Genomic DNA, 90,021 nt, shown 5'->3' with positions numbered 1-90,021 from the left:
TATTACGATGGGAGAGTAGGTAGCCGCCACTTATCGAGAGACGCATAGGAGCAACCCTCCTGTGCGTCTCTTTTTTTTTGTCTTCTCTTTGGTAAATCATACCTACTTTGTCTAGGCTTTTATCGTTTGGGTTTGCCATTTTTTTTGCCCGATCATCGTCTAGCCTTGTTTGTTTTCAATCCTTCCTCTAAAGTACTTTGTGTAATGTGTAGAAAAGTGTTTGGTGGTGTGTTTGGAAATAGCTATCTTTGCATGCCAGATTATTATCAAAACTGATAACGATTTGGGCGGATCAAGATGGACCTGCGCAGTTGTGTTGTTGCTTTCACTCGAAGGTTGTCCGGCCAACGGAGTGCAAGCGATGCAGAGTTGTGTGGCTGTAGGATTAGCATACAGCGTATGTGGGTGTGAAGATTTAGCCCAAGTTACTTGTGTAACAAATAATACTGAAGAATTTAGATGGACACTCTAAGCTATAAGACGGTATCTGCCAATAAGGCTACTGTGACAAAGGAGTGGGTCGTTGTGGATGCAACGGGTCATTCTATGGGTCGTCTTTGCAGTGAAGTGGCAAAGATGCTACGTGGAAAAAACAAGGCAAACTTTACACCGCATGTAGATTGTGGTGATAACGTTATTATTATCAACGCTGACAAGGCTATTCTGACGGGAAGCAAGTGGGCTGACCGTAAGTATGTGAGATATTCGGGTTATCCCGGTGGACAGCGTTTGTCGACCCCTAAGGATCTTAAGGAAAAGGGGATTTATCATCTCTACAGAAAGATGGTGCGCGGTATGTTGCCCAAGAACAGACTTGGTGATAAGCTGATCAACAATCTGTACGTATATGAGGGAGCAGAGCACAAGCATGAGGCACAGACGCCGAGGCTGGTAGAAATAAGAACTAAGTAAGACTGAGACGACCTATGGAAGTAGTAAACGCACTTGGTAGAAGAAAGGCCGCTGTTGCTCGAGTATTTGTGAAGAATGGCAGTGGTAAGATTACCATCAATCATAAGGATCTTAAGGAGTTTTTTCCGAATCCTCTTTTGCAGTATGTAGTCAAGCAACCTTTGGCCAAACTAGAGGTTGAGGATAAGTACGATATTGTCATCAATGTAAACGGAGGTGGCTCTACAGGACAAAGCGAGGCTGCACGTCTCGGTATTGCCCGCGCACTTGTAAAAATCAATCCTGAAGATAAGGCAGCGTTGCGTGCCGAAGGCTTTATGACTCGTGATCCCCGTGTTGTTGAGCGCAAGAAGCCAGGTCAGCCCAAGGCAAGAAAGAAGTTCCAGTTCTCCAAGCGTTAATGCCTTGCGAGAGTTGCTTTTTCCTTATTTTGGGATTGAAATTAGCATGATCGTTTAGTATCTAAACCCTTTAGATGGGAGCTAAATGTGCATTTGCGCTCTCCCCTACTGAAAGGGTTGAGGACCGGACGAAATAAACTATTATATTCCCCTAACAAAGAACGTAAACGAAAGAACTATGTCAGCAGTAACATTTGACGAGCTATTGGAGGCCGGCTCACACTTTGGCCACCTCACACGTAAGTGGAACCCTGCCATGGCACCCTATATTTTCATGGAGCGCAATGGTATTCACATCATTGATCTGCACAAGACTGTCGCAAAGATTGACGAAGCTTGTGATGCACTGAGAAAGCTTGCACAGGACGGAAAAACCATCCTCTTTGTAGGTACAAAGAAGCAGGCTCAGGAGGCCATCTCTGACTTGGCCAAGGATGCCGATATGCCCTATGTTGTTGAGCGTTGGCCAGGTGGTATGCTTACCAACTTCCCGACCATTCGCAAAACGGTGAGCAAGATGGCAAACATTGACAAAATGATCAATGACGGCACTTTTGACAACCTGTCGAAGCGTGAGAAGTTGCAGATAACACGTCAGAGAGGTAAGCTGGAAACAAACTTTGGCTCTATTGCACAGATGCGCACTCTCCCACAAGCTATCTTTGTTGTAGATGTGATGAAGGAGCAGATTGCTGTCCGTGAGGCTCAAAGGCTTGGCATTCCTATTTTTGCGATTGTTGATACGAACTGTGATCCGAAAGGTGTTGACTATGTAATACCCGCCAATGACGATGCCTCTAAGTCCATCGAGGTTATTGTCCGTGCATGTACTGCGGCGATCAAGGAGGGTGTGCAAGAGCGTAAAATCCAAAATGTGGATGCTGGAGATGAGGAGGCTGAAGAAGCTCCTGTACGTCGTAGCCGCCGTCGCCAGGGCGTGACTGCCAATGTTCGCAATCTTGCTGATGAGGGTGACGATGTCACTGCTTCTGAGCAAGCTGCGATTGATGGGGAAGACGCTGAGTGAGTAGCGTTTCTCCTGTGAGAATATTTTATTTAAGATAAGGACAAATTTATATATTATGGCAATATCCATGAACGACATCAAGGCTCTTCGCACCCTCACCGGTGCGGGCATGATGGACGTAAAGAAAGCCCTCGAGGAAGCTAATGGTGATCATGAGAAGGCTGTTGAGCTGATCCGTAAGCGTGGTCAGGCTATTGCAGCGAAGCGCTCGGAGCGTTCGGCAGAGCAAGGATGCTGCTTGGCTGCAAATGATGCAGACTTTGCTTGCATCGTGGCTGTGCAGTGTGAAACAGACTTTGTCGCTAAGAATGAGGACTTTGTCAAAATGACTCAGGAAATACTTGCGGCAGCTTTGGAGCACAAGCCTGCTACCAAGGAGGCTCTGCTAGCTACGACGCTCAAAAGTGGTCGCACTGTGGAGCAGGCCATTACTGACCGTTCGGGCGTGACAGGCGAGAAGATGGAGCTTGGAGCGTACGAGTTTATCAAGGCTCCTGCTACAGTAGTGTACATGCACCCGGGCAACATGCTGTCTGCAATCGTTGGTTTCAATGAAGCTGTATCTGATGATATGGGCAAAGAGATCGCCATGCAGGTTGCATCTATGAACCCGATCGCTGTAGATGAGGCCAGTGTGCCCCAGGAGATCAAGGATCGTGAGTTGAATATTGCGATGGACAAGGCCCGTGATGCAGGTAAGCCTGAAAACCTTTTGGAAAGGATAGCTCAGGGTAGCCTTCAGAAGTTCTACCAAGAGTTTACTCTCTTGCAACAAGCATCTATTCTTGACGGCAAGAAGAGTGTGGCTGAGCTTCTCAAGGGTGAGTCCAAGACTCTTACGGTTACAGACTTTAGGCGAGTTAACCTCAATCAGGACTAATCTCTCCTATTACAAGATCTGAAATACGAGACGAGGTCGCTCTAGGGCGACTTCGTCTTTTTTTGTATCCCTAGACTTTGATGTTCAGCCCCGTGTACTTGGACTTTTGAGCGAATGTGTCCGCGTGGTTCGTTGTATGTTAAAATTGGCTATCTCTCATATAATTAGTATTTTTGTATTCTTAGCGGTAGTATGTATTCAACAGAATTTCTCTTACGATAAGATGATCCAAAGTAATAATCCTAATCAGCCGATGTGGCGTGATGTGTACACCTATTCCAAGCTTCCGGCTTCGCTATTCAAACTTGAGGAGCTCTCAAACAACCTTTGGTGGGTTTGGAATAAGAAGGCTCGTGACCTCTTTATCAACCTAAATCGCGATGTGTGGCACTCCTCCTTGGGTAATCCCATGCTTGTGCTTTCGTCTCTGACCCAAAAGCAGATAAGTGACATCGCCCAAGACCAGTCCTTTATGCAACGACTGGATGAGGTATATGCTGAGTTCCGTGCCTATCTGGATGCTCCGATGCGCCCAAATACTCCCAGTGTGGCCTATTTTTGTATGGAGTATGGTCTTACCAATATCCTCAAGATCTACTCTGGTGGTTTGGGAGTTTTGGCTGGGGACTATATCAAGGAGGCCAGTGACTCTCATGTCGATATGGTTGGCGTCGGTTTTCTTTACCGATTTGGCTACTTCGATCAAGTGATTACGGCTGATGGACAGCAGGTGGCCAACTATCAGGCTCAGCAGTTCAAAAATCTTCCGATCACTCAGGTAACCAATCCCGATGGCTCTCCTATGATACTAGAGGTGCCCTTTAGTGACCATATTGTGTACAGCAATATTTGGCGAGTGGATGTGGGGCGTGTACCACTGTATCTGATGGATACAGACATAGATAAGAATAGTGAGTATGATCGCTCAATCACTCACATGCTCTATGGTGGGGATTGGGAAAACCGCATGAAGCAGGAGTATATGCTCGGTGTGGGCGGTGTCCTTATGCTAGAAAAGCTAGGTATACACCAAGAAGTCTATCATGCAAATGAGGGTCATGCCGCCTTGATGAACCTTCAGCGCTTGGCTATGTTGGTTGAGACGAAAGGGCTTGACCTCGACACGGCCTTGGAGGTTGTGCGAGCCTCTTCGCTCTACACGGTGCACACGCCTGTCCCTGCAGGGCATGACTACTTCGATGAGGGACTTTTTGGGAAGTATAATCACCACTTTGCGGATCGTCTGGGTATCTCCTTTCAGTCCTTGGTGGATATGGGACGCGAAAATCCCGGAACGGATGAGAAGTTTTCCATGAGTGTTTTTGCACTCAACACCTGTGGTGCTGCCAATGGCGTTAGCAAGTTGCACGGCCTTGTGTCTCAGCGTATGTTTGCTCCTGTCTGGAAAGGGTATCTTCCCGAGGAGTTGCATGTTGGCTATGTCACCAACGGTGTGCATGCCCCCACATGGCGTGCCTACCAGTGGGATGACTTTATCAAAAAGTACATTTCGCCAAACATCGATCAGGACCAAGCAAAGGAGGAGGTATGGTCTAGGATTAATGAGGTCCCCGATGAGGAGATCTGGCGTATGCGCCACGTGATGAAAGAGCGGTTGGTTCGCTACTTGCGTGAAAACTACCTTTCCAGCCTTGAGCGTGAAAATACGGATCCCTCTTCGGTCATCAAAATCATCGATGACCTCAACCCCGATGCGTTGCTTATCGGATTTGGACGGCGTTTTGCGACCTACAAGCGTGCCCACCTACTCTTCACAGACCTAGATCGACTGTCCAAGATTGTCAATAACCCCGACTTCCCGGTACAATTCATTTTCACCGGCAAGGCGCATCCGGCTGACGGGGGCGGACAGGGGCTGATCAAGCACATCATTGAGATCTCCAAGCGTCCGGAGTTTTCTGGAAAGATCCTATTTATCGAAAACTACGATATCCAGGTCGCACAAAACCTTATAGCCGGTGTAGATGTATGGCTCAACACCCCCACCAGACCCCTCGAAGCATCCGGCACCTCCGGAATGAAGGCCCTAATGAATGGTGTCCTCAACTACTCAGTACTGGATGGCTGGTGGTATGAGGGTTATGTCGAGGGTGGGGGCTGGGCCCTGACGGACAAACGCTCGTATACTGATCAGACACTACAGGATCGACTTGATGCGGCTACAATCTATCGCACGTTGGAGGAGGAGATCATCCCTTGCTACTTCCGTCGAAACGATGGGGAGGACTATCCAAAGGATTGGGTGGCTGCAATCAAAGTGTCAATGTCTAAAATCCTGCCCCACTTTACCATGAAGCGCATGATGGATCAGTACGTTGATCGCTTTTATGCACCACTAAACGAGCGAGCGCAGCAGTTGGTAATGGACAACTATGCCCAAGCTCATGAGATAGTGGCTTGGAAGCGCGCTGTGGCCGAAAAGTGGGATCAGCTTGAGGTACTACATGTCGACCTAAGGTCCGATGATGCGCAGCTCAACCACTTCCGAATAGGAGAGGAGCTGACCATGAATATTGAGCTTGACCTGCATCAATTGGCCTGTGATCTAAAAGTGGAGATCATTGTGGCAGAAGAGAATCCCAGCACCAAGCAGCTTTCTTTTGTCTACTCGATACCCTTTGGGCTCACCTTTACTGATGGCACTCGACGGACTTATACCCTAAAGCATACTGTGGACTATCCCGGTGTGCAAAAGGTTGCAGTTCGGATCACGCCTACTCACCCGCTCCTGCCTCACGGAATGGACTTCGGGTACATGAAGTGGGTACCCATCTTCTGAGAGACTGGGTTCCCCTAAAACAAAGCGAAGGAGGATGTGTTGGAACACCAATACATCCTCCTTCTTTTTTACTTTGCCGAGCCCCAAAATCCACGGTCAAGGCCGTTGCACGGTGGCAATCAGCTCCTTATTTTCGGACTTCGGGCTTGGTTACATTTCTAATAGATCTTTAGAGCGAATGTTCAGCAAAAATGATAGTCGGTTTGCTAATCCCAAGCCCAACGTTCCCCGGGAACAACTGGCTGTCGTACTTGATGAACCGGTCGTACTCCTCCATATCGCACTGTCCGATCGAGGTGATCTTGAGGTGGTACATGTAGAGAGTGTTTCGGACGACTGAGAAGCGTCCGTCTGCATTCCTTTTGGTGAGTTGTTGGTCACTAAAGTGCCGTATCGGCAGGACCTTATAGCTCAGCCCTCTCTGGTAGTACTCAATCACCTCGGATCGATAGTTGTGCATCGGGAACTTGAGTGAGGCGGATTTGTTGATCTCCTCCGGTCTCGCTTTCGTTGCGGTTGCGGTCAGTTCCTTACCAGCTTGTATGATCAGTTTTTCGGTAGCAGATGGGGTCCTTTCGGCAATTGCGTTGGCGTACGCTGTCCTAAAGGTCCTATTGGTGTAGTAGCTTTTGCCGACTTTCATCCAGCCGTAATTGAGGTCGTTTTGTGCCTGAGCGTATTGGAGATCTTGGTCAAAGTCGCTTTGGATCTCCTTGGGTACGACGGGCACTTGGATGATCAGCCGTGTAGCGGTGTAGGTATTTACATCACTTCCGGCCAGTGTGTTTTCCGGTATTGGCATGATCCAGTTATCCTTGTCCTTGTCTCCCATACCGAATCTGTGCCTATTGTCCCATCCATTTAGTAGATTGTAGTAGACAAAGTTTTGGCTGAGTACCGTCTTCTCCTCACCCAGGCCACTGTACGGCAGAGATTGTGGGATCTTTACCTTGGTCTGGTCATCGAGTGTGATCTCCGAGTATTGTGGATTGGGAACGACGGAGTTTCGTTGCGCATCTGCATAGACGATGCACATGCTCCCCTCCGGTATGTAAAATTTGGGGTCCTTCAGGTCCTCATCTACTTTCATATAGACCATCGCTGTGAGAGCCTTCAGCGTAGGGCTTTCGATCCTGAAGAGCTGTGCACTTAGTGCGCTTTTTAGCTGTTTTTCTTGGATGACGAGTGGGGATTCTATATTGGAGTATATAGAGTAGATGATACTTTGGTCTGCTCTTTCCGAGAAGTCAAGCCGGATGGGCTTGCTGAGTTCGTCGTAGCTTTTCCCAACTGCTGTCGCCTCTTTCAGCGCAGCAGTTGGTGATAAGAAAAAGAGCACCGAGTAGTTCCCTACCTCTATTTTTTCAGTCTGTTTCACTTCGAGCCTTCCGGTCTCAAAGTCAAAGTTGAGTAGATCCTTTCCAGCTGCTTTTCCCTTTAGGATATTTATCTGACGGTCAAAGGTGTAGGCAACACTTTTGGGCTGCCCGGTATCGTCATTGGCATACAGGACGATCCTCAGATCCTTTACGGCTATTGTTTTCTTCATATCCAGCTCCTGAGGAGTGGTTGCCCTGAGGTACGTCGGTAGCTCCCCTATTGTGGTGGCAAAAGCGACGGTCACCAGCTCCTCCGTCTCTGGAGTAGGGATCGATCGCTTGAGCTCAACCCTTTGGGAGCATGCAGCTGCTATCATGAGGCACAGCATGCAGGGTAGTGTGAAAATGTATTTTTTCATATAGGTAAATATAACTGAGCGGTGCCCCACCGCAGGCTATTGCCGGCAATGGGACACCGCTTGTTGGTTTAGGGTATTCTCTTTACTTCGGTCATTTAGATCACTCCTTGGGCGATCATTGCATCTGCCACTTTCATGAATCCGGCGATGTTGGCCCCTTTCACGTAGTTGATGTATCCATCCTTCTCAGTTCCATACTTGACACACTGGTCGTGGATGTTTCTCATGATGGCATGTAGCTTGTCGTCCACCTCCTTGGCTTCCCAAGCCAAGTGTGCCGCATTTTGGGTCATCTCGAGTCCCGAGGTAGCCACACCACCGGCATTTACCGCTTTGCCGGGGGCAAAAAGCATCTTGTGGCTCAGATAGTAGTGGGTTGCCTCCGCGGTGCAGCCCATATTGGATACCTCGCATACCGCCAGCACACCATTTTGGTGGAGGGTCTTGGCATCGTTTTCGTCCATCTCATTCTGGGTGGCACATGGCAGAGCGATATCCACTTTTACCTCCCAAGGTTTCCGACCGGCTACAAACTTGGCACCTGCAAACTTCTCGGCATACGGTGCCACGACATCATTCCCGCTACTCCTTAGCTCAAGCATGTAGGCAATCTTTTCCGGAGTGTTGATCCCCGCCTCGTCATAGATGTAGCCATCCGGTCCCGATATGGCGACGACCTTGGCACCCAGCTCGGTTAGCTTGGTGACTGCTCCCCATGCCACGTTGCCAAATCCACTGACTGCGGCAGTCTTGCCTTGTAATGAGTGTCCATTTTCTTGCAACAGTTGGTTGAGGAAATAGACTGCGCCAAATCCTGTAGACTCCGGTCGCAGGATTGACCCACCGAAGCTCCTACCCTTGCCGGTAAAAGTGCCAGTATTCTCTCTCGCCAGCTTGCAGTACATGCCATACATGTAGCCCACCTCTCTGGCACCCACGCCTATATCACCGGCAGGGACATCGGTATCCGGTCCGATATTGCGCCACAGCTCAGTCACGTAGGCTTGGCAGAACCTCATGATCTCCGCCTCGGATCTTCCCTTTGGCGAAAAGTCTGAGCCTCCCTTGCCTCCGCCCATAGGTAGCGTGGTCAGTGCGTTTTTGAAGGTTTGCTCGAATCCCAAAAACTTTAGGATGCTCAGGTTTACAGACGGATGAAATCTGGTACCTCCCTTGTACGGGCCAATCGCATTGTTGTACTGAACCCTATACCCAGTATTGACATGTACCTCCCCCGCATCATCTTGCCAAGTCACCCTAAAAGTAAAGATACGATCGGGCTCCAAGAGACGCTCGGCGATCTTGTACTTCTCAAATTCCGGGTGCTCATTGTACACCTCTTCGATCGTGGATAGTACTTCTTCGACCGCTTGGTGAAACTCCTTCTCTCCTGGATGGCGTTCTTTTAGACTCTTCAGTAGTTCGTCTGTTTTCATGAGATGTTGCGTATTTGTTAAAGGTTTTTATAAAGTAATGACTAAAAAATGTCCGGTCAAAACAAACCCCCGCAACCTATGCACGACTTTTTGTGCAAATAGGCTCAGGGGAGCCTTGGAGCCAATACAAATCTAGGTAATTCCCCCCGAAATCACAACCATCTTCCCCTTTTTCTTTTACGACCTCCTACCTTCTCCGTTTTCTGCCCCTGCGGATGGACCTCAGCTATGGTATTCACTACCGGCGAAAATGGGTTTGCTATGCGGATCATAGTCTATACGAAATTTGGTGAATGGCACTTCATTTTGCAGTTTCTACGGACTGAAACTGCAGTTTCAGTCCGTAGAAACTGTAGTTTCAGTCCGTAGAAACTGGATTGAGGAGTAAAACGAAAAGAGCGTGACCACAAGGAGGGAGAGATTGTCCCTGTGGCCACGCTTTTAATATTTTATAGAGCAAAATCTGAACCCAACTAAAGTAAAAGAACAGACCATAATACAATCTATTCGATAGATACACTACCCTTTTCATTTTAATAACTACTGAGCTCTCTTCTGTGCAGGGGTGAAGTTATGAGTGTTGCCTCTCCCAAAAAGAGCAGAGTGCATGCCAAAGGTTTTACCCTTGGCATGCACTCTTTTACTTATCATCTGTATGCTTTGTGGGTGATTATTTCACTTCCTCAAAGTCTGCGTCCGTCACACCGTCACCGGAGGATGATCCTGCACCGGACTGTGTTTGGTCTGTGGTGGCGCCTGCATTGGGTTGCTGCTGATTGTACATCTGCTCGGACATTGCCTGTGCTACTTTGTTGAGATCCTCTAGTGCGGCATCGATGGCGGCCAGGTCTTGGGCCTTGTGTGCCTCCTTGAGCTTGGTGAGAGCCGCCTCGATCTCGGCTTTTTTGTCTGCCGGCATCTTGTCTCCGAGGTCCTTGAGTTGCTTCTCAGTCTGGAAGATCACGCTGTCGGCCTGGTTGATCTTATCGATGCGCTCGCGCTCCTTCTTGTCGCTCTCAGCATTGGCCTCTGCCTCCGCCTTCATGCGTTGGATCTCATCATCGCTCAGCCCGCTAGAGGCCTCGATACGGATCTTTTGCTCCTTGCCGGTACCCTTGTCCTTCGCCGATACGTTTACGATACCGTTGGCATCGATATCAAAAGTGACTTCGATTTGAGGAACACCTCTCTGGGCGGGTGGTATGCCGTCGAGGTTGAATTTTCCGAGCGTCTTGTTGTCTCTCGCCATGGATCGCTCACCCTGTAGTACGTGAATCTCCACTGAGGGCTGGTTGTCAGCGGCAGTGGTAAAGATCTGCGACTTCTTGGTCGGGATCGTGGTATTGGCATCGATGAGCTTGGTCATCACTCCACCCATGGTCTCGATACCCAGTGACAGTGGGGTTACATCCAGCAGTAGGACATCCTTGACGTGTCCGCTGAGGACACCACCTTGGATGGCTGCACCCAATGCCACTACCTCGTCGGGGTTCACGCCCTTGGAGGGTTGTTTGCCAAATAGCCCGGCTACCATCTCCTGTACGGCGGGGATACGTGTGGAACCTCCGACCAGGATGACATCATCTATCTCGTTGGCAGAGATGCCGGCGTCCTTCAGTGCTTGCTCTACCGGAGCCTTGCAGGCCTGTGTGTACTTGTCGGTCAGTTGCTCAAACTTTGCTCTCGTGAGGGTCTTGACCAAGTGCTTGGGGACACCGTCTACCGGCATGATGTACGGTAGGTTGATCTCCGTGCTGGTGGTGCTGGATAGCTCGATCTTGGCCTTCTCGGCGGCTTCTTTCAGCCTCTGGAGTGCCATGGGGTCTTTGCGTAGGTCGACGCCCTCGTCGTGCAAAAACTCTTCGGCCAGCCAGTCGATCACCGCATGGTCGTAGTCATCACCACCGAGGTGGGTGTCACCATTGGTGCTCTTTACCTCGAATACACCGTCACCGAGCTCAAGGATGGAGATATCAAACGTACCTCCACCGAGGTCAAAGACTGCGATCTTCATGTCCTTGTTGCTCTTGTCCAGCCCATAGGCCAGTGCCGCTGCGGTAGGCTCATTGACGATACGCTTGACGGTCAGTCCTGCGATCTCTCCGGCCTCCTTGGTGGCTTGGCGCTGTGCGTCGTTGAAGTACGCCGGCACAGTGATGACGGCTTCGGTCACCGGCTCTCCGAGGTAGTCTTCGGCGGTCTGCTTCATCTTTTGGAGTATCATGGCAGATATCTCCTGTGGTGAGTATTGGCGTCCGTCTATCTCTACGCGTGCGGTGTCGTTGTCACCCTTGACTACCTTGTAGGGGAGACGCTTGGTCTCGCCCTCGATCTCCGAGTAGCGCTCACCCATGAGCCTCTTGATAGAGTAGATGGTGTTGGTGGGGTTGGTGATTGCTTGGCGTTTTGCCGGATCGCCTACCTTCCGCTCCCCTCCGTCTATGAAGGCTACCACGCTCGGAGTGGTCCGCTTGCCCTCGCTATTGGCAATGACTACCGGTTCATTGCCCTCGAGTACAGCTACACAGGAGTTGGTGGTACCTAGATCTATTCCTATTATTTTTCCCATTGTTGTATATGTGTTTTGTTATTGTATGTTTTCTATAATTCTCAAGTGTAGTAGTGCAAAGGGTGTGCCATCGGACCCGGGACCATTTGTTTCGTGTCATCTGTCCGAGCAAGGTAGTGACAAATCTGTCAGTCGGGTCAGGTCGGGTGAAAGATTTGACGGATAGTGGCGAAAAGTTTCCAGTGGGAGATTTTTGTTGTCAGTAGTGCGACTTCGCTGACCACTGTCAGGGTCGGCAACCCCAGCGCCCCTATCCCCAAGACATCGTTTCGAGATTTGTCCTTTAGTATCATGTATTGGGGCTGGTGGAGCCGAAAAGGAGAAAGGGTGTGTCCAAAACGTGAGTTTGGACACACCCTCTCTTATCATTCCTAGTGTGTTTTGTGATCAGAAGTTGGCGTTGTTTGGGGTGCGGGGGAAGGGGATCACGTCTCTGATGTTTGCCATCCCTGTCACAAAGAGGATCAGTCGCTCAAAGCCGAGCCCAAATCCTGAGTGTGGCGCTGTCCCAAAGCGACGAGTGTCCATGTACCACTGCATCTTTTCGACAGGTACGCCCATGTTCTTTGCATGGGTCACCAACTTGTCGTAGTCCCACTCACGCTCCGATCCTCCGATGATCTCTCCGATTCTTGGGAAGAGTACATCCATACCTCTTACGGTCTTGCCGTCGTCGTTTTGCTTCATGTAGAAAGCCTTGATCTCCTTGGGGTAGTCGGTGAGGATGACGGGGGCTTGGAAGTGCTGCTCTACCAAATAGCGCTCATGCTCGGAGGAGAGGTCGGCTCCCCAGTATACCGGAAACTCAAACTTGTGTCCCGACGCTACTGCAGCCTCCAGGATCTTGATCCCCTCGGTGTAGGTCAGTCGGATAAAGTCTGTCTTTACCACAGCTTGGAGCCGCTCAATGAGGTTGTGATCGATCATGTCGTTGAGGAACTGCAGGTCATCCCGGCAGTGCTCCAGTGCCCAGGTGATGAGGTACTTGAGGAAGTCCTCTGCCAGGTCCATGTTTTCCTCGATCTCTATGAAGGCCACCTCGGGCTCGATCATCCAAAACTCTGCCAGGTGGCGTGGGGTGTTGGAGTTTTCGGCTCTAAAGGTGGGGCCAAACGTGTAGATCGCTCCCAGCGCCATTGCGGCAAGCTCTCCCTCGAGCTGTCCGGAGACGGTGAGGTTGGTCTCTGTGCCAAAAAAGTCTTGGCTGTAGTCTACCTCGCCTGACTCTGTCCGGGGGAGATTCTCCAAGTCCAGGGTCGTCACCTGAAACATCTGGCCTGCGCCCTCCGCGTCCGATGCGGTGATGATGGGGGTATGGATGTAGTAAAATCCATGGTCGTGAAAGTACTTGTGTATGGCATACGCCATATTGTGTCGTATGCGGAATACGGCACCAAAGGTATTGGTCCTGGGACGTAGGTGTGCGATCTCCCGCAAAAACTCCATGCTGTGTCCCTTTTTTTGTAGAGGGTAGGTGTCTGGGTCGGCTGTGCCGTAGAGCTTTATCTCTTTGGCCTGTACCTCCATGGTCTGGCCTTTACCCTGTGACTCGACGAGTATTCCGGTGACACTCAGGCTCGCTCCTGTGGTGATGTCCTTGAGGAGGTCCGGGTCAAAGTCCTCCACTCCTGCCACTACCTGGAGGTTGTGGATGCAAGAGCCGTCGTTGAGTGCGATGAACGCCACATACTTGCTTCCGCGCTTGGTGCGCACCCACCCTTTGATATTTACTTCCTGACCATAGGTGGGGTTTTGTATCAGGTCTGCTATTTTTGTCCTTTTCATGATTGTTATTCGAATGCTCCCATCTTCAGATTATTTACTTCCTCTTGTGTGAGGTAACGCCACTTGCCACGTCCGAGGTTTTTCTTCGTCAGTCCGGCGAAGTAAACCCTATCCAGCTTCTCTACGCGGTAGCCTAGGTGCTCAAAGAGTCGACGGACTATACGGTTGCGTCCGGAGTGGATCTCGATACCCACTTGGGTGTGGTCTTCGTCATCTACATAGCTGATGGCATCGGCGTGCATTTCTCCATCCTCGAGCTCTACACCGTCGGCGAGTCTTTGCATGTCCTCTACAGTCACCTCCTTGTCCAGCCAGACGTGGTAGATCTTCTTTTTCATGAATGATGGGTGTACCAGCTTGGCGGCTAGGTCTCCATCGTTGGTCAGGAGTAGGACTCCTGTGGTGTTGCGGTCGAGTCGTCCGACCGGGTATATGCGCTCCTTGGCTGCACTTCGAGTCAGCTGTATCACCGTGAGTCGCTCTTGTGGGTCATCGGAGGTGGTGACACAGTTGCGAGGCTTGTTGAGCAGGACATATACTTTTTGCTCCGGGGTGATTACTCGTCCATTGACCTCTATGCGATCCTGAAGGGTCACCTTTGCTCCTAGTTGTGTCTCGGGTACCCCATTGACGAGTACCGCTCCGCTCTTGATCAGTTCGTCCGCTTCACGACGTGAGCACACTCCGGAGTGTGCGAGGTATTTATTGAGTCGGAGTGGCTTCTCAGTCCCGAACTGTGTGTTTTCGTACACCGGGCGTTGGTGCTTGTTGTTTTTTTTGCCTCCGTTGTTGTAGGGCTTTTGGTCTCTGTTGTAGCCGTTGCCGGATCGGCGTTGGGTTCCACCGGCCTTGTAGTTGGTCCTACGAGATGGGTTGGCTCCGGACGGGTAGGTCGAGTGGGTGCGCCCTTCTTCTTCTCGGTCGGGTGCTCTGTGGGTGCCGTATTTGCTTCGGTTGTACTCCCGATGTTGCCGGTATTGCTCTTTGTAGGTCGATGACTTTTGCCTCTCCTCGTAGCTGTGTTGGCCACTGTCGTACGGGATGTCGTAGTCCACTCGGTCGTCATTCAGGTCATCGAGCTTGCGTTGCCGGCGTTTTTGGGCCGCCTCTTGGATCTGATTGACTGTGAGTCGCACTCTCCTCCGTTTTCGCATGGATGGTTGGGATTGTTCGCTGTCGCGATCAGGATAGTGGCTGATGCTTTCGTCGCTGGTTCTGCCGGTGTCCTGATAGTTGTCGTTGTTCATCGTCTGGGGTGTCCTATGATTGAAGTGTGGGACAAGGTAGCCTCACGGCTACGGTGGTAGTTGTTTATCAATTACTGCCCAAAGTTAGTCAAAAATCGTGATGGTCGCAACAAAAAAAGGAGAGAGGGTGTGCCAAAACGAGCTTTGGCACACCCTCCTCTTACCGATCCTGTGTGGTCGGCCGGTTGTCAGCAGCAGGAGTAGGTGGCAATGAGGTTGCGGTCTCCGAACCCGTTGTCGATGCGTGCCACGTTGACAAAAAACTTGTTTTCCTCAAGGTAGGGCAGTGCGAAGGCGGCCTTGCTGCGTGGGTAGGAGTGTGTCCACTCGTCAGCGGTTACTTCATACTGCGGATGTGGTGCGTTTTTCAGCACGTTGTCTGTCGCATCTGCCTCTCCGGTGATGACCTCCTCTATCTCCTGGCGTATCTTGGTCAGCACGTCTACGAATCTATCCAGCTCCATGAGGCTTTCGCTCTCGGTCGGCTCGATCATGAGGGTGCCATGTACGGGGAATGAGAGTGTGGGCGCGTGGTAGTTGAAGTCCATAAGTCGCTTGGCGATGTCGTTTTCGTCGATGCCGCTTTTTTGCTTGAGCGGACGGCACTCGAGGATCAGCTCGTGCCCGACATAGCCAGTGGCACCGGTGTAGGTGATGCCGTACAGCTCCTTGAGCCGTGCGGCGAGGTAGTTGGCATTGAGCAGTGCGACAGCTGTGCTACGCTTGAGCCCTTTGGCACCGAGTAGCCGGATGTAGGCGTAGGTGATGCCACAGATCCCGGCGCTGCCGTAGGGTGCCGCAGACACCGGTATATTGTCGTGGCCGTAGTGTAGTGGATGGCTGGGTAGGTGCTTGACTAGGTGTCGGGCCACACAGATGGGGCCTTCTCCGGGTCCGCCTCCGCCGTGAGGGATGGCAAAAGTCTTGTGGAGGTTGAGGTGGCATACGTCTGCTCCGATAAAGCCCGGGCTGGTGTAGCCCACTTGTCCATTCATATTGGCTCCATCCATGTAGACTTGTCCTCCTCGGTCGTGTACGATCTGGAGCAATCTGCGGATCTCTACCTCAAATATACCGTGGGTGGATGGGTAGGTGATCATGGTGGCGGCGAGCCGATCTTTGTACTGCTCGGCCTTGCGCTCAAAGTCTTGGACATCGATGTTGCCCTTTTCGTCACTGTCTACGATCACCGGTACGAATCCCGCTTGCACGGCTGAGGCGGGGTTGGTGCCGTGTGCGGATGCGGGGAGCAGGACGATGTCGCGGTCTTGTCCACCGTTGGCATCGAGGTAGTCGCGGATGGTGCGTAGCCCGGCGTACTCTCCGGATGCTCCGGAGTTGGGCATGAAGCAGGTCTTTTGCATGCCGGTGATCTCGGCCAGGTATCTGTCCAGGTCGTCCAGCATCTCGAGATAGCCTTGGGTCTGCTCAGCGGGTGCGTAGGGGTGAATGTTGGCAAAGTTGGGGTTGCTGAGGATGAAAAGCTCCGCGGCGGCATTGAGCTTCATGGTGCAGGAGCCCAGCGAGATCATGGACTGTGCCAGAGAGATGTCGCGACGCTCCAGCCACTTGATGTAGCGCATCAGTTCGGTCTCGGTATGGTACTTATTGAAGACCTCTTGGGTGAGAAACTCCGAGGTGCGTCTCACCCCATCCGGGAGCTCTGTATACTGTGTGGGTAGCTCCGGTGTGGGGATCTCCTCGATGCCTTTGGCTTCGCAGAAGATGTAGTAGAGGGTGCCCAGGTCGGATATCTGTGTGGTCTCGTCCACGGATATGCCTATGGAGTAGTCGTCGAAGTATCGGAAGTTGACCTTGCAGTCCAGTGCTATCTCGGCTATGTTTTCTTGCTCCTCCTTGGACAGCCCGACGATCTTGAGTGTGTCGAAGTAGGTGGTGTTTTGTTGTTGGTAGCCCAGCTCTCGGAGCTGTCTGTCCAGCGTGGTGGCATAGGTGTGGATACGCCCTGCTATGTCTTTCAGCCCCTCGGGTCCGTGATATACAGCGTAGAATCCCGCCATGGTTGCCAGTAGGGCTTGTGCTGTGCAAATGTTGGAGGTTGCTTTTTCGCGCTTGATGTGTTGCTCTCTGGTCTGAAGCGCCAGCCTAAAGCCCTGATGGCCCTCGCGATCCTTGCTGATCCCCACGATGCGTCCGGGGATGATGCGCTTGTAGGTGTCTGTGGCCGATAGGTAGGCGGCGGATGGCCCGCCAAAATACATGGGTATCCCGAAACGCTGGGTGCTACCAAAGACGATATCGGCCCCAAACTCCCCGGGTGGCGTGAGTAGGACGAGGGAGAGGAGGTCAGCCGCAACGGCTACCGGTATCTCGGCGGCCTTTGCCTTTTGGATGAAGCCGGGGGCATCCACCACTTGGCCGTCGTCGTTGGTGTATTGTATGATTGCCCCGAAGTAGTCTTCTCCAAAGTCAAAGTCAGCCATCTTCCCCGTGACAATCTCAATATCCCACTGCGAGCCTCGGGTCTTGATCACCCCTTGTGTGGAGCGAAATAGGTCATTGGCTACGAATAGCTTGCGTGCGTTTTGTCGCTTGCGTGGGCGGGCATTGAGGAGCATGGCCGCCGCTTCGGCGCCGGCTGTGGCTTCGTCGAGGAGTGAGCAGTTGGTCAGCATCAGGCCGGTTAGCTCGGTGATGACGGTCTGGAAGTTGAAGAGCGCCTCCAGTCGTCCTTGGGCAATCTCGGCTTGGTATGGGGTATAGGAGGTGTAGTAGTTGGGGCTTTCGAGTACGTTTCGTTGGATCACTCCCGGCGTACAGGTGTCGTACCATCCTTGGCCGATGTAGGAGGTGAAGACCTGGTTTTTGTCTCCCAGCTCGTGGATGTGCTCGATCAGCTCTCGCTCGGTCATGGGGTCGGGGAGGTCGAGCTCATGGTCCAAAAAGATATCTCCGGGGATGATCTTGTGGACCAGTTCGTCAATGGAGGAGACGCCGATAGTCCGGAGCATTTTTTGCTCATCCTCCGATTTGCTTACGCCGACGTGCCGTATCGTAAAGTCGTTGGTATTCATGGTTTTTTGTATTTGTGTGGTGTAAAGTGGTTGTCCAAAACTTGTAGGTCAAATATACCTCATTTTTCTGAAGAGACACAGGCCGGATGAGCGAGACTGCACACATACACTCTTCATCGTGTGGTCCTCTCGGGATAGGGCCTGTCTCGGTGGTCAAAATGATTTTTGTCTCGCTTGGGGCATTGAGTCTTTGTAGTAGTCTGTTTTTCAGTCGATTAGGCCGAAAATAGGCGGGCGATGTTTTGGGTAAAATTTTGGACTTTGTAAGTGTAAGAGAGTCAGGTGGTTGTGAGGAGCTTTGAGTTTCACGGATAGAAGCAATCTTTTTCACGGATAGAAGCGAAAGTTTTCACGGATAGAAGCAATCTTTTTCACAGGGAGGAGCAAAAAAGAGGGGTTGGCGGAGAGTGGGGAGGGGTTGGCTTGGCAAAGTGGGGATCAAGGGGTGACGGCTAAGGGCTATTTTTGGTATCTTTGCGAAGTCTGTATTGCATGTTTTGAAAGACAACTATGGCTCAAGAAGTACTACTATCACTCCGAGATGTGACGCTCAAGCGAGATGAAAACACCATCCTCAGCGAAGCATCGTTGGATATCTACCCAGGCGAACTGGTCTACCTTATCGGCAAGGTGGGTTCGGGCAAGTCTACGCTGATCAAGTCTATCTATGCCGACATCCCCATCTACAGCGGTGAGGCTTCTTTTGGTCAGTATGATCTGCGACGGATCAAGCGTAAGCAGATCCCTTACTTGAGACGTGAGCTGGGGATTATCTTTCAGGACTTTCAGCTGCTGATGGATCGGACGGTTGAGAAAAATCTGGAGTTTGTCCTGCGAGCCACGGGCTGGACGGACAAGGTGGAGATCAGTCGGCGGATCGAGGAGGTGCTTTCGCTGGTGGGCTTGGAAACCAAGAAGTACAAGCTCCCCCATGAGCTATCCGGTGGCGAGCAACAGCGTACCGTGATTGCTCGGGCACTGCTCAATAAGCCTAAGATGATGCTTGCCGACGAACCCACCGGCAATCTCGACCCCGAGACCGGGGAGCAGATCGTCCGCCTCTTGCACGAAATAACCCACAGTGGTACCGCAGTACTGATGAGTACACACAACTATGCCATGGTGAAGAAGTATCCATCGCGAGTGATGAAGATCGACAAGGGCAAGGTGGTAGAGGTGCGTCTGCGTGCTTCACAGCCCTCGTCGGATAGCGTGGAGGAGTGACGAAGTGACGAAGATGGAGAAAAGAAGCTACTCGGAGTACTATGTGATGAAGTTTGGGGGGAGCTCCGTGTCTACCCCTGAGCGGATCACGCAGGTAGGCAAGCTGATCAGTGGCAAGGAGCCCAAGGTGGTTGTCCTCAGTGCCATGGGGGGTGTGACAAATACGCTGGTGGAGATCAGCCACTACTATAGGACGGGAAATGTCCAGGGCGCACTGATGCTGATCGACCAACTGGCCCAGAGGTATGCGGAGGTGATCTGTGGTCTGTATCGGTCCGAAAAATGTAGGTCGGAGGCGACCACCTTTGTCTTGGGCAAGATGGACTTTTTGAGGGCGTTTCAGCGTGAGGCCTTTACGGACTTTGAGGAGAAGCAGGTACTGGCTGTCGGTGAAATGGTGTCGGTGTATATGATGTACTTGCACCTCCGTGAGGTCGGACGTGACAGCACCATGATCTCGGCTCTAGACTACATGTCGACCGACAAGTACGGCGAGCCGGATCTAGGTAAGATCAGTGCCAAGCTACATGATCTGATCTCTCGGTATCCGGAGCAGACTCTCTTTTTGACCGAGGGCTATATCTGCCGAAATGCCTATGCGGAGGTGGACAACCTCAAGCGGGGAGGAAGTGACTATACGGCCTCAATCGTGGGAGCTGTACTGGATGCCAAGGAGATACAGATATGGACGGATATCGACGGACTGCACAACAATGACCCTCGAGTGGTCCGACACACCGAGCCGGTGCACAAGCTGCACTTTAGTGAGGCGGCCGAGCTGGCGTACTTCGGTGCCAAGATCCTGCATCCGAGCTGTATTTTGCCTGCCCAGATGGCCAATATCCCGGTACGTATCCTCAATACGATGGATCCCTCGGCTGAGGGTACTCTGATCTCCAATCGGATCGATGAGGGGGAGATAAAGGCCATCGCCGTAAAGGATGGTATCACGGCATTGCGGATCATCAGCACACGTCGCCTGGTGCCACACGGGTTTCTCCGCAAGGTTTTTGAGACCTTTGAGCGACATCAGACCTCGATCGACCTCGTGGCGACCAGTGAAGTGGCTGTCTCTCTCGGGATTGATTCGACCCGAAGGCTGGAGGAGCTCCTCGCCGAGCTCCGGAAGTTTAGCACGGTGTCTGTGGATGAGGAGATGAGCATTATCTGCATCGCCGGTGACCTCAACTGGAAAAACACCGGCAAGGAGGGCGATATAGTCAAGGCTCTGGAGGATATACCGATCCGGATGATCACCTACGGGGGGTCCAACCACAATGTCTCTGTCCTGATCCGGACTCAAGACAAGCAGCGTGCACTTGAATTGCTGAGCGAGCACCTATTTGCCTTGGGGTAAGGTCGACAACTCCCGGAATCGTTTTGTCCACACAAGAATCTCTAAAAACTTGGCTCTATGCCACACGGCCACACACGCTTGGAGCCTCCTTGGCCCCCATGCTCATTGTCGGGGCATCGCTGCTGCGTGAGGGCGGAATGTCCTGGGGCCTCTACCTCTTGGCTCTGCTGGTCGCCGTGTCGGCACAGATTGCGAGTAATCTGGCCAACGATTACTTTGACTATCGAGGCGGAAAGGATACGGAGCGACGTGTCGGCTTTGAGCGACTGTTGACCCAAGGGCGGGTCAGTGAGCGTCAGATGCTTTTTGCGCTACTGATCGCAATGGGGATCTGTGCACTCTCCGGACTCCTCCTATGCGCCTTGTGCGACCCTAGACTGATGGCGGTCGGTGCCGTGGTGATGATAGGGGTGTTGGCTTACTCGGCCGGTCCCTATCCCCTCTCTTCGCATGGACTTGGTGATCTGGCTGTCGTGTTGTTTTATGGGCTTGTCCCCACTCTGGTCACCTACTATGCAGTCTCCGGAAGGCCCCCTGCTTACCTCTACTGGCTGGCATTGGGTATAGGGGTGTGGTCGGCCAATATCCTGGTCGTCAACAACTACCGAGACTATGAGGAGGATGCACGAAGTGGCAAGCGGACCCTCATTGTCCGGATGGGCAAAGACCTTGGTCCTCGTCTCTACTGTCTCAACTCTATTGTCGCCTGCTCTGCCATTGCTTGTGGAATGTACCTTGCCACCGGTAGGATCTTGGCGCTTTTGCTCCCTCCCCTGCTTACGGGGCCGGCTTACTATTGGCTCTGCACCTTGATCTTCCGGCTAAAAGGAAGACAACTCAACTACTTGCTCAAGGCCACCACGCTGCTCTGCCTCTTTACAGCCCTCCTTATTTTTCTGCTCCTCCTCAACCTCTGATGTGCTTCCGCTGCTCGGAAGGTTATATTTTCGGGGCAAATAGGACAATTTTGACTACCTTTGCTCCAAACAGAAACGAAGTAAGTGAGCAGAAGGGCTTGTCGCTGTTTGGTGCCCCGTGTACCAGAGAGAGGAAAGTCCGGGCCACGCAGGGCACCACGCTTCCTAACGGGAAGGCATCGTGAGGTGTATCCGTCGTAACAGAAAATAACCGCTCTCTCCCATTGCGGAGCGAGTAAGGGTGAAAAGGTGAGGTAAGAGCTCACCGAGCCTGTGGTGACACAGTGTTGCAGTACGCGGAGTGGGTGGAAAGATCACGTATACCGACGCTACCAGGGTTGCCCGCCCGATGTCGAGGGGTAGATCGATAGAGGCACAAGGTGACTTGTGTCCTAGATAAATGACAAGCACCCGGTTCGGAGATTGTCCTAGACACCTCTGCCACCGGGGACAGAACCCGGCTTATACACGCTGCTCCTCACTTTGTTTTTTTTGATAAAACAGACTGCTCAATGGTGGAAGAAAAAGACCTAGAAAAGCTCAAAAAGATCCAAGCAGACCGTGCTAAAAGACGCAAGCCGTCCTTTTTTTCGTTGGTGACCATGAAGGGGCAAAATGCTCATGAGTTTGTGACCTACGATATGTGGCGACTCTATGACTTTGAGGTGACCGGTATCAAGGGACGTCTTGTGCGGATGCTACAGGTCATCTATATTGCGGCAGGTGAGTATGCAGGTCGGGCTGTATCCCAAAAGGCCAATTCGCTCACGTACAGCACCCTCTTGTCTTTGGTTCCGCTCCTCGTGGTCCTCCTGAGTGTCGCGGCCGGCTTTGGGCTTCAGGAGTCCTTGCAACGTCAGCTCTATGAGTATTTCCCGGCTCAGCAACACGAGCTGACTCAGGCTTTCAAGTTTGCAGAGTCTTATCTCAACCAGATGCAGAGTAGTGTCTTTATCGGTGTCGGTGTCGTCCTACTGCTTGTCGCAGTCATATCGTTGCTGATGAGTGTTGAGGGGGTTTTCAACGATATATGGCACATCAAGAAGTCCCGACCTATATCCAAGCAGGTATTGGCATACTTTGCCACGTTCCTCATCGCTCCGTTGGTGTTGGCGATTACATCCGGGTTCAACGTTTTCTCGAGTTTTCTCAACGACCTACAGCTTGCCGGGGGCTTTGCCATCACTCCGATATTGGAGACTGCCACGACTATTGTCCCCTACATAGTGTGGATAACTCTCTTCACGATCTTGTACAAACTCTTGCCCAATACTAGGGTGCACTTTTTCCCCGCATTCGTCAGTGGAGTACTTGCCGGGGTCTCGTTTCAGCTCTTTCAGCTCTTGTACATTTCCGGCCAGATATGGGTCACCAAATACAACTCCATATATGGTAGTTTTGCGGCAATCCCCCTTTTGATGCTTTTCACCAATTGGTCGTGGGTGATTTGTCTCTTTGGGGCCCAGCTGTCCTACTCGATACAGAATGTCCGCAACTATACGTTCAAGACTGAGAGTGAGCGGGTGAGTCGTCGCTTCAGAGACTTTGTGGCGATCATCTTGATGAAAAAGATCTGCAAAGCTTTTGTCCACGACAACGAAGTCTATACCGCTGAGTCGCTGGCCGACCAGTGTGACCTGCCACTCCTCGTGGTCAGCGATACCCTAGACAAGCTACACCTCTGCAACCTCCTTTCCCATCGAACGAATAAAAAGGATCCCGGCAGTCCCTACTATACCCCGGCTCTGGACTTGTCCGTAATCACCGTCCGTCGCATCATTACCCTCTTGGATCGACTGGGAGCCGAAAACTTTAGGATCGACATCTACGACCAGTATGCCAAGGAGTGGGCTATGGTACGTGATTGTCGCCCGGGCAACCATATTGATATGGAGGTCCTTGTGGTTGATTTGTAGCCACCTCCATCACTTCTCTCCGCTCTGTACAGTATGCCGACACGTCCCAAACGAAAAAAAATAAAACAGGAGCCTAAAACCTGCCCACTCACGATCATGATGAGCGAAGGTGAGATGGCACTCCTCAATAGTTATCTCGGCCGAAAAGGCATCCACAACCGATCTGCCTTTGTCCGAAGAGTGGTGATGAATAAGGTTCTGAGCGAAATTTCCGGTAATCCGGTATCCCTTTTTGAGGCTAGCCAGTTTCCCCATGAGTGAGCTCAAAACCTTCACGCAGGATGACCTCTTTTTTATGCATGTGGCACTAGAGGAGGCGGGTAGGGCCTACGAAATAGGCGAAGTCCCTATCGGTGCCGTGGTGGTGGTAGATGGTCGGATCATAGGACGTGGATACAACCAGACCGAGAGCCTGAGAGACGTGACGGCCCATGCTGAAATGCTGGCTCTGACCTCTGCTCAGAATACCCTAGGTGCCAAGGTTTTGCCGGAGTGTACGCTCTATGTGACTGTCGAGCCATGTGTCATGTGCGCAGGTGCGATTAGGTGGAATAGGATAGCTCGTCTGGTATGGGGATGTGATGAGCCCAAAAGTGGCTTCACGACGATTAGTCGTGAGATCCTTCATCCAAAAACCTTTTGGACCGGCGGGGTTTTGGCCGATGAGGCGGCAGAGCTGATGCGCCGATTCTTTGAGCATAGGAGGTGAGAACGCCCCTATAGTCCCCTCATAAAATAGATCTCTCTAAAAAAGGAAAGCACTGAAGTGCCAAGTCACATGGCTCTCCAGTGCAATCACAACACTAACTGCACCCGATGGATCGCCACAGAAGTATATACTCCGAGCGATCAGGGGGGTGCTTTATTTAGCCCCTATTCTTGAGCGTTGGCGTGTGTTTCGCTCAGAATTTCTTGGGCTTTGTTCCATATGGTGAGGTCGTCCAGAACCACTATGCCTCCGTCAGGGCCTGGCTCAAGGTGAAAGCCTACAGGCTTGCCGTCCTTGTAGTTTTCGCCCCCAAAGTAGTTGCGTACGGTATCCACTCGTAGGTTCAACTCATCGGCGATACGTGCCATAGAGCCGTCGGGCAAACTGTCTTTTAGCTTCCGAAGTTCGTTGAATGTAATTGTCTTGGTCATAGCTAGAATTGTAGTTTTGGGGTTGTTGTTTTATAGGTCACCCTACTATATCAATTGAGACTGAAAGAGGGTTTTTTCATGGTTGCTATCTTGTTGTGCCACTAAGGTAACGGTTTTATTTGATATTGCCAAGGAAATTCTCTTCCTTTCGAAATAGGCTGCTGAGAGGTTTCTCTATGATAACAGGAGGCTGAGGAGCTTGGGTAGAAAAATGATCAGCCCTATGATTACGGAAAGTGTCGCAAGCAGGAGAACGGCTGCGGCTGCTAGGTCTTTGGCGTCTCGAATGTACTCGGAGTACTCCGGACAGACTTGGTCGCAGAGATGCTCAAGTGCTGTGTTGAGAGCTTCACCGGCCAAAACTAGGCCTATACATACCAGGAGGATCAGCCACTCGCATGGATTAACCTCCAGCCACCACGCCAGTAGTGGTACAGCTACTGCAAAAAGCAGGTGAATACGTGCGTTGGGCTCAGATGCAAATAGCCTCCCCACACCTCGGAGGGCGTGGCGGAGGCTATGGTAAAATCGCGTGGGCGAAAAGGTAGACCTTTTCATCGCAAAGGGCTACTGTCTAGAGCCAACGCTCCATGAAGGAGTCCATCTCTTGTGCCTTTTCCTCTAGCTTGCGCAAAAATTCAAACTGTGCTTTGGCTCGGATCAGGTTGTGCTTGGGCTTGGCTGTCTTGTAGTAGATGTCACCATTGAGGTAATCGGTGAGGAAGCGTACGGTCTGCATATAGGTGAGAAGTCTCCCGCCATAAGGTAGGAGGCTAATCTCCGTGGGGGTAAGAAAGTCCCGGGCTCCCTCCATGTAGCCCTCGGTATAGGCGTGGAAGATCTCCATATTCACGCCGACCTTGGAGAGGTCTTCCTCGTCCTCTGCCGCTGTGTTGACTGCAGTACGGATGAAGTCACCTATGTCCGAAAGGACGTATCCCGGCATGACTGTATCTAGGTCAATGACGCATAGTACTTTGTCGCTGTGGGCGTCAAAAAGGATGTTGTTGACTTTGGTGTCAAGGTGGTTGATTCGCTTGGGGAGCTTGCCCTCTGCATGGAGTTTGTCCTGGAGGAGCATATCACTTGACCGCTTCTCTATCTCAGCGATCAGATCCCGGACTTCGGCGACACGACCTGCGCGATCAGCTTGGATGGCTTGATGGAGTTCGTCAAGACGAAAGGCCATGTCGTGAAAGCGGGGGATGGTCTCTCCTAGATTGTGACTTGGCAGGTCGGCTAGGTGACTCTGAAAGGCACCAAATGCCTTGCCGGCTTCGCGTGCGAGTGCCGGTGTCACGGTCTCATAGGTTTTGGACCCTTTGATATAGAGACTGAGTCGCCAGTAGGTGTCATCGCTGTGGCGGTGGTAGGGTGCTCCGCTTTTGGTGGGGAAGAAGGTGAGGACATGCCGATCTATATCTCGGTCACCCTCTGTCTGGAGTTTTTTGCGGATGTGCTTTGTGACGCTGAAGATATTGGATTGCAGGGTGTCTACATCCTCAAATACATGGTTGTTGATCCGCTGGAGGATATACTTTTCCTCGGTCGCCCCACCGGGGGTCCGAACTGTGACTGCTAGAGTATCGTTGATCATCCCGTTGCCTATCGGAGCGGCGTCGACTAGCTCTTCCGGAATGTCGAAGTGGTCAAGAATGACTTTAAACTTTTGATCCATAGATGTGGTTTGGTACGTGGTTAGGGTTGCTGTGAACGACTCATAGATACACCTGTATCAGTAGTGGGGACAATGCCCATATTGCAATATAGAAAAAAATAACGGTATATCGTAGCCTTTTAGTCATGATCGCTTGTGGAAAAAGATAGGGGTCGCCGGCTTCGGACTCGGGTATGCCCAAGAATGCGATCCTTGCCCTAGTGTATAGGAAGTAGACCAAGTGGCCCACAAAGAGTCCGAGCAGCAGCGCCGGCAATACGTCCGTGACAAAGTGTACACCCAAGTAGATGCGTGAGTAGCAAACGGTCAGGGCCACTGTAAAGATGGCGAGTGAGAAACGTCTGTCGCGTAAGAAAAGGGACAAGTAGGTGGCCAAGGCGATGAAGTTGGCCGTGTGGCCGGATATGAAGCCATAGGAGCCTCCACGGTAGCCGAGTACGGTCTTGACCACCTCGCTCGTAAGGGGATGGTGCGTCGGCCTGAGTCGCTGAAAGTAGGGCTTGATAATACCCGAGGATACCTGATCGGCCAAGAAGATCAACAGGAGGATGAAAAAGAAAAAACAAACCCACTCTCTGGGCTTTTGCTTGTAGGTCATCATGAAGATGAACGTCAAGCCAAAGATAATCCAGACAAGTGGGGCGGAGATAATGTACATGACACTATCCAGGTATGGGGTATGTGGACTGTTGAGCCAGAGAAAAAGGTCTCGCTCAGTCTGTACGAGTTCTTCTATCACTGCGGTAAAATGAATTCAAGGTCCGACTGGGGAATCCAACCGACAACTCCGTCCGGAAGAAGGATCTCATAAAAGTTGGCTACTGCCTTTTGGACACGCACTTGCACTCCGGCATGGAGCACAACGATATCGGTGGCTGATTGGTCGGGCGAACTTTTGATGGTGACGATCGGTGACATGACCACAGCACCGCTTGTGTCTTGTACAAAGTTATTGAGACGAAAGGTCATGAAGTTGGTAAACACAAAGAGTACCGTCGTAGCCATGGAGCCGTAGAACCCCACAAGTCTCCGTGCTCTCGTCCGAGAGATGAAAAAGAGGAGGAGCAAGCCACAGGTGAGGAAGAGTAGGACAAGGTCCAGAGTCAGCCAAGTGTATAGATCAAACCAATGCGACAGACTATCCACCCACGCAGCGAACAAGGTCGTGGGTGCGGGAGTAATCTTGTCTTCTGTTTTGGACGAAGCAAACTCTAGGTTGTGGCGGATGTCTCTATCGGCCGGAGCCAGCCTGTAGGCTCGGTTGTAGGCAAGGATTGCCTCGGCGAGATCATTGCTCTTGTAGTATGCGTTGCCGAGGTTGTAGTACATGGCGGCGGTTGGCTTGTCGGAGCTCTCTATCGCACTTTGAAATGCTGTAATGGCATCCGAGTAGTGGGCTTCGCTGTATGCTGATATACCCTTCTCAAAAGCACTTTGCCCAATGGCGGGTAGGGTGAGTAGTAGGGCAAATAGGGCAGTCAGATGAAACTTCATTTTTTGGAGTATTTATATTTGGTGGCTTGGATAGCGTCTATCACGTTGGCGGCTTGTGCATAGAGGTCTTCCTTTTGGCTCGTGCCTTCCGATGGCGTATATCTGGCCATCTCAAGGGTCGAGAGGGTCCCCAATGTCTGCTCTATCAGTTCGGGCGACAGTCCGGCATTGAGCATCGTCGACTGGATGTACTCTTTGGAGAGATTGGCTCGGTCGATGTGAAACTTTGCCGAGATATAGTTGTTGACACCGGTAAGTAGTGCCTCATAGTAAGCGGGATCGTCTCCGGAAGAGCGTTTTTTCTCTGCGATCTTGAGGTACTTTTTGGCCATGGCTCCGGCACGACGAGAGCGAAGCTCTGCTGTCTCGGCACTTTGGGATAGCAGGAGGCGGTATACCAAATATATGATGAGAGCCAGCAGGATCACTCCGGAGTAGCATGCGAGGATCTTGGCCGTGCTGATACGTTGGTGTGTGGCACTTCCCGGTTCGGACTTGAGGTACCGAATATCTTGTCCCAAGTACTTTACTTCGTCTCTGTCGGTCAGAGTACCTTGTGTGACAGCCGTGTCATCGCCTTTGTCGACATGTACTCGTGTGGTGGGAATGCTGGTTGTCCGGTATTGACCGGCGACAGGATCAAAGTAGGCAAATGGAATAGCCTGAATCTCGTAGTCTCCTGCATATCGTGGTACGGCGACAAGGGTCTTAGTCTTGGTGCCTGAGACACCGGAGCCGAGGACTGTGATATCTTCGTTTTCTTGTGGATCGTATTGTTCGAATCCTTCGGGAAATTCAATAGAGGGTAGGGAGGTGAGCTTGATATTTCCTTTCCCTTTCAGAGTTAGTTCGATCTGAAAGCTTTCGTTAGTCTTGAGGACAGTGGTTGGAACATTGGCGGCAAGCTCAAACTGCCCAACAGCCCCCGAAAATCCCTCCGGACTAGGGGTGGGCAAAGCCTTCACATCTATACTAAATGGCTGTGAGCGCACCTCTTTTTTTACTCGGGTGTACTGATCGAGAAAGCTGCCAAAAAAGTCCGATACCGGGTCGTTGACTTTAACCTGAACCATGAGGTCAAAGGTTCCTGATGGAATACTTATCTTCCCGGTCTTTTGAGGAAAGAGGATGACCTTGTACAGGTCAACCACATAGTAGACTCGCCCATTGAGTTCTGCAGTATCCCATCTTTTTTGGGCGGGGGTGTCTACCTCTTGCTTGACGAAGTCCTGAAAGTCAGGGAAATTGGCGGAGGTGAGTGAAATGTCCGGGTGGGTGGAGTAGAGCTTGTAGGTCACGAGTAGCCCTTCTTGCTCATAAACCTTGGTCTTGGATGGGATGGCCTTGATGACAAAGTCGTTGTCGGATATGCGTTCCGAGGCTCTTACTTGCGCTTTGGATTGTGCTCGGGCATCGTCTTTGGTGTCTGCACCGTACACAGCTTCGGCAGTGAATACTTTGATCTGCTTGGGCGAGGTGCGGTAGGTGGCTGACCCAGATTTTACAGTGGCTTCTGGGATGGTGTAGGTCCCCTCTTTCGGGGCAATCAGGGTGTAGCTAAATGTGGTGGTGACCGATCGAGTTATGTTGCCATTGATTATGGAGACGCTGGACGAATTGCTGATCGCCGGTCCATAGCTGATTTGCAAGCCCTGTGGGGTGGGCATGTGTAGGTCCTTCCCTTTGGCGTTGAGGACAAACTGGATGTTGAACGGCTCTCCCGCCACGATGATATCAGGGGTGATGAGCTCAAATGTGACTTTTTTGTCGCCTGCGTACTTGTCACTCTCAACAGCACTTGCCGTAGAGAGCGAAAGCAAAAGCAATAGGATCCCTAGATTGAAATTGTATAGCTTGTGTATCATTTACCAATTTTTTTCTTTCGATCGTCCTCCGGATTGTTGTTCTTTGAGCTTCTCTAGCTTTTGTTGCGTCTTCTTTTCGTCTTGTAAAAAAGACTTCAGGATCTGCTCAGCGTTTTGGCGTGACAGTTTATCCTCTTGTTGCTCCTGAGGTTGTTGCTGAGGCTGATCTTGCTTGGGCTTGTCTTGCTGATCTTTTGGCGACTGATCCGGTGATTGTTGCTGGTCTTGTTGCTTTTGATCCTGCTTCTGCTCTTGGTCGTTGTTTTGTCCTCCACCGTTATTTTTCTGTTGTTGGAGTAGCTTTTGGGCAAGCGCTAGGTTGTAGCGCGTTTCTTCATCCGTCGGACGATGGCGTAGCGACGCTTTGTAGCACTCCACAGCACTCTTGTAGTCTTTCGCTTTCATGGCACAGTTACCTGCGTTGTGGGCCAAGTCTGCCACACGCTCGGCGGGAAGTGACTTGGCTTCTTGGAGGAGTTCACTCAGTAGCTTTTGTGCCTCTTCGTTCCGATCTGTGCGGTAGAGGGTATTGGCTAGGTTGTACCTCGCAACGGGGTCCTTGCTGTTGAGATCAAGTGCCTTGCGGTAGTTGATTTCCGCCGCGCTGTAGTTCTCTTTCCGGAAAGCTCGGTTCCCGCTACGTATCTCGCTCCTAACTTGCTTTTGGGCAAAAAGCGAAGGAGCAAAAGCAAGAGCCAATGTAAGGGTTAGGATAATATGTTTGATCATACTTTTTAGTCAAAAATCTATCCTTAATGGTCAAAAAATGAGCGGACATAGCAAATGATTTGTGAGTCAGTCAGTTCTGATTATTTGACCATTCGGGGGAAAAACCGCCAAAAGACGGACTTTTGCCAACTTTGGACAGAGCAGCGTTACTAAAACATTACCCTATATCCAAGTAGAAAGGAATGGCAAAAACGGTAACGAACGGGCTAATCCCCAACTGAAATCTTCCGCAAAGATAGCCCAATAAAGGGAGAATGGGAAGAAAAAAGGCAAAAAAATGAATGCTTGGAATCTTTCCCATCAAAGTACAATGAATTGCGTATCAGCGGATAACCTGACAATAAATAGTTTTGTAACTTATAAAAGGTCAGAGTTATGCGAAGTACGTTTAAGGTTCTGTTCTACCTCAAAAAGAACGCCCCGAAGAAAGACGGTTCCGTTCCCGTGATGTGCCGTATCACTATCGACGGAACCATTGCACAGTTCAGTTGCAAATGCGACATTCTCCCCAATCTATGGGATGTCAAGAGCAACCGGGCTTCGGGAAAAAGTTCCGTCGCATTGGAAACCAACCGCTTCTTGGACAAGATTCGGGTGGGTATCAATGCCAAATACAAGGAGATTGCCGAAAGGGACAACTATGTCACGGCGGAGAAAGTAAAGAACGCTTTCTTGGGTTTGGAGATGCGGTACGAGACACTGCTGACGGTCTATGCCCAGCACAATGAGGATTTTGCCAAGCAGGTATCTGCCGGTCTGCGTCGCGATTCCACATACCATAAGTATTGTACCGTTTACAAGCACTTGGAAGAATTTATCAAGACACGCTATCGTCTGAGCGACATTGCCCTGCGAGAGCTTACACCTGCATTCATCACGGACTTTGAGATTTTCCTCCGCACGGAAAAGCAGTGCTGCAATAATACCGTATGGATCTACATGATGCCTTTGCGCCGAATGATTACCATTGCCCAGAATCACGGCTGGATTGTTCGAGACCCTTTCGTGGATTACAGCATCTCCGCCGAGAGTACGGAAAGGGATTATTTGACCAAGGACGAGATACGTCAAATGATGGATTTGAAGTTTCGCCGCAAGTCCATGGAGTTGGTGCGTGACCTGTATGTTTTCTGCTGCTTTACCGGCTTGTCGTTTACCGATATGAAGAACCTGACCAAAGACAATGTGCAAACTTCATTCGACGGCAAATTGTGGATTATGACCAAGCGACAGAAGACGGGCGTGGAATCCAACATCATGCTGATGGACATTCCATTGAGGATTATCGAAAAGTATGATGGCATGGCAAAGGAAAATTATCTCCTGCCCGTTCCTCAGTACATTACCGCCTGCAAGAACCTTAAAACAATCATCGGACTTTGCGGTATAGAAAAGAACATAACGTGGCATACCAGTCGCCATACCATGGCAACGGAAATTTGTCTGACCAACGGAGTTCCCATCGAAACGCTCTCCAAGATGCTCGGACACACGAATATCCGCACGACACAAATCTACGCCAAAATTACCCACGAGAAGGAAAGCCGGGATATGAATTCCCTTTCCGACAAGTTAAGCCGGATAGAACAGTTTAGCGGTATTACCATATAATAATAAGGAAGAATGTCTATGAAAAGAGAAATCATAACCATTGGCGGTAACGGAGAAATACATATCCCAGCTACTCGCGTTTGGATGTCTGCTTGTGAGATTGCCGACCTGCTCGGGGCATTCTCCGGCAAGGTGAGCGCACAAATCAAAGCGATATTCAAAGAAGTTCTCCTGATGGAGACGGAAGCGATGAGAACAATCCACTCCGAACAAGGATTTATTGATTTATACAGTATCGAAATGATAACGATGCTGTCGTTTCGTATTGCCACACCACAGGCAAAGACTTTGCGAAGGTGGATAATCGGCAGGCTTTCGGAGAAGAAAGTTTCCTCTCCACCCATGATTGTCTGTTACACCGTTGGCAGACAACATAATTAAAGAAAAGCAGGCAGTAAGAAGATAATTCCTACTGTCTGCTTTTTGCTTACTGCACATTCCGTTGTAACTTGATTTGGGCGTATGATGAGCCAATGAAGAGAAGTGGTCGAAGAAGCCATCAAATCTTACGTAAGAATCTCGGAAAACTTACGTAAGTTTTCTGAAATCTTACGTCACTTTTTTGAGAGCTTGTTTTATCGTGGTCAAAACAAATCGACAATACGACAAAAATCAAGGCAACAGCGACAAACATTTCATCATTCCTCAAATCGTGGGTGGTAGTTCTCTTGCAGCAACTTTTCTACCTCCTCCTCTTTATAGAGGACTTTCCCTCCTAATTTGACAAATGGAATACGCCCCATATCACGATAGTCTTGCAGGGTGCGTCGATTGACATGCAGCCGTCGGGAAAGTTCCTCGTCCGTCAAGTACCGCTGCCCTTGAAGCGTTGGTCTGTTTCTTTTCCTCAGGGCATCTATCCCTTTTATCATACGGTCGGAGGCATTGAGGAAGTGCATGATTTCTTCGTCATTCTTGGTCTTTACATTATTACTCATAGTTCTACTTTGGATTTAGTGGTGATTAAGATACTGTGTTATGGAGAGACCGACTTGTCTACCAGTTTCTGAACATCCTCCGGTTTATAGTACATCTTGTAGCCTATCTTCGTATAGGGTAAAGTCCGGTTACTCCGATAGGTTTGCAGTGTACGCAAGCTGACGTTCAGGATTTGGCAGACATCTTGGTTGTCCAGCCATTTGCCCATTCTTTTCTCGTCCGATTCCCGACAGAGGGCATCGACCTTGGCGGTCAGGATGCGGAAACGCTCCATCATGGCTTCATACGTTTTCTTTTCGATTGCTATTACTTCCATATATCAATTTTTAGTTTGGATATTACGATATGCAAATGTAATGACAGCGTATGCGAGAAAGAGATACTTTCATCAAATTGCGTGCTTGTGGCTTTGATATGACAGCCTGTGTCTTCGGGCTTGAATACTTGACAATAAAAATCTCTATTCAGTACATATTTAGCATACAATCCAAACGATTTCAAAGCCCGAACTTTGCACCATAATCAAATTAAAAGAGCGATGGATGTCATTACAATTGAGAGCAAAGCCTACCACGATTTGGTGGGCAAGATAGAGAAAATTCTCCGATATGTGGAGAAAGAGGAACAGGCGAAGGAAGAATACGAAAACCGCCTGATAACCAACAAGGATTTAGCCGAAATACTCGGCATCAGCCAACGCACCCTCCAACGGTTGCGAAGTTCGGAACGTATCGGTTACAAGATTATCCTTGGACGATGCTATTACGACTTAAACGACATAGAGGAGGCGATACGCAAGAAGAGCCTGTACTGCAATCCTCAAAACATCAAAGAGCTGAGACAGAATTTCCTGCTTAAAGCCAAGAGAACGAAATAGCATATGGAACTATTGGACAGAGACACTTTTCTTGAATGGATGGAGCGGATTATGACCCGTTTCGACCATCTGAAGCAGACCATTCCCGATATTCCCCAACGTCCGATGCTCAACGGCGAGCCGCTCTTGGACAATCAAGAGGTCTGTATGATGCTGCAAGTCAGCAAGCGAACCTTGCAACGTTACCGAGATTCGGGGACGCTGCCGTTCCACATCATCTATCACAAAACGTGGTATCTGGAATCAGAGATAACTGCCTTTATGGAACATCATTTCACCGAGAATAAGAAACGGAGAAGAAAGAGGAAAAAAGAAGAATGAGTTCTTTGCTTTTTTATTTTAGTTGTGCAAATCCCGTCCCGTCGTGATGACGAGGCGGGATTTATACTTGGAGTCCGTTTCATAAATCATATTTTCGGTCTGACGACAAAGACCTTGTTTGCCAATGACGGCACACCGTCCGTAAGGGGCTGTGTATCCCTAATACTCTGCCTCGCGTCTTCGGGCAGTCTGTCGGTTTGAGCCGAAAGCGTGCAGACGGAGGATGCGTTAGCGGTAGGCTCAATCGGACGGGACTGCCCTGAGATGTTCCCTTCCATTTCCTTCTGCTCTTCTATGTTCTCTTCTTCCTGCTGTGCGTCTCCCTGCTCAATGGGCTTCAAGGAAAGCTGTATCTGACGGTCGAGTGCGGCAAGTTCCGTCTTGAGGTCTTTCAGTTGCTCTTCCTTTTTCCACGAGCCATTGACCACCTCCTGCAATACGGGAATATCTTTGGCTATCTTCACCGTATCCGCCTCATATTTCTGTATCAGGCTCGGGATCTTTTCCAACGCATTGAGAAAGTTCATGGAGGCAAGTACCGGATCTGTGGCAATGTTACCGTTGTTGTAGCTGTACTTCATGCCACTCTCTCCCATGATGAAAAACCTGTTCTGCGATAAGTCGAAAAGACTCTGTGAGGAGGATTCGGTCTTGACCACTATCTTGAAACCGTAAAGAGTGCCGATGTCGAAATACTCCCCTTTGGTACGGGCATGCTCCTTGACTTCCGCAAGTTTGGCTGCGATCCGTTTCGGGTCGCTGCCTTCCACGCCTTTCAGCTGTATCGGGTTGAGTTTGTTACCGTCCTTGTCCTTTTGCACCCTGCTCTCAAACAGATCCCGGTCGCTTTTGAAGCGTGCTATCAGTTCCTTGTTCCCATCCACGACACGCAACACCTCGTCCAATCGACTTCGGGAAGTCTGCCTGCTGCGCATAAAGGAACGTCGCTCACTCTCCAAGCCAGCAATCTTCTTCTCTAACTTCGCCTTTTCCAACAAGTCCGTATTTCCCGAAAGAATGGCTACATACTCGGAAAAATTCATCCCCGACTTCTCGTCCATGCTTCCCTCGTCGATGGTACGGCTGCCAAGACGATTGTTCTTCAGCTGCTCTATAAATAATTGCTTATTATATAATAGGTTGAACTTATAACTGTCAAGTGATTTTTCCACTGCATAAATGATTACATCCACCTTGTTGTCCGCATGAAACTTGGCTACTTCGTTTCCTTTACGCACCGCCCGTCCGTCCCGCTGTTCAAGGTCGGAAGGACGCCAGGGACAGTCAAGATGATGGATAGCCACGGCACGTTTCTGGGCGTTCACGCCCGTACCGAGCATAGAGGTGGAACCGAACAGTACCCGAATGGTTCCCTCGTTCATGCCCGCAATGAGCGTCTTTCGAGCCTTGTCGCTCTTCGCCTCCTGTATGAAGCGTATCTCCTGAGCGGGTATGCCGTGGTCCTCCACCAACTTCCGTTTGATTTCGCTGTAAGGATTCCACTCTCCGGGCTTGTAGGTTCCGAGGTCGGAGAATACGAACTGCGTACCTTTCTGTGCGTCATACTTCCGATAATACTCTGCAATCTTGGCGGCACAGTGGGAAGCCTTGTTGTCCACATGATCCGAGTACTTCTCGGGATCTATGAGCCTCAAATCTAAGCTCATCTTCCTCGCCATGTCAGTTGCTATCAGCATCTTGGCTTTTTCTTCCCGTTCCGTAAGCGGAGCTCTTCCCAACAGCTCGGCATTGCCCGTCTTGGCAAACTCCACCAATTTGGCGATGAACTCCTCCTGTTCGGGCGTTGGCGGGATATTGTGCATGATTTCGTTTTTCTCGGGTCGGTCTATGCCGATGTCCTTTGCCGTCCGGTAGTCCGTTATCTGGGCGTAGAACGCTGCCAGCTCTGGTACTTTGATGAAATAGCGGAAACGCTCCTTCTGCACAATCTCGTTGGTGACGGAGAACTCGTAGTCGATACTCTTCTTGGCGAAGATAGCCGCCCAAGCATCGAAGGTCTTGATATTCTGCTGTTCCAATGCCTGCGGGCGGAGGTACTTAAAGAGCAGATACAGCTCCGTGAGGCTGTTGGAGATGGTCGTTCCCGAAAGGAAGGTCGCTCCCAAGTCCCTACCCGTCCGCTCCTGAATGGTGCGGATGGCAAAGAGCATGTTGAGTGCACGCTGACTGCCCTCGCTGTTGCCCAATCCTGCCACACGGTCGTGGCGGGTGTTGAACATCAGATTCTTGAAAGTGTGCGACTCATCCACAAAAAGATGGTCTATGCCCATTGTCTTGAAATCCACCGCGTCGTCCTTTCGATTGTCAATGCGGAATTTGATGTCGGAAAGTTTTGCCTCCAAATTCATTTGACGCTTGACCAATCCCTTTTCCATGGAACGGGAAATCGTATGCCCCTGCTGACGCAACACTTCCAAGTTCTCCTCTACACTGTCCAACTCATCCTGCAAGATGCTTTGCTGTATCTCGTCCGACTGGGGTATCATACCGAACTGATCGTGCGTAAGGACAATGCAATCCCAGTTGTTGTTCTTGATGTCATGGAAGATACGCTGCCTTTTATCGGGTGTAAAATCGTTCTTGCCCGGGTAAAGCAGTTTTGCGTTCGGATATGCCGTGTGGAATGTTTGCGCAATCTCCTGCACGTTGGCTTTCAGGGCAAGAATCATCGGCTTGTTTGCTAAGCCCAATCGCTTCATCTCGTAGGCTGCCACGCACATGATGAGCGTTTTTCCTGCTCCCACCTGATGGTCGCAGATACCCCCTCCGTTGAGTTTGAGCATCCATACGGCATCCTTCTGACTGCCATACAGGCTTTCAATACCCAATCCTTTCAGATTGAGGTCGGGAAACGTCTGATGCGAGCCGTCATATTGCGGTCGCACAAAGCAGTTGAACTTGTCGTTATACAGTTTTTCCAGCTGCTTCTTGAAATCGTCCGGCTGCTCGGCAAGCCAGTCTGTAAAGCCGTTTCGTATCTCATCAATCTTTGAATTTGCCATCTGTATGGCTTCCGTATCCCTTACCTTGACCTCCTTGTCTCCGACCATAATCTTCTTGGTGATGTCGGGAGAAGTATTCAATAGGGCGTGTTTCATTAGCGTAACACCATCATAGCGGCGGTGCTGTCCCCGAACACAGAACTTGTCCCAGATGTTGGCATTGTGCAGGCGTGCATCGACAGAGTACTCGTCCGCACTTGAATTGTAGTGTATCGCCACCTCCGTGTCGAAGAGGAAGGAGGCATAGTCCGAGTATATCTGTACGGGAATCCATCTTTCCCCGAAGTTAAAGTCAAGGTCGGCGAAAGGAATGGGGACAGGCACGGCATCCCTAAGCGCCTGCATGGAGGCAGCGGCTCTTGTATCTTCGGGATGCTCCAACAGATAATGTCCGATGTCGTCCGCCTTGGCGACCACATTCCCTGATATGAACTTCTCGCTTGTCTCATATCCACCCTCCAACGGATTGTAATAGACTTTGCCGTTTAATTCGTTCAGGATGTCCTCTTCCGTTCCGTCGGACAACAGGGAAGCCATGTATTCGAGATCCACGCTTCCGAACTTATTCAGGGATGCGGAAAGGGCTTCGGTGGCAGTCTCCACCTGAGTTACATCGTGCAGACTGAAAGAGACGGGCTGAGTGAAGATGTCCGCCTTGACCGTCTTGCCATCCACCTTGCGTTCCAAGAAAAGTATCTCACGTCCTCCAGCGTCCATCAGAATCATTTCGTGGTTCTTGCGATCGTTGAGATGCCCGTAAAGACGTACAAAACGGTCATACAGGTCATTGAGATGCTGCCGAAGAGAAACATTCTCCGCCTTGTGCTCCGCTTCATAATCATAGAGAGCGTGATAGGCGTCTCTCAGGTCTATGTAGCCCAGCATCTTCTGCCGTTCTTGGGAAGAGAAGTCTATGGGCTGAAACAGGCGGTTGTCCTCCATATCACAGACAAGCGTACCTACCTGAAAGTCCGAGGCGAGCAAAGAACCCTCTTTGAGGTGTTCGTGCCATAAGCCCTCATAGGGACGTGCCAGCATCCCTTTCTCCTTATCCTGCTGCCACCACAGCTCGCCCGTATCTTTTAATCCATTTGCCGTCTCGCTGCTTTGTGAAGTCTCGGGAAACAGAGAGGGGGAAGAAACCGGCTTCGGTTTTGCGGCTGCTTTACGCTTGGGCTTCTTTTCTTGAATGACATTTCCGAAGAGGTCGAACAGTTCCGTCTGTGGCGATACATTCGTTTGAATGGGTTCCGTAGTCGCGGGCTTTTCTTCTGTGTGTGCACCATCAGAAGACAGAGGCTTTTGCACGGTCTGTTTTTCCTCAGAATGAGCAGGGAGAATAACTTCGCTCTGTTGCTGTGTGGGGATATGTTGTTGGTATAATGACAGGTCTAACCGCTTTTCCAGATCTGCCCGCAGGATTTTACCCATATCATTGGCAATGCCTTCCGCCCCTCCGCTGTGGTGGAACAGGATGGCGGGTTTCCCGTATGGATCGGTGTCCTGCTTCCACTCGGTATGCACGATTTGTGACATGCTCCGCAGGTAGGTGTTGAACATCACACCGCTGGGACGCTTCTCGCTTTTGATGAAACGCTGCTCCTCCTCGGTAAGGCATGCCTTGTTACTATTCTTTTGCAGGACAATCAGGTCGCTGCCCACTTCCGTTCCGGCATTCTCCGAAAAGAGATTGTTCGGCAGACGGACTGCCGACACAAGGCGGGTATGGCTCATCAGCCATTCCCGAACAGGTTCGTTCGAGGGAGCGTTCATAACGCCTTGGGAGGTGATGAATGCCAGCACGCCGCCTTCACGAAGCATATCCACACCCTTGACGAAAAAGTAATTGTGCAGGGACATGCGTGCCACCTTGCGTGCCGGCTCGTCCGTCTTGCTGAAGACCGGGTCGAAGACGGCGATGTCCCCAAAAGGAATGTTGCTGCTCACCACGTCAAAATACCCGTTGAACTTGGATTCGATTTCCTCAAATCCACGGATGCGTATCTTGTCGTCGGGATGCAGGGCGGAAAGCAGTTGTCCCGTCAGGATGTCTTTCTCAAAGCCGAATGTGGTGTGTCCTTCGGCTGTGATAGTATTGAACGAGCGGATAAACTCGCCCATTCCTGCCGACGGGTCGAGTATCTTGCCGGGGGTAATGCCTGCCTCTTGCAAGGACGCGGCAATCTCCTGTACTATGGGTTCAGGTGTATAGAAAGCGGTCATCACCGAGTTTTTCAGACTCTGCATATAGCTTTTGTACTGAGTCTCCGAAGCGGTGTTGTCCCGAATAACCCGATGCAGTTCCATAACCAAGGGGAAGAGTTCCACTTCCGACTTGTTCCAGCGTGCGATGTCCTCCATCGAGTTTGCCGGTGAAAGAATACACTTTAAGGCACCGAAACCCGTATAAGCCCGCAACACCTTCATTTCCTCCTCCGTAGCCGTGCGATGCTCCCGATGGAGGGTAAAAACCGTTTGGATGGCATCTATATTCGCCCGAAGATGCTCTTTCTTGTTATAGCTTGCCATCTTCTTCGAGTTTTAATTGGATAAAGCCCGTCAGTTCCGTGTATAGGGCATTGTATTCGGGGGTATAGGCGAAGTCGTCCGAAATAGGATATTTGGAGAAGATCTCCTCCGCAAACGGACGTAATCGTATTGCTGTCTCCCGTACCGCTTCGAGCGGCACATCTGCTGAGAACTCGTTCCACAGAACGGACGTGAGCGTGTCGTGTCGGGAGAAATGCAGTCCCGCATAAAGGGTTTTGTTGGCGATGCCGATACATTCGGCTACGGAAAAGCCGTTGTCAAAGGCTTCGGTATAGGCTTGCGAGGCGGCTTCGGCACGCTCCTTCACGAAAGGAATGTCGTCCGCCAGCTCGGGGTGGCTCTCCCTGAGAAATGAGAGCAGGGAAAGTTCGTAGTATGAAAAATGAATGACTGTCATATGAATGATTTTAGTGAATGTTATGGATTGCCCGAAAAGCTAATTAGTAATCAAGAGAAAGCTAATGAGCTTTCAGCCGGTTGCTCGGTATCTTTTCTGTTATTACTCGGTATCTTTTCGGAGATTACTCGACATCTTTTGAACGACCGTTTATCGGCTCTGAAAAAAAACTTCTCTAAAGAATACTTTTTTGAGGCATAACCCTATAATGCAAAGGCACTCGACGTCCCCGCCGAGTGCCACCACTAAAATCCGCAGTAAAACAATAAGATTGTTATGACCGCATCATTCAGTGGCAAAATTAGCAATTTACGGGGATTTATCTTCGGGATTTGCCCGTTTTCTTGCGTTCGGGGAAGACAAAAACCGTTTTGAAGTCCCCGTCTAACGAGAGCGAAGCCTCGAACCGCTTGCCTGCCTTGGAGGTAAAGCCCTTGATGATGCCGGTTTCCCCATTTACAGCTAACTGGGTCAGCTGTTCGTCCGTAAGGCTTTTGCCCGCAACGGTGCGGAAAAGCGTCCATCCGCAATCGGCATCCGAACATTTGGCACATTTGGAATGAAATACCATCGTACCCTTACCGCACTTGGGGCAATGGATGTCGCTTCGCCTTTGAGGGAAGAGGATTTTGGACGAGAGCAGTTCGTCGGTAATCTGCGTGGCATAAGACTCGATGTCCTTGCGGAAATCTTTTTCCTTCATCTCTCCACGTTCTATCTTCGCCAAGTCTGCCTCCCACTGCCCGGTCATCTCGGCATTGCCGATTTTCATTTCCTTGACGATGGAATAGAGGACAAGTCCTTTTTCGGTAGGCACGAGCGACTTCTCCTTACGTACCATATACTCGCGGGTAAAGAGCGTTTCGATGATGGCGGCACGGGTGGCAGGAGTGCCGATGCCGCAATCTTTCAGACAGACACGCAGTTCCTCGTCTTCCAACTCCTTGCCTGCCGTCTCCATTGCAGAAAGTAAGGAACTTTCCGTGTGTAGCGGTTTGGGCTTGGTTGTCCCTTGTGCCAACGAACAGGCGGAAATGGCAAGTTGCATGCCTTCGTTCCATTCCGGAATGAGGACTCCTTCGCCATTCTCACGGCTTTCTCGCTCTTCGGCTTCGAGCTGTTCCTTGTCTTTGCCTTTCTCGTTTTTAAGGATGCTACGCCAGCCTTCCTGCCTGATGATTTCTCCTTTGAGCGTGAACTTTACACCTTCGCACAAGGCGGTTACGGTGGTAACGTCTTTTTCACACCGAGGGGAGAAGGCTTCCAGCATACGCCCCGCAATCATATTGTAGATGACCGCTTCCTCTCCGAATACATCTATCGGCTTTTTGCCCGTGATGAGCAGGGCGTGGTGGTCGGTCACTTTCTTCCCGTTTACCGACCGGGCATTGAGGACGAAAAGGTTACGGGTATGGATACCCCATACGGGATGGTCGTGCAGGAAGGCAATCAATGCGGGGATTTCCTCGAAGACATCCTCCGAGATATAACGACTTCCGGTGCGCGGATAGGTAATGTATCCTCTTTCATAAAGTTTCTGTGCCAGCGTGAGGGTCTGTTCTGCCGAATAACGGTGTCGGCTGTTGGCTTCCTTCTGCAAGGTGGTCAGGTCGTACAAAAGAGGCGGTTCCTGCTTCGCCTCCTTGCGGACTATCGTTTCTATTGTGATGTGAGAGGCGGCTTTGATCTTCTCATACAAGGCGGTGGCTTCTTCCTTGTTGAAGCAACGTTCGGGATTAGAGAAACGGAAGTTTTCATCGCCGTCCTTTACGGAAAGGCTTAGCTGCCAAAACGGTTGTGGCGTAAACTTTTTATTTTCCCAGAAGCGGGAGCAGACCATGCAGAGCGTCGGAGTCTGTACCCTGCCTAACGAGTAGGTGCCATAACCTGCCGCTATGGAAACGGCTTGGGTGGCATTGATGCCCACGAGCCAGTCGGCTTCGCTGCGTGCTCGGGCGGCATAGTAAAGATTGTCGTACTCGGCTCCGCTTTTGAGATGGGCAAGTCCTTCCCGAATGGCTTTGTCCGTGAGCGAACTGATCCAGAGTCGCTCAAAAGGCTTGGCGATGCCAAGATACTCGTAGATGAATCTGAATATTAACTCACCCTCACGTCCTGCGTCGGTGGCTACGATGATGCTCTCTGCCGCTTTGAAGAGTTTTTCAATGACTTTGAGCTGGGCAACGACACTCGGGTCTGCCTTGTAGCCTTTACCGCTCTTGACTTGGCGGGGAATAAGGGTAAAGACGGGAGGAAGAATCGGAAGGTTCTCCTTGTGAAAACCTTTGAAGCCGTAGGCTTCGGGCATGGCCGCCGTTATCAGGTGTCCCAATGCCCATGTGACGGTGTAGTTACTGCCTTCTATATAGCCCTCTTTTCTGTTTGTTGCCCGAACGACGCGGGCTATCTCACGGGCTACGCTCGGTTTTTCTGCTATGATGACTTTCATACGATTTTACTTTTGGATGTTAGTGGTGGCGGATTACATTTTCATTCCCTTGGAACGCTTCTGTTCCTGCTTCTCTTCTTTCTGCTCGGCGGTGGGCTGTGTCTGTCCTTCTTTCAGAGGCTCTTTCACATGCTTCGTCGCTTCGTTGGTCTTGCCTTCGGAATTGACGGCTACCTGTGTCTTGGAGGCGTTGTCGGGAACAACTTCTTTGGCTTGGGGCTTGTCGGGATTCCATTTGAAGAAATCGAACTTGTCCTTCTCAAAGTTGGCACGGACGTATGCGTTGAACGGCTGTCCCTGCTTGTCTTTCAAGCCTTCCATATAGACCGTTCCGCCTTCCTTGAGCTTGGCTTGCTCTTCCGGCGAGACCTCCCTTCCCAACAACTTCTTGGGTATGCGGACTCCTTGCCGCTTCTCCTGATTTTCTGCTTTACGGCTGTCTTGCTGCTGTCCTTGGCTTTGCTTGGGTGAGCCGAAACGAAATTCAATTGCCCGCTTGTCGGCGTTGAACTGGAGGTTGGCGTTGAAACTCTTTCCCGTCTTGGCTGTCATTCCCTCCACATAGATGCTCTTGCCTTCCGACAAATCCTTCTTCTGCTCTTCGCTCAGTTTTACGCCCTTGATTTCATCAGGGATACGAACTTTATCGGCACTCAAAGCGATGATGTCGTTGGTCAGTCGGTCGATACTCACGAAACTGCGGGTGGGTTTATCGCTATTGGGAAAGGTCAGTTCCACGGTACGTCCGAGGTTGCCCGTTTCTCTCAGGGCATTCTTGTCCTCGTCGGTGAAGGTGTGCCCGAAGAACTCCCGCTCCAACTGAGGCTCCTTGCGGATGGCGTGGACAACGGGGATAAATCTGCCGTCCTCTGTCTCACGTAATGAAAGGCGTGCGTCCGTATGGAGAGCTACGTCTCCGATTTTTACGCTGATGGGGACAAGGTGGGGTGATTTTCGGTATTTTAGCATGGCTTCAAGCTCCTTGCCCTTTTCAAGGCTCTCACGGCTCACGCCCATCTTGGAGAACTGCTCCCAGTCAATCTTCTCGGGGTCTATCTCCTGAAAGGTCCGCTTCTGCTCTCCTGCATAGTCCGAAGGAATCACACGGGCAGAGTCCAGCATCTCCTTGTTGGAGGGGACATCCGGAGCTTTGAGCATCTCGGCGAGAACCCGTGCGCTGGCAACAACACCCTCGAAGGGGACTTTGAAGAAGTGAAATTGTGTGGGGTTCTTGAACTGCCGCATGAAGTTGGAGAGGAAATTCTCCAAGGCGTTGCTGTGCTTGTCGAACTTCAAGAAACTCTGCTCATGTTCGGCGGTAGGCGGTACAGTTTTCAGTCCGCCTTTCTCGTCCGTCCCTGAGACGGCTTTGAGATTCTCGTCCTTGGGGTCTTTCACCAAAAGGACTTCTTGGTCTTTGATTTTTTCGTCCATATTACAATGTATTTAATGACACCAACAGCGGTGTATGAACAAAGGTAAATCAAAGAAACTGTGCATATTAGCAGTTGGAAATAACTGCGTACTTGTGGCATTGATATGGATGAAAGTGGCAAAAAAAGAGGTATGACTCAACACCATACCTCCATATTTTTTATTGATTAAATTATTGCATCGACAATAGTTTGCAGTACATTCCGTCTTTTGCTGCAAGTTCTGAATGCGTCCCGTTCTCTACAATGCGTCCCTTGTCCATCACGATAATCTGATTAGCATTGCGAATGGTTTGCAGGTGATGGGCTATGACCAAAACTGTACGATTTCGGATAAGGGCGGACATCGCCTGTTGTATCTTATATTCATTGACAGGATCGACATTGCTCGTTATCTCGTCCAAAAGAATGATGGGAGCATCTTTTAGGAACGCACGGGCGATTGAAAGCCTTTGTTTCTGCCCTCCAGATAGTCCCAAACCGTTTTCTCCGATTTTTGTTTCATAACCTTCCGGCAGACTGACGATAAAATCGTGTATCATCGCCCGTCGTGCAGCTTCCTCGATTTCTTCCTGCGTAGCATTGCGGTTGCCCACTTTGATATTATTGGCAATGGTATCTGAAAAGAGAATAACATTCTGCATCACTACACTGATTTTACCGAGTAGATAATCATAGTCCATTTCTCGAATGTCTATACCACCGATACGAATACTGCCGGTCTGCGGTTCCCAGAAACGGAGTAACAGGTTGGTAATGGTTGTTTTACCAGAACCTGACGAGCCAACAAGTGCCGTTACCGTTCCTTCGGGAACATGGAACGTGAGATCTTTCATCTCAAAACCTTCCTTCTCATAATGGAAACCAACTTTGTCAAAGGAAAGATTGAAATGGGTTGCTGTTTTCGGCTGTTCAGGATTGGTGATAACAGGGGCATTCAACAAATGGGAAATGCGTCCGTAGCTGTCCTTTACCTTGATGTAATTCAGCCAATGACTTTCCATATTGACAAAAGGCTTGTAGAATTCTTTTGAGACGATGACGAACATCAGATAAGCGAAAAGAGAAAGTTCACCTTGCTGTGTCCACCAAAGACCGATTGTAGCCATCAGAGCGAAAGCCAATTCTATCAAAAAAGTGTATCTACCCACACTTACAGCAGCCAAACGGGAAATATTCTTACTGCTTTCTCCAAATTCACTGACAGAGTGGTCGAGTCTGTCACGGAACATTCCTTTTCCACCAAACACTTTCAGCACGGGTATGCCCTTGACATATTCCACGAAGAGACTGACCATATCCGCCAGATTATCCTGTGCCTCCTCCTGTGCTTTCATTCCCGAACGAATGCCCCGATACAGAGAAAATAGGGCAATGGGAAGAATGGCAACCATCGTCAATCCCATGCGCCAGTCCACACAGAACAGCCCGACGCCGAGTATCAGAGCTACAATGAAGTCGGCGGACATTCGCGTCCAAAGATGACCCACAACCATCTCCATATTATCGACGTCTTTGTGAATGACTGTACTTATCTCTCCCAGACGCTCATTGGTATAGAAACCGAGTGAAAACATTTTCAGTTTCAATATGATTTTCTCGCGGATACGTTCCACAAGATCAAATCCGGCAAAATGCTTACTCATATCGGCAATGGCATTGGATATGGTTTTCAAGACCAGCAGACTGCCGAGTACCCATGCTGCCAAAATGAAAGAGATGCTTTCTCCCTGTATATGACGGTTGATGAGAAACAAGACTGTGAGCATTATCGCCGTGCCGCAAAGGGCATAAACCACGAAAAACAGTGCGGAGATAATCAGATGCCGCACTCCGCGAGCGGTCAATTCATTCAGTATATTGCGTACCATTCTTATTCCTCCTCTTCTTTTAATTGCCATTTACTTACTTGTTCCTGTGTTTCCGTCATATTGCGGTACAGAGAACAGTCTTTCATCAGTTCTTGGTGTGTTCCTTTCGACACAACCTGCCCTTTGTCCATCACAACAATACGCTCCATATCCTGAATGGTATTGAGACGGTGAGCAATCGCAATGACGGTCTTGTTGCGCTGCAATTCATCAAGAGCTTCTTGAATTAGTTTCTCATTCTCTCCGTCCAATGCGGCAGTAGCTTCATCGAGAATAACTATTGGAGAGTCTTTGAGCAATATTCGGGCAATGGAAATACGCTGTTTTTCTCCGCCGGAGAATTTTACGCCGGCTTCGCCTGCCAGCGTATCATAACCATTCGGCAAGCCCATGATAAAATCATGAATACGAGCACGCTGTGCTGCCATTTCCACTTCCTTTTGTGTGGCGGTTGGTCTTCCTATACGGATATTATCCCGAATGGTTGTGTTAAAGAGAAAAACCTCCTGCTGTACCATCGAAAAATAATCAGCGATATTACGTTCGGAGAGTTCCGTAATATTCTCTCCTCCCAGTCGTATAGTACCTGTTTGGGGTTGCCAGAACCCCATCATCAAACTTGCCAGCGTGGTTTTTCCCGACCCGGATTCGCCCACGATTGCAGTATGGCTTCCTCTCGGAAATTGAAGACATACATCTTTCAGCGCATTGTCTTCCTTGTTTGGATAGGAGAACGTAACATGCTCGAAACAAACATCCGTCTGTGTCGTATCTGTTTTCTTGTCCGCAGTTTCCTTTGTCTGTACCTCTGTAATGGACTGTACTTTTGCCAACGACTGACCATAGACGATTCGGAAATGTTGGAATGTTGCCAACTTAGCAAAGGAGGACGAGAATAGTCCGCCCAATATCAGGGCAAGGATAAAACGTGCCACCGTCAGTTCGCCCGAAGTCATCAGCCATAGCCCGACAAGGGTCATTACCACGATACCACCTTCCAAGAACATCGTTATGAGCGCCATCGGAACAGTAACGCTGAACATGCTCCGCTTCACCCAATGAATATAATCGCGCATACCGCCAAGTACCCGTACCGTTCTGTTTTCCTCGTTACTGAAAGCCTTGATTACCGATATGGTAGCCACATATTCCAAAAGGTCTTCCGACATTTTTTGCGTACTTTCCATAAAGTGTTGAAAGTTCTTTCCCCAAAGTGTTTTGACAGCCATTTGCAGAAGAAATGCTACAGGCAAAAGAGAAATGAGCGACAGCCCCAAACGCCAGTCCAACACCATAATGATTATCCAGAGTAAGGCAGGAAAAAGCGTAGCCGAAAGGATTTCAGGTAATCCGTGCGCTAAATAAATTTCAATTTGTTCCACATCGTGGTTGATAATATTCACCAATTCGCCAACTTTCCGTTCTTGAAAGAAACCGAGTGGCAAGCGTTGCAGATGACTTATGATACGCAACCTCAATCGTGTAAGGGCATTGTAAGCCGACCGGTGTGCCCGCCAAATCGATGTTCCATAGAATACTCCCCGAAGCAGTGCGAATAGTACCATTATTCCTCCAATACCCGAAACTATTATGGGAGAGAGCGTGCCATTCATCAACTTATCCACTGCCCATACTACCAGCAGTATAGGGAGTGTACCAAAAATAAGGTGCAATATGACCACTGCATTGGAGAGCAGACTGCGGCTCTCCCGTTCCTCATCAAGAGGTCTGACTTTTTGTTTATCCATATATGTGTCGTTTTGATTTTTCTGCTGCAAAGGTACGGCAACGAACATGGGTAAAATAACCCCGATAAGCATTACACTACCCCCAAACAACAATTTGCACGCATATAAACACAACAGGGGCATAAGCGTGAACAGCGGGGGTATTTATTTACTCGGCAGGTAAGTACCTTTGCACAGAATTTCATAAACAAATAAGATATGTCAATCAGCTCAATAGTCCATTTATATAAAAGAATGCTCATTGTCGGATTTCTATTGTTGTGGTCTTATCCTATGTTTGCACAACTGCAACCAACTGAAATAAAAGTTATTGATGCAGAGACTGGAGACAACATAGAATTTGCCACCATACAATGGAAAGGTTTGAATGCTCCAACGTACACGAATGGTACGACTACAAATAGGAAAGGCATTGCAAAACTAAATGCATCAAGTAATCAAAAACTTATGCTTATGGTAAGTTATGTCGGCTATCAGTCTATTACCGATACGATTACTGCAAATGGGAAGCGTTATACCATAAAACTACTCCCGGAATCAACAGAGCTGGCAGATGTAGTCGTAGTTGGGAAAACAAGAACACAAGTTCTCAGAGAGTCGCCTGAAGCAGTTTCTGTAATAAATGCGAAAGAACTTCAAGGCAGATCTATTTCGTTAGAAACCGTTTTGAATAAAACCATAGGTTTGAAAGTCGGGCATACCGGTGGTTTGGGGAGCAGTTCGAGAATTATTGTTCATGGATTGGAAGGAAACCGCATTCAAATCTTATGGGACGGAATACCAATGAGTACTTCTGATGGGGCTTTTTCTCTTGATGAAATTCCGATAGACATTATAGAAAGAATAGAAGTCTATAAGAGTATCATTCCTGCCCGTTTCGGTTGCGATGGATTGGGAGGCGCTGTCAATATCGTTACGAAAGAGTTTAGTACGGATTATTTAGATGCCTCGTATGAATTAGGTTCTTATCAAACACACAAAGGAAGCGTCTTCTCTCGCAAGAATTTTCCAAAGAGTGGCATTCTGCTCGGTGCGGGAGGTTATTATACATCTGCAAAGAATGACTACTCTTTCAGAGTTCCCGAGAGAGAGAATCTGTTGGTAAGGCGTGACCATGACCGTTTTCGTTCGTATATGTTGAAAGGAAAAATTGCTTTCACGAAACTTTGGTTCAATGAGATTAGTACCGAGTTCGGGTACTATAATCGTTTCAATGAAATCCAAGGCATCTTAAAAAACATACAACACGCCGAAGACCAATCAGGAATGTTTATGTTGGAAAACAAACTGATAAAAAGCGGAATGCTGAACGACCGCCTTCACTTTGAGTCCCATTTCTCCCTCTCGCATACAACAAACAATTTTGTGGATACGGCACGAGTTAATCACGATTTCGAGGGAAACATATATCCGAGTCCGAACGGAATGGGAGAAACGGGGGACGTCCCTCATAACTCAAACGACAAAGGATTGGAAATCAACGAACGTATCAATCTTGATTACAGATTGTCTGCCAATCACAGTTTGAATCTGAACACACTCATTAACTATGCACGAAGACAACCGAGCGATAACATTGCAAGTCAGCATGCAGGTTTTGTCATCGGGGGATTTCCCAGTAAAAAGACCAGTGTCGTATCGGGGTTGACTTGGGAGGCAAAACTCTTTGACAAGAAACTGACGAATATGCTCTCCGCAAAGTATTTCCACCTCCATTCCGAGATAGAAGATTTGACTTCATACGAGATGATTGAGGCTCCGAAGAAAAAGAACAATACGACCTCACAAATCGGCTGGATAGAGGCAATAAAATACGAGCCTTTCAGAGGTTTTCATCTGAAAGCATCTTACCAGCGGGCAATACGCCTCCCCAATTCGCAAGAGTTGTTCGGCGATGGTATCATCACCTTTCCTGCTGCTGGATTGAAACCGGAGAAAAGCCACAACTTCAATCTGGGCTTCTTGATAGATAAAAACGACATACTCGGCTTATCGCGATTGCAGTTTGAAGTGAACGGCTTTTATATGCAGGTAAGTGATATGATAAAACTGATGAAACAGCACATGGCAGCCGGATATGTGAACGCAGAAAAGGTACATATTAAAGGTATAGAAACCGAATTAAAACTGGACATCTCACCAACGGTCTATGCCTACGGAAATCTGACTTATCAAGATGTGCGCGATGTCTTGAACTATTTACCCGGTACCCAAGCCCCCAATCCGACAAAAGGATTGCGACTGCCGAACATTCCCTATTTATTCGCCAACTTCGGGGCGGAGTATCACAGCGACCGGTTATTCAAGAATTGGTATGTCAAGGCTTTCTGGGACGGCAAATTTACTGAGGAGTTCTTCTATTTCTGGGAACTAACCGAATTGCAGAAACGACGTATTCCCCGCAGTTTCGTCAATGACATAGGTCTGCTACTGACCTACAAAAACAAATATTCCGTAGCCTTGGAATGCCATAATATAATGAACAAAGAGGTCTGGGACCAGTTCCGCCAACCATTGGCAGGACGGACATTCCACCTCAAATTCAGGTACGTCTTCTCGAAAGGAATTTTCTAATTTAACAAATATAAAAGATGAATACAACAATTTTCAATCGCATAGCCTTTTCCGCTATGCTGGTCGGCGTCATAGGGCTGACATCTTGTAACAAAAATGATGAACCTACGCCTACCCCTCAAGAGGTGCAGCAGCATTTTGTCTTTATCAATCAGATTGACCAAAAGACCGACTATTTGGGGACATTCTCGGATCTCTTGCAGAAAGAGGTCAACAATAAAAATACATACGAGTTCGGCTTCGGTACTTATCCCTTTGTCCATGGCAATATAGTATTGATTGCCGAAGGAGTGTGGGGCGATAAAATTCATCAATTCACTAGAGATACCAAAGGACATTTGGTGAAAGGTCAGACAATGACTTTTGGGCAGGACTCTCGTCCGGGAGAAATTGCTTTCTTCAATAATGAAACAGCCTATGTATCGCTCAGTAAACGAGGGAAGATTGGCATATTCAATCCTCAAACAATGCAGCAAAAAGATGAGATTGATCTTGCAAAATATGCAACGAATGACAATAATCCCGACCCGGGATGCAATGTAATCCGTGATGGAAAACTTTACGTCTCTCTTAATCAGAAAAATTCACCTCACACCTCATGGCCCGGAACGGGAGCAGAGGTTGCCATCATTGACTTGAAGACAAACACGGTAGAAAAGGTAATTAAAGACAATCGAACTGCATCTGTAGGACTTTTTCGTCATTCCTCGGCTATCAAGGACGAACATGGAGACATCTACTTCTACAGTATAGGCATGGATGGGATGAATCCTTTGAAAGACGGCTTCTTACGTATAAAAAAAGGAACTGATGAATGGGATAAGGATTATTACTTCCAATTATCCAAAACAAAAGTAACAGGTCTAGACACTGATGCTGCCTATATCCTTCCGTTCTATTATGCAGGAGGTGGAATAGCATATGCTTGTATTAACATCCCTGCTTACACTCAACACAATGACCTTATGCAATCATCAATTCTTGATTTCAACTATCAACCGGTTAAAATCAATCTTTGGAATAAAACCATCGAAAAACTCGATCTTCCATTGACCACAAGCATGGGAGCTTTTGCTTGTACACGATATAAGGATTTTATAGTCTTTGGTATGACGTGCAAAGAAGGCACAGGATACTATACTTACAATACCAAAACGGGGGAATGCTCGCAAAGACCAGTTGTTACCACCATAGGAGTACCTTCAAGTTTAATCGCATTTGAATAAGCTCCCATTAAAAACATTTCTCATGGAGCTATTGGTCCTTTTCTAAGAGTAATACGGATAAAAACTTGTGATAATTCGAGTTTTTATCCGTATTTGTTTGTAACTTTGCAAAAAGACATAAAATATGACTATAGAATTTTGTGCCATCAACAAACCCGAAGATTGGATGGAGATGGTTGCCGAGCAATTTGGTACATCAGTAATAAACGATGGATTTACTATTCCTTCTTCTATGGGTAGTGGATTTTTCAAACAGTATTATCCCCTGCCATGGCTCACATTGACTTACATCAATTTCATAGCATACGAGCCGATAACTATGGTACGTCGCTCGGTGGAAAAGTCGAAATGGATTCCTGTGATGTTCTATATCAATGAGCATAAGCACGAGCAGATAATTGGAACAAGTACTAAAACGGTCGGAGTGGACACGCTCGATGGCATCTTTATGCCTTCAAGCAGCATTCCGACTGAGTGGAGTTTTCCACCAAAGAAACGATACGAAAATATTACACTGACTTTCAATAAAGATTGGATTGAAAAGATTGATGCAGCATATGAAACCTATATCGGTCGGCTTCTCCAATCGGACAAGGCTTTTTATTTGTTTGAGACAATTACACCTGCAATGCAACAGGTCTTGGATAACATTAAATCAATAACTGAAATCGACAATCCTTTTTCAACGCTTCATTTGCATGGAAAAACTATGGAATTACTGACGATGTACTTTGAAAAGATCGAAAAACGTTCGGAAGTAAAATCTCTTGCCAACCTAAACTTGAATGATGTTGAATCAGTATTCCGTGTTCGTCGCCAGATTCTTCAAAGTCTCAGTGATGTACCGAGTATTCCCGAATTGGCGCGTGAAGCTAATATGAGCAGTTCCAAATTACAAAAGTGCTTCAAGCAGGTTATTGGAAAAGCTATCGCCGAATATGCCCTATCCGAAAAGATGGAATGGGCAAAACGACTGCTTTCCACTCGCCTCTACTCGGTGTCAGAAGTAGGCTATAAAATTGGATATGCCAATCTCAGTCATTTCACGGAGGCTTTCTGCAAATATCACAGGATAAAACCCAAGCAATATCTTGATTCGTTGTAATTCAACTTAACAGGGGTATCACTATACTTTTTACGGATATTTTGTCTCAATAAAACATATGAACTTTGCCCGTAAATTAAAAGGGCAACGAAGATAACACCTGATGAGAATCTTCTTTTCATATCTCTTGCTCTATCATCTGTTTTGACTATTCAATGTTATTCAGATGTATTTACTCTTTCAGAAGAATAGTAAAACCATTCATAGATTAGGAATATGAAAAGACTCGTAAAAAAGAACTCTTTTAAAATGCTACTCTCTGAAAATACAACGAAAGCTACTGCTTGCTTAATAAGAGAAATCTTAAAGCTCGTAGCCACAGAGAGAAAAGTATGTTCATTATTTAGAACCTTGCATTACACTCGATTTCAATTGCAGATTATCCACGCGAGAACTGGATTAACAGTCGAAATGGGGGAAAAATGTATCGGAGTTACTCTTTGTCATTGACACAGAACTGAAACTGCTAGATATGCGGTTGCATGGATTGTTCCCTGCTCCGCAGAAGTCTGTCAGCAATCTCCGTTGGACAGGCAAAGCGACAGATTTAGTGGAACTCCTTTATGCTCTCGACACCTGCGACTGTATCAACAACGGAGAAATAGGCGTGGAAGAATTGGCAGACGCCCTTTCCGAACTCTTCGGGATAGAGATAAAGAACTGCTACAACGTATATATGAATATGAAGCGTCGCAAAGATGACAGCCGCACTTATTTCCTTGACGAACTCCGTGAGAAACTCAATAAGCGTATGGTGGAGAGCGACCTGAAAGGCGGCAAGTTCAAGAAGCGGTAAATCAAAAGGGAGATATTCCAGATTCGGAATATCTCCCTTCATTCATTCTTTGATAAGCACTTCCAACTTTTGGGCTATAGCCTCTGAGGTTGGAAGCAGTTCCTTGTATGCCTCCGGCAATTCGGGTGATAGGCTGTATGTTGCCACCCCGATAGGCATTGTAGAAGTTTTGAGGGCATATTCTACAATCGTTCGGCTCTTGGATTTACAGATGATAATGCCGATGGCAGGATTTTCATGCGGGAGCCTCACGGTATCATTCAGTACATTGAGATAAAACTCCATCTTTCCTTTATATTCAGGCTTGAACTCTCCGATTTTCAGTTCCACTGCAATCATTGCCTGCAAGCGTCGGTTGTAAAGCAGCAGGTCGATGAAGTACTCCCTGCCATCCACTTCCAATCGGTATTGGTTTCCCATAAAAGAAAAGTCCGTTCCGAACTCCATCAGAAAAGAGCGGATATTCTTGATGATAGCCTGTTCCAACTCATATTCCGAATGTTCCTCTCCCAGTCCGATAAAATCCAGCATATACTCGTCTTTTACGGCAAGCACCGCTTGGTTGCGGATGTTTTCGGGCAGCGTGGTATCAAAGTTGCTTTGTCCGAGCAAAAAGTTCTCATATGTTTTCAGTTCTATCTTGTGTATCAGCACATCCTTAGTCCAACCGTATTTCTTAGTCGCCAGAATATAGAACTGTCTCTGCTGCGTCTCCTTGCACTTAGTCAGAATAACGATATGCTTCGACCAGCTAATTTCTCCAACTAATGGTTGGAGAATTTCGTTCGATTGATATTCTGCGTAAAATCGTGCCATGTCCCACATATTGGAAACTCCGAAGCCCTTGATTCCCGGGAACTCTTTTTGTATGTCCTGTGAGAGGTTTTCCACAACGGATTTTCCCCAACCGAGAGCCTTCTGCTGTTCGGTAATTCGTCTGCCTATCTCCCAATAGAGAGTTATCATTTCCTTATTGACGGCTTTCAATGCCTCATACTGTGCAGAGCGGATTCGCTTTGTTATCTCTTCCTTAAAACTCAGGTATTCCGCCGATGTGAGCGGTATATTGTGCGTACTCATATTCTTTCTTCTTTATAGTATGCTTGTACCTCTTACCGAAAAGCCTTTATGACCCTGAACACTGCCCACAAGCAGGTAAAAGGAGCGGTAAAGACTCCGATGACAACAAAGAGGAGGAGTTTGAGGATGTAGTAAACTATCCACTGCCCGTTTGTCCCTGCTACCATTTTATAAGGAATGTACTTTTCCACAAAGAGATAGCCCGACCATATCGCCATTAGCGTATATCCGGACATCCATCGCATATCCTCAAAACCTTTGGTCGCCAAAAAGTTCCACTTGAAACCTATGGCAAACAGAGCTGCCAAGAGTAACAAACTACATACGCTCCTCCACTTCTCGCCTTGTCTTCTCTTTTGAAAACAAGGCGTGCAAAGTATCGGCACATACCTTTCTGCACATTCAGGGCAAAGTCCCTTTCCGCAATCGGAACATCGGGCTATCGCCGGCTGTTCTATGTGATTAAAGCAATTCATCTGATTCAAATTCTTACGACTTCAAAAATACAAAAATCCACTTGTTGAGCCAAGAAAATTACCACTTATTTTTATGATTTCTTGGTAGTTAAGAGCTTGGATAGTTCGGGATCATTAGCTATCCGTAGCAACTCTCGCTCCACGATTTCCCGCACCTCCGTCTTGACACGGTCATAGTTCGCCTTTATCTCCTGTTCCATCATATCCTCTCCATCTTCATTTGTAAAGTCAGTAAGAACAGGTATCGGACGATAGGCTGCCGTTTCCCTTGCCACCCTCGCATTGTCCACCACAATCTCACAGTGGAAAATCTTCTGTTCGATGCGTTCGGAGAAATTATCGGCAACCGCTCCTACAAACATACCTTGCGTGAGTGTGGAAATTTTGCTCTGAGGTATCAGGCTGTCCATCTGTGTGGAGATGGAAGTGGTCTTGTCGCTACGGGTGATGCTCATACTCTGCCGTTTCTGAAGCACCTTGCCAAACCTCTCCGAGAGCGTCTTTGCCGTCTCACCGACCACCTGTCCCGAAAAAATGTTCCCGACCGTGTTCATTACCACGGCAGCTTCCTTGTCTCCATAATCCCGCTTCAACTGGGAGAAGTCCTGAAAACCTAAACAAACCGCCACTTTGTTGCTTCGTGCGGTGGCAATCAGGTTGTCCAATCCCTTGAAATAGATGGTAGGCAACTCGTCTATCAGCACCGAACTTTTCAGCATTCCTTTCTTATTGATGAGTTTGACAATGCGCGAATTGTACAATCCCAATGCCGCCCCATAGATGTTCTGCCTGTCGGGATTGTTTCCCACACATAGGATTTTGGGAGCTTGGGGATTGTTGATGTCCAATGTAAAATCATCTCCCGTCATAATCCAATAGAGTTGCGGACTGATCATCCTTGACAGCGGTATCTTGGCAGAGGCTATCTGTCCTTGCAACTGGTCTGCCGCCCCTCCGAGCCAAGCGTCCATGAAAGGAGAAAGATAGTTCTCCAATTCAGGATAAGAGGTGAGTATCGGGAAAATATCCTCGTACTTGCGGCAGAGAAACTCAATGGCGTGCGGAAAGGTGCAGTACTTGCCACCTTCAAAGATGCGGAGATACCAGATGATGGCGGCAAAGAGGACGATGGGCGACTCCACGAAGAAATCCCCCTGCTTCTGCACCCACGTTTTGTTCAGGTTGAGCATAATCGTATAAGCCGATTCATAGGCATCCGATATGTCGCTCATGAAATCGGGGTGTATCGGATTGCAGCGGTGCGACCGTCTCGGGTCATCGAAGTTGATCACATAAAACTTCGGCTTGACCTTATAGCCATTTGAATGATGCAGCAGATGATTATACACAATCGTGGAGAGGTCGGGATACTTGAAATCATAACAGTATAACGCAAAGCCTTTCTCAATCTGCTGCTTGATGAAATTGTTGATGATGGCATAGGACTTGCCGCTGCCCGGTGTTCCCAAGACGGATACCGCACGGAAAGGATTGACCACGTTTATCCAACCCTTGTTCCACTTCTTACGATAATAGAAACGGGTCGGCAGATTGACCGAGTACTCGTTTTCCAATAGCCTTGTCTCCTGCATAAAGGATTCGTTTTCCTGATTGAAGACATCCTCCATCAGGTTGTTCTTCAAGAGCCGGCTCATATAGAGTCCCGCCATCAGCAGACAAACATACCCTACGGTTATCGTAAAAGTATAGAGAGCCGCATTCGCCTCTATGGGTAGTGGCAAGGCGAGTATCCACCAATTAAGGAAGAAAAAGACAAAGCCGATGCCCATGAATGCTCCTATTTTCGCCCAAGTGATGTGCTCCTCTTTCACGCCTTTCGTGCCCAGACAGGAAAGACCCATCAGTACCAGCGCAAAGAGTTTGGTATAAAGCATGTTGCCGAACAGCCCCGCCGTGCGATGGAAATTCATCAGTATCCTGTCCACCACACCGATGTTCAGTCCCCATAGTTTGATGGTTTCGTAACAATACCAATAGAGGTGGGCAACTACCAAAATAATACTTACGGCACGCAGAAAATCCATAATTTTCGCCAGTGCCCTCAAATCATCTTCTTGTTGTGACATAGTCTGTTGTTTTTAGAGTTTACGATGTTTTCTTTTCTTACGCTGCATTCTTCTTCTGAACTGCTCTTCCTCCCAATCCGTACCGTGAGCCTCCAACGGCAGGTCAAGCAGACCTCCCAATACGGAGTCTTCATCCGAGTTCGAGGTTTGGGAAAGACTACTTTTTTCACTCTGCTGTATAGAATCGGACAGTTCGGGGTGCGGACGGTCGAACCATTCTGCTACGGCATTCGCCGAAAGTTCCTTGCCCAATCGTGAGCCATTGACCACACATCCGTTATTGTGGTCTATGAAGGTGATGCCATAGAGCCTACCTTCTTCGTTTTCACGGAAGAGTACATCAATACCCTTGCGATGGAGATTATCCCTAAAATCCTCTCTTGTGGCTGAACGATTCATAGCCTGTTCCACGCCCCACTTGGTTTTAGGTGCAAGCTGTTTCTCTTTCAACTTTTCTTTGGCAGTCTTGAATCGGTTTTGCAGGGCTTCATATCCGACAGATTTCCCAAAGACCGAGGACTTGAATGGATTTCCAAACTTTTTGCCATTTTCATCCGTGACAAAATAGACCAGCCCGTTGTAAGGCTTTCCGTGTACTTCTCCCTTAACTTCCTCCACACATATATTATAGGTGGAAAGCAAGGTTCGGTATTCTTTGAAACTCGGACAATGGTAGAATTTGGCTGCCGGTTTGATGACCGAAACCAGTTGCTTTTTAAGGCTTCCCTCTTCGGGACGGACTTTCCGCAAGCGAAACGCTTCCTTGAATTGTTTCCTGTCGGCAGGGTGTAATCCATACTTTTGCTCCATCTCCCGTGTGATACGCTTGCTGGCGTAGAAGTTATTCCCATCGTTAATCTTCCGTCCCGTCTCATCCACTGCCAAGGTCACGATGTGTAGATGATGCCGGTCTATGTCCTCATGCTTATAGACCACGAAAGGCTGATTGCCATAACCCATCTTCTCAATATACTCCAATGCAATGACGGAGAACTGTTCATCGGAGAGCTTGTCATCGGGATGCGGGTTCAGGGAGATATGAATAATGGGCTTTTTCGTGCGAATTTGGCTTGGCATATATGCCATAAAGTCTTGCATGCAAGCAGTAATATCATGCCCACCATCGGCAGGACAGAACACCTTATTCGTCTCCAAGATCTTTGCTACACCTTCGTTTACCTTCTCTCCATTGTACGCCAATGCCCCATATAGTGAGCTTCCGTAACTTATTTTTGCGACCATTTCTCTTGAAATTCTCGGGTTAATTGCACAATTTCCCCTCCGATGACCGCCAATTCGAGTGTCATTTTCTCCAACTTGGCGAGCATCGCAAAGGCTTTCTTCTCCGTAAAATTGCTTTTCAAAGCGACTACAGTTTGATTATAATTCACTCCGACACTGCGAAATTGTCCGTACAAAGTCGTCAGTTTCTGATAATAATCGAGCAACGAGCGATCCACTTTTATCACCCGAAAGGTCTCGTTGAAAACTCTTGCCTTGATGAATGCCGATAAACTCTGAACACCTGCCACTTCCTTCATAGATAGGAATTGTGCAAATTCGGTAGGCGTGAAATTAACGGAAACACGCTTCTCCGTCTTCTCTTTGGAGCTTATACTCCTCATTTCCTTTTGTCTCATTTGTTTACTATGGATTTTAGTGTTTCACGACATCACCGGCATTTGAGGCATCGCATTCTTCTTATCAAGAAAAAACGACTTCGGAGTTTTTTCAGCTCTCTGCAAGAGCAAGGGTTTTATGCTGCAAAAACGAAGTCGTGCAGCATAAGACATACCTTGCTATTTGCACGGACGCAAATAAATCCGTCCCGAAGGACGGTGCGTTACCTTCTCGAAAAGAATATCTCCTAATGCCTTCAATGCACCGGCTCATCGCTTGGGTGCAAAGTTACTACCTATTGTGTATAAGTTAGTTACAAGCAACGAAGCCATAAACAACCAAATCGAAGCCACAAGTACGCACTTAGTAAAAAGGGGGCGAAAACAGCTTGAAAGACATCTATATTTGCCCCGTCAGACAGGTGTTCACCGGTAGGAGGGCATACCAACTTCCACAAGTCTAAACACCTGTTTGTAGCTACTTGAACAGGCAACCAAGGGTATGGCAATAGGAATGAGAATGGGCATAGGGCAGCAGCTCCGTATATACTTGCACAAGTGTACAATGGGAGACGTGCGGGAGGATGTATGCAAGTGTATCCCCCGTCATGTTTTCCGATACTTAGGCAAGGAGGGAAATCCCCCTCCAAGTAAGGCTCTATTCCCTTATCAAAGCCTCCGGCGGTATGCCCACATGGAAATCCATTTCCTTATGGCGGCAATTCCCCATCTGCCTTTTCAGAGGAGTAAAACAAGGTGTGCATACACCTTCCCATCCATATATGTAAAACCATTAAACAGAAAATGAAATGAAAAAGAAACCTGTTTTTATCGCCTTCTCCACTCAGAAGGGTGGTGTCGGCAAAACGACCTTCACGGTCTTGGCAGCAAGTTACCTGCACTATGTTTGCGGGTATAATCTGATTGTCGTGGATTGCGATTATCCGCAATTCAGCATCAATGCCATGCGTCAGCGTGATGCACAAGGCTTGGAACGCAACCCATCGCTGCAGGAATTGGCTGTCGCCCAGTTCTCCGGTGGGTCTAAGTCCACATACACCATTCTATGTTCAACGGCAGATACAGCCGTGGAAACAGTCAGGGAATATCTGGAAACGAATGAAGCGGATACGGATTTCGTCTTCTTTGACCTGCCCGGCACCATCAACAACGATGGTGTGGTGAACACGCTCTCCGGAATGGATTACATCTTTACGCCGATCTCCGCAGACCGTATCTCGTTGGAGAGTACCCTGAGTTTTGCCTCCGTCATCAAGACAGGCATCACCGACAATCCACAGACGGAGAATAAAGGGATATACCTTTTCTGGAACATGGTGGACGGCAGGGAGAAGACACCGCTCTATGCGCTGTACGAAACAGTGATTGCCGAATTGGGACTTCCTCTTTTGCCGACTGCTGTCCCCAATACGACACGCTATAAGAAAGAGGCGACAGATAATGGGGCGACACTGTTTCGTTCCACCATCTTTCCTCCTTCCCGCACCCTTTTGCGAGGCAGCAAATTGAAAGAACTTGTAGAAGATATTCTTAACATCATTAGAACAGAAGATTATGGCAGAGAAGAATAAAGGAAAGGTCGATCCCGTAGCCATTCGGGAATTGATTTCACAGGGTATCCCGATGAAAAAGAAAGAGAGTGAGATGGCTGCATCAGCCACAGTCGAGGAAAAGAAAAACGATATGACTGAAGTACCCCAAGAAACGGCGGAAGAATTCCATTCTCCCATTCGTACCCGTCGCAGGAATGTCGCCAAGGGAGACTATGTATCACTCTTCATGCACCGCAATGATTTGTTTGACCGAAAGGCTATCTACATCTCCAAAGAATTGCAGGATAAGCTGGCGGAGATTGTCCTCTTCATCAGGAAGCGGGAAATGACGCTGGGAATGTATGTCGAAAATATCCTCCTCAAACATTTAGAGGACTACAAGGAAGAAATCAACCGGTTAAGCGAACAGAATTTCAAGAAATTATTGTGACATGAAACAGACATTTTTCATTCTGCTGCTGGTCGGCTTAGCCTATCTCGGCAGCGTGCAGGTCGTGCGTTTCCTGTACGACCTCTATCGAAAAGCCAAGCGACTCTATCAAGACTTAAGACTCTTCTTTAAGGAACGGGGAAAAGACAAAGTCGTTGTTACTATACGTATTCCCAAGCGGGAGTTCGTACAAGAGGAGAATGTCCTGTTGGCCGAACTTCCCATAACACCCGAAGAGGAGGACGAGGAGAATAGCAAGCCTGTTCTATCTTCGGAACTTCTGGATATGGAGAGTGAAGAGGAGTACGTTCAGGTGGAGTTTGAGGGAGAAAGCCATTCTCTCTCAGAAAGTATCACTGCGAAAGAACTGCACCACATGGGAAGTGTCCTGTCCCGTAAGGAGGTTCCCATAGAGGAAGAGGTCAAAGCGGCAGAAACCATCTGTAAGTTGCACGATTCACCGATGCTCCAAGAGATAGAGAAAGTTGCCGGCGGACGTATCCATGAACTGCTGGAACGTGTCATGAATCAAGCTCACAAGGCGGTTCAGTCCGGGAACTTCGATTACAGCAAATTTATCAAGATATAGTATTCACCCATCAAAAGAAAAATCATGAGCAATCCGATTCACATCGCCATTGCATCCCCTTTGGGAGGTGTCGGCAAAACCACGCTTACCGTACTTGCGGCAAGTACCCTTCATTATCATTTAGGATACAGCGTTGCGGTAATAGACTGCAATTATCCGCTCTATACGACGGCTTACCTAAGGGGAAAAGAAACTGAGGGACAAAATAAGCAAGGATTTTCCGATAAGTGCCTCAAAAATATGATGCGGCAACCATTATGGCTTCAACCCTATCCAATTGTTTGTGTCCCCATAGCAAAAACATGGAAGGAAGCAGAGCGACTCAATACGGGAATTCGCCCCAAGTGTATCTTTTTCGACCTGCCGCCATTGATGCGAACCGAAGGTACGGTGGAGTTATTGACCCGTATGGATGCGGTCATCTTTCCCGTTACGGGTAATCCGATGGATGCCGATGCCGTCCGCCGCTTCATTGAGATTGTAGGCGAACAGGTATTAACCATGGGCAAGGGAAGCATCAAGGAACTCTGCCTGCTTCGTAACATGGTCGGCTCTTGGGAAAAAGAAGAAGTCCAAGAACGCTGTCGAACGCTTGCCGATGAGACGGGAGCTGTACTTATGCAGACCTCCTTGCCATATTCCAAACATTTCCGTCCATGCTTCGCTGACGGCAAGGCGGGTATCTGCACGCTCCGTTCTCCAAGAGGCGGAACATCAGGTCGGCTTGCCGATAGTTTGGGAAAAGAACTACTCGAAATCATCTCCCGCCTATGTTCCGAATAGTTTTTATAGCATTCCTGCTCTATCTCCTATATTTGCTTCTATTCTTTGGATACGAACGGAGAAAGAGAATGGCAAGACGAAAAGCCAAAAGGGAAGATCTCACAGAAGAGGTTTCCGAGGCTGAAATCATCGGTAAAAGTCGCTTTCAAATATGCCACTCGAAGCCACAAGTACGCAGTTATCCGGAAGTCGATTCTACGGGGAAAAAGAGTTCTACATTTGCCATGGAAAACGGAAACGAGCACTCCGGAGATACGGGAGGACTTCCTGAAATCGACGATGTTCCCCTCTGGTATGAAACGGATGGGGCAACGGCAGGAGAAGAGGAAGAGGTCGAAGTGGCAGTGCCGAACGCTGAAAAGGAGACATACGACGGAGGAATTGACTTTGCACGGGTGCAGGAAGCCTTGTCGGTCATACACCGAAACGCCTCTTCCATAGCGGAGCGACAAAGAGCCGGTGAGACATTGACCGAATTGGAAGGCACTCGTCTGATGGAAACACTCCGAAGCGACAAAGTTCGTTCTTCCACGATAGACGATATTGTCCGCAACCGTTTTGAAGAGCTTTATGTTCCCTCTGAGGGCAAGGGCAAATAGTAACAAACCCATTAAACAGTCAAAGACGATGAAAGAAAAAGAGTACGGCTGACATACGAGAGAAGCCACCACTGAAATCCGAAAGTAACAACAGTATTCACCCGTCGAGAGAACATATCCAATCCTCTCGGCACAAAACAAAGATTTATGACCAAAAGACATTTTCTTATCGCAGCCGTTCTGCTGCTTTCCGCCTATTCCGCCTTTGCCCAAGGCAACGGCTTGTCGGGCATCAACCAAGCCACCAACATGGTAACGTCCTATTTTGACCCTGCCACGAAACTCATCTACGCCATCGGTGCGGTCGTGGGACTTATCGGCGGGGTAAAGGTCTATTCAAAGTTCTCGTCAGGCGACCCGGACACTTCGAAAACCGCTGCAAGCTGGTTTGGAGCCTGTATCTTCCTTATTGTCGCAGCCACCATTTTAAGAAGTTTCTTCCTCTAAGCCTATGGAGACCTATCCCATCAACAAGGGGATCGGTCGTTCGGTAGAGTTTCAGGGACTCAAAAGCCAATACCTGTTCATCTTCGCAGGAGGGCTGCTCGCCCTCTTCGTGCTGTTTGTCATCCTCTACATGGCGGGTGTCAATCAATGGATTTGTATCGGATTCGGAGGTACTGCCGCAGCCATCTTGGTGTGGCAGACCTTCTCCCTGAACAGGAAGTATGGGGAACACGGCCTGATGAAGCGTTCCGCGCTGCACAGCCATCCCCGTTACCTCATCAACCGACGACGCATTCCCCGTCTGCTACGGTACAAGGAGCTGCCAAGACGAAAGAGAAGAGAACGTAAAAGAACAAACAAAGGAAAGGAGGACAAAGAATGAGAAACGTACTGAAAGCCACCACGCTGGAAAACCGCTTCCCGCTGCTTGCCGTCGAAGAGGGCTGCATCATCTCGAAGGACGCCGACATCACGGTCGCTTTCCGTGTGGACTTGCCCGAACTCTATACGGTGACGAGTGCGGAGTATGCCTCTATCCATTCTTCTTGGGTAAAGGCAATCAAGGTGTTGCCGACCTACAGCGTCGTACACAAGCAGGATTGGTTTGTCAAGGAGGGCTACCGTCCGGACTTGCAAAAGGAGGAGATGAGTTTCCTCTCCCGCAGTTTCGAGCGACACTTCAATGAGCGACCGTTCTTGAATCACGCCTGCTATCTGTTCCTGACCAAGACGACCAAGAACCGCAACCGGCAGCAAAGCAACTTCTCCACCCTCTGCCGAGGACATATCATCCCCAAGGAGGTACGGGACAAGGATACTGCCCGCAAGTTCCTCGAAGCGACCGAGCAATTCGAGCGGATTATGAACGAAAGCGGTTTTATTCGCCTCTCTCGCCTAACGGACGAGGAGATTATCGGGACGGCGGAGACACCGGGACTGATTGAGAAGTATTTCTCGCTGTCCCTCTCCGACACGACGGTTTTGGAGGACATCGACCTCAAAGCCGACCAAATGCGTATCGGTGATAAGCGACTCTGCCTGCATACCCTTTCCGATACGGAAGACCTGCCCGGGCTGGTAGGCACGGATATGCGCTATGAGCGTTTATCCACTGACCGCAGCGACTGCCGCCTTTCCTTTGCCGCACCCGTGGGACTGTTGCTGCCGTGCAGCCATATCTACAACCAGTATGTGCTCATTGACGACAGTGCGGAGAACCTGCAACGCTTTGAGAAGAATGCACGGAACATGTACTCGCTCTCCCGCTACAGCCGAAGCAACCAGATCAATAAGCAGTGGATAGACGAGTATCTGAATGAGGCGCACAGCTTTGGGCTTACCTCCGTCCGCTGCCACTGCAACGTGCTGGCATGGAGCGAGGACGGCGAGGAACTCCGATGTATCCGCAACGACGTGGGCAGCCAGCTTGCCTTGATGGAGTGCAAGCCACGGCACAACACCGTGGACGTGCCTACGCTCTTTTGGGCAGGCATCCCGGGCAATGAAGCCGACTTCCCCGCCGAAGAGAGTTTCTACACCTTCATCGAACAGGCGGTCTGCTTCTTCAACGAGGAGACCAACTACCAAGATTCGCTCTCACCGTTCGGCATCAAGATGGCAGACCGCAGCGGCAAGCCGATTCACCTTGACATCTCCGACCTGCCGATGAAGAAAGGCATCATCACGAACCGTAACAAGTTCATCTTGGGACCCTCGGGCAGCGGTAAGTCGTTTTTCACCAACCATCTCTTGAGGCAGTACTGGGAACAGAATACCCATATCGTCTTAGTGGACACGGGAAACAGCTATCAGGGGCTGTGCGAGATGATACGCCACAAGACGCAGGGTGAGGACGGGGTCTATTTCACCTACACGGACGAAAGCCCCATCAGCTTCAACCCGTTCTATACACCGGACAAGGTGTTCGACGTGGAGAAGCGCGAGAGCATCAAGACATTGCTGCTGACCCTTTGGAAGAAGGATAACGAACCTGCCACACGCTCGGAGGAGGTCGCCCTCTCCAATGCCGTGTCGCTCTTTATCGAACGTATCAAGACGGACGACGGCATCGTACCCTCATTCAACAGCTTTTATGAGTTTCTCACTACCGATTATGCGACTTTGCTCCATGATAAGAAGGTCAGGGAAAAGGATTTTGACTTGGCTAATTTTCTCAACGTGCTGGAGCCGTACTATAAGGGTGGAGAATACGACTATCTATTGAACTCGGACAAGCAGCTCGATCTCTTGAACGCCCGCTTTATCGTCTTCGAAATCGACGCGATAAAGGATCATCCCATCCTTTTCCCCATCACGACCATCATCATTATGGAACTCTTCATCAACAAGATGCGACGGCTGAAGGGAATACGGAAAGTCATCCTTATCGAGGAGGCTTGGAAGGCGATTGCGTCCGCAAATATGGCGGGATATATAAAATACCTCTACAAAACGGTAAGAAAATTCTTCGGCGAGGCGGTCGTGGTTACACAGGAGGTGGACGACATCATCCAGTCGCCCATTGTCAAGGAAAGTATCATCAACAATTCCGACTGCAAGATACTGCTTGACCAGCGCAAGTACATGAACAAGTTCGATCAGATACAGGAACTCTTGGGACTGACGGACAAGGAACGGGGGCAGATACTCTCCATCAACCAGAGCAACGATGCCACAAGGTTATACAAGGAGGTGTGGATTGGGCTGGGTGGCGTACAGTCCGCCGTCTATGCCACGGAAGTGTCGAAAGCCGAATACCTCACCTACACGACGGAAGAGACGGAGAAGATGCGTGTGCTTGCCAGAGCCGAGCAACTTGGCGGCAACATGGAGCTTGCCGTCAGGCAACTTGCCGAAGAGAATTAGACAACAATAACATTCACTAAAATCCAAAGTAAAATGAGAAAGAAAATTTTAATGCTTATGGCGTGCGGTTGTCTCATGGCAGGTAGCGCACACGCCCAGTGGGTGGTCACAGACCCCACCAACCTTGCACAGAGCATCATCAACACCACCAAGGAAATCGTGCAGACCTCCAAGACGGTCAAGAACACGCTCGACAACTTCAAGGAGGTGGAGAAGCTCTACAATGAGAGCAAGAAGTACTACGATGCCCTGAAAAAGGTGAACGACCTCGTTCGTGATGCCCAAAGGGTAAAGGAGACCATTCTGATGGTCGGGGAAATCTCCGACATCTATGTGAACAACTACAAGAAGATGCTCTCCGACCCGAACTTCCGACCGGAGGAACTGATAGCCATTGCCAACGGCTATACCAAACTGCTCGGAGAGAGCAACAACCTGCTCAAGGAACTGAAACAGGTGGTGAACATCACCACACTGAAGATGACCGACAAGGAGCGTATGGACGTGGTGGACCACTGCTACAAGGAGGTGAGGGACTACCGCAACCTCGTGCGCTACTACACCAACAAGAACATCTCCGTGAGTTACCTCAGAGCCAAGGCGAAGAAGGATGCGGACAGGGTACTTGACCTGTACGGGACGGACAACGAAAGATACTGGTAGCCATGGGAGCGGAATTTGACAATCTGCATCAGGTGCTCCGTTCGCTTTATACGGAGATGATGCCCATGTGCGGCGACATGATTGCCGTTGCAAAGGGAATTGCGGGCTTGGGTGCTCTCTTCTATGTGGCACTCAGGATATGGCAGACGCTTGCCCGTGCCGAGCCTATCGACGTCTATCCACTGCTCCGTCCGTTCGCTCTCGGTCTCTGCATTCTCTTTTTCCCGATGGTCTTGGACACCATCAACGGTGTGCTCAGTCCCGTCGTGCAGGGAACGCACAAGATGATGGAGACGCAAACCTTCAAGATGGACGAGTACCGCAAGATGCGGGACAAGATAGAGTATGAGTCAATGGTGCGTGACCCGGAGACCGCCTACTTGGTGAGCAACGAGGAGTTCGATAAAAAAATAGATGAACTCGGTCTTTCGCCTTCGGATATGGCAACGATGGCAGGGATGTATGTGGAACGCAGTATGTACAACTTCAAAAAATGGTTCCGTAATATGGTGCGGGAGTTTTTGGAACTGCTCTTCGCCGCTTCCGCCCTGCTCATCGACACGCTCAGGACTTTCTTCCTGATTGTCCTCTCCATCTTGGGACCGATAGCCTTCGCCATCTCCGTATGGGACGGTTTTCAGAGTACCCTCACGCAATGGATTACGAGGTATGTCTCCATCTATTTCTGGCTGCCCGTGGCGGACTTGTTCAGTTCGATGCTGGCAAAAATCCAGGAACTGATGCTCAAGCACGACATCACACAGTTACAGAACGACCCGACCTATTCCATAGATGCCTCGAACGGTGTGTATTTGGTCTTTATGATCATCGGTATCATCGGCTACTTTACCGTTCCCACCGTTGCCGGTTGGATTATCCAAGCGGGAGGTGCAGGGAACTATGGCAAGAACGTGGGACTTGCTGCTTCAAAGGGTGCAGGTATCGCAGGTGCCGTGGGTGGAGCCGTCGGCGGTTTCGCCGGAGGACACGCACGAAATGCGATGAACTATGCGGGTAGCAAGGGCAAGGAGATTGCCGGGAAGTTATTTCATCGGGGAGGAAACAAATCCTCCGAACCATCGGAACAAAATTAAAAAGCTATGGAATTTAAGTCATTAAAGAATATCGAAACGAGTTTCAGGCAGATACGCCTCTTTACCTTGGTCGTCATCTGCCTGTGTGCTACCCTTGCGGGCTATTCGGTATGGAGTGCCTACTCCTTTGCCGAAGCCCAGAGGCAGAAAATATATGTATTGGATGGCGGTAAGTCGCTGATGCTCGCCCTGTCGCAGGATCTGTCGCAGAATAGACCCGCGGAAGCCAAGGAGCATATCCGCCGCTTCCACGAACTGTTCTTCACGCTTTCACCAGACAAGAATGCGATTGAAAGCAATATCTCCCGTGCATTGCTCTTGGCGGACAAGAGTGCCTACAACTATTATCGGGATTTCTCAGAGAAGGGATATTACAACCGTATCATTGCGGGCAACATCAACCAAGTCGTGCAGGTGGACAGCGTGGTATGCAACTTCAACCGCTATCCGTATTCCGCAAGGACGTATGCCCGACAGTTGATTATCCGTGCCAGCAACGTCACGGAACGCAGCCTCGTTACGGAGTGCCGCCTGCTGAACACGAACCGAAGCGACGACAACCCGAACGGTTTTAACATCGAGGGATTTGAGATTTTGGAGAACAAGGACATCAGTACCCGTAAGCGATGAAAAAGAAAAGTCTGTTCCGAATGATGCAGGAGGGAGCGGAGGCAAGGCTCCGCCGCCTGTGCGGACGCATCCCCGCTCATTTGAGGCTGTATGTCGTCCTGACGATGCTTCTCTTTTTCGCCATACTTGCCAACTATGTTTTCTTCAACGGTTTGTACCGTATCTTCTCAGACGGAGACTCCGAGGAGGAAACGTTACCGGCAATCGAGCATATCGAAACCCCTGAAGTAAGGCGGCTCTATCCCAACGACAGTATCAACCTATTAAAGTATTACGATTATGTACCCATTCAAAAGAAAGACAGCCTCCAATACGAGCACCTCGCCTGAACTGACGGAGGAAGAAAAACAAAGGCGAAAGAAGTTTGTCATTTACCCGCTGATGTTCCTGCTTTTTGCAGGCTGTATGTGGCTCATCTTTGCCCCATCGAAGAAAGAGGAGGAGCAGGACAGCCAAGGTTTCAATACGGAAATGCCGGATCCGCAAGCCTCGGAACTCATCGGCGATAAGAAGAAAGCCTACGAAAAGGAGATGATGGAACAGAAGGAACAGGAACGAAGCCGTGCCATGCAAAGCCTCAGTTCCATGTTCGGGGAGATGACAGGAGGACAACCGGTGCAGAGTTCCGAAGAGTTGGCATTGAAGACGGATTTGTCGGAAAGAGATAACGGTTTCGGCTCTCGTACCACTGCTCCACAAGAGGGATTCCATGCTTCGGCTTCCGCTTACCAAGACATCAACCGCACGCTCGGCAGTTTCTATGAAGCACCAAGAGAAGACCCGGAAAAAGAGGAAATGCGTACCCGTTTGAAGGAGTTGGAAAGTCGTATGAGTGCCGAGCAGCAGTCGCCCGCTATAACCGTGAACGACCAGATGGCACTGCTCGAAAAATCCTATCAACTGGCAGCCAAGTATATGCCCGCAGGAGGTAATGGACAATCTGCTTCGGTGACACATACCTCGGGGAATGAGACGGCTTCCGAAAGGAAAGCGGTCTCTTCCGGTCGCAATGGAAAGGCAATGGCGTTTCCTGTCAGGCAGGTGAGCGGTCAAGTGGTGTCGGCTCTGGCACAGCCGATGAGCGACTCGACTTTCCGCTCCGAATATGTCAAGGAGAGGAACTATATGTTTCAAACGGCTATCGGGACAATCTCGCAGACGGAGAGAAACACCATATCAGCCTGTGTGTATAACAATCAGACGGTTATGGATGGGCAGACGGTGCATTTCCGTCTCTTGGAGCCGATGTTGGTATCGGGCAGGGAGATTCCACGCAATGCCCTTGTCGTGGGAACGGCAAAGTTGCAGGGCGAACGACTCTCCATTGTCATTTCCTCATTGGAGTATCGGGGAAGCATCATTCCCGTGGAGCTGTCGGTCTATGACACGGACGGACAGGCAGGGATATTCATTCCCGGCTCGATGGAACGCAGTGCCGCCAAGGAAATCGTTGCGGGTATGGGGACATCCGTAGGCAGCAGCGTGAACATCTCCACTGATGCAAAAGCACAGCTTGCCTCCGACCTCGGCAAGGGGCTGATACAGGGAACAAGCCAATACTTTGCAAAGAAGATGCGTACCGTCAAGGTGCATCTGAAGGCAGGTTATAAGGTGCTACTCTATCAGCCAGAGAACAAGTAAATCACAATTATTATTCACCACTTTAATCCAAAGTAAAATGAAAAGAACAGTTTTAGCCATCGCCCTGATGCTGGGCGTAGTCTGTGCGAACGCACAGGAAACAACTTCAAGCGGAGACCTCTATGAGGGACTGACACGTAAAATCGCCTTTGAGCGCATGATACCGCCTCACGGGTTGGAAATCACCTACGATAAGACGGTGCACATCATCTTCCCCTCCGCCGTTCGCTATGTGGATTTGGGTTCGCCCAACCTCATTGCGGGTAAGGCGGACGGAGCGGAGAACGTCATCCGTGTGAAAGCGACGGTCAAGAACTTCCGGGAGGAGACGAATATGAGCGTCATCACGGAGGACGGTGCGTTTTACACCTTTAATGTCAAGTATGCCGACGAGCCGCTGCTCTTGAACGTGGAGATGACGGACTTTATTCATGACGGTGCGAGCGTAAACCGCCCAAACAATGCGATGGAGGTCTATCTGAAGGAACTTGGCAGCGAGAGTCCGATGCTGGTAAGGCTCATCATGAAGTCCATCCATAAGGAGAATAGGCGTACCGTCAAGCACATCGGCAGCAAGGCGTTTGGCATTCAATATTTGCTTCGAGGTCTGTACTCGCACAACGGGTTACTGTACTTCCACACCGAACTGCGCAACAAATCCAACGTTCCGTTCGACATCGACTTCATCACGTTCAAAATCGTGGATAAGAAGGTTGCCAAGCAGACCGCCATGCAGGAGCAGGTACTGCTTCCGCTGCGTGCCTACAACTATGTTACCTGTGTGGCGGGACAGAAGAGCGGTCGCACGGTGTTCACGCTTCAGAAGTTCACCATCCCCGATGACAAGCAGCTCATTGTGGAGATGCACGAGAAAAACGGTGGGCGACATCAGTCCTTCATCGTGGAGAACGAAGACCTTGTGCGTGCAGGGGAGATTGACGAACTCAGAGTGAAGTAATATGAGAAAGTCTCTATTTTCCATATTTATCGTGATGCTTGCCCTCTTTGCAGGGCAGGCACACGCCCAACGCTGTCTGCCCAAAATGAAGGGCATACGCCTGACCGCAGGCATGGCGGACGGCTTTTATGCCAAGTCTGCCAGCAACAACACAGGCTATATGTTCGGGGCTTCGCTTGCCACCTACACTAAAGGCGGACATCAATGGGTGCTTGGGGCGGAGTATCTCTGCAGATACCACCCTTATCGGGATAGCCGTATCCCTACGGAGCAGTTCACGGGCGAGGGAGGTTTCTTCTGTAATATGCTGTCCGACGGGAGCAAGACCTTCTTCCTCTCCGCAGGCGTTTCTGCCTTGGCGGGATATGAGACGGTCAATGGTGGAAAGAAACTGCTCTTTGACGGCTCGACGCTACGAAATAAGGACGGCTTTCTTTATGGTGGTGCCGTTACCTTGCAGGCGGAGACTTATCTGACGGACAGATTGGTGTTATTGTTCTATGGCAGGGAGTGTTGTCTGTGGGGTGGCTCTACGGAGCGTTTCCATGCCCAGTACGGTGTCGGACTGAAAATCATGCTGGACTGATGGACGTGCGACAAATGAGAAAAATCCCCATTGCGGACTTCCTGAACGCAATGGGGATTCAGCCAAAAAAGCAGAAAGGTGGCATTCTCTGGTACAATGCTCCTTACCGCACGGAACGGACACCCTCGTTCAAGGTCGATACGAATAAAAATGTATGGTTCGACTTTGGAATCGGCAAAGGGGGCGACATTTTCGACTTAGCAGGAGAGTTTATCGGAAGCGGTGACTTCCTCCTGCGGGCGGCTTTCATTGCAAAGAGTGGAACGTGTCCGCCACTTGCTTTGGAACAACCGCAAAGAAGCGAAAGGAAAGGACTTGTCTTCGAGGATATTTGGGTGCGACCATTGCAGAATCCCAGACTGCTGGGTTATCTGGAAGAACGGGGAATCAATGCCCACGTTGCCATACCCAACTGCGAGGAGGTTCGATACCGGGTGCATGGCAAACGGTACTATGCCATCGGCTTTCGTAATGAGGCAGGAGGAATGGAATTGCGTAATCGCTTCTTCAAGGGCTGCATCCCTCCGAAGGATATTTCACTGAAGCGTAACGGTTCGGACGTGTGTGCCGTATTCGAGGGCTTTATGGATTACCTCTCCGCTATGCAAATGGGCATCATCGCTTCGGACTGGCTTGTGCTTAATTCCGTCTCCAACGTGGAAAAAGCGGAGAAAGCCTTGCAGGGCTATGAAAGGATAGAATGCTTCCTCGACAATGACGAGGCAGGGAGAAGGACTTTTCAGAGATTGCATGGCTGTTTCGGGGAGAAGGTCATCGACCGTTCTGCCCTATATGCCAAACATAAGGATTTGAATGACTACCTGCTGTCTCAAAGGCGGGTGTGAGTGTATAATATAAAATGTAACAAACAATGAAGAAGAAAATATTGAATACAATTTGGGTAATGGGGGTACTCTCCATTGCTGTGTTTTGTTTATCTGCTTGTAATCACGAGCTGGATATTCAGCAGGCGTATCCGTTCACGGTAGAGACAATGCCGGTGCAGAAGCATATCGCCAAGGGACAGACGGCGGAAATACGCTGCACGCTCAAACGGCAGGGGCGATTTGAAGATGCACGCTATACCATCCGTTATTTCCAACCCGATGGTAGGGGGAGATTGAAGATGGATAACGGTATGGTCTTCAAGCCCAAAGACCGTTATCCGCTCACGAAAGAAGAGTTCAGGCTATACTATACTTCCGCATCCACAGACCAACAGACAATAGATGTGTATGTGGAGGACAACTTCGGGCAGACGGCAAAGCTCTCGTTTGAGTTCAACAGTCAGAAGAACGAGGAAAAGGAGAAGAAGGATGAGGATAGGAAGTAAACTTGTCGTCTTGTGCCTTGTCTGCCTTTCCTGCTTACGGCTTTCGGCTCAGGACAGAAGAAATGTACTTCTCTCGTTGCCGCCCTTTGAGCGTGCCGTTGTCTGCATCAAGCATTTTGAGGGCTTACACGGGTTCAAAGATGCTCCCTATGTCGGATACGGGCATCAGCTCTTGCCGGGCGAACATTTCACGGCAGCGATGACGGAACGGCAGGCGGACTCGCTGCTCCGGTCAGACCTGATGAAGCGTCTGATGATGTTCAAGGACTACGGCAAGGATGCTTTGTTGCTTGCCGTTCTGTCCTACAATGTTGGAGCGGGTAGGTTGCTGGGATACGGGAAGTATCCCAAGAGCCGACTGCTACGAAAGATAGAGTCGGGCGACAGGGATTTCTACCGTGAATTTGTCTCTTTTTGCCAATACAAAGGCAAAGTTCTGCGAGGACTTGTCAAACGGCGAAAGGTGGAGTTTGCCCTGTTTTATATACCTTGATTATCAAATACGCCTCTTGCGACATTTTTATGTTCTGCAAGGGGCGTTTTTTCGCCGTTTTATTCGCCTTTCTCGTTATGAATGAGTACCTTTGCGAAAGGTAATATTAATATAGAAAAATCATGAACAGAGGATCGGAATGGAGAATTTGGGACTTGCATGTCCATACTCCTTTTTCTTTGGAGCATAATTATAAGTGCTCTCCTGATGAAGATATATGGGAGAAGTATATAGATGCTTTAGAGCATCTTCCCGATGATATAAAAGTTCTTGGTATCAATGACTATCTTTTTATTGATGGTTATCGTAAAATTCTTGATTATAAAGAACAAGGTAGGCTGCAAAATATAGAGTTGATACTACCTGTTGTCGAGTTTAGGTTATCAAAGTTCTGTGGAAATAAGAAGTTTAAAAGAATAAACTACCATGTCATTTTTTCTAATGAACTAACCCCTGATCAAATTCAGCAGCAATTCTTGAATGCTCTCACTGCGCATTATACATTAAGTCCAGACTGTACTCAACAGTGGGGTGGAGTTATTTCAATAGAAAGTATTCAAGATTTAGGAGAACGGATTATAGCCTCTGTACCAGAAAATGAACACCAACACTATGGAAGTCCATTAAGAGAAGGATTTAATAATCTCAATCTTGAGACGTCTGTCATTAAAAATGCTTTATCAAATGCCAATCAGATATTTGAGGGCAAATTCATGACAGCTATTGGTAAAACAGAATGGGAAGATTTCAAATGGAACGATAATTCTATAGCAGAAAAAAAGAGTATCATTAATGATGTTGATATAGTATTTACCGCAGCCGAGGATATCGAAGCATACAATAAATCAAAAGAAAAACTACATGAACAAGGTGTAAATGATTTGCTATTAGATTGTAGTGATGCCCATTCTTTTGCAGACCAGATTGAGCTAAAGGATAGATTGGGAAATTGTAAAACTTGGATTAAGGCTGATACTACATTCGAAGGACTAAAACAGATTCTGTTTGAACCAGAGGATAGAGTGAAGATTCAAATAACCAAACCTGACGAGAAGAATATTTATCAGGTAATTGATAGTATAACATTAAAAGAGGATGATTTTTGGGATGGGAAAATTTTTCTCAATCCTAACTTAAATACTATCATAGGAGGACGTTCTACAGGGAAATCATCATTACTTAAAGCAATAGCTGCTAAGCATGGAAATAAAGAAGTTGGAGAAGGTGATTTTATTAGACAACATCTTGATGGGGTTTCTATCAGATGGCAGGATGGAAATAATCAACTCGGTCGTGAAATAGAATATTTCCGACAAAGTTACATGCACGAGATTGCTTTTGACTCAGAAAAGACGAATAAAATAGTAGAAGACATAATAAAGAGCAAAGATGAAAATAGAATTTTAGAGAATTATTATACTCATCTTACAGATGTTTCTAAAAGTGTAACGGATGGAGTTTTCTATGTTTTTCAACTGCAAAAAGAGATTGATTCTCTAAAAAAGAGTTTATCAGAAAAAGGTAATAGGGATGGTGTTCAACAACAATTGCAACTATTGAAAACAAAAGCATCTACTCTGCAAAAAGATGGAGCATTAACACAAGAAGAAAGAGTTTCATTTGATGCTTATGTATATCAAATTCAAGAAAAGAAGAAACTTATTGCTGCGGCAGATAACGACCTTGAGTTGTTGAATAGATTAAAAAATCTCACTCCATTCGATTCTTCCTTTGAGAAAAAATGGGATTTTGATAAATTATCTTTTGGGTTGAATCAGTATGAAGTAGATCGTCTGTTTAATGGTTTGAAAGTAAGAACTGAAATGGAATGGACAGAGATCGTCCAAAAAATCATAGAAGATACCTCTAAAGCAAAAGACCAAATAGCCACGGAGATACAAACAATAATAGCTTCTGATATCTACAAAAAAGGATTACGGATATTTGAGGACAATAAGGAATTAAAAGATATTAATAGCAAAATACAAGAAGAAGAAAGAAAGCTTACTGCAATTGATGAGATACAGAAAAAGCTTGAGCAAGCAAGGCTACAACGAGAAGAATCAATCCGTAAAGTCATTGACAATCATTGCTCTTATAAAATAAGCGCAAATGATATTTGTAATAACTTAGCCATCACTTATGATAAACTTGATATTCGTGTAAAACTCACTTTTCACAAGCAAGAAATGCGAGTCTTTTTGGAGACCAGACTAAATCAAAGAGGTTATGAACGTCAAGAATATCTACAAGAATTGCTAAATAAATATGATGAAGATAACAAAGCAATTAGTTTGGACTTCTTTAAGAATCTTCTTTCAGAGAAAGTGCTTCTGAAGAATGGATATGAAGCATTAAATGTTGTAACAGAATTTCTTACCCACAGTTGGTATAGCCTTGATTATAGCTTGACTTATCAAGGGGATAATTTTGTTAATATGTCAGAGGGAAAACAAGCTTTTGTTATCCTGAAACTACTTTTGGATTTTAGTGATAAGAAATGCCCAATACTCATAGACCAACCAGAGGATAGTCTTGATAATCGCGCGATTTATCATGAATTAGTAGCATACATCAAACGGAAAAAGAAAGAGCGACAAATAATATTGGTGACGCACAATTCCAATGTTGTGGTAAGTGCAGACGCAGAAAATGTAATTGTAGCTAATCAAGAAGGTGCGGATACGCCCAACTTAGGAGGTTTGAAATTTCAATATATCAACGGATCTTTGGAAGACACCAAGCAAAGAGACGAAAATGCTGAGTATATATTATCTTCACAAGGTATCCGTGAACACATATGTGATATTTTGGAAGGAGGGCGTGTTGCTTTTGAGAAACGTGAACAAAAATACGGCTTTAGAAGATAGAACAATATTTGGATGGGCTTTTTGTTACTTTTGAGCCGTCTCAACTCACTGTCAAAAGTAACGAGGTGTTTTTTATTGGGGTTTCTTTGCTCCTTTCTTTATCTGCTTAGGCTCACGAAAGAAAGGAGCGATTGGCAAATCTGCCGACCGCATTACTTCATCTGTTCTTCTTGAATGGTTATCCGTCCCGTCCTGACTTCAGGGTGGGTGGAGAAAGCCCAATTCACCTCTTCATCGGGTAAGGTGCTGTGAATATTCCCACCCATTACCAATCCGCAATTCTGAATGACCTTTTGCTGTGCGTCCTCCCTGCTTTCGGCAACAACCTCAAACACTCCCTCGAAAATGTACTGCGTCCGTACTCTATAAACTTTCTTCTTCATATTCTCAAAACTCAACTTTTAATAATCTGTGTTCCATCGGCTCACCATTCGATAACCTGCGGTGGGTAAGCCAAAAATGATGTGTGCCATAACCATAGGCAAAGAACTTGTCAAGTTCCGTTTCTTCGGCTATCCGCTTGACGGCAGCTCTCAGTTCCTCTTCATTGACGGATAAAGTAATGGCATTGATTACCCTTATAAGGATATGGGGTATCTCGTCCGCCCAATTACATACGATGCTTTCAATTTCTGCTTTCATATCTGTGATATTTTGGTGATTGTTGCTTATGCTGTCGCTCTCATTCTCTGTCTTATCAATTTGCGGTTGGCATTCACGAGGCTTACGATTTGGTCGTGGTACTCTGTGTTTTGATTACAAACGCCACGACTTTGCACAACTTTGAGCGTGTCCAAATTAACCTCAATCGTTTCTATCCGTTTGCCCTCAATGGTTGCCGAAAGGATAAGCGAGTTTTCTTTGAGATAGTAGGCACTATCAAATACGCAATGGTGCATTGCCACCCCCTCCTCCAAATGTTCCTGCACACTCTCCAATACGTGGACTTGGATTGTGCCGTTTGTGAAGCAAAGACCGAAGAACTTGGATTTGAGTTCTTGAAAACGCTCCTCGTCCTCCATCGCCTTCCTGCGTTTCCTCTCTATTTCCTCCTTTTCTCTCTGTTTGCGAAGCTCGTTTTGCCTGCGGTCGTGTTCCCGATATAGGTCGGTGGGGCAAACATACTTCGGGCTGTGTGTGTCCTTGCCCAACCTGCGGAGCATATCCACATAGTCACACCATATAGAAATGTCCTCTATGTCATAGCCGTTTCGAGTGGCAACCTTATAGGACTGCCAACAAGTGTCAAATGTCCTTGAATTGTAGAGGAAGTATTTCAAATGCTCGGCTCTGCCTGCTTTCAGCAAGGTTTCCGCCCGACTGTCGGATAATATAGCGGGGATAAGGATTGTCGGGGCAATGCCGTGAAAATCGTCCTCAAATCCATTCCTGCGGAGTGTGTCCATAACCTTGAATTTGGGATATATCGGTGAGTACGATATATGACGGTAGGCTTCGTTATCGTTGCGTACTGCCATTGGCGAACAGAAAGAAAAGGTGTCAATGTATCTGCCTAATGTTCGTTGAACGGCTATCACTGATTGCCGTCCTTGTGCGTTCCACCAATATTGACCAATTTCAAGGGTATATGATGAAGCCTTGCAACCTTTCTCCATTTCCACAGAAAGAAGAAACATTCTTAGTACTTGGTACTCTCCGCAAGCGGTAAGTATCGTAAAGTATTGCTTCTGCCTAATCTTGCGTTCAAAGGTTTCCTTGACCTGCAACCTTGCCCCGCAATGGGGGCAGGTGCAAGTGTCCGTTGGCTTTTCCATTGTCCAACTATGCCCACAATCCATACACGTTGTGCGACCTTTGGGCAGTCGGTAGGCGAAATGGTCTATACACTCACGGAATGCCCATTTGCTCTGTGTCTTGGTTATCGGGCGAAGGTGCTTGCTCTCGGCAAGGACAGCCTTCTCATATCTGTTTCTTGGTTTCATTTTCTATCCTCCTTGTTTTATTCGTTGCGAAATACATAACCGTCCTTATACCAAAAGTCTGTGTCAAAAAGGTCATCGGCATATTTGGAGAAGTCGAAGTAACTCAGTGCAAAATCGGATAAATCGTTCTTCATTTTCACAATTTCCTCCGCAAAATCCTCCCTGCTTGCATAACTGCCCATATAGGCGGATTGAAAAGCCTTTACAAGGCTGTATGCGTCTTGGGTGATATGGGCATTGTTGCCGTCCGCCCATTCCCAAAAGGCTTCTTTCTCCGTGTCATTCAATCTGTCCAACTCGTCCCGAAGTTCAAAGAAGTTTTCATCCAAATGACCTTCGTTTATCAGACCATCGGGGATTTCCTCCCACGCTTGGAACATATATTCGGGTTCTTCCTCATCCTCGTGTATCTCGGCACAACGCTCCATAAAGTCGTCCAAATCGTAGAAGTCCGAAAGTTCCACCCATTCTCCCTGCAATGAGCCGTTGTTGTACTTGGCATAAGTGCCTACATAGATGCGTGCTTCGCTTAAATCCATTGTTTCCATTTTCCTTTCGTTGTTTAAGGGATTAAAACTCGAATAGTGAGGGTTGTGATACGATTTCCGTTGTCTCGGCTTTCTTTGGTCTTGCGTTACGGCTTTTTATTTTGGAGAGTTCTTCACGTTGGTATTGCTCTACGGCTCTCTGTCTGGCTTCCGCCTTCTCCTCATCCGTGAGTTCGATGGTGTGGTTTACCACCACTTTGCAGGAATTAGGCTTGCCTACCTCTATGTCGTCCTCGTCATAGTAATGCACTGCCATAGAGTAGATTTCATCGTCCGAAAATCCCGAATAACCGCTTTTCTGTACCTCGCTGAGGATATAGGTTACACACTCGTCTATGTTCTTGTTTTCCTTGCGGAAACTCTCCGCAAAGAGTTCATCGTATGATGCTCGGTTCTCCAAATAACATTGGATTACGCTCTTGAAATGCTCTGTACCTTTCATTGTCTTTTATGTTTTAATCAGTTGAATAATGTTCCGTCTGATAGGAACTCATAATTGTTAGCTTCGCAACTTTCGGCAAAGGCTTCCTCGCTGAATTGATATTCCATATCGTCCCTGCAAGCCTTGAAAAATCCGTTCAAACACTTGTCCATAAGTTCGTATAGGGTGGTATCATTGGGGGCTTTCAGAAAAACGTATATGGGTTTCAAGATTTCATAGTCTATGCAGTAGCCCGTCAGCACACAATCGTCCGAAACAAACACACGGCTCTTGCGTTTCTTCTTGTAGTTTCCACTCCAATAAGTCTTGGGTGGATACAAGTCGTTCCAATAGTTATTGACAAGGTATTTCAGAAGTCTTGTCCCTTTCATATTGTCTTCCTCCTCGCTGTAATGGGAAGTGAAACTATAGGTGTAGGTACAACTGTCGTATGACCATCTGTCCGCCTTGATATTGAAAATCCGTTCAAAGGCTTGCAATGTGGCTCGGTTCTCTCTGTCCCAAGTATAGTCGCAATGTTCCGCCCAATGGCTGTGTGCCTTTGCTTGTGCCTCCCTTGTCAGTTCGTGGAGGTTATATACCTCGTATGTTCTTGTTTCCGTTCTCATATCTGTTCAGTGTTATCGGGTTTATTGTTGATGATGTCTTCTCCATTGTTTGCAAAGACCTCGATAGTCGGCTGTCCTCCGTTTTCCTCTACGGATAGGCTTTCGGAGGTGTCATACAAGGTTTCTCCGTCTGTGATGATGATATTCTCATCGTCCTCAAAGCAAAGCACGTCCTCTCCCTGCCACGACTTGACAAGGGCAACGGCTTCTTCGTAACTCTCGGCTTTTACATCAAAGTGGGTGCGTTCCCAACAAGTAACCTTTCTGTCTTGATAAAAATTGAATTTTTCCATTATTCTTACTTTTAGATGGTTGCTAAAATGATTTCTTGGATATGAATGGGTTCGACCTCTGAAAAGAGATAGAGGATAAATTCCTTTCTGTCCTTCCGATTAAGTTCCTTGAATAATTCCCCAAAGGCGGAGATATTTCCGTTGAGGTAAACCGATACCATATACTCGAAGATGTTGTCCACCTCATAGTATCTGCATTGCTGTGCGATTGTCTTGCTTCTTCTTTTCATATATCTGCCTGTTTAAGAAATGAGTAACCAAAGTATTGCTCCGATGATGAGGGCATAAGTCAGAATGTACACTGCGATAGCCAAAGCAATGGTAAGGAGTAACCGAATGAGGAATTTTCCTGCACATATCCCTGCCAGCCAAAGCCAGATGCTTCCGCCACAAAGGAGAGAGCCTGCGAGTGCAAGTGCCACCCAAATTGATATTTTGTATCTCAGTTTCATCTTGTCTGATTTTTTTGATTTTAGGCGGATTCCAGAGGTGAGGGAGTTGAGTTTCAACTTTTTCTTTTTCCCAGCTTCTCGCATATCCGACATTTTTTTTATGCGTCTTTCCGTCGGGTCGGTCGTTTTCGTTTCAGTGGCGTAAAAAGGTAGGGCTTAGGACAAACAAGGTTTTACGGCGAGAATACTACCTGCAATGAAATGGAAGTGTGGAGATTGTCGTCTAAACGGCTTGCCGCCCCGACCTTTTTTGTCCGTAGAAGCCCGGAACTACCTTTGCCGCTGACAACGAACAACCGATCCCGACATGATACACAGGCATAAGTGGAGGATGTGCATGGAAAGAAGCAGGGCGAAAACAAAAAACGCAGTCTTCGGAGACTGCATTTCATCATAAGAATAAAATACACGGAAAACAAAAAGCCGCCCAAACGGACGGCTTTACGAAAATAACTCGGAGAAAATTCTTTTTTCTCACGATATACTCTTATCTTTGCAACAGGTTATTCGAGTTATGCAAAGCGTTGTATATCATTGTTGAAGATAGGTCGCTAAATCATTACCTACTGCATTTCATAACTCATTAGGCTATTGAATGCCAATCATTTGAACCTAAATGATAGATTTTTTCCAAAAATATGGATACGCCTGAAGTATCTATTCTTTCGGTCAAGTACAAAAAGGTCGAGCCATAAAAGTACCAGTGCCGGCAAAAGGAAGAAGTGATACACTTCGGTGTATGCGGTGTACACGGTGGTCTCCAGCTCGCTTTTCTCTAGTTTGTCCAGAGCCTGCTCGAGGACGCGTACCGTCCCGGAGACATCATTCGCAAGAATAAATGTTCCCCCACCGGCTGATGCTATCTCCTCTCCCATCTTGGTGTTGAGCCGCGTGACCACCATCTTGCCGTCACTGTCGTAGAGATAGGAGCCATCCTTTAGGGGAATAGGACCACCCTCCGGTGTGCCGACACCGATCACGCTGACCGATATGCCCTGCTCTGTGGCTTTGCGGATAGCGTCTTCAGCACTTGCTTCGTGGTCCTCGCCATCCGTGATGATGACGATGGCGCGCTTGACGGTTTCGTCGCCGGAAAAACTGCGTATAGCCAGCCGGACAGCTTGCCCAATCTCTGTTCCTTGTGTCTCAATAAGGTCCGGGGAGGCTCCTGCGAGAAACATCTTGGCGGAGACAAAGTCCGAGGTGATTGGCAGCTGTACGTAGGCGTCTCCCGCAAAGTAGATCAGCCCGATTTTGTTGTTGCTCAGCTTGTCCACTATCCTTGATACGATCGACTTTGCCCACTCCAGCCTTGAGGGCTTGACGTCATCGGAGAGCATAGAGTTGGATAGATCCAAGCAGACCATGAGCTCGACACCCTCCCTTGTGACGGTCTCACTCTTGGAGCCCATTTGTGGGCGAGCAAGTGCGAGCACAAGCAGAGACATAGACAAGCCCAGTATGATATCTCGGATCAGCTTCCTGCGGAGTGAAAGGTCCGGCATGAGTTGCTTGACGAGATCAGTGTCGCCGAATCTTTTGAGCCTTTTGCGTTGCTGATAGGTCCGGACAAATGAGATCAGGACCAGTGCGACAACCGGGATCAATAAGAAGAGAAGATGTGGGTATAAAAAACGCATAAGTCGTTACTTCTTCAAGTCAGATAAGGCATTTGCCCTTGTACGTGCTAGGGCAGGCTCCTTAGCCAGGTGTTGCGCAGTAGGAGGGCGGCAGCTGTCAGGCCCAGTGCAAGCCACAAAAAAATCGGGAAGTGCTCTGCTTTTTGGGTAAAGTTTTCTACCTTGAGTTTCACTTTCTCCATTTGGTCGATTTCCTTGTAGATGGCTTTCAGGCTGGCATTGTCTGTGGCTCTAAAGTACTGTCCTCCTGTGCGTGTGGCGATTTCTTGTAGCATTCCTTCGTCGATATCGACGGGGAGCATCATGTACTCAACCCCCATCAGGGTCTGTACCGGAGTGGGGGCTTCGCCTTTGCTCCCGACACCTATCGTATACACTCTGATCCCAAAGCTCTCCGCAATCTCCGCAGCTGTGATTGGGGCGATAGCACCGGCGTTGTTGGTTCCATCCGTTAGGAGGACCACTACTCGGCTGTCGCCCTTTACATCCTTGAGCCGACTGACTGCTGTGGCCAGTCCGCTACCTATTGCCGTCCCATCGTTGATCAGCCCCAGCTCCACTTTTTGGATCATGTTGAGTACCACCGCATGATCTGTGGTCAGTGGACACTGTGTATAGCTTTCGCCCGCAAATACCACGAGACCGATATTGTCGGATGGCCGTGAAGCGACAAACTCAGATGCCACAGCCTTGGCCGCCTCTATACGGTTGGGCTGAAGGTCTTGGGCCAGCATACTGCCGGATACATCCATGACGAGCATGATGTTGATCCCCTCGGTCTCTCGTGTAGAGTGGGAGGTGCTGCTCTGGGGGCGGGCCAACGCAATCGTGACGAGGATGTAGGCCAACAAAATCAGCCCAAATGGAAGCGGATACAGCCGACTGCGCCAGGAGCGACGAAGTCCCTCAAAGGCTCCAGTGGTGCTTAGGGTAAATGTAGCCGGTGTCTTTTGTCGCTTGATGTAGATGTAGAGGGCAAGTGGAACAACAAGCAGCAGTAAAAAGTAGTAGGGGTGTAAAAAGGTCATGGCTTCTCTTGCGCTTCCGCTTGATCTGACGGTTTTTGCTCTCTGATAAATGCGACGGAAGCATTCATCAAGCTAATATTGTCATCCGGCTGAGGTATGTACTTGGCAAACTTCACTGTGTCCGCTGTTGTGAGGATTCGGCGGAGGTCTTTTTGCAGCGATTGATTGTCTACCGTGTTGTGAAAGCTCTCCAGGATTTCGGTGGAGGTCTTCTCTGCGGTGTCAATGCCGTAGACGCGCCAAATGAATCGTCGGAGGATATCCGTCATACTCGTGTAGTACTGCTTCACTTGGTTTTGCTCCCATAGTCTGGCTTCACGCAGTTGCTCCATCCCTTGCAGTGCTTCTTCGTAGGGGTCGACCGGAGGTTCCCGCTTGTTGCTGTCGGCATCAGAGGGGGCCTTTCGTTTTTTCAGGTATTTCCATAGGAAGTAACCACCCATCGCGAGCAATACCAGCACAAGTGCTGTGATGAGGATCCACAGGTAGTCTTTCCACACAAAGTCCGGCTTCCACTGCTCTTTTAGGTCCGAAAAGCTGTCCGGCTTGCTCAGATCTACCGGTACGGTGTTCACGACTAGGATTGGGGCTTCTGTGGCACTGTATAGATTGCCGGCAACCATAGCCTGGATATTGCCTAGGACGTAGTTGGCCGAGTCAAAGGCTGTGAGTGTCACGGCATAAACATGCTCCATGATTTTGTCGGTCACCTCTGCCGAGTCTGTCAGAGCCACATCTATGATCTCTACGCCACTGACAAGTGTGTCCTTTGGCAAAATGAGCCGAGCCGCTTCTGCTTTGGGGTGAGCGATTCGGACCCGGAGTGTGGTTTGCTCGCCTATGAGGATCTTGGCCGGCTCGAGTGACGGGATCACCCGGACCTCCTGAGCCACGATAGGCAGAGCTATGAGTGTGCTGAGTAGTAGGGTCTGTACTGTTTTGATCATCGCTATTCTTCCTTTACCTCCTTCTCCGGCTAAAAAGTTGTTGCAGGACGGGCACATAGTCCTCGTCCGTAGCCACACTCGAAAAAGTGATATCGTACTTCGTAAATGTGTCCACCATGTAGCTGGTCAGTGTTTGCCAGTAGCCTCGGTAGGCATTTTGGATGCGCTTTGATGAGCTGTCGACCAGGTGTATATGTCCGGTCTCCGCATCGGTTACGCGCAGTAGGCCTACTTCCGGGAGTACTGTCTCGTGCGGGTCGTAGACACGCATGGCAAGGAGGTCATGCTTTCGGCTCACGACACTCATAGTCCGTCCGTAGTCGCTGTGGTCGATGAAGTCGGATAGCACAAAGAGTGTCGCCTGCTTCTTTTGGACGTTGTTGGCATAGACCAAGGCCTGCGAGAGGTCGGTACTCTCTCCACAGGGTTCCAGGGTGAGGATCTCGTTGAGGATATGCAGGACGTGCTTGCGACCTTTGCCGGGCGGGATGAACTTCTCGATCCTGTCCGAGTAAAAGATCACGCCCACCTTGTCGTTGTTGGTGATGGTGCTAAAGGCAAGTGTGCCGGCAATCTCGGCGACCAGCTGTCGTTTGGTCCGGCTCAGGGTGCCAAATAGCTCACTTTTCGACACATCCACTAGGAGGAGCATTGTCAGTTCACGCTCTTCTTCGTAGACCTTGATATAAGGTTTGGCGTAGCGTGCCGTGACGTTCCAGTCGATATCGCGTACGTCGTCGCCTACTTGGTACTCCCGCACTTCGGTGAACGACATGCCTCTACCCTTGAAGGCAGAGCGATACTCTCCAGAGAAGATGTTCTGGCTGAGTCGCTTTGCCTTGATCTCGATGCGCCGGATCTTTCGGAGTAGTTCGCTGGTATTCATGCTTTAGGCTTTAGGGAACGTCTACTCGGTTGAGTATCTCGTTGATGATTTCTTCGGGTACGAGGTTGTTGGCCTCTGCTTCGTAGCTGAGGGCTATTCTGTGGCGAAGTACGTCATGGCATACGGCGCGTACATCCTCGGGGATCACGTAGCCTCTGTGCTTGATGAAAGCATAGGCGCGTGCTGCCAGGGCCAGGTTGATCGAGGCACGTGGAGAGGCACCATTGGTGATCATGCCCTTGAGGTTGTCGAGACCCGCCTCTACGGGGAATCGTGTGGCAAATACGATGTCGATAATGTACTTCCGGATCTTTTCGTCGATATAGACTTGGTGGACGATCTCTCGAGCTCGGAGTATCTGTGCGGTCGTGACCACCTGTCGTGCTTGTGGCTTGTCGCTGTCCTGCATGATCTGTGAGGAGACGATGTTCATCTCTTCTTGCTTGGTGGGATAGCCGACGTTTACTTTCAGCATGAAACGGTCGCTCTGAGCCTCCGGCAGGGTGTACGTCCCCTCTTGGTCAATGGGGTTTTGGGTCGCCATGACGAGGAATGGTTCCGGCAGGGCAAAAGTCTGATCCGCAATCGTCACTTGGTGCTCTTGCATAGCCTCGAGCAGTGCACTCTGTACTTTGGCAGGGGCACGGTTGATCTCATCGGCTAGCACGAGGTTGGCAAAGATCGGGCCTTTCTTGATGCTAAATGATTCGCTCTTTTGGCTATAGATCTGGGTGCCAATGACGTCTGCCGGGAGCAGGTCGGGGGTAAACTGTATCCGGCTAAAGTCTGCATCCATCAGGTCTGCCAGTGTCTTGATCGCCAGTGTCTTGGCCAGACCCGGGACTCCCTCAAGCAGGATGTGACCATTGGCGAGAAGTCCGATGAGCAGGCTCTCACGCAGGTGTTTTTGTCCAACGATTACTTGCCCCATGCCGTTGTTTAGGAGGTCAAGGAAACCACTCTCTCGCTCAATGACCTCAGTCAAGGCTCGTACGTCTACAGGATTATTTGTCTCCATATTGTTGTGCTATTCGTTTATTTCCGTTCAAATTTCTTGCAAATATACCTATTTTGGTACTCCTTGTCTCTTTTCTTGTGAAAAGAAACATTAAGGAATCTACCGATAAGTAAATGGAGGAGTCGGAGAGGGTAGACGGACCGAAAACTGCGGTTCTCTTTTTTTACCCAAAGTGTGTGTCTGCCTCCCTTTTGGATGACCCATTTTTTCCCCTTCTATCCGTCTAAGCGATCCCTTCTATCCGTCTAAGCGATCGCTTCTATCCGTGAAAAGTTTTGTCTCTATCCGTGAAACTCATGGTCCTCTGCAAGTATTTGATTGTCTGTGGCTTGCAAGGTGTCCAAAATTGGTGCAAAAAAGAGGTCGCGGCAGTGGACTTTTTGGATGATTCTTACACCGGGAAGGGGCTGTCCGATGAGCCCTTTTTCAGGGGGGGGCCAATGTGTTTGCCTCAAAGCGGAGAGCGGAGGTGGTGTGGTATTAAAGTGGTACCTTTGCCCCTGTTTTTGGCACTATGTTTTGGAGCATGAATCATTGGTCGGATGGGTGTGGGCTTTTGCGGAGCTTTTCGGTTTGTTTGGTAGCGGTCGGGCTGGCTTACCTGATCTCTTTTGTCCTGAATAGGGTAAATGGAGATGTGAAGGTATTTGACCCGGTGAGCGATTTGTTTCCCGGATCGGAGGAGGTCGTGGCTGAGCCTGCCCCTTCTCTCAATGTGGATTTGAGCCCGATCGAGCCGGAGGGGACGTCTATTGCCACGGACTCTATACTTTCATCGTCTGCTGAGGTGGATCCGATTGTGGCTGAGGTGGATTCGACTGATAGCTCATCTATGCTGATGGACTATACACCCGATCATGATGGGGTGTCTCGGGTGCGTGCGTGGTTGCAGGAGGCTCGGGAGATGCCTCTGCATGTCGCTTTCTTTTCGGACTCGTTTACGGAGGGTGACCTACTGGTGGCTGATTTTCGTCGGATGCTTCAGCAGACTTTTGGCGGTAAGGGTGTCGGCTATCTTCCGGTCACCTCTGCCACGGCGCGTTTTAGGACCTCGGTGCGGCATCGTTTTGGCGGTGCTTGGGCGCCACACACTCTGCTACAGGCTGGCTCCTATACGGCCTCGGGGCAGTGTGATCATCTCTCGGGTGAGGGGCAAGTGACGATTGGGATCTCCTCTCCCACCTCTTCATCCAAGGAGGTGGATCGAGTAGCGCTCCTCTACCGCTGTGGGGGGAGTGCGATATTGACGACTACGGTCAATGACACAGTTGTCTCTCGGTATGACCTGAGTGCCACGGAGGATGGTAGGCTGTCTCTGTGGGAGGAGCGTGGGGGCGGTGTGCGTTCGATCCGGATGGAGGTGCAGAGTGATGACCTGGATGTCCATGGGATTTTCCTAGACGGGGCCACGGGTGTCTCGGTGGACAATATGAGTAGACGGGGTGCATCGGGAGGTGAACTGACTCGGATCAGTGGGCCACTCTGCAGTGAGATGAGAGGGGTGCGCAACTACCGACTGATCATCCTCTCTTTTGGACTCAATGCCCTTTCGCTGGAGGATGAAGCGGATGACTATTTTTGGTACTATCACAAGATGAAGAAGAGTTTGGCTCATATTCGAGAACTCTTTCCGGATGCTGTGGTGCTATTGATGTCGGTGTCGGATCGAGCCACTATTGTGGATGGCAAGGTGGTGACCCTGCGTGGGGTCCGCCAAGTGCGTGCAATCCAGAAAAGGTTGGCTCGGGAGAATGGTTGTCTCTTTTGGGATACTTTTGCCGCCATGCAGGAGCTGGGGGGTGTACAGTCGTTGGTCGAAAAGGGCCGCATGGCCAAGGACTATACCCACCTCAGTGTCTCCGGAGGTAGGGAGTTGGCCAAGCGTTTGTACCATTCGTTGGTGGAGGAGTAGGTGATGAGACAGACGGTGTGGCCCTCGGTGGGTGTCGTATTGTGGCTCCTTGCTATTTGTCCGGCGGTTGTGGCACAACGCCTCGCCCCGCTTGACCTTTTGGAGGTGGATCGATGTGTGCTGAAAGCTCCGGAGGGGTATCTAGATGAGTTTTGGGAGCTATGTGTTTCCCCGACCAATCGTGAGACTATACCGGTGGTTCATCTCGGGGACTCGCATGTGCAGGGTGGGTACTTTAGCGCACCTATCCGTCAGTTTTTTGATGACTACTTTTGCTTGGCCGGCTTGGGGTGGGTGGCTCCGTACAGTCTTTTGCGCAGCAATCAGCCGCATCCCGGACGAGTGTCGGGGCATAAGGGTCGATGGTCGGGACACTTCGTCACTTCGCGGAGGTATGGGGACTCACCCAGTCCTACGGGTATCACACTTACCGCTCAGGTGCGTGATGAGGTGGAGATAAAGGTGCCTGACGGTTTCCCGATCAGGCGGGTGGTCCTCTTGCGTGATGTCTCCACGCCACCACTGTATATCAAGGGGGCAGCGCAACCGGCAGTGGGGGTGTCGGGTGTGGAGGAGCCCGGTGTAGATACACTGTGGGTGAATGAGCCAACCACGGTCTTGACATTGGTTGCACCAAAAGGCGCACGGTGGTATGGTGCCAGTCTGGAGAGTGGTTGTCCGGGTCCACTTTTGCACACGATTGGCTACAATGGGGCTTTTTTCCCTTCGCTGAATCACCGTGCTTTTTTGGATCATTTGCATCTGTTGCGCCCTCGCTTGCTCATAGTGTCACTTGGAACTAACGATCTACTTGCGCCCAAGTTTTCGTCCGCCCTTTTTGCCGGCGAAGTGAGGAGTCTTGTACGGGCCTTGCAGGTCGCTATGCCCTCTACTGCTATCCTTCTTACCTCGCCTGTTGCGACCTTTAGGGTCAAGCGTGTGCGCCGTGGCCACTATTGTTGGATCGCAAGTGGCAATGCGGATGAGGTGTCCAAGGTGCTGGAGCGGGAGGCTTCTGAGCTGGGCTGTGGCTATATAGACCTGTATGGGGCTTTTGGCGGTGTGTCCGGTGCGGATGCGCTACCGGAGGCCGGGATGATCTCTAGAGATGGCGTGCATCTCACAAGGGAGGGGTATGATGAATTGGGAATGGCTGTCGCGTATGCGCTTCTGAGAGATTTTAGGAGCTATGTGTTGCGTCGGCGTCCTCTCTTTTATCAGCGACAAGTGCTTGATATCAGCAGGGTGAAGTAAGGTCGTTTTTTTGTTGTCTCTCCATGTCGTAATCCATATGCCACAGCACTATATACTCGATCTGCTCAAATACAATCCGAAGGAGCCGATGCTCTTCAACAGTGGTCTGTTTTTGGCCCTCTTTCTCTGCTTTATCCCGCTGTACTATGCTCTGAGGCATCGGCAGATGGTGAGGATCCTCTATGTGGTCCTCTTTTCGCTTTACTTTTACTACAAGAGTAGTGGAGCGTATGCCACTATTATTTTATTGACGGCCACGGTTGATTATTTTGTCGGTCACCGTATTTCGTTGTCTTCCGATGGTGGAAAAAGATGGCTGGCGGTTTCGATCGTCTTCAATCTCGGGATGCTTGCTTACTTCAAGTACACCGGCTTTCTCTACAATACCTTTGGCCCACTTTTTTATGGCATCGGGGAGTGGTTGGGCTGGGTGAGTAGTCCATTTGAGGCACATAGGTTTGATATTTTTTTGCCGGTCGGTATCTCTTTCTTTACTTTTCAGTCCATGAGCTATGTCATTGACATATACCGAGGGGAGATAAAGCCACTGAGACGATGGGTGGACTATCTGTTTTATGTCTCATTTTTCCCTCAGCTGGTGGCCGGACCTATAGTTAGAGCCAAGGACTTTATCCCTCAGATTTACCGCACTCCGGTGGTGACACGTGAGGAGTTTGGGGAGGGACTGTATCTTATCCTTTTTGGCCTGCTCAAAAAGGGGGTGATCTCGGATTATATCAGCCTTAATTTTGTAGACCGCGTATTTGATGCCCCTGCGCTCTATACGGGATTTGAGAATCTGATGGCGATCTATGGTTATTCGCTCCAGATCTATTGTGACTTTTCGGGCTACTCCGATATGGCTATAGGGCTGGCCTTGTGGCTGGGTTTTCGGTTCAATACCAACTTTGATTTTCCGTATCAATCCGCCACGATCACTGAGTTTTGGCGCAGGTGGCACATCTCGCTTTCGTCTTGGCTTCGCGACTACCTCTATATCTCGCTGGGCGGTAACCGCAAGGGTAGGGTGCGCACCTATGTCAATCTTTTGATCACGATGCTACTAGGCGGTCTGTGGCACGGAGCCAGTCTTCGGTTTGTCATCTGGGGTGGCCTCCATGGTCTGGCGCTGGCTTTGCATAAGTGGTTGATGTCGTTTGTCG

At 48.9% G+C, this 90,021-nt stretch carries 82 protein-coding genes and 1 other RNA gene (1 of these 83 cut by a window edge); 42 read left to right on the top strand and 41 right to left on the bottom strand.

What is annotated here, in order from left to right; all coding sequences use genetic code 11:
• Positions 1-459 precede the first annotated feature (459 nt).
• From rplM to glgP, 5 genes are all read left to right on the top strand, one after another.
• Positions 460-912 (top strand): 50S ribosomal protein L13, encoded by a 453-nt coding sequence (rplM, locus tag AC1EK1_RS01580; RefSeq protein WP_480305269.1) that lies wholly within the window; start codon positions 460-462, stop codon positions 910-912.
• 14 nt (positions 913-926) lie between these two features.
• A complete protein-coding gene (rpsI, locus tag AC1EK1_RS01575; protein ID WP_480305267.1) occupies positions 927-1,313 on the top strand; it encodes a 30S ribosomal protein S9 in 387 nt (128 codons plus the stop codon).
• Between the two features lie 178 nt (positions 1,314-1,491).
• Positions 1,492-2,340, top strand: a complete 849-nt coding sequence (rpsB, locus tag AC1EK1_RS01570; RefSeq protein WP_480305265.1) for a 30S ribosomal protein S2 — start codon at positions 1,492-1,494, stop codon at positions 2,338-2,340.
• A gap of 55 nt (positions 2,341-2,395) precedes the next feature.
• A complete protein-coding gene (gene tsf / locus AC1EK1_RS01565) occupies positions 2,396-3,220 on the top strand; it encodes a translation elongation factor Ts (RefSeq protein WP_480305263.1) in 825 nt (274 codons plus the stop codon).
• 223 nt (positions 3,221-3,443) lie between these two features.
• A complete protein-coding gene (gene glgP, locus AC1EK1_RS01560) occupies positions 3,444-6,020 on the top strand; it encodes an alpha-glucan family phosphorylase (RefSeq protein ID WP_480305261.1) in 2,577 nt (858 codons plus the stop codon).
• A gap of 169 nt (positions 6,021-6,189) precedes the next feature.
• Here glgP and AC1EK1_RS01555 read toward each other — a convergent pair whose 3' ends face one another.
• From AC1EK1_RS01555 to gcvP, 7 genes are all read right to left on the bottom strand, one after another.
• A complete protein-coding gene (locus tag AC1EK1_RS01555; RefSeq protein WP_480305260.1) occupies positions 6,190-7,758 on the bottom strand; it encodes a hypothetical protein in 1,569 nt (522 codons plus the stop codon).
• Between the two features lie 95 nt (positions 7,759-7,853).
• Positions 7,854-9,194 carry an NADP-specific glutamate dehydrogenase gene (gdhA, locus tag AC1EK1_RS01550; RefSeq protein ID WP_480305259.1) on the bottom strand — a complete coding sequence of 447 codons (1,341 nt, stop codon included), beginning with the start codon at positions 9,192-9,194 and terminating at the stop codon, positions 7,854-7,856.
• 670 nt (positions 9,195-9,864) lie between these two features.
• Entirely contained in the window at positions 9,865-11,763 is a 1,899-nt protein-coding gene (dnaK, locus tag AC1EK1_RS01545) for a molecular chaperone DnaK (protein WP_480305257.1), read from the bottom strand.
• A 137-nt stretch (positions 11,764-11,900) separates the two neighbouring features.
• Positions 11,901-12,056, bottom strand: a complete 156-nt coding sequence (locus AC1EK1_RS01540) for a hypothetical protein (RefSeq protein WP_480305256.1) — start codon at positions 12,054-12,056, stop codon at positions 11,901-11,903.
• A 94-nt stretch (positions 12,057-12,150) separates the two neighbouring features.
• Positions 12,151-13,557 carry an asparagine--tRNA ligase gene (gene asnS, locus AC1EK1_RS01535; protein WP_480305277.1) on the bottom strand — a complete coding sequence of 469 codons (1,407 nt, stop codon included), beginning with the start codon at positions 13,555-13,557 and terminating at the stop codon, positions 12,151-12,153.
• Entirely contained in the window at positions 13,554-14,795 is a 1,242-nt protein-coding gene (locus AC1EK1_RS01530; protein WP_480305255.1) for a pseudouridine synthase, read from the bottom strand. Before AC1EK1_RS01530 ends, asnS begins: the two co-directional genes overlap by 4 nt.
• A 188-nt stretch (positions 14,796-14,983) precedes the next feature.
• Complete coding sequence (gcvP, locus tag AC1EK1_RS01525) at positions 14,984-17,830, bottom strand: aminomethyl-transferring glycine dehydrogenase (protein ID WP_480305254.1); 2,847 nt, start codon at positions 17,828-17,830, stop codon at positions 14,984-14,986.
• A 510-nt stretch (positions 17,831-18,340) separates the two neighbouring features.
• Between gcvP and AC1EK1_RS01520 the strand changes: the two genes are divergently transcribed.
• From AC1EK1_RS01520 to AC1EK1_RS01490, 7 genes are all read left to right on the top strand, one after another.
• Positions 18,341-19,054: a cell division ATP-binding protein FtsE gene (locus tag AC1EK1_RS01520; RefSeq protein ID WP_480305253.1), complete on the top strand. Its 714-nt coding sequence runs from the start codon at positions 18,341-18,343 to the stop codon at positions 19,052-19,054.
• 13 nt (positions 19,055-19,067) lie between these two features.
• Entirely contained in the window at positions 19,068-20,411 is a 1,344-nt protein-coding gene (locus tag AC1EK1_RS01515; protein WP_480305252.1) for an aspartate kinase, read from the top strand.
• A gap of 23 nt (positions 20,412-20,434) precedes the next feature.
• A complete protein-coding gene (gene menA / locus AC1EK1_RS01510; RefSeq protein WP_480305251.1) occupies positions 20,435-21,328 on the top strand; it encodes a 1,4-dihydroxy-2-naphthoate octaprenyltransferase in 894 nt (297 codons plus the stop codon).
• An 85-nt stretch (positions 21,329-21,413) separates the two neighbouring features.
• An RNA gene (gene rnpB, locus AC1EK1_RS01505) (RNase P RNA component class A) lies at positions 21,414-21,810 on the top strand.
• Positions 21,811-21,840: 30 nt separating this feature from the next.
• Positions 21,841-23,244: a YihY/virulence factor BrkB family protein gene (locus tag AC1EK1_RS01500; protein ID WP_480305250.1), complete on the top strand. Its 1,404-nt coding sequence runs from the start codon at positions 21,841-21,843 to the stop codon at positions 23,242-23,244.
• A gap of 96 nt (positions 23,245-23,340) precedes the next feature.
• A complete protein-coding gene (locus AC1EK1_RS01495; RefSeq protein WP_480305249.1) occupies positions 23,341-23,505 on the top strand; it encodes a hypothetical protein in 165 nt (54 codons plus the stop codon).
• Entirely contained in the window at positions 23,498-23,953 is a 456-nt protein-coding gene (locus AC1EK1_RS01490; RefSeq protein ID WP_480305248.1) for a nucleoside deaminase, read from the top strand. The genes AC1EK1_RS01495 and AC1EK1_RS01490 overlap by 8 nt, the downstream gene beginning before the upstream one ends.
• Positions 23,954-24,117: 164 nt before the next feature.
• Here AC1EK1_RS01490 and AC1EK1_RS01485 read toward each other — a convergent pair whose 3' ends face one another.
• The 7 genes from AC1EK1_RS01485 to AC1EK1_RS01455 all read right to left on the bottom strand — a co-directional run bounded on the left by AC1EK1_RS01485 (position 24,118) and on the right by AC1EK1_RS01455 (position 30,150).
• The gene (locus tag AC1EK1_RS01485; protein WP_480305247.1) at positions 24,118-24,384 is read right to left on the bottom strand and encodes a DNA-binding protein; all 267 of its coding nucleotides are present in this window, start codon (positions 24,382-24,384) and stop codon (positions 24,118-24,120) included.
• A 174-nt stretch (positions 24,385-24,558) separates the two neighbouring features.
• Positions 24,559-24,942, bottom strand: a complete 384-nt coding sequence (locus AC1EK1_RS01480) for a diacylglycerol kinase family protein (protein ID WP_480305246.1) — start codon at positions 24,940-24,942, stop codon at positions 24,559-24,561.
• Positions 24,943-24,958: 16 nt separating this feature from the next.
• Complete coding sequence (locus AC1EK1_RS01475) at positions 24,959-26,062, bottom strand: phosphotransferase enzyme family protein (protein ID WP_480305245.1); 1,104 nt, start codon at positions 26,060-26,062, stop codon at positions 24,959-24,961.
• A 40-nt stretch (positions 26,063-26,102) separates the two neighbouring features.
• The gene (locus tag AC1EK1_RS01470) at positions 26,103-26,801 is read right to left on the bottom strand and encodes a phosphatase PAP2 family protein (protein WP_480305244.1); all 699 of its coding nucleotides are present in this window, start codon (positions 26,799-26,801) and stop codon (positions 26,103-26,105) included.
• Positions 26,798-27,556, bottom strand: coding sequence for a tetratricopeptide repeat protein (locus AC1EK1_RS01465; RefSeq protein ID WP_480305243.1), 759 nt, complete (start codon positions 27,554-27,556; stop codon positions 26,798-26,800). The genes AC1EK1_RS01470 and AC1EK1_RS01465 overlap by 4 nt, the downstream gene beginning before the upstream one ends.
• The gene (locus AC1EK1_RS01460; protein WP_480305242.1) at positions 27,553-29,421 is read right to left on the bottom strand and encodes a BatD family protein; all 1,869 of its coding nucleotides are present in this window, start codon (positions 29,419-29,421) and stop codon (positions 27,553-27,555) included. Before AC1EK1_RS01460 ends, AC1EK1_RS01465 begins: the two co-directional genes overlap by 4 nt.
• Positions 29,422-30,150 carry a tetratricopeptide repeat protein gene (locus AC1EK1_RS01455; RefSeq protein ID WP_480305241.1) on the bottom strand — a complete coding sequence of 243 codons (729 nt, stop codon included), beginning with the start codon at positions 30,148-30,150 and terminating at the stop codon, positions 29,422-29,424. It lies immediately after the preceding gene.
• 375 nt (positions 30,151-30,525) lie between these two features.
• On the opposite strand from AC1EK1_RS01455, the gene AC1EK1_RS01450 reads away from it, so the two are divergent.
• Positions 30,526-31,761: a site-specific integrase gene (locus AC1EK1_RS01450; RefSeq protein ID WP_023058482.1), complete on the top strand. Its 1,236-nt coding sequence runs from the start codon at positions 30,526-30,528 to the stop codon at positions 31,759-31,761.
• Between the two features lie 18 nt (positions 31,762-31,779).
• The gene (locus AC1EK1_RS01445; RefSeq protein ID WP_036873657.1) at positions 31,780-32,142 is read left to right on the top strand and encodes a hypothetical protein; all 363 of its coding nucleotides are present in this window, start codon (positions 31,780-31,782) and stop codon (positions 32,140-32,142) included.
• A gap of 257 nt (positions 32,143-32,399) precedes the next feature.
• Here AC1EK1_RS01445 and AC1EK1_RS01440 read toward each other — a convergent pair whose 3' ends face one another.
• On the bottom strand, positions 32,400-32,699 hold the full coding sequence (locus AC1EK1_RS01440; protein ID WP_023058498.1) for a helix-turn-helix domain-containing protein: 300 nt from the start codon (positions 32,697-32,699) through the stop codon (positions 32,400-32,402).
• Between the two features lie 38 nt (positions 32,700-32,737).
• The gene (locus tag AC1EK1_RS01435; protein ID WP_036873535.1) at positions 32,738-33,016 is read right to left on the bottom strand and encodes a helix-turn-helix domain-containing protein; all 279 of its coding nucleotides are present in this window, start codon (positions 33,014-33,016) and stop codon (positions 32,738-32,740) included.
• A 222-nt stretch (positions 33,017-33,238) separates the two neighbouring features.
• Between AC1EK1_RS01435 and AC1EK1_RS01430 the strand changes: the two genes are divergently transcribed.
• Together AC1EK1_RS01430 and AC1EK1_RS01425 are read left to right on the top strand one after the other, a co-directional pair.
• The gene (locus tag AC1EK1_RS01430; RefSeq protein ID WP_023058439.1) at positions 33,239-33,577 is read left to right on the top strand and encodes a helix-turn-helix domain-containing protein; all 339 of its coding nucleotides are present in this window, start codon (positions 33,239-33,241) and stop codon (positions 33,575-33,577) included.
• A 3-nt stretch (positions 33,578-33,580) separates the two neighbouring features.
• The gene (locus tag AC1EK1_RS01425) at positions 33,581-33,898 is read left to right on the top strand and encodes a helix-turn-helix domain-containing protein (RefSeq protein WP_036873533.1); all 318 of its coding nucleotides are present in this window, start codon (positions 33,581-33,583) and stop codon (positions 33,896-33,898) included.
• A gap of 86 nt (positions 33,899-33,984) precedes the next feature.
• Here the strand turns inward: AC1EK1_RS01425 and AC1EK1_RS01420 are convergent, their stop codons facing one another.
• From AC1EK1_RS01420 to AC1EK1_RS01395, 6 genes are all read right to left on the bottom strand, one after another.
• Positions 33,985-39,450: a helicase-related protein gene (locus tag AC1EK1_RS01420; RefSeq protein WP_480305240.1), complete on the bottom strand. Its 5,466-nt coding sequence runs from the start codon at positions 39,448-39,450 to the stop codon at positions 33,985-33,987.
• Positions 39,437-39,868 (bottom strand): DUF1896 family protein, encoded by a 432-nt coding sequence (locus tag AC1EK1_RS01415; protein WP_023058468.1) that lies wholly within the window; start codon positions 39,866-39,868, stop codon positions 39,437-39,439. Before AC1EK1_RS01415 ends, AC1EK1_RS01420 begins: the two co-directional genes overlap by 14 nt.
• A 319-nt stretch (positions 39,869-40,187) precedes the next feature.
• Positions 40,188-42,317: a type IA DNA topoisomerase gene (locus tag AC1EK1_RS01410; RefSeq protein ID WP_023058387.1), complete on the bottom strand. Its 2,130-nt coding sequence runs from the start codon at positions 42,315-42,317 to the stop codon at positions 40,188-40,190.
• A 33-nt stretch (positions 42,318-42,350) separates the two neighbouring features.
• Positions 42,351-43,751: a DUF3945 domain-containing protein gene (locus tag AC1EK1_RS01405; protein WP_023058451.1), complete on the bottom strand. Its 1,401-nt coding sequence runs from the start codon at positions 43,749-43,751 to the stop codon at positions 42,351-42,353.
• Positions 43,752-43,923: 172 nt separating this feature from the next.
• Entirely contained in the window at positions 43,924-45,621 is a 1,698-nt protein-coding gene (locus AC1EK1_RS01400; protein WP_023058494.1) for an ABC transporter ATP-binding protein, read from the bottom strand.
• A gap of 2 nt (positions 45,622-45,623) precedes the next feature.
• Positions 45,624-47,369 carry an ABC transporter ATP-binding protein gene (locus AC1EK1_RS01395; RefSeq protein WP_036878971.1) on the bottom strand — a complete coding sequence of 582 codons (1,746 nt, stop codon included), beginning with the start codon at positions 47,367-47,369 and terminating at the stop codon, positions 45,624-45,626.
• Between the two features lie 198 nt (positions 47,370-47,567).
• On the opposite strand from AC1EK1_RS01395, the gene AC1EK1_RS01390 reads away from it, so the two are divergent.
• The 4 genes from AC1EK1_RS01390 (at position 47,568) to AC1EK1_RS01375 (ending at position 53,070) form a co-directional block, all read left to right on the top strand.
• On the top strand, positions 47,568-49,943 hold the full coding sequence (locus AC1EK1_RS01390) for a TonB-dependent receptor (protein ID WP_036873531.1): 2,376 nt from the start codon (positions 47,568-47,570) through the stop codon (positions 49,941-49,943).
• Between the two features lie 17 nt (positions 49,944-49,960).
• A complete protein-coding gene (locus tag AC1EK1_RS01385) occupies positions 49,961-51,169 on the top strand; it encodes an NHL repeat-containing protein (protein ID WP_023058479.1) in 1,209 nt (402 codons plus the stop codon).
• Between the two features lie 124 nt (positions 51,170-51,293).
• Positions 51,294-52,274, top strand: a complete 981-nt coding sequence (locus AC1EK1_RS01380; protein ID WP_023058437.1) for a helix-turn-helix domain-containing protein — start codon at positions 51,294-51,296, stop codon at positions 52,272-52,274.
• Between the two features lie 472 nt (positions 52,275-52,746).
• Entirely contained in the window at positions 52,747-53,070 is a 324-nt protein-coding gene (locus AC1EK1_RS01375) for an RteC domain-containing protein (RefSeq protein WP_023058485.1), read from the top strand.
• Positions 53,071-53,112: 42 nt separating this feature from the next.
• Here the strand turns inward: AC1EK1_RS01375 and AC1EK1_RS01370 are convergent, their stop codons facing one another.
• The 5 genes from AC1EK1_RS01370 to mobA all read right to left on the bottom strand — a co-directional run bounded on the left by AC1EK1_RS01370 (position 53,113) and on the right by mobA (position 58,353).
• Positions 53,113-54,150, bottom strand: coding sequence for a PDDEXK nuclease domain-containing protein (locus AC1EK1_RS01370; protein WP_023058422.1), 1,038 nt, complete (start codon positions 54,148-54,150; stop codon positions 53,113-53,115).
• A gap of 32 nt (positions 54,151-54,182) precedes the next feature.
• Positions 54,183-54,386, bottom strand: a complete 204-nt coding sequence (locus AC1EK1_RS01365; protein ID WP_196491339.1) for a permease of the drug/metabolite transporter — start codon at positions 54,384-54,386, stop codon at positions 54,183-54,185.
• Between the two features lie 311 nt (positions 54,387-54,697).
• The gene (gene mobC, locus AC1EK1_RS01360; protein ID WP_023058402.1) at positions 54,698-56,713 is read right to left on the bottom strand and encodes a conjugal transfer protein MobC; all 2,016 of its coding nucleotides are present in this window, start codon (positions 56,711-56,713) and stop codon (positions 54,698-54,700) included.
• Positions 56,714-56,725: 12 nt separating this feature from the next.
• Entirely contained in the window at positions 56,726-57,955 is a 1,230-nt protein-coding gene (mobB, locus tag AC1EK1_RS01355; protein WP_023058425.1) for a conjugal transfer protein MobB, read from the bottom strand.
• Positions 57,940-58,353 carry a conjugal transfer protein MobA gene (mobA, locus tag AC1EK1_RS01350; RefSeq protein ID WP_036873522.1) on the bottom strand — a complete coding sequence of 138 codons (414 nt, stop codon included), beginning with the start codon at positions 58,351-58,353 and terminating at the stop codon, positions 57,940-57,942. The genes mobB and mobA overlap by 16 nt, the downstream gene beginning before the upstream one ends.
• A 788-nt stretch (positions 58,354-59,141) precedes the next feature.
• Here mobA and AC1EK1_RS01345 point away from each other — a divergent pair.
• From AC1EK1_RS01345 to AC1EK1_RS01255, 19 genes are all read left to right on the top strand, one after another.
• Positions 59,142-59,924: a ParA family protein gene (locus tag AC1EK1_RS01345; RefSeq protein ID WP_023058466.1), complete on the top strand. Its 783-nt coding sequence runs from the start codon at positions 59,142-59,144 to the stop codon at positions 59,922-59,924.
• Positions 59,908-60,336, top strand: coding sequence for a DUF3408 domain-containing protein (locus AC1EK1_RS01340; protein ID WP_004365107.1), 429 nt, complete (start codon positions 59,908-59,910; stop codon positions 60,334-60,336). The genes AC1EK1_RS01345 and AC1EK1_RS01340 overlap by 17 nt, the downstream gene beginning before the upstream one ends.
• Position 60,337: 1 nt before the next feature.
• Positions 60,338-60,925, top strand: coding sequence for a hypothetical protein (locus AC1EK1_RS01335; RefSeq protein ID WP_023058486.1), 588 nt, complete (start codon positions 60,338-60,340; stop codon positions 60,923-60,925).
• 24 nt (positions 60,926-60,949) lie between these two features.
• The gene (locus AC1EK1_RS01330) at positions 60,950-61,708 is read left to right on the top strand and encodes a ParA family protein (RefSeq protein ID WP_023058465.1); all 759 of its coding nucleotides are present in this window, start codon (positions 60,950-60,952) and stop codon (positions 61,706-61,708) included.
• Positions 61,696-62,307, top strand: a complete 612-nt coding sequence (locus tag AC1EK1_RS01325; RefSeq protein WP_036878918.1) for a hypothetical protein — start codon at positions 61,696-61,698, stop codon at positions 62,305-62,307. Before AC1EK1_RS01330 ends, AC1EK1_RS01325 begins: the two co-directional genes overlap by 13 nt.
• A gap of 147 nt (positions 62,308-62,454) precedes the next feature.
• Positions 62,455-62,754, top strand: coding sequence for a DUF4134 domain-containing protein (locus AC1EK1_RS01320; RefSeq protein WP_004365102.1), 300 nt, complete (start codon positions 62,455-62,457; stop codon positions 62,752-62,754).
• Between the two features lie 4 nt (positions 62,755-62,758).
• Complete coding sequence (locus AC1EK1_RS01315) at positions 62,759-63,136, top strand: DUF4133 domain-containing protein (protein ID WP_023058419.1); 378 nt, start codon at positions 62,759-62,761, stop codon at positions 63,134-63,136.
• The gene (locus AC1EK1_RS01310) at positions 63,133-65,619 is read left to right on the top strand and encodes a TraG family conjugative transposon ATPase (RefSeq protein WP_023058394.1); all 2,487 of its coding nucleotides are present in this window, start codon (positions 63,133-63,135) and stop codon (positions 65,617-65,619) included. The genes AC1EK1_RS01315 and AC1EK1_RS01310 overlap by 4 nt, the downstream gene beginning before the upstream one ends.
• A 33-nt stretch (positions 65,620-65,652) precedes the next feature.
• Complete coding sequence (locus AC1EK1_RS01305) at positions 65,653-66,282, top strand: DUF4141 domain-containing protein (protein WP_023058438.1); 630 nt, start codon at positions 65,653-65,655, stop codon at positions 66,280-66,282.
• Between the two features lie 2 nt (positions 66,283-66,284).
• The gene (traJ, locus tag AC1EK1_RS01300) at positions 66,285-67,376 is read left to right on the top strand and encodes a conjugative transposon protein TraJ (protein WP_036883445.1); all 1,092 of its coding nucleotides are present in this window, start codon (positions 66,285-66,287) and stop codon (positions 67,374-67,376) included.
• A gap of 6 nt (positions 67,377-67,382) precedes the next feature.
• Positions 67,383-68,006, top strand: coding sequence for a conjugative transposon protein TraK (gene traK, locus AC1EK1_RS01295; protein WP_023058480.1), 624 nt, complete (start codon positions 67,383-67,385; stop codon positions 68,004-68,006).
• Complete coding sequence (locus tag AC1EK1_RS01290; protein ID WP_023058404.1) at positions 68,003-68,335, top strand: TraL conjugative transposon family protein; 333 nt, start codon at positions 68,003-68,005, stop codon at positions 68,333-68,335. The genes traK and AC1EK1_RS01290 overlap by 4 nt, the downstream gene beginning before the upstream one ends.
• On the top strand, positions 68,286-69,647 hold the full coding sequence (gene traM, locus AC1EK1_RS01285; RefSeq protein WP_480305239.1) for a conjugative transposon protein TraM: 1,362 nt from the start codon (positions 68,286-68,288) through the stop codon (positions 69,645-69,647). Before AC1EK1_RS01290 ends, traM begins: the two co-directional genes overlap by 50 nt.
• 37 nt (positions 69,648-69,684) lie before the next feature.
• Positions 69,685-70,605: a conjugative transposon protein TraN gene (gene traN / locus AC1EK1_RS01280; RefSeq protein ID WP_023058477.1), complete on the top strand. Its 921-nt coding sequence runs from the start codon at positions 69,685-69,687 to the stop codon at positions 70,603-70,605.
• A gap of 1 nt (position 70,606) precedes the next feature.
• A complete protein-coding gene (locus AC1EK1_RS01275; RefSeq protein ID WP_023058442.1) occupies positions 70,607-71,191 on the top strand; it encodes a conjugal transfer protein TraO in 585 nt (194 codons plus the stop codon).
• Positions 71,191-72,036, top strand: coding sequence for a toprim domain-containing protein (locus tag AC1EK1_RS01270; protein WP_023058448.1), 846 nt, complete (start codon positions 71,191-71,193; stop codon positions 72,034-72,036). Before AC1EK1_RS01275 ends, AC1EK1_RS01270 begins: the two co-directional genes overlap by 1 nt.
• A gap of 26 nt (positions 72,037-72,062) precedes the next feature.
• Positions 72,063-72,524: a DUF3872 domain-containing protein gene (locus AC1EK1_RS01265; protein WP_023058421.1), complete on the top strand. Its 462-nt coding sequence runs from the start codon at positions 72,063-72,065 to the stop codon at positions 72,522-72,524.
• Positions 72,508-73,017: a lysozyme gene (locus AC1EK1_RS01260; protein WP_036873509.1), complete on the top strand. Its 510-nt coding sequence runs from the start codon at positions 72,508-72,510 to the stop codon at positions 73,015-73,017. Before AC1EK1_RS01265 ends, AC1EK1_RS01260 begins: the two co-directional genes overlap by 17 nt.
• Positions 73,018-73,139: 122 nt before the next feature.
• Positions 73,140-75,887, top strand: coding sequence for a TrlF family AAA-like ATPase (locus AC1EK1_RS01255; RefSeq protein WP_023058433.1), 2,748 nt, complete (start codon positions 73,140-73,142; stop codon positions 75,885-75,887).
• Between the two features lie 152 nt (positions 75,888-76,039).
• Here AC1EK1_RS01255 and AC1EK1_RS01250 read toward each other — a convergent pair whose 3' ends face one another.
• The 14 genes from AC1EK1_RS01250 to AC1EK1_RS01185 form a co-directional block, all read right to left on the bottom strand.
• The gene (locus tag AC1EK1_RS01250; RefSeq protein ID WP_023058463.1) at positions 76,040-76,270 is read right to left on the bottom strand and encodes a hypothetical protein; all 231 of its coding nucleotides are present in this window, start codon (positions 76,268-76,270) and stop codon (positions 76,040-76,042) included.
• 4 nt (positions 76,271-76,274) lie between these two features.
• On the bottom strand, positions 76,275-76,529 hold the full coding sequence (locus tag AC1EK1_RS01245; protein ID WP_023058484.1) for a hypothetical protein: 255 nt from the start codon (positions 76,527-76,529) through the stop codon (positions 76,275-76,277).
• 26 nt (positions 76,530-76,555) lie between these two features.
• Positions 76,556-77,830, bottom strand: coding sequence for a PcfJ domain-containing protein (locus AC1EK1_RS01240; protein ID WP_023058452.1), 1,275 nt, complete (start codon positions 77,828-77,830; stop codon positions 76,556-76,558).
• Between the two features lie 17 nt (positions 77,831-77,847).
• The gene (locus AC1EK1_RS01235; RefSeq protein ID WP_023058491.1) at positions 77,848-78,378 is read right to left on the bottom strand and encodes an antirestriction protein ArdA; all 531 of its coding nucleotides are present in this window, start codon (positions 78,376-78,378) and stop codon (positions 77,848-77,850) included.
• Positions 78,379-78,400: 22 nt separating this feature from the next.
• Positions 78,401-78,820 (bottom strand): PcfK-like family protein, encoded by a 420-nt coding sequence (locus AC1EK1_RS01230; protein WP_023058460.1) that lies wholly within the window; start codon positions 78,818-78,820, stop codon positions 78,401-78,403.
• Positions 78,821-78,837: 17 nt separating this feature from the next.
• Entirely contained in the window at positions 78,838-79,428 is a 591-nt protein-coding gene (locus AC1EK1_RS01225; RefSeq protein WP_023058399.1) for a hypothetical protein, read from the bottom strand.
• Positions 79,425-79,721: a hypothetical protein gene (locus AC1EK1_RS01220; protein ID WP_023058475.1), complete on the bottom strand. Its 297-nt coding sequence runs from the start codon at positions 79,719-79,721 to the stop codon at positions 79,425-79,427. The genes AC1EK1_RS01225 and AC1EK1_RS01220 overlap by 4 nt, the downstream gene beginning before the upstream one ends.
• 11 nt (positions 79,722-79,732) lie before the next feature.
• Positions 79,733-79,951: a hypothetical protein gene (locus AC1EK1_RS01215; RefSeq protein WP_023058392.1), complete on the bottom strand. Its 219-nt coding sequence runs from the start codon at positions 79,949-79,951 to the stop codon at positions 79,733-79,735.
• Positions 79,952-79,963: 12 nt separating this feature from the next.
• Entirely contained in the window at positions 79,964-80,173 is a 210-nt protein-coding gene (locus AC1EK1_RS01210) for a hypothetical protein (protein ID WP_036873654.1), read from the bottom strand.
• A 602-nt stretch (positions 80,174-80,775) separates the two neighbouring features.
• Positions 80,776-81,813, bottom strand: coding sequence for a vWA domain-containing protein (locus AC1EK1_RS01205; RefSeq protein ID WP_480305238.1), 1,038 nt, complete (start codon positions 81,811-81,813; stop codon positions 80,776-80,778).
• Between the two features lie 47 nt (positions 81,814-81,860).
• The gene (locus AC1EK1_RS01200) at positions 81,861-82,841 is read right to left on the bottom strand and encodes a vWA domain-containing protein (RefSeq protein WP_480305237.1); all 981 of its coding nucleotides are present in this window, start codon (positions 82,839-82,841) and stop codon (positions 81,861-81,863) included.
• Entirely contained in the window at positions 82,838-83,788 is a 951-nt protein-coding gene (locus AC1EK1_RS01195; protein ID WP_480305236.1) for a hypothetical protein, read from the bottom strand. The genes AC1EK1_RS01200 and AC1EK1_RS01195 overlap by 4 nt, the downstream gene beginning before the upstream one ends.
• Before the next feature lie 13 nt (positions 83,789-83,801).
• Complete coding sequence (locus tag AC1EK1_RS01190) at positions 83,802-84,674, bottom strand: DUF58 domain-containing protein (RefSeq protein ID WP_480305235.1); 873 nt, start codon at positions 84,672-84,674, stop codon at positions 83,802-83,804.
• A 10-nt stretch (positions 84,675-84,684) separates the two neighbouring features.
• A complete protein-coding gene (locus tag AC1EK1_RS01185) occupies positions 84,685-85,692 on the bottom strand; it encodes an AAA family ATPase (RefSeq protein ID WP_480305234.1) in 1,008 nt (335 codons plus the stop codon).
• A 526-nt stretch (positions 85,693-86,218) separates the two neighbouring features.
• Between AC1EK1_RS01185 and AC1EK1_RS01180 the strand changes: the two genes are divergently transcribed.
• The 3 genes in view from AC1EK1_RS01180 to AC1EK1_RS01170 are tightly spaced (at most 37 nt apart) and all read left to right on the top strand, a layout consistent with a single transcriptional unit that may run on beyond the window.
• Positions 86,219-87,604 carry an SGNH/GDSL hydrolase family protein gene (locus AC1EK1_RS01180; protein ID WP_480305233.1) on the top strand — a complete coding sequence of 462 codons (1,386 nt, stop codon included), beginning with the start codon at positions 86,219-86,221 and terminating at the stop codon, positions 87,602-87,604.
• A gap of 3 nt (positions 87,605-87,607) precedes the next feature.
• A complete protein-coding gene (locus AC1EK1_RS01175) occupies positions 87,608-88,858 on the top strand; it encodes a GDSL-type esterase/lipase family protein (RefSeq protein WP_480305231.1) in 1,251 nt (416 codons plus the stop codon).
• A gap of 37 nt (positions 88,859-88,895) precedes the next feature.
• A protein-coding gene (locus AC1EK1_RS01170) for an MBOAT family O-acyltransferase (RefSeq protein ID WP_480305230.1) crosses the window boundary here: on the top strand, positions 88,896-90,021 show its 5' portion. The gene runs 383 nt beyond the window's last position; 1,126 of the gene's 1,509 nt are visible here — the first part of the coding sequence; it begins with the start codon at positions 88,896-88,898; the stop codon falls past the right edge of the window.

Source organism: Porphyromonas sp. C0026D3, assembly GCF_056590775.1.
Note: the sequence above shows the minus strand (reverse complement) of the source record. Positions and strands in the feature narration are given on the sequence as shown.

Excerpts from the sequence above, each read along its gene's own strand:
- AC1EK1_RS01400 (WP_023058494.1), bottom strand. The coding sequence starts at position 45,621 with ATGGTACGCAATATACTGAATGAATTGACCGCTCGCGGAGTGCGGCAT.
- dnaK (WP_480305257.1), bottom strand. The coding sequence starts at position 11,763 with ATGGGAAAAATAATAGGAATAGATCTAGGTACCACCAACTCCTGTGTA.
- gcvP (WP_480305254.1), bottom strand. The coding sequence starts at position 17,830 with ATGAATACCAACGACTTTACGATACGGCACGTCGGCGTAAGCAAATCG.
- AC1EK1_RS01340 (WP_004365107.1), top strand. The coding sequence starts at position 59,908 with ATGGCAGAGAAGAATAAAGGAAAGGTCGATCCCGTAGCCATTCGGGAA.
- rplM (WP_480305269.1), top strand. The coding sequence starts at position 460 with ATGGACACTCTAAGCTATAAGACGGTATCTGCCAATAAGGCTACTGTG.
- AC1EK1_RS01515 (WP_480305252.1), top strand. The coding sequence starts at position 19,068 with ATGGAGAAAAGAAGCTACTCGGAGTACTATGTGATGAAGTTTGGGGGG.
- AC1EK1_RS01475 (WP_480305245.1), bottom strand. The coding sequence starts at position 26,062 with ATGGATCAAAAGTTTAAAGTCATTCTTGACCACTTCGACATTCCGGAA.
- AC1EK1_RS01275 (WP_023058442.1), top strand. The coding sequence starts at position 70,607 with ATGAGAAAGTCTCTATTTTCCATATTTATCGTGATGCTTGCCCTCTTT.
- AC1EK1_RS01225 (WP_023058399.1), bottom strand. The coding sequence starts at position 79,428 with ATGAGAACGGAAACAAGAACATACGAGGTATATAACCTCCACGAACTG.
- AC1EK1_RS01555 (WP_480305260.1), bottom strand. The coding sequence starts at position 7,758 with ATGAAAAAATACATTTTCACACTACCCTGCATGCTGTGCCTCATGATA.
- AC1EK1_RS01385 (WP_023058479.1), top strand. The coding sequence starts at position 49,961 with ATGAATACAACAATTTTCAATCGCATAGCCTTTTCCGCTATGCTGGTC.
- AC1EK1_RS01460 (WP_480305242.1), bottom strand. The coding sequence starts at position 29,421 with ATGATACACAAGCTATACAATTTCAATCTAGGGATCCTATTGCTTTTG.
- AC1EK1_RS01405 (WP_023058451.1), bottom strand. The coding sequence starts at position 43,751 with ATGGACGAAAAAATCAAAGACCAAGAAGTCCTTTTGGTGAAAGACCCC.
- AC1EK1_RS01450 (WP_023058482.1), top strand. The coding sequence starts at position 30,526 with ATGCGAAGTACGTTTAAGGTTCTGTTCTACCTCAAAAAGAACGCCCCG.
- AC1EK1_RS01410 (WP_023058387.1), bottom strand. The coding sequence starts at position 42,317 with ATGAAAGTCATCATAGCAGAAAAACCGAGCGTAGCCCGTGAGATAGCC.
- AC1EK1_RS01245 (WP_023058484.1), bottom strand. The coding sequence starts at position 76,529 with ATGAAAGCAGAAATTGAAAGCATCGTATGTAATTGGGCGGACGAGATA.
- AC1EK1_RS01520 (WP_480305253.1), top strand. The coding sequence starts at position 18,341 with ATGGCTCAAGAAGTACTACTATCACTCCGAGATGTGACGCTCAAGCGA.
- mobA (WP_036873522.1), bottom strand. The coding sequence starts at position 58,353 with ATGAGACAAAAGGAAATGAGGAGTATAAGCTCCAAAGAGAAGACGGAG.
- AC1EK1_RS01425 (WP_036873533.1), top strand. The coding sequence starts at position 33,581 with ATGGAACTATTGGACAGAGACACTTTTCTTGAATGGATGGAGCGGATT.
- AC1EK1_RS01220 (WP_023058475.1), bottom strand. The coding sequence starts at position 79,721 with ATGGAAAAATTCAATTTTTATCAAGACAGAAAGGTTACTTGTTGGGAA.
- AC1EK1_RS01250 (WP_023058463.1), bottom strand. The coding sequence starts at position 76,270 with ATGAAGAAGAAAGTTTATAGAGTACGGACGCAGTACATTTTCGAGGGA.
- AC1EK1_RS01490 (WP_480305248.1), top strand. The coding sequence starts at position 23,498 with ATGAGTGAGCTCAAAACCTTCACGCAGGATGACCTCTTTTTTATGCAT.
- AC1EK1_RS01540 (WP_480305256.1), bottom strand. The coding sequence starts at position 12,056 with ATGATACTAAAGGACAAATCTCGAAACGATGTCTTGGGGATAGGGGCG.
- AC1EK1_RS01235 (WP_023058491.1), bottom strand. The coding sequence starts at position 78,378 with ATGGAAACAATGGATTTAAGCGAAGCACGCATCTATGTAGGCACTTAT.
- AC1EK1_RS01365 (WP_196491339.1), bottom strand. The coding sequence starts at position 54,386 with ATGTCCGGATATACGCTAATGGCGATATGGTCGGGCTATCTCTTTGTG.
- AC1EK1_RS01325 (WP_036878918.1), top strand. The coding sequence starts at position 61,696 with ATGTTCCGAATAGTTTTTATAGCATTCCTGCTCTATCTCCTATATTTG.
- traJ (WP_036883445.1), top strand. The coding sequence starts at position 66,285 with ATGGGAGCGGAATTTGACAATCTGCATCAGGTGCTCCGTTCGCTTTAT.
- AC1EK1_RS01305 (WP_023058438.1), top strand. The coding sequence starts at position 65,653 with ATGAGAAAGAAAATTTTAATGCTTATGGCGTGCGGTTGTCTCATGGCA.
- AC1EK1_RS01175 (WP_480305231.1), top strand. The coding sequence starts at position 87,608 with ATGAGACAGACGGTGTGGCCCTCGGTGGGTGTCGTATTGTGGCTCCTT.
- AC1EK1_RS01420 (WP_480305240.1), bottom strand. The coding sequence starts at position 39,450 with ATGGCAAGCTATAACAAGAAAGAGCATCTTCGGGCGAATATAGATGCC.
- AC1EK1_RS01260 (WP_036873509.1), top strand. The coding sequence starts at position 72,508 with ATGAGGATAGGAAGTAAACTTGTCGTCTTGTGCCTTGTCTGCCTTTCC.
- traK (WP_023058480.1), top strand. The coding sequence starts at position 67,383 with ATGGAATTTAAGTCATTAAAGAATATCGAAACGAGTTTCAGGCAGATA.
- mobB (WP_023058425.1), bottom strand. The coding sequence starts at position 57,955 with ATGGTCGCAAAAATAAGTTACGGAAGCTCACTATATGGGGCATTGGCG.
- rpsI (WP_480305267.1), top strand. The coding sequence starts at position 927 with ATGGAAGTAGTAAACGCACTTGGTAGAAGAAAGGCCGCTGTTGCTCGA.
- AC1EK1_RS01445 (WP_036873657.1), top strand. The coding sequence starts at position 31,780 with ATGAAAAGAGAAATCATAACCATTGGCGGTAACGGAGAAATACATATC.
- AC1EK1_RS01265 (WP_023058421.1), top strand. The coding sequence starts at position 72,063 with ATGAAGAAGAAAATATTGAATACAATTTGGGTAATGGGGGTACTCTCC.
- AC1EK1_RS01415 (WP_023058468.1), bottom strand. The coding sequence starts at position 39,868 with ATGACAGTCATTCATTTTTCATACTACGAACTTTCCCTGCTCTCATTT.
- AC1EK1_RS01465 (WP_480305243.1), bottom strand. The coding sequence starts at position 27,556 with ATGAAGTTTCATCTGACTGCCCTATTTGCCCTACTACTCACCCTACCC.
- AC1EK1_RS01375 (WP_023058485.1), top strand. The coding sequence starts at position 52,747 with ATGCGGTTGCATGGATTGTTCCCTGCTCCGCAGAAGTCTGTCAGCAAT.
- AC1EK1_RS01205 (WP_480305238.1), bottom strand. The coding sequence starts at position 81,813 with ATGCGTTTTTTATACCCACATCTTCTCTTCTTATTGATCCCGGTTGTC.
- AC1EK1_RS01430 (WP_023058439.1), top strand. The coding sequence starts at position 33,239 with ATGGATGTCATTACAATTGAGAGCAAAGCCTACCACGATTTGGTGGGC.
- AC1EK1_RS01200 (WP_480305237.1), bottom strand. The coding sequence starts at position 82,841 with ATGACCTTTTTACACCCCTACTACTTTTTACTGCTGCTTGTTGTTCCA.
- AC1EK1_RS01530 (WP_480305255.1), bottom strand. The coding sequence starts at position 14,795 with ATGAACAACGACAACTATCAGGACACCGGCAGAACCAGCGACGAAAGC.
- AC1EK1_RS01185 (WP_480305234.1), bottom strand. The coding sequence starts at position 85,692 with ATGGAGACAAATAATCCTGTAGACGTACGAGCCTTGACTGAGGTCATT.
- AC1EK1_RS01255 (WP_023058433.1), top strand. The coding sequence starts at position 73,140 with ATGAACAGAGGATCGGAATGGAGAATTTGGGACTTGCATGTCCATACT.
- traM (WP_480305239.1), top strand. The coding sequence starts at position 68,286 with ATGTACCCATTCAAAAGAAAGACAGCCTCCAATACGAGCACCTCGCCT.
- AC1EK1_RS01345 (WP_023058466.1), top strand. The coding sequence starts at position 59,142 with ATGAAAAAGAAACCTGTTTTTATCGCCTTCTCCACTCAGAAGGGTGGT.
- AC1EK1_RS01335 (WP_023058486.1), top strand. The coding sequence starts at position 60,338 with ATGAAACAGACATTTTTCATTCTGCTGCTGGTCGGCTTAGCCTATCTC.
- gdhA (WP_480305259.1), bottom strand. The coding sequence starts at position 9,194 with ATGAAAACAGACGAACTACTGAAGAGTCTAAAAGAACGCCATCCAGGA.
- AC1EK1_RS01270 (WP_023058448.1), top strand. The coding sequence starts at position 71,191 with ATGGACGTGCGACAAATGAGAAAAATCCCCATTGCGGACTTCCTGAAC.
- AC1EK1_RS01230 (WP_023058460.1), bottom strand. The coding sequence starts at position 78,820 with ATGAAAGGTACAGAGCATTTCAAGAGCGTAATCCAATGTTATTTGGAG.
- AC1EK1_RS01455 (WP_480305241.1), bottom strand. The coding sequence starts at position 30,150 with ATGATCAAACATATTATCCTAACCCTTACATTGGCTCTTGCTTTTGCT.
- traN (WP_023058477.1), top strand. The coding sequence starts at position 69,685 with ATGAAAAGAACAGTTTTAGCCATCGCCCTGATGCTGGGCGTAGTCTGT.
- AC1EK1_RS01395 (WP_036878971.1), bottom strand. The coding sequence starts at position 47,369 with ATGGATAAACAAAAAGTCAGACCTCTTGATGAGGAACGGGAGAGCCGC.
- AC1EK1_RS01315 (WP_023058419.1), top strand. The coding sequence starts at position 62,759 with ATGGAGACCTATCCCATCAACAAGGGGATCGGTCGTTCGGTAGAGTTT.
- AC1EK1_RS01495 (WP_480305249.1), top strand. The coding sequence starts at position 23,341 with ATGATGAGCGAAGGTGAGATGGCACTCCTCAATAGTTATCTCGGCCGA.
- glgP (WP_480305261.1), top strand. The coding sequence starts at position 3,444 with ATGATCCAAAGTAATAATCCTAATCAGCCGATGTGGCGTGATGTGTAC.
- AC1EK1_RS01290 (WP_023058404.1), top strand. The coding sequence starts at position 68,003 with ATGAAAAAGAAAAGTCTGTTCCGAATGATGCAGGAGGGAGCGGAGGCA.
- AC1EK1_RS01370 (WP_023058422.1), bottom strand. The coding sequence starts at position 54,150 with ATGAGTACGCACAATATACCGCTCACATCGGCGGAATACCTGAGTTTT.
- AC1EK1_RS01440 (WP_023058498.1), bottom strand. The coding sequence starts at position 32,699 with ATGAGTAATAATGTAAAGACCAAGAATGACGAAGAAATCATGCACTTC.
- AC1EK1_RS01480 (WP_480305246.1), bottom strand. The coding sequence starts at position 24,942 with ATGAAAAGGTCTACCTTTTCGCCCACGCGATTTTACCATAGCCTCCGC.
- AC1EK1_RS01320 (WP_004365102.1), top strand. The coding sequence starts at position 62,455 with ATGACCAAAAGACATTTTCTTATCGCAGCCGTTCTGCTGCTTTCCGCC.
- AC1EK1_RS01215 (WP_023058392.1), bottom strand. The coding sequence starts at position 79,951 with ATGAAAAGAAGAAGCAAGACAATCGCACAGCAATGCAGATACTATGAG.
- mobC (WP_023058402.1), bottom strand. The coding sequence starts at position 56,713 with ATGTCACAACAAGAAGATGATTTGAGGGCACTGGCGAAAATTATGGAT.
- AC1EK1_RS01330 (WP_023058465.1), top strand. The coding sequence starts at position 60,950 with ATGAGCAATCCGATTCACATCGCCATTGCATCCCCTTTGGGAGGTGTC.
- AC1EK1_RS01210 (WP_036873654.1), bottom strand. The coding sequence starts at position 80,173 with ATGAAACTGAGATACAAAATATCAATTTGGGTGGCACTTGCACTCGCA.
- AC1EK1_RS01190 (WP_480305235.1), bottom strand. The coding sequence starts at position 84,674 with ATGAATACCAGCGAACTACTCCGAAAGATCCGGCGCATCGAGATCAAG.
- tsf (WP_480305263.1), top strand. The coding sequence starts at position 2,396 with ATGGCAATATCCATGAACGACATCAAGGCTCTTCGCACCCTCACCGGT.
- AC1EK1_RS01310 (WP_023058394.1), top strand. The coding sequence starts at position 63,133 with ATGAGAAACGTACTGAAAGCCACCACGCTGGAAAACCGCTTCCCGCTG.
- AC1EK1_RS01485 (WP_480305247.1), bottom strand. The coding sequence starts at position 24,384 with ATGACCAAGACAATTACATTCAACGAACTTCGGAAGCTAAAAGACAGT.
- AC1EK1_RS01435 (WP_036873535.1), bottom strand. The coding sequence starts at position 33,016 with ATGGAAGTAATAGCAATCGAAAAGAAAACGTATGAAGCCATGATGGAG.
- AC1EK1_RS01380 (WP_023058437.1), top strand. The coding sequence starts at position 51,294 with ATGACTATAGAATTTTGTGCCATCAACAAACCCGAAGATTGGATGGAG.
- AC1EK1_RS01180 (WP_480305233.1), top strand. The coding sequence starts at position 86,219 with ATGAATCATTGGTCGGATGGGTGTGGGCTTTTGCGGAGCTTTTCGGTT.
- AC1EK1_RS01240 (WP_023058452.1), bottom strand. The coding sequence starts at position 77,830 with ATGAAACCAAGAAACAGATATGAGAAGGCTGTCCTTGCCGAGAGCAAG.
- rpsB (WP_480305265.1), top strand. The coding sequence starts at position 1,492 with ATGTCAGCAGTAACATTTGACGAGCTATTGGAGGCCGGCTCACACTTT.
- AC1EK1_RS01390 (WP_036873531.1), top strand. The coding sequence starts at position 47,568 with ATGTCAATCAGCTCAATAGTCCATTTATATAAAAGAATGCTCATTGTC.
- AC1EK1_RS01500 (WP_480305250.1), top strand. The coding sequence starts at position 21,841 with ATGGTGGAAGAAAAAGACCTAGAAAAGCTCAAAAAGATCCAAGCAGAC.
- AC1EK1_RS01195 (WP_480305236.1), bottom strand. The coding sequence starts at position 83,788 with ATGATCAAAACAGTACAGACCCTACTACTCAGCACACTCATAGCTCTG.